Origin of the sequence: Plantactinospora sp. WMMB782, from assembly GCF_049179135.1 — a bacterium.
Taxonomy (GTDB): domain Bacteria; phylum Actinomycetota; class Actinomycetes; order Mycobacteriales; family Micromonosporaceae; genus Plantactinospora.
This window is the reverse complement of the sequence record NZ_JBMHMC010000007.1, coordinates 909,528-1,022,898: the sequence shown is the minus strand read 5'-3', so window position 1 is coordinate 1,022,898 and position 113,371 is coordinate 909,528. Positions and strand designations below refer to the sequence as shown.

Here is a 113,371-nt window from a genome sequence, read left to right as displayed (position 1 = left end):
GCCGCGGGCCGGTGCGAGGGTCGGCCGGCTATCCGGCGCCGGGGACCGCCGGGGCGGGGCCGGGCTCGTCGAGGATTGCCGCGAAGCGCTGCTCGGCGAGGTCGAGTTGGCCGAGGATGTGTGCCCGCGCGTCGTCGTCGAGCGGGGTGTCCGGCCGGGTCACCAGGTCCCGGAAGAGCGGCACCAGGGGACGGTACTTCCGGGCCGAGCGGTGCACCTTGTCGCCGGTGGTGTGGATGACCCCCACGCCGTTGTCGGTGAAGTCCGACATCTTGATCACCCGGGCCCAGGGTTCCCGGTCCAGGCTCTCCGCCAGGTGCGCGCGGTACTGCTCGTCCCGGTCCAGCGCCGGGTCGTACTCCGGATTGGTGACCGCCGCGATCAGCCGGGCCACCCGGGGGTTGAACCGCCGGGCCACCTCGGCCAGCGCCGCCTCGGTGGTCGCCGGCCCGGTCGTCCCGGCGGGTTGGCCGGCGAGTTCGGCCGGATGGTCCTCGACCGCGTCGTGCAGCAGTGCCGCGACGATCACGTCGACGTCGGTCACCGAGTAGTAGCAGATGATCCGGATCGCCACCCGGAGCAGGTGGTTGAGGTAGGGCTCGCGGACCCGGCGGTCGTCGCGGTGCAGCGTGCCGGCCAGCTCCAGCGCCGCCGCCAACCGGGCCCGCTCCGCCGGTCCGAAACGCTCCACCTCCAGCCGGAACCGGTCCCGCAGGCCGGCCTCGCCGTAGACCTCGGTCACGGCGTGCAGCGGCATGCTCCTCAGGTACGTCGGCGCGGCCATGTCGTTCAGGTATACCGGATCGGCGGCACCGGCGAGCCCTCTCCGCGCCCGGCGACACCCTTCCGCTTCTTGAAGTTTTCTGCCACAGTCAATCCATACATGGAAAACTTTCGCCATGGGAGGTACTCGTGCGTTCCCGCCTCGTCGCCACTCTCGGCGCCGGCCTGCTGCTGGCCGCCGCGGTGCTGGTCCCGGCCTCGCCGGCCGCCGCCGCACCCACCTTCAAGGTGCCGTTCCCGTGCGGCCAGTCCTGGTCGGGGCAGACCCGGTCCAACCACAGCCCGGCGTACGCCGTGGACTTCAACCGGACCGACGACCAGGGCGACCCGGTGGTGGCCAGCGCCCCCGGCACCGTCGACGTGGTCGCCGACCTCGGTGGCACCAGCTACGGCAAGTACGTCCGGATCAACCACGGCAGCGGTTACACGACCTACTACGCCCACCTGAGCGGCTTCAACACCGCCGTCGGCCGGAGCGTCGGCCACGGCACCGTGATCGGGTACGTCGGCACCACCGGCGGCTCCACCGGCCCGCACCTGCACTACGAGCAGCGGCGCAACGGCTCCGACATCCAGGTGCGGTTCAACGGCACACTCGCGCTCTACTGGGGAACCCGCAGCTACACCAGCGACAACGGCTGCTCGGGCGGCGGCACCGGGTCCGGCACGGTGAACACCGCGGGCAGCCCACTGACCGTCCGGTCCGGCCCCGGCACGGGCTACTCCTCGGTCGGCACCGTCGCCGACGGCGCCGGGGTCACGATCCACTGCCAGACCACCGGTACGACGGTCACCGGCACCTACGGCACCAGCAACATCTGGGACCGGATCGGCACCGGCCGGTTCATCTCCGACGCGTACGTGCTCACCGGTTACGACGGGTTCATCCCCGGCGTACCCCGGTGTTGAGGTCCGGCCACCGGTAGGCCGGGAAAGACGAATCGCCGGAGTCGCCGGCCCGGGTCCTCCAGGGGGAGAGGGAGACCCGGGCTCGGCGACCCCGGCTTGCCTGTTTCGTTTCTGAGCGTCGTAGGGGCTCGGGATGAGGAACAGGGCTCTTCAAGCGATGGGGGGCCGGCGGTGCGCCGTCGTCGGCCCCGCGTCAATTGAAGATGCTGACGCCGAACGGGCCGACGAGCAGGCCGACGATGATCAGCACGATGCCCCAGAGGAGCTGCCGCCGGAAGAGTGCAAGCACACCGGCGACCACCAGCACAACCGCGAGAATCCAGAGCAGTAGTTCCATGGCTCAGGAAATACCCCCGGCGCTGATCGCGGAAACCTTTCCCGCGGTGGCCCCCGCATACGGTGGATGCAGGTGGAAGACGCTGTACGCCTGCTTGATCACCGGGTGCGCGACGTTGCGGACCCGTACCCCGCCCGGGGTGGTGCCCCGCTCGGTGCCGGCGTGCGCGTGCCCGTGCACCGCCAGCTCGGTCGGGGCCGAGTCGATGGCCTGGCCGAGCTGGTACGAGCCGAGGAACGGATAGATCTCCAGCGGCTCCCCGGCCAGCGTGTCGGGTACCGGGGAATAGTGGGTCAGCGCGACCCGCACGTCGCAGTCCATCTCCCGCAGCGCCTCGCCGAGCTGGTCGGCGATCGCGCTCGTGGTCCGGACGAACGCCTTCATCTCCGGCTCGCCGAACTCGCTCGCGCACCGGCCGGCGAACCCGCCGCCGAAGCCCTTCGCCCCGGCGATGCCGAGCCGGGTCCCGGAGCAGTCCAGCACCACGTTCGTGCCCTCCAGTACCAGGATGCCGGCGTCCTCCAGCACCCGGATCACCCCCGGCACCTCGTCGCAGTGGTGGTCGTGGTTGCCGAGCACCGCGACCACCGGTACGCCGAGGTCGCCGAACTCGGTCGCCACACAGCGGGCCTCGGACTCGGTCCCGTGTCTGGTCAGGTCACCGGCGAGCAGCAGGACGTCGGCGCGCTCCGGCAACTGCTCCAGGGCCGGCCGGAACCGCCCGACCACGTCCTGGTCCATGTGCACGTCGCCGACGGCCGCGATCCGGATCACCATGTCGTCACCTCCCTCACCGCAGCTCCTCCACCTCGGTCGGCGCCTGGGCCCGGATCAGTCCGATGTCGACGGTCACCGGAACGTCCGGGAAGTGCTCCAGCACGATGCGGAGGATCTCCTCGCGACGCTGCGCGCTCTCCACCTCGCCGCAGAGCACCACCGAGTGGTCCCGGCGGGTCACCGTGATGCCCTGTTCGGCGATCTCGGTACGTTCGGTGAGCAGGCGCTGGATCGCCGCCTCCAGATAGTCGTCGGGTGGCTCGCCGCCACCCGTGCCGCGCTGGTTCATGTCGCCACCTCGCTGTGTTCCTCGATGCCCCGCATCCCCTGCTCCGTCGCGGTCGACGCGTAGCGCCGCTGCTCGCCGGTCGGGCGGTAGGGCAGTACGTCGAGCCGGTCCAGCAGCACCAGGAAGGCTTCGGCGTACGGGGAGTGCGCCGTCTCCTTGCGTACCCGGTCCCAGTCGATCTGCTCCCGCAGCGAACGGGCCAGCGGCAGCCCGCGGGCGAAGTCGCAGTAGTGCTGCGAGAAGCTGAGCAGCTTGTGCACCATCAGGTGGGTGGCCGACAGCACCGGCATGTGGATGGCGTCGACCGGGCGTACCACGGTGTCCCGGAAGGTCTCGTCGGTCACCGGAGTCTCGATCGGCCGGTGGATCAGGTCCACCATCCGGTCGTCGTCCCAGACCTTGACCAGCCAGTCCTCCGGCGGGCGCTCGGCGGTGAAGCCAGCCTCGACCAGCGCCGCCAGGGCACGCTCGGTGTCCTGCTCGCGGATGAGGAAATCGACGTCGTGGTCGCTGGAGTGGCCGCCGTGCGCGTACACCGCGAAGCTGCCGCCCAGCGCGAACGGGATCTCGGACTGCTTGAGAACGGCGGCGACCCGCTTGAGTGTGGCAAGGAGGGTCTCGTCGCCGCGGTGATCCATCAGGCTCTCCCTGTCGGTGTCGTGGACATCTGGTCAACGGGGTGGAGATTTACCGTTACCCGGCACTTCGTTCCTTCACACCTGACCGGGCTCGGGGGCTGCGGACGCCGGGTACCGTTGCTGGGCGTGGCCCCAACTCTGCTCCGGCGGCGGAACGGGGGACGGCTGCGGGCCGTGGCCCTGGTCGGAATCGACGGCTCCGGCAAGACCACCCAGGCACACCGACTGGCGGACGCACTGACCGCGGGCGGCGTTCCGGCGACGTACTGGCAGAACGCCGGCGGTCGGCGGTGGTTCGGCCGACTGGCCCGCAAACTGGGCCGGCGGGACGCCCAGCGCCTACTGGGCCGGGACGGGATGTTGCTGGCCGAGTCGGCACTGCGCTGGCTGGCCATCGCCCGGGCGCTGCTGCGCTCCCGGCTCCGTTCCCGGGTCGCCGTGATGGACCGCTACTCGGTCTGCCAGTACGCCAGCATCCGGGCGCACGGCGGCGGCGGGCGCTGGGAGGGACTCGCCCGGCTGCTGTACCGGATCTTCCCGCCGCCCGAGCTGACCTTCCTGCTGGCGGTGGACCCGGGCGAGGCGTACCGGCGGATCGAGGCCCGGGGCACCGACCACGAGAACATCGGCTATCTGACCGCCGGAGCCGCGGCGTACCGCTCGCTGCCGGAGTTCGGCACGTTCGTGGTGGTGGACGCGAACCGTTCCCCGGACGAGGTGACCCGGGCGATCCAGGCCGGGCTGCGGGAGTGGCTGCCCGCCGACCGCCTCCCACCCGGTCCCGGCACCGTTGCGCCGGAGGCACCGGACGGACCGGATGCACCGGAATCCGGGCCGCGGAGGGCGGAGACGCCGGAGCCCGGGCCGCAGGAGGCGGAGCCGGCCGCCCGATCCTCGGGACCGCACGGCCCGGAGGCGGCGCCGGCCGCGGTGGGCCGGCCGGTCAGGCCCGGCCGTACACCGGTACCGCCGCACCGCTCGTCGGCGCCGACTCGTCGCTGGCCAGGAAGCGGATCACCGCGGCGATCTCCGCCGGTGCCACCCAACGGGAGTGGTCCGCGCTGGGCTGCGCCGCCCGGTTGGCCGGCGTGTCGATGACGCTGGGCAGCACCGTGTTGCACCGCACCCCCGCCTGCCGGTACTCCACGGCGACCGCCGAGGCGAAGGCGAGTACCGCCGCCTTCGACGTGACGTAGCCGGCGGCGCCGGGAAAGGGAGCCAGCGCCGCCCGGGAGGCGACGCAGACCACCGAGCCGCCGCCGGCCGCCAGCAGGTGCGGCAGCGCGCTGCGGGTGACCAGGTGGGTGGGGCGGAGGTTGCGGAGCAGCATCTGGTCGAAGTCGTCGACCGGGGTCTCGTGCACCAGGCCGCCGGAGGCGTACCCGCCGGCCAGGTTCACCACGGCCCGCAGCGGCGTCCCGGCGTCGCCGGCGGCCACCCGCACCGCCCGGTCGACCTGTTCCGGGTCGGTGAGGTCCGCCGCCACCCGCAGCACACCCTCGCCGGCCGGTTCCTGGCCGGCGGCCTGCTCCGCAGCGGTGGCCTGCTCCTGGCCGGTGGCCGGTTCCGGGGCGGTGGCCGGCTCGGTCCCGCCGGCCGGCCGAACGGGTACGACCACCCGCCACCCGGCCGCCACGAACGCGGCACTTACCGCCCCGCCCAGCCCGCCCGCCCCGCCACTGATGAGCACACTGCGATCCGCCATACCCGCCACGCTATCGCCCGGCCCACCGCCCGATCCGACACCGAACCGCCGGAGGCCCGGCACCACCGCCGGAGGCCCGGCACCGCAGGGGGAGGGCTGTCCGGACCGGTGCCCTCGGACGCCCCGCGCGCCAGTCCGGTAGCCTATCGATGGATGACTATTCATCCGGATGCCGAGCGGTGTTGCGGGCTCGGTGACCCCGCCGAGACGAAGGTGTGGTGGGAATGGCACGCTCGGCTGGGCTTACCGGCCGCTTTTTCCCACCCGTTGGGCGTACTTTCGCAGGTGTAGCGCGTCACGGTTGACGCTCCCGCCTCCGTGAAAGTAAGTTTCATCCGTGGTGAAGACTGCGAAGGTTTCTGCGAGTCACGAGACAGGTGGGCTGATCGTCCATATCAGCGGCCTGCTCCCGTCGCTCTCGCCCGCCGAGCAACGGGTCGCCCGGCTCGTCGTGGCCGATCCCGCGGACGCCGCTCGCCGGACCATCACAGACCTGGCGACCGCCGCCGAAACCTCCGAGGCCACCGTCATCCGGTTCTGCCGCTCGGTCGGCATGGACGGTTACCCGCAACTGCGGATCCGGCTCGCGGCCGAGGCGGCCCGCCGGGTCGAGCCGCCGGACGCCCGGGTGGTGGGCGGCGACATCCCGCCCGGCGCCGACCTGGCCCAGATCATCGCGACGATCGCCTTCAGTGACGCGCGGGCGGTCGAGGAAACCGCCGAGCAACTCGACCCGGCGGTCTGCGAGCAGGTGGTCGAGGCGATCAACAGCGCCGGCCGGGTCGACATCTACGGCGCGGCGGCGAGTGGTTTCGTCGCCTCCGACTTCCAGCAGAAACTGCACCGGATCGGCCGCACCGCCTTCTACTTCCCCGACGTGCACACCGCGCTCACCTCGGCGGCCCTGCTCGGCAGGGGCGACGTCGCGATGGGCATCTCGCACACCGGCACCACGCTGGACACCATCGAGGTGCTGGAGCAGGCCCGCGCCCGAGGGGCGACAACTGTCGCGCTCACCAACTTCCCGCGCTCGCCGATCACCGACGTCGCCGACCACGTCCTCACCACGGCGGCCCGGGAGACGACGTACCGGTCCGGTGCGATGGCCAGCCGGCTCGCCCAGTTGACGGTCGTCGACTGCCTCTTCGTCGGGGTCGCCGCGCGCAACCGGGCCAGAGCGAAGAAGGCCCTGGAGGTCACCGCCGAAGCGGTGCAGCCGCACCGGGTCAAGGGGAGGCGGGCATGAGAAGCGGGCAGGTCGGGCCGTCCGGCGCGACGGCGTCGCGGTGCGGCGCGCGCGGCGAGGCGGCGGCCGGATGAGCGTTCGGCGCTGCGGCGGTCGAGGTGCTGGGGGGCGGACATGACGGCCGGACGGGTCGAGCCCGGTGCGCCACCCGCCACCCCGCGTCCGGATTCCGGCGCGGGGTCCGCTTACCCGACGCCGGCCGAGCCGGACCACCGACCGGACGGTGTGCCGGGACGAACCGGAGACCCCGGCCCGGCCGGTGGCGCGGCCGGTGAGCCGGACCGGCGGGCGGTGGCCGGGGAGCCGGACCGGCGGGCGGTGGCCGGTGAGCCGGACCGGCGGGCGGTGGTCCGGGTCAGTTCCCCCACCGAGCGGCGCAACCCGCGCAGCCTCGACCTGGACCTGCTGTCCGTCCGGGACGTACTGAAGGTGATCAACGAGGACGACCGGCGGGTGCCGGCCGCCGTGACGAAGGTGCTGGACGAGATCGCGGTGGCGGTCGAGCTTGCGGTGACGGCGCTGCGGGCCGGGCACCGGGTGCACTACTTCGGCGCGGGCACCTCCGGGCGGCTCGGCGTGCTGGACGCGGCCGAGCTGGCACCCACCTTCAACGCCCCGGACCGCTGGTTCTGCGCCCATCTGGCGGGCGGGCCGGACGCGATGTGGCGGGCCGTCGAGGACGCCGAGGACGACGAGGCCGGCGGTGCCGAGGAGGCGCGTGGCTGCGTACGCCCCGGCGACCTGGTGGTCGGGCTGGCCGCCAGCGGGCGTACCCCGTACGTCCTCGGTGCACTGCGGGCCGCGACGGACCTCGGTGCCGACACCGTGCTGATCTGTGCCGATCCGCGCGCCGCGGCGGCCCGGTCGGTGACGGTGTTCATCGGGGTCGAGACCGGCCCGGAGGTGGTTACCGGTTCGACCCGGATGAAGGCCGCGACCGCCCAGAAACTGGTGCTGAACGGGTTTTCCACCGCCGTGATGGTGCGTCTGGGGCGGGTCTACTCAAACCTGATGATCGACATGGTCGCCACCAACGCCAAACTCCGGGGACGCATGATCTCGATCCTCGTGGAGGCGACCGGGTGCGCCGAGGAGGTCGCCAGGCACGCGCTGACCGAGGCCGACGGTGACCTGAAGGCGGCCCTGGTGTCGCTGCTGTCCGGTGCGGCCGTCGCCGACGCCCGGGCCGCGCTGGACCGCTCCGCCAACCAGGTACGCGGCGCGATCGCCCTGCTCGCCGGCTGACCCGGACCACGCCCCGGCGTCGGCCGGCCCACGACCGACGCGTGCCGGGGACCGGCGCCTGGGCGGGGGACCGACGCCTGGGCGGGGACCGGCGCGTGGGCCGGGACTATCGTCGGGCTCCGGATTGTTGACCGGGCGGAGGGGTAACCCTCCGACGGGCGGGATGAACCGACCGGCCGCGCCGTGCGTAGAACGAGGCGTGACGAGAATCGCAGCAACCTGGTGACGTGCATCGCTGTGTGTCGTTGTGTGAGGGTGGTCCGATAACCCGGTGGCCTTCTGCCCTGGGCCCCCCAAGCTGCGGTGACCGCCGGTAACAGCACACCCGATCGGGACGACTGACAGCAAACGTCGATCGTGCTTTCAGCAACTACTCAGCCATTCGTGACACTTTCGACTCACCAGATGGAATCCCTAACGCGTCTCAACTGTTGTGTAGGTGTCAGCACCGCGGGGCACAGCGGAGGTTACGGGGAGGGCTGATGAACGTGGGGATGGCAGGAGCAGGAACCCGGGCCACCGGGAGGAACGACGAGGGGACCGTGGGGAACGTGGAGAAGAAGATCGTGATGCGGACCGACGAGGTCGCCGAGGAGCGCGACCTGGTCGGCGTGTACCTGCACGAGATCTCCCGCACACCGCTGCTCGATGCCGCCGCCGAGGTAGACCTCTCCAAGGCCATCGAGGCCGGCCTCTACGCCGAGCACCTCGTCGAGTCGGAGAAGCTTCCGGTCGGCGTCAGCCGCGCGGAGCTGGAGCGACTGGTGGTCGAGGGGGAGCGGGCGAAGGACCTCTTCATCCGGGCCAACCTCCGGCTGGTGGTCTCCATCGCCCGCCGGTACGTCCGCTCCGGGATGCCCATGCTGGACCTGATCCAGGAGGGCAACACCGGTCTGGTCCGGGCGGTCGAGAAGTTCGACTACGAGCGGGGCTACAAGTTCTCGACGTACGCCACCTGGTGGATCCGGCAGGCGATCAGCCGGGCGATCGCGCAGCAGGAGCGCACCGTACGGCTGCCCGTGCACCTGGTCGAGGACGTCAACCGGATGCGCAACGTGGCCCGGCAGCTCACCCGTGAGCTGGGCAGCGACCCGGAGCCGGAGCAGATCGCGGCGGCGCTGGGCGTGACGGTGGAGCGGGTGCACGAGCTGGTCCGCTGGTCGCAGGACACCGTCTCGCTGGACACCCCGGTCGGCGACGACGGGGACACCAACCTCGGTGACCTGGTCGCGGACAGCGACGCACCGTCGCCGGAGGAGATCGTGCTCACCGGCCTGGAGCGGCAGCGCATCGAGGGCCTGCTGAACCACCTCGACGACCGGTCGGCCGGGATCATGCGCGCCCGGTACGGCCTGGAGGACGGTCGCGAGCACTCGCTTACCGAGGTGGCCTCCCGGTTCTCGCTCTCCCGGGAGCGGATCCGGCAGCTGGAGATCCAGGCGCTGGGCCGGCTGCGCGAGCTGGCCCGGGCCGAGGGGCTCCAGGCGGCCTGAGCGATCCAGGAGCCGCTCCTCCGGGAGTACCCCGGCACCACCGACGAGCAACCACCGACGAGGCACCCGGCACCATCGACCGATCCGAGCGGCCGGCGTCCGACAGGGACGCCGGCCGCTCGTCGTCTCCGGGGTTCGGACGGTGGGTGCCTGCCGGGCGCGGCACCCGATGCGCCCACTAGGGTGACCGGCACCACGACAGTGAGTTCGGCTCGCGTCGCAGGGAACGCCGTGACCGGACGGGCGGCGTGCCAGGTACCGACGGAGGAATTCGGGGAGGACTCCGTGCCGATCAGTCCGACCGCCCGGCGTCGCCGGCTCGGCATCGAGCTGCGCCGCCTGCGCGAGCGGGAACAGCTCACCCTGCTACAGGTGGCCCAGCGGATGAAGTGTTCCGACGCCAAGATCTCCCGGATCGAGGCGGGCAAGCACTCCACCCGGACCCGGGACGTCCTCGCGCTGCTCGACATCTACCAGGTGGCCGACGAGCGCACCCGGGAGGTACTGGCCACCCTGGCGAAGCAGTCGACCCAGCGCGGCTGGTGGGTCACCTACGGGGGCGCCATCCCGGACTGGTTCGAGGTGTACGTCGGACTGGAGTCCGAGGCGACCGAGATCCGTACCGTGGAAACGCATCTGGTGCCCGGCCTGTTGCAGACCGAGGCGTACGCGGCGGCGCTCATCCGGGCCACCCAGCCGCTCGCACCGGCCGAGGAACTCACCCGGCAGGTCGAACTCCGGCTGGCCCGGCAACGGCGGCTGTACGAGCACGATCCGATGCGGCTGCGGGTGGTACTCGGCGAGGCGGTACTGCGCTGCCGGGTCGGTGACGCGACGATCATGCGGGACCAGCTCGGCCACCTGGCGCTGCTGGCCGAGCGCTCCAACGTCGAGCTGCGGGTGGTCCGGTTCAACAGTCCGGCGTACACCGCCTTCGGTCGGCCGTTCGCGATCCTCGGCTTTCCCGAGCCCACCGATCCGGGCCTCGTCTACACCGAACATCGGACCGGCGCGCTCTACATCGACGAGCCGGCCCAGATCGCCTCCTTCGTGCTTGCCTTCGACCACCTGGTTGCGGCAGCGTTGTCGCGGAAAGAATCGGCGCGGCTGCTCAGGGAGACGGCGGCCTTCTGGACGTGAGGGAGGGCCGGACGGGATGCGGCCGGACGAAGAGACGCTGACCTGGAAAAAGAGCCGCCGATCCGGCGGCGAGGGCGGCAACTGCGTGGAGGTGGCCCGGCTCGGTGCGGGCGTCGCCGTGCGTGACTCGAAGGACACGCTCGGGCCGGTACTCCGGTTCGGGGTGACCGCCTGGACCGCCTTCCTCACCGGCTTCGGGGCCGACGGACGGCCGCCCGGCTGACGGTAGGGCTCCGGCTCAGCCGTCGACGGCACCGCTCCGGCTCAACCGTCGAAGCGGGCGACCAGCTCGCCGATCCGCGCCGAGGGCTGGGTGTCGCAGAGCTGGTCCACCGCCGTCATCACCAGCGGGCTGTCGACGCCGGAGATTCCCTTGGCCAACCCGATCTGCCGGATCGCCGCGACCCGCTCCTCGGGCGGAGCCTGCTGGTACTCCGTACAGCTGGAGTCGGCGGTCAGCCCACCGGCGTCGCTGAGCCCGCCGAGCACCGCGCGGACGACCAGGCCGCCCACCACCAGCAGCAGGACGACCGCGCCGAGCGCGATCCACGGACCGTAGCGGCGCGGTCGTCGATCACCGCCCGATCCGGGTACGGCACCGGCCGCCGCCCCGACCGGCTCGCCGGGCTCCGGTGGCGCGGCCCCGACCGGCTCGCCGGGCTCCGGTGCCGCCGCCCGGCCCGGGGAGCCGGCCGTGACCGACCGCTCAATCGGCCTCTCCGCCGACCGTTGTGTCGACCGTTCCGCCGACCGCCCCGTCGATCGTTCCGCCGGCAGGGCCTCGACGGCGGCGGCCAGTTCGGCGGCCCAGCCGGGATCCTCGGTCGCGGCGGTGCCCAGCAATCGCTTGACGAGTGAGTTGTTCCGGGGCTCCCGGACCAGCTCGGTCAGTGCCTCGGACTCGTCGATGGCGTCCAGCCGCTCCGCCACCAGCCGGTAGAGGCGCCCGGCCGGTCCGGCCGGGGCCGCGCCACCGGTCGAGGCGACGCCACCGGTCGAGGCGACGCCACCGGTCGAGGCGACGCCACCGGTCGAGGCGACCTCGGGCAGGTGTGGGGCGAGGCGGTCGAGCGCCGCACCGGCGAGCTTCCTGGCCTCCGACGGGGTCATCCGGGCAGGTTAGCGCCTGACCGGCTCCGCTGCCGGCCAGGGCTGTCGGTGTGCTTGTCGAACCGATCCCGCATTCCGCCTTCACGAAAACCGCACAGCCCCCTCCTAGGCTCACCCAACGTGATCAGACTCGGCGGAGCAGGCAGTCTGACCCCCCTCGCGGAGGCGGTGGTCGACCTCGACGCGATCGCGCACAACGTGCGTACCCTGGCCGGCCGGACCGGTGCGGAGCTGCTCGCCGTGGTCAAGGCGGACGCGTTCGGGCACGGGGTGCTGCCGGTGGCCCGGACGGTGCTGGCGGCCGGCGCGCGGTGGCTCGGCGTGACCTCCCGGGCCGAGGCGCTGACCCTGCGGGCCGGCCGGATCGACGCGCCGCTGCTCTGCTGGCTGCACGGCGAGGACGAGGACTTCGCCCCGGTCGTCGCCGCCCGGATCGACCTGTCGGTGGCCTCCGCCGGGCACCTGCGGGGGATCGCCGCCGGTGCGGGCCGGGCCGGGGTACCCGCCGACGTGCACCTGAAGGTCGACACCGGGCTCTCCCGCAACGGGGCGCCGGACGGCGAGTGGCCCGAGCTGGTCCGCCTGGCGCGCGGCTTCGAGGCCGTCGGGCGGGTCCGGGTACGCGGCGTCTGGTCCCACCTGGCCGCCGCCGAGACGCCGGCCGACCCTCGGAACACCACCCAGATGCGGCGGTTCGGCCGGGCGCTGGCGTGGGCCCGGGCGCAGGGGCTCACGCCCGACCTGGTGCACCTGGCGAACTCGGCCGCCCTGGTCGGCCTGCCGCAGACGCACTTCGACCTGGTCCGGGCCGGCATCGCCGTCTACGGCGTGGAGCCGCTGCCGGAGCTGCCGGTGGGGCTGCGGCCGGCGATGACGCTGCGGTCCCGGGTGATCCTCACCAAGCGGGTCGCGGCGGGCACCGGCATCTCCTACGGGCACGACTACCTCACCGCCGCGCCGACCACGCTGGCGCTGGTCCCGGTCGGCTACGCGGACGGGGTGCCCCGGGCCGCCGGCGGAGCCGCCCAGGTCTGGATCCAGGGCCGCCGGTGCCGGGTCGCCGGTCGGGTGACCATGGACCAGATCGTCGTCGACGTCGGTGACCTGCCGGTGCGTACCGGCGACGAGGTGCTGGTCTTCGGGCCCGGCGACCGGGGCGAGCCGACGGTCGCCGACTGGGCCGGTTGGGCCGGTACCAACCCACACGAGATCTTCACCGGGATCGGTGCCCGGGTCGGCCGGCGGTACCTGCCGGTGCGGGCCGGGCGGCACAGCGGACGGGAGCGGGTAAATGTCTGAGTCACCGATCAGGATCGCGGTGCTCGCCGGCGGGCGCAGCGGGGAGCACCAGGTCTCCCGCCACTCGGCGGCGAGCGTGCTGGGGAACCTGGACCGGGCCCGCTACCGGCCGGAACCGGTGCTTGTCACGCGTACCGGGCAGTGGGTCTTCGGCACCGAGGCACCGGTCGGGGTCTTCGAGGCGGTCGGACGGCTGGCCACCTTCGACGTGGTCTTCCCGGCCCTGCACGGCCCGCTCGGCGAGGACGGCACCCTCCAGTCGGTGCTGGAGCTGGCCGGCGTGCCGTACGTCGGCAACGGCGTACTCGCCAGTGCCGCCGGGATGGACAAGGAGTTCACCAAGAAGCTGCTCGCCGCCGAGGGGATCCCGGTGGCCGACGCGGTGGTGTCCCGGCCGACCGACCCGGAGGGGATGCCGCCGGAGGCGCAACTGCGCCGGCTCGGCCTGCCGGTCTTCGTCAAGCCGGCGCGGGCCGGCTCCAGCCTCGGGGTGACCCGGGTGACGGAGTGGAGCGAACTGCCGGCGGCGCTCCAGTGGGCCCGGTCCAGCGACCCGAAGGTGCTCGTCGAGGCGGCGGTGCCCGGCCGGGAGATCGACCTGGCGGTGCTGGAACGGCCCGACGGCCGGCTCGACGTCGGTCCGCCGCTGGAGATCCGGGTCACCGGCGACCGGCCGTTCTTCGACTACGACGCCAAGTACGACGATCCGGAGACCGTCTTCGAGATCCCGGCCCGGCTCGACGAGGCGGTCGCGGCCGAGCTTGCCGACCTCGCGGTACGCGCGTTCCGGACGCTCGGCTGCGCCGGGCTGGCCCGGGTCGACTTCTTCCTCCACGACGGGGTGTCCCCGGTGCTCAACGAGGTCAACACCTTCCCCGGCTTCACTCCGGTCTCGCAGTACCCGCGCATCTGGCAGGCGGCCGGGCTGGACTATCCGGAGTTGCTGGACGTGCTGGTCCGTACCGCGCTCGCGCGCCGGACCGGCCGGTCCGGCGCGCGAGCGGTGTCGGGTTGAGCCGGCGGGACGCCGCCGGTTCCCGGGCTATCGGACGCGTCCGTAGCCGTACGGGGTCATCATGTCCACGCTGGCGAGCTTGACGCTCTCGCCGGCCCGGGGGGCGTGGATCACCTTCCCGCCGCCGACGAAGAGCGCGACGTGGCCGAGTCCACTGTAGAAGACGAGATCGCCGGGTTTCAGCTCGCCTCGGCCGATCCGGGCCACCTTGTTCCACTGCATCGCCGCGTTGTGCGGCAGTGACTTCCCGGCGGCCTTCCAGGCTGCCAGGGTCAGCCCGGAACAGTCGTACCCGTTCGGCCCCTCGGCCGCCCAGACGTACGGCTTGCCGATCGCGTTGTAGGCGTACCGGACGGCGACGCCGGCCTTGCCGGAGACCGCCGGGACGCTGCCGGTGTACCGGCTGCCGGCGGAGGTGGCCGACCCGTACGCTTCGCGGCGCATCTCGTAGAGCTTGGCCAGCTCGCCCTCGATCCGCTTCTTGCCGGCGGCGAGCTGCTTCGCCTGCGCGGTCTGCCGGGCCAGTGTGGTGTCGAGCCGGGCCTTCTCCTCGGTGTACCGGCGCTGCGTCGCGTCGAACCCGGCGATCTGCCGGTCCCGGTCCCGGGCCAGCTGTTCCAGCGCACCGAGCCGGTTCATCAGGCTGCTGCCCTCGCCCGGGCTCAACAGGGCGCTCGCCGTGCTCAACCCACCGAGCTTGTACGCCCGGGTGGCGAGCTCGGCCACCTCGGCCCGGCTCTGGTCCGCCTGCTGCCGCAGCGGCTCGATCCGGGCGCCGAGGGTGGCCGCGGCGGCCCTGCTCTCCTTGATCTCCTCGTTCAGCTTGTTGTACGACTCGACGACCTTCTCCAGTTCGGCGGAGGCCTTGTTGATCCGCTGCGTGAGCTCGCCGACCGACGGTTCGGCCCGGGCCGCCGTCGTCGGGGCGAGCAGTGCCGCCGAGAGGCCGGCCACGACGAGGCTACGCAGCAGGATCCGCACCGGTAACAACGTGTGCAGAACCCTTCTTCCGTGCGCCGCCGCGACTGGTCGCGGCGGCCCTGCGCCACCGCGACCGCTCTCCGTGCGTGGCGCCGGGCGGCGCCGTGTCGCAGGCGGTGGCACCGGAACGGCGCCTGTCGGGCGGTGGCACCGGGACGGCGTCACCGCAGAGGGATGACTGACGACCGGGCCCGGCAGTCTCAACGTAGTCCGGGACCGGAACTGCCGACAGTGGTCGGTGGGCGGGATGTGACGGTGGTGCCGGATAGCCCGAATGTCGTGATCACTCACCGTGCGGCGGACCCGATCCGCCAGTGATGATCGCGGGTGCTGGCGCGACTGCTCGGCTGCTCGCCGGCCCTTCGCCCGATACGTCGGTGTTGGCGGATGGTGGCCGGCACTGAGTATGAACAAACCATCACGCAATTGGGCAGAGTGTCGCCAGTGGTCGGATTGCCGCCTGGAAAACTGCCAGGTGGCTGTCTGCATCCTTCGACTCCGCTGGTGCGCCCTTCGCACAATGAACGTGGGAGCCGATCGGCATCCGGCTGCCACCAGATGCCGATCTTCGAACCATCCAGAGCAGCCCGCCTCAGGAGCCGTTGGAGGCAAGAATGGAGCCTACTCGCCCTCCCGCCCACCTGCTAGACGAGTCATTCGAGGTATCTGGAGCGTCCCGCCCCCGCCCGGTCGACATCTACCGGGCGCCCGGCGTACGCATCACGAACGAGGCGTTCGTCGTCGCCGGCCGCAAGTTCTCACTTTCCGAACTCACCCACCTGCAGACCGCGCGCGGGCCACACGACCGACTGACGCTGCGCGCCGTACTTGTCACCGCCGCCGTGCTGGTCGGCATCGGAGTGGCGCTGGGCTACACCGGCGACCTCCACCGGCTTCCCGCCAGCACGTACGCCGGGCTCGGGCTCGCGGCCTTCGTGCCGGTCGGACTCGCCCTGGCCGGCCACCGGTGGCGGCCACCGGCGTACGAGCTGTGGGGGCGGTACCGGGGGGAGATGGTGCTGCTGTTCAGCTCCGACCACGAGCGGCAGTTCGGTCAGGTGACCCGGTCGCTGATCCGGGCCCGCGAAGCCGCCCGGCTGGGCGGGCTGGCCTATCCACCCGCCTCGGACACCCCCTACGAGCCGATGTCGTAACCGGGGGCGGTGCGCGGCGGTCGACGCCTCAGTCGGCGAGGGCGGCGGCTATCTCGGCGATCCGGCGCAGGGAGTCGGCCGGAGTCAGCGCCGCCTCGCGGAGCCCGGTGAAGGTACGCAGGTGTGCGGTCACCGCGTCGGGATCGTCGATCACGTCCTCCAGGCCGGTGCTCTCCAGGTAGACGACGTCCGCGTCCTCCTCGGCGGGAAAGCGGACGATCACGAACTGGCCGAGCGGGGTGTAGATCGTGGAGGTGAACGGCAGTACCTGGACGGTGATCCGACCGGACTCGGCGAGTTCGACCAGATGCCGGAGTTGTTCCCGGATCACTGCCGGGCCACCGGTCTGCCGGTGCAGTGCCGCCTCGTCGAAGACCACGACGATTTTCGGCGGATCGGTCCGGCCGAGCAATTCCTGCTGACGGCGCAGGCGCAGGGTGACGGAGGCCCGTGCCTCGTCGGGATCGTCCAGCTTGGGAATTGTCGTCCTGAGCACCGCCTGCGCGTACGCCGCTGTCTGGAGTAGCCCGGGCATACCGACGGACTGGTAGAAATAGAGTTCCGAAGACTCCGCCTCCAACCCGATGTACGAATAATAGGCGGGCCGGACCGCGTCACGGTATTGCGACCACCAGGTGCGTTGTCGGGACACCCGGGCCAACTGCACGAGTTCGGCGACCTGATCCGGGTCGCGCACCTGATAGTGGTCGAGCAGCGCCTTGACGTCATTTGTGGAGATCGAGACGTATCCCGCCTCTATCCGGATCAGCTTGGACAGTGACCAGTCCATCGCGAGGGCCACCTGTTCCTGGGTGAACCCGGCGGCTTCCCGGGCCCGTCGGATCGCCGAGCGAAGCTTGCGGCGACCCACCGTCGGGCCGTATGCCGTAGTCATCGCCGAATGCTCCCTTCGAACGGCGCCCCGGCGGCCGAGCGAGGAGTCGATTCGGCTGATTCCGATCCCGGCAACCTGCCACCTGGCTACCGGCCAGCTGCCAGATTGCCAGACTTTTGTGCAGGCTACACGGGAGGGCTGAGTTCCACCAGCGTCCGTGCTTGCCGCGACGACGTCATCACCGGTCGTGTCCATTGTCTACATCGCATCATAATCGCGGGTATTCCGGGCTGTGCGGAATGGCGGGCGACGGGTAGCCTCTGTCCGTTGTCGCGGCATCTGCCGCAACAGTATTAGTGCCGGGGAGGGTGCATGTCACAGACTGGTTCCGCCGAGCTCGACTGGCGGAAGAGCAGTCGATGCGAATCGCAGCATTGTGTCGAGGTGGCTCGGGTCGGGCGCGGCGCAGCCGTCCGTGACTCGGTCGATCCCGCGCGGTCGCTGCTGTTCGGCACGGTTGCCTGGCGGGCATTCGTGACCGGGCTCCGCCAAGCGTGAAGCCGGACCCTACGACGTGATTCATTCACGTTCCGGCCCGGTCGGCGACCCCGACCGGACCGCGTGACCGCACATATCGCACAGATATTTGGTCGAACAATCGAATCCGGGGCGGCTTCCCACCGGCAGCCGCCCCGGCGAGCGGCTCAGCCGGCCACCGGCTCCGGCTCGCGTACCTGCCGGGTGACCGCACGCTCGGCGAAGAACGAGACGAACGGGATCGTCCCGGCGAGCATCACCAGCACCATCCGGCCCAGCGGCCAGCGCGCCCGGCGCCCCAGGTCGAAGGTGACCAGCAGGTAGACCATGTAGAGGAAGCCGTGCGCCGGGCCGATCGTCTCGACCACCACCGGGTCGTCCCAGAGGTACTTGAGCGGCATGCCCACCACGACGAGCGCGATCAGCACGACGCCGACGACGTAAGCGACCACACGGAAGCGGGTCAGGGCTGCGCCCACGGTTCATCCTTCCTGCTGCCGGCCCAGGCCGGGATAGTCGGCGGGTCGAGCGCCCGGATTGGCGTTCAACCACGCGAGGTAGTGGTTGTACTCGGCCAGCGCCGGGTCCTCCGGGCCACCGGCGGCCAGCCGTGGCCGGGCCGCGCGCACCGGTCGGCGTACCCCCGGGGTCGTCGGGCGCGGCGGCGGGGCGGCCGGCTCGGCCCTCGGCGGCCGGCCACCGCGCAGCGTGTACCGCGCCTCCCGCACCCAGAGGAAGACGACGAACCCGGCGAAGATCGGCCACTCGACGGCGTACGCCCAGCTCAGGGCGTTGCCGTTCAGGGCCCGGCTGATCTGCCACCAGCCGAGGGCCAGGAAGCCGACGACGAGTGCGACGGTGAGCACGTGGCGCACGATCCACGCCGGTGTGCACAGCCGTCTCATGCCCACGAGGGTACCGGGAGCCGGGCGCCGTCTCCGACGCGGCGTCGTAGTGTCGGCCGCCCCGGGGTGGGCGCGGCGCCGGGTTTGGCGGTGCCCGGTTTGGGCAACCGTCTAGTCGTCAACCCAAACGAGCTATCGGGGGCGACGATGTCCGAATCAGTCCGTCACGACGAGTTTTCTCCGGTCGGCGCCGGTTTGCCGACCGACACCAGCCCCGAGCAGCGGGTCGGCCAGTGGGACGGCGACCCGGTCCGGCACGGCGGCACGGCCAGCGACTTCGTGGCCGCCGAGGAAGAGGTGCTCGGCGTCGACCCGGCCGAGTTGAGCGACGAGGACCTGCTGCGGGAGATGCACAGCCTGCACCGGACCCGGCTGGACACCCTCCGGCACGCCGCCGACACCGCGCTCGGCCACCACCTGCGGCGTACCGCCGAACTGGAGACCGAATACCTGACCCGACACCCCGGCCGCGAGGTGGATCCCAGCCGCCTGCGGGACGGCGCATGGTGAGCGCCAGCGCCGAACGCGGCTTCTCCGCCCCGCCGGAGGTGGTCTTCAGCACCGCCACCGACCCGGACCGGGTCTCGGCCTGGCTGCCCGAGCCGCTGCGCGCCGAGGGCCGGCCGGGGCCGGAACTGTTCGCCGACGGCCTGCGGGCGAGCTGGGGCGACACCGGGTCGTCGGACTGGTCGGCCCAACTGGAGGTGTCCCCGGTCGACGCCGGGGGAGCCGTCGCCCGGCTCGAACTGGCGGCCGATCCGGCGCAGCGGCGACTGGACGAGATCGCCGACGAGTCGCTGGCCAACCTCGCCCGGGAGGTCGACGACAACCTGACCGCGGGCTGAACGGACAACCACTGGCGAAGGTGCGGAGCAGTCGCGACGCGGAACGAGGCGGGATGAACGTACGGAACAGGGTGGCGCGGCTGCGCAAGGCGTACGCGCCCGACGAGCACCGGCCGCTCGGCGGCTACCTGGCGGCGATGGGCACCTACGCCGGAGTGGCACTGGCACTGGCCACCGCGGCGAAGACGACCGGGCGACGGGCTCCGGACCGGCCGAGCGCCGCCGATGTCGTACTGCTGTCGGTGGCGACCCACAAGCTCAGCCGGCTGCTCTCCAAGGATGCCGTGACCAGCCCGCTGCGGGCGCCGTTCACCCGGTACGACCGGCCGATCGGCAGCGGCGAGGTGATGGAGCAGGTACGCGACCAGGGCAGCTCGACCAAGCACGCCGTCGGCGAGCTGCTCAGTTGCCCGTTCTGCCTGGCGGTCTGGGTCGCCACCGGACTGACCGGTGGCCTGGTGCTCGCACCCCGACTGACCCGGCTGGTGGCGACCGCCTTCACCGCGGTGGCCGCCTCCGACTTCCTCCAGATGGGCTACGCCGTCGCGCAACGCGCCGCCTCCCGCCCCCACTAGGGTCGGCAGGCGGCGCGGCGGTGCGCCGCTGCCCGGCCGGGTTGGTTCAGCGCTGCATGCCCGACCAGCCCCGGGGGGACTCCGGCTCCCGCTCGGTGTCGCTGTCGGTGATGATCTCCTCGTCCACCGCCGTCTTGTCGTGCTCGTTCGTGAAGTCCGGGTCGCCCTGCGGATCCGTCTCGCCGGGTGCCTGGCCGAGCGGAGCGAGGCGGCCCCGCGCCTGCCGGTCGTCTTCGGTCATCAGTGCTCTCCTCGCTGATCCTGGTCTGATCCTGGCGGGACGACAGGCCCGCGCCGGCGTTCCGGTCGCCGTCGGCCGGCGTGACCCACCCCGTCAGCCGCTGCTGCCGCCGAGCAGGTCCGCGACCTCGTCGGCGGCGTACTCCCCCTCGGGAAGGGCGGTGATCCTGGTCAGCAGCTCGGCGGAGACGTCGGCGGCGACCGCCCGGCGCTGGATCTCCGACTGCGTGACCCGCTCCTGGCCGGAGTACATGTCGTCGAGCAGCGCGTCGAGTTCCGGACTGGTCGAGCCGTCCGGCCCGGCCGGCTCGGCGGCATCCGGTGCGTCGGCGGCATCCGGTGCGTCGGCCGCATCCGCTGGGTCGGCCGGGTTCGCTGGGTCGGTCACGCCTGATCAGCTACCCGGTGCCGAATCGCCCAAACGACCTGTCCCGTACTCGGGCCAGTGGGCGTGACGTGCGTCACGACCGAGTACGGAACACCGGACCCGGATCCGAGGTTGACTAGGACTGTCGGTGTGTCCAGTGTCCCCGGGCCTCACCCTATTGCCCTCGCGGAATACCGTCCGGCTGGAGCCGCGTCGTGCCACTCGCCGAGAGGCGACCTGCACACCGACACCGCGCCGCCCATGGCCTCGCCATGGGCGGCGTAACCATCTCCGGCCCCCGCCGGCGCCGGCCTGCCGCCCGGAACCCGGTGTCAGCCGCGCCGGCCCGGCCGGTCGGCCGGTGTCTCCCCGGCCGCGCCGCCGCCCGGGGACCGGCCGCTGCCGGGACCGTCCGCCGCGGCCTGGCCGTTGCTGACCCGGAGCATCACCACACCGCCGGCCACGGTCCGGCCGGACGGGTCGGTGCCGGCCACCGCACCGGCGGGGCAGTTCGAGGCCACCCGGTTCGGGTCCACCTCGACCTTGAAGCCGGCGTTCCGCAGCGTCGTGCTGGCCTCGTCGACCGGGCGGCAGGTGACCGAGGGCACCGACCGCTGGTCCCCGTAGACAAGCTTCTCGGTCGGCTTCGGGAAGTTCTTCTTCGGCTTGCCCTTCATGGCGTCGGCGAGCGTCTCGTACACCGCCGGGTTGACCTTGTCGTGGTCCATGTCCGTGGTGGTCTCCGGCCAGTCCGGGTTGGCCATGATGCCGGCGACCGAGAGCGTGGTGGTCATGGCCACCAGGGACGCGGTCCGGTCGCTGTCCGTGGTACCCGTCTTGCCGGCGACCGGGTGCCCCACCACCCGGCGGGCGTCCGCCTCGGTCGCGCCACGGCACCTGCCGTACGCCGACTGGTCGCCGACCGGGCACCGGGCCGCGTCGACCGCCGCCCGAGCCACCTCCGGGTCGACCGCCTTGTCGCAGCGCGGCTTGGCGATGTCCAGCTCCGTGCCGGCCCGGTCCTTGACCTCCTGCACCGGGATCGGCTCACAGTGCCGGCCGTCGGCGGCCAGTGTGGCGTACGAGTTGGCCAGGTCCAGCGGGGTGGCGGCCGAGACGCCGAGGGTGAACGAGCCCCAGCCGTCCGCCTGGGCCGGGTCGGCGGCGACGGCCGCCTCGCCCGGTTCCCGGAACCGGATGCCGAGCCGCTGCGCCGCGTCGACCACCTTCGCCGCCCCGACCCGCTCTTCCAGGGGTACGAAGTAGGTGTTGACGGAGCGGCCGAACGCACTCCACATGTCGTGCATCCCGGCCATGCCCTCGTTGTCGTTGCTCGGGCACCACCGCTCGGTGCCGGGGCAGGCCGACTCGGTGCCGGCCGCCGCCGTGTACTTCGACGGGTAGCGGTTCGGCGCGTTGTAGCTGAGGCTCAGCGGGTAGCCCTGCTCCAGCGCGGCCACCATGGTGAACATCTTGAACGTCGATCCGGCCTGGTAGCCGTGCACCCCGCCGCCGCCGGTCAGCAGCGGATTCGTGGTACGCGGATAGCTGGCCCGCAGCCCGGCGTCCGCCTGCTTCGGGTTGCTGGAGATCGGGTTCTTCGGCTTCGTCGGGTCGTCCAGCCCGAAGGTCCGGTTGGTGGCCAGCGCACGGATCCGCCCGGTGCCCGGCTCGACGGCGGCCACCATCAGGGCGTCCTTCCGTCCCGTCGGCAGGTACTGCTGCACGTTCTTGTAGGCAGCCTGCTGCACCACCGGGTCGAGGGTGCTGACGATCCGGTACCCGCCGCCCTTGAGGCGCCGCTCCCGGTCGTAGGAGGTGGCGCCGAACGCCTCCTGATCCATCCACCAGCGGTAGAAGGCGTCGCAGAAGAAGCCCCAGTCGTTGTGCAGCGAGCTGGTGCAGCCGTTCGTCGGCCGCTGTCCCTTGACCTTGAGCGGGGTGGCCAGCGCCGCCGCCTGCTCCGCCTCGGTGATCGCCCCGATCTCCTTCATCTGCTCGATCACCCAGTTGCGGCGCTGCACGGTCCGGTCGTAGCCGGGGCCCTCGGTGTCGAGCGCGTCGTAGTAGCTCGGCGACTTGACCAGCCCGGCGATCATCGCCGCCTCCGGCACGGTCAGGTCCTTCGGCTCCTTGCCGAAGTAGAACCGGCTGGCCGCCGCCACCCCGTACGTGCCGTGGCCGAAGGGGGCCATGTTCAGGTAGCGCTCCAGGATCTCGTCCTTGCCGAGCTTGTTCTCCAGCGCCGCCGCCTGCCGCATCTCGCGCAGCTTCCGGGCGTTCGTGTCCTCGCTGGCCGCGACCACGTCGTTCGGGTCGGTCGCGCCGTAGGTGATCGACATCCGGACGAGCTGCATGGTCAGGGTCGAGGCGCCCTGCCGGGAGTTGCCGGTGAAGTTGGAGACGATCGCCCGGACGAAGCCCTTGACGTCGACCCCGTTGTGCCGGTAGAAGGCGTGGTCCTCGGCGCCGATCATGGCGTTCCGCATCGCCGGGGCGATGTCGGCGAGCCCGACGTCCTGGCGGTTCTCGTCGTAGAACCTTGCCAACAGGGTCTTGTTGTCGGCGGCGAAGACCTGGGTCACCTCCGGCACCTGCGGCACGGTCAGCTCGGTCGGCAGGTCCTGGAACGAGTCGGCTCCGGCCTTCGCCGCGAGCCCGGACATCGCCACCGCCGGAAAGGCCGCCCCGGCGACCACCACTCCGGCGAGCAGGGCGCAGGTGAGCAGGGTGCCGGCCTTGGTCAGGCCGCGTCGACGGGATTTCGGCATGATCGCGTGAACCTCTGGGTGATCGGAGCAGGTCGCGGGCGGGGCGGCCGGCGCGAGCACAACCGTACGCGCGCCTTTCGCCCTATTGATCCAGACGCCGCACCGAACAGCACGGTTGCGTCGCGGTGGATCCCGCAACTGACTGCTACGTCACACCCGCAGGTGTCGACGGCGGCCCGGACCACCCGCCGCCGACCCCGCCGCCGGCTCGCCGAACCCGCAGGTCAGTGGGAGCTACCGGCCGGCGCCGCCACCCGCCGGGCCCGGACCGCCGCCGACAGCTCCGCCAGCACCTGCTCGGTCTCCGGCCAGCCGAGGCACGCGTCGGTGATCGACTGCCCGTACTCCAGCGGCCGGGTCGGGTCGAGGTCCTGCCGGCCGGGCACCAGGAACGACTCCAGCATCACCCCGACGATGCCGCGCTGGCCGTCGGCCATCTGCCGGGCGACGTCGGCGGCGACCACCGGCTGCCGGCGGTGGTCCTTGCCGCTGTTGTCGTGGCTCGCGTCGATCACCAGCCGCTCGGGCAGCCCGGCCGCCCGGAGCAGGGCCAGCGACTGCGTCACCGACTCGGCGTCGTAGTTGGGTTCGCCCCGGCCGCCGCGCAGCACCAGGTGGCAGTCGGCGTTGCCCCGGGTGTGCATGATCGCCGGAGCGCCGGAGACGTCGATGCCGGGGAAGACGTGCGGCACCCCGGCCGCCCGGATCGCGTCGACCGCCGTGCCGACGCTGCCGTCCGGCCGGTTCTTCATCCCGATCGGCATGGAGAGCCCGGAGGAGAGCTGCCGGTGCACCTGGCTCTCCACCGTACGGGCGCCGATGGCACCCCAGGCCACCGTGTCGGCGATGTACTGCGGGGTGATCGGGTCCAGGAACTCGCAGCCGACCGGCAGCCCCAGCCGGAGTACGTCCAGCAGCAGCGCGCGGGCGGCCCGCAGCCCGGCGTTCACGTCGCCGGAGCCGTCCAGCCCCGGGTCGTTGATCAGGCCCTTCCAGCCGACGGTCGAGCGCGGCTTCTCGAAGTAGACCCGCATCACCACCAGCAGGTCCTCGGCGTGCTCGGCCGCCGCCTCCCGCAGCCGTCGGGCGTAGTCCAGGGCCGCCGCCGGGTCGTGCACCGAGCACGGCCCGACCACGACCAGCAGCCGGTCGTCGGCCCGGTCGAGCACCCGGGCGACGGATCGTCGACCGTCCAGCACGGCGCTGGCCAACGCCTCGCCCAGCGGCAGTTCGTGGTGCAGCAGCGCCGGGGTGGTCAGCGGCACGACCCGGTCGATGCGTTGGTCGCTGACCCGGCCCATTCCGGTGGTGGTCATCGTCGAGGCTCCCTGTCTGCCGACCGCCGCCCCGGGGCCGGCACCCGGGAGCCGAGCCGGCTGGTCACATGGAAAAAGCAGGGACGATGTCCCTGCTTCAGCCGGCTCTGCTGGATTCTGGTGACGTCAGGTCATGGCCGAGTCACCGGCTCCTGAGCCGGCTGACTAAACCATCGATACGACCGCGTCACGCAGCGAACCATACCCGATGCCGGGCCGTGCCGGCCCCCGCTGCCCAATTCCTGGTACGCCGGGCAGCCGTCGATCGGTTCCGACCAGTTCAGCGCTCGGTTCGGCGGCCCGGGTCAGCGGCCCGGGTCAGCGGCCCGGGTTGCGGAGCGCGATCGCGGTGTTCAGGGCGGTGGCGAAGCCGGTCCAGGCCAGGTAGGGCAGCAGCGTGGCCCCGGCCACCCGGTCCGCCCGCCAGGCCCGGCGCAGCAGTGCGGCGTTGGCGGCGTTCAGCAGGACCAGCTCGGCCAGGGCGAGCCGGGGCCGGCGGGCCCGGAAGAAGAGCGCGGTCCAACCGGCGTTCAGGACCAGATCGATCGCGTACGCCCGGCGAAGCCCGCGACGCTGCGCGGCACTGCTTGTCGCGTCCAGGGCGCGGGCGGCGGCGAACGCGATCGAGGCGTAGAGCGGGGTCCAGACGGCGGGGAACGCCACCGGCGGCGGCTGCCATGCCGGCTTGTCCAGCGACCGGTACCAGGCGGAGTTCGGGTCGGTGGCGATCGAGCCGGCGGCGGCGGTGGCCGCGGTCGCCAGCCCGGTCCCGACGAGGGTGGACGTCTTCATCCCGATCGGGTACCCACCCCGGCCCCCGTCATCCCTCGACCGGAGCCCGCTTCGTGAAGTCGACGAAGGCTCGCCAGGTCGCCGGGGCGAACGTCAGGGTGCCACCCTCGCGGTCCTTGGTGTCCCGGACGAGCACGACGCCGGGCAGGTTGTCGGCGACCTCGACGCACTCGCCGCCCGACCCGTTGCTGCGGCGGGACTTGCGCCACTCGGCACCGGACTGGTCAGTCATCGCTCATCTCCTTGGCGATCGCGGCAATCAGGTCGGCCGACCGAGACAGATCGAGCGCCACCTCTTCGAGCGACCTCCATGCCTTAGCGTACGTCGCGACCTCGGCCGGCTTGTCGAGGTAGAGGGCGCCGGTCAGCAGTTCGCTGTAGACGGTGGTGGGCTCGGGAGTCCGGAGCCCGATCGACGGGAACTCCAGGATGATGAACTGCCCGCCGGTCAGGGCGAAGCTCGGCGGCGCGGATCGCGGGACGACCCGGACGCTCGCCACCCCTTCGGCGGCCTGGGTGTGCAGGTGGGTGAGCTGCCGGCCCATGCCCGGGACCTGCCGGCGCAGCACCCCCTCGTCCACGATCACGTCCAGGCGCGGTGGCTCGGGCTTCTTCCGGGTCAGGATCCGCTGGCGCTCCATCCGCACCTCGACCAGCCGGCCGACCTCGCGGGGCGGGATGTCGGGGTGTGACCGCAGCAGGTGTTCGGCGTACTCCCTGGTCTGGAGCAGGCCGGGGATGCTGGCGGGTTGCCAGTGCCGGAGCCGGGAGGCGGCTGCTTCCAGGCCGACGTACAGCTCGAACCAGGCCGGCAGGGTGTCGCCGTAGGCGTGCCACCACCCCTTCGCCTTGGTCTCGGCGGCGAGCTTCTTCAGCGCCTCGGTCATCTCGTCCGAGGTGCCGTAGAGCCGGCACATCGCCTCGACGTCCCGCGCCTTGACGGCGGCCTGGCCACCCTCGATCCGGTACATGGTGGAGCGTGACCACTCGAGGTCGGTGCCGGCGGCTTCCAGCGAGAGGCCGGCCTGCTCGCGAGCCTGCCTCAGGATCCGGCCCAGTTGCCTGCGCGGGATGGACGACCCCACATCCGTCATCGCCGGACCTCCTGTCTCAAGTTGGAGCAATCAGTCGATCGATCCTGGGACCGTTTCCGATGGATTGTGAAAAAGGGACGACTAGCGCGGGATGCATCAGCTTAGACCGTTGCATGGCGCTTGTGGGGGCACCGAGAGTGGCAGCAGCAGGACCGCTCGGTGACCGCCTCGCGCCCGGGTGGAACTCGCGCCGGGAGCCGGTCTCAGCTCCCCCCACTGAGATCGGCTCCCCTCCAACCACCCGAGGAGGTACGTGATGAGGAGCCTCTACCGGCGTCTGGCCGGCGCTCTGGCCTGTCCACGGCTGCGGCACCGACGGGACTGGCGGCGTCTCTGGCGCTACTGTCGGTGCGGATTCCGCTGGCGCTGCCCGGACTCGGTCGAGCTGGTCCCGATGCCGTATGCGCCGGTGGTTCCGCCATTGCCGCCCGTGTCACCGTTGCCGTCGGTGTCTTCGGTGCTGCCGGCTCGGGCCAGGGCACGGAACACGCGTGATCCGATGTGGAGTGGCCGGGCGGCGCGGCGGACGGAACGCGCGCGGCGGACCGAGAGTGCCGGCCGGGTGTAGCGGTGATCGGCCCGGAGGAGCGCTGGCGGCGGCACGTGCCGAGACATCCGTCGTACCGGTGCCGAGCCTGCGGCGACGACTGGCCGTGCCGGGACGCGCGGCTGGCGCTGCTGATCGGGTTCCGGGGTGACCGGGTGGGGTTGATGGTCTACCTCGGCGGCCACCTGACCCGCGCCCTGCAACAGTTGCCGGACGTCCACCCCGCCCTGCTCGCCACCCGCTTCCTGCACTGGGTACCCCGCTCCTCGGTGCCCCACCGCCGCTGACCCGATGGCCGGCCACGGCAGCCGTCGCCACCGCGACATTCGCCGGGTGCTCTTGACCGAGACGCCTTGGTAGACGTGCGGGCCGACTGGGGAGCATCCGATGTGAAGACTGTCGAGCTGCCCCGCTTGTGCTCCCGGGGGGTGGGCGCACAGACGGGGCAGCTCGACAGTCTCCGTGACGGATGTATGCCGGCCGGCCCGCACCCGTCTTGCCGGCGAGTGGACCAGAGGCCCTTCCAGTCCCGAGCAGCTCGCGCTGGAAGGGTTGGGAAGGGCCCCTGGAATTCGCCAGCGGCTCAGAGGATCAGGAGGGTTCCGCTGGTCAGAGTGGTCTCCTGGGTGGTCAGGCCGGTCCAGTTGGTGGACAGCAGCAGCCGGTCGCCGTCGATCAGGGTGACCGCGACGCCGTCCCGGCCGCCGAGCAGGCCCCGGTCGGTGCCGGTGATCCGCAGGCTGAGCCCGCTGGCCACGGTGACCGGGCGGCGGGGATCGGTGACGTCGTACAGGCCGGCCCGGGTGCGCAGGTCGAGGCGGTCGGTGCCGCCGCCGGACCGTACGCCGAACGAGTCGAGCCCGACGCCCCGGATCTCGTACCTCCGGCCGTCCGAGCGGAACGCGACGGTGCTGGTGCCGGTGCCGCCGAGCCGGGTCTGCGCGACGAGCACGCTGAAGTCGAGGGGGGACTTCGGCTCCACCGGGTACGCCCCGGCCGACCGGTTCGGGGTCAGCGTGCCACCGCCGAGCACCACTGTGGTGCCCGGCCGGGCCACCTCGACCCGGGCCGTCGTGCTGCCGGCGTAGTTGCCGCCGAGCGTGACGGTCAGCTCCGAGTTGCCGGCCGGCAGCGTCGCCCGGCAACCCGCCACCGCCGCGAAGTCGTCGGTGCCCAGCGGCGCCGGTACGTCGGTGCAGAGGGCCCGGCCACCGGCGGCGAAGGTCACCGTGCCGGTCGAGACGTCACCCGGCCACGGCTCGGCACCGGAAGACGACGACGTCTCCCGGAGAGTGGCCTGGAGCAGCACCTCCGCGTTCCCGCCCGAGCCGGTCGAGACCAGGGTGTCGCCGGTGTACGCCAGCTCGGCAGCCTCCGGCAGCACCCGGACGGTGAAGGTGACGGTGCCGGCCAGCCCGTGCCGGTCGGTGACCGTCACCGTCACCGGGTAGTCGCCCGGGGTGGCCCGGTTGTTGCCGACGACTCCCCAGACCGCTGCCGCACCTGTCGCGTCCGGGTCCTCCGGCACCCTGCCGCCCAGCGACAGGCCGGCGGGCAGCCCGGTGGCGGTCGCGGTGAGCTGCCCCGGCCCGCCGTCCGGGTCGGTGGCGGTGATCCGCACCTCGGGCAGCAGCGGGTCGCTGTACTGCACCGTCAGCACCTCGCCCGGCCCGTCGAGGGTCACCTTCGGGGTGGCCCGGAGCGCGAGGTCGGCGTCGTTGAGGTCGAAGAAGACGTTGCCGACCGCCTCGATTTTGATCCGGGCCGCCTTGGCGCCGACGTTCGGCAGGGTCACCGTCTCGGCGCCGTCGTTGGCGGTGCGCTCCGCGAGGACGTACCCGAAGGTCTTTCCGCCGTCGACGGAGAGCGAGATCCGCACCTCAGCCACCCCGACCGGTGCGGCGTCGGTGCCGGCCACGTCCCAGCTCACCGGCAGCTCCGTGCCGCCGGTAAGCGTCTCGGCGGTGGCCTGCGAGGTGACCAGGAACGGCCCGGCGGCCGGGGCCAGGGTCAGCGCGGTGTCGGCGCTGCCGATCCCGCCCGCGCCCGGATGCCCGTCCCGGGCGGTGAGCCGGAAGTGCATGGTCCGGTCAACGGTGAAGCCGACCCAGTCGGCGGTGGGCAGGAACTCCGAGTAGCAGTCGACGACCTCCGGCGGCACGTTGCTGGCCCCGCCGCTCGGCGGTGCCGGCGGCGCAGCCGGGCAGCCGCCGGTCTTCGCGTTCGTGTTGCCGGCGGCTATCTGCGCCAGGTCCGGGAAGACCCGGGTCGGGTCGGTGCTGACCGCGTTCAGCCCGGGGGAGTGGTATTCCAGGGTGTCGGTCGGGCTGACGACCGCCGCCGTACCGAACTGCCGGAACAGCGGGCCGTTGGTCTTGGTGTTGCTGACCAGCGCCGTCCCGGCGGTGCTGCCGCCGTTGACGCCGCCCCGGTCGTTCTGCTCCCAGAGGTACGTCACCGTGTCGCCGTCAGCGTCGGTGGCGCTGCCGGTCAGCGCGAACGGGGTACGGACCGGAATGGTGTACGACGCCGGGGCGGTGACCACCGGAGCGTTGTTGCCGGTCTGCTCGACCCGCCAGCCGCCGTTGTCGATCGGGCCGCCCTTGACCGTCTCGCCGACGAAGCCGTCCATCCCGCTGGCGTCGCTGACGGCGAGCGGGCCGACGTTCACCGCCGCCACCGGGCCACCGGAGAAGGTGACCTGGAAACCGGTGTCGTCGAGCGTGCTGGCGCCGCCGAACGGCCCGACTGTGACCGTGGCGCCGGCCGGCCAGCCCGGAATTCCCTCGATCGCCGCCCTGATCCCGGCCGCGGTGTAGTTGCCGCCCCGGACGATCGGCGCCGACTCGGCACCGCCGAAGCTGAGCGTGAACGAGTCGCCGTCGGTGTCGAAGCCGCGCAGCGAGACGTTCTGCACCTCGTTCACCGCCGGCCGGTTCGCGGTTACGTAGCTGGTGATCTCGGTGTAGCTGCGCTGCGACCAGTACGGGTCGCTGTGCGGTTGCAGGTTGTCCTGCTGGCAGATGCCGGCGTACGCCATGATCGACGAACCGCTGCCCGGCTCGTACGAGTTGGTGGCGCTGCGGTTGCCGCCCGAGCAGTTCCACTGGGTGCCGTTGAAGGTGTGGTTGCCGGCGAACTGGTGGCCGATCTCGTGCGAGACGTAGTCGACGGCGAAGAAGTCGCCGACCGGGGTCGGCAGGCCGGTGCAGCCACGCGCCTTGTTCGCCCCGCCGACCACGCCCAGCCCGGCGATGCCGCCGCCGTTGACGCCCAGCCCGATGTGCCCGACGTCGTAGTTCGACGCGCCGACGAGCTGGCCGAGCACGATGTTGTTGCGGTTCAGCGTGCCGCTGGCGCAGGAGGAGAGCTGCGCCGCCGTGTAGCAGGGCGCCGCACCGCACGGCCCGTCCGCCCCGATCGCCTCCGCCGGTGTGTTCAGGTTGGTCTTCTCGGTCTGGTCGACCAGCACCAGCCGGATCGCCGTCTCGTCGGAGTAGATCTGGGTCACCCGGTTCACCAGGGTCACCTTGGCCGCCGTCACGTTCGCCGCACCGAAGTAGGCCGCGTAGGACGGGTCGGTCACCAGGGCCAGTCGGTACGTCCGCAGCGTCACGTCCCCGCCCGCCGGCTCCGGGGCGGCGTCGACGTCGTCGGCGAGTTCCCCGGCGGCGTGCGCCACGTCCTCCCGCTCGACGAACGGCTCGTCCGGGTTCGTGGTGTCCCGCACGAAGTAGCTGGCGTACCGGCCCTGGTCGGACCGGCTGTACGGGTCGACGTACCAGACGCCGTGCTCGGAGCGGACCGAGGCGTGGAAGCCCAGCGGGGTGAGGTCGGCCCGGACGGTCGCGCTCGGGTCGTCCAGCCCCCGGCCGGCGTACGTGCGGATCTCCGGGTGCCGGGCGGCCAGGCCGGGCGCCAGCACCGGCGAGTCGACGAGCGCGAACCGCTGGAACGTGCCGTCCGGGGTGGGCAGCAGCACCACCAGCGAGCGGTCCTGGGCGGTTCCGGCCCGCTCCTCGGGTGCCCGGTCCAGGGTGGCGGCGAGGCTCGCCCGGTCCAGGGCGTACCCGGTGAACCGCTCGGCCTGGATGTCGACGGGCCCGGCGGACCGGGCGGCGGTCGAGCCGTCGGCGAGCCGGGTCCACGGGTTGCCCGACCGGTCCGGCGCGGAGCTGGCCGGGGTCGGGCTGGCCAGCACCGGCAGCACGCCGGCGGTGAGGGCGGCCACCGCCAGGATGGCCAGGCGCCGGCGGGGCGCCGCCCGACCGCGGGTGGCGGTCGGTAACGAGAGGGTCGTCAACGCTGTCTCCTTGGGACTACTCCGGGCGCCGGTCGGTCGCGCGGGCGTTCCTGCCACCGGGTCGAATCCATCGACCAACTTCGGGGGTGTTCGCACGATAGGCGCCCGGGGCCGGTCGTGAACATCCCTCCAGCCGGTAGCAAGGCCAACCGGCCACTGTGTCCGGGCCGATCCGACCCGGCGGGGCTGGCGGCATCGGGGCACGGCGATCGGATAGCGTCGGGGCCATGCCCGAGACCGGTTATCCCTGGCCGATCGAGACCACCCGGCTGGACAACGGCCTGCGCGTGGTGGTCAGCGAGGACCGCAGCGCGCCCGTCGTCGCGGTCAACCTCTGGTACGACGTCGGCTCACGACACGAGCCCGCCGGCCAGACCGGCTTCGCCCACCTGTTCGAACACCTGATGTTCGAGGGCTCGGTGAACGTGGCCAAGACCGAGCACATGCAGTTGGTGCAGGGCTCCGGCGGTTCGCTGAACGCGACCACCAACCCGGATCGGACCAACTACTTCCAGACGCTGCCGTCCGAGCACCTCGCGCTCGCCCTCTGGCTGGAGGCGGACCGGATGGGCGGCCTGGTGCCGGCGCTGACCCAGGAGACCCTGGACAACCAGCGCGAGGTGGTGAAGAACGAGCGGCGGCAGCGCTACGAGAACGTCCCGTACGGGGACGCCTGGCTGCGCCTGCTGCCGCTGCTCTATCCGCCCGGCCACCCCTACCACCACGCCACGATCGGCTCGATGGCCGACCTGAACGCCGCCGACCTGGCCACCTTCCAGGCGTTCCACACCACCTACTACGCACCGAACAACGCGGTGCTCACGGTGGCCGGGGACGCCTCGCCGGACGAGGTCCACGCACTCGTCGAGCGCTACTTCGGCCGGCTCGTGCCGCAGGCCGACATCCCGCCCGCCCCGGACGGGACGGTGGTGCCGGCCACCGGGGTGCCGGTCCGGGAGGTCGTCGACGCGGACGTGCCGGCGCCGAGGGTCTATCTGGCGCACCGGACCCACCCGTTCGGCGGCCCCGGCTACGACGCGGTGACCGTGCTGGCCACGCTGCTCGGCAGCGGCCGGGGCAGCCGGCTCTACCAGCGGCTCGCCGACGGGGCCCGGCTCGCCCAGCCGGACAGCGTGGGCGCGTTCGGCGTCGACCTGGCGTACGCGCCGGCGCCGCTGATCGTCACCGCCACCGCCCGGGACGGGGTGACCGGCGAGGAGCTGGAGGCGGGACTCGCCGAGGTGCTGGACGGGCTCGCCGACGGGGTGACCGCCGCCGAACTCGACCGGGCCAAGGCGCTGCTCACCACCGGCTGGTGGCGGCAGCTCGCCAGCGTGGACGGCCGGGCCGACATCCTCGGCCGGCACGCCACCCAGCTCGGTGACCCGGCCCGGGCCGCCGACCGGCTGCCCGGCTGGCTGTCGGTCACCGCCGAGCAGGTGAGCACGCTCGCCGCCGAGCTGCTCGGCCCCACCGACCGGGCCACCCTGATCTACCGGCCCGAGACCCAGGAAGAGGCGTCATGACCGAGCCCGGTCCCATCCTGACCGCGCAGCGGCCGTCGGCCGGGGCGGCCCGGCCGTACCGCTTCCCCCGGGTGGTCCGCACGACGGTGGCCGGCGGCCGGGTCGTCGCCGCCCACCTGCCGGGGCATCATCTCGCCGTCGCGGGGTTGCTGCTCGACGGCGGCGCCGGGCGCGAGCCGGTCGGCCGGGAGGGGCTCTCCGGGGTACTGGCGAAGGCGCTGGAGGAGGGGACGACCCGGCGCGACTCCACGGCGTACGCGCTGGCGCTGGAAGGGCTCGGCACCGAGCTGACCATCGCCAACGACTGGGACGCGTTCCAGGTCAGCGTGCAGGTGCCGGTGCAGCGGCTGCCGGCCGCGGTGGAGCTGCTGGCCGAGGCCGTCCGGACCCCGCGCCTCGACCCGGCGGACATCCTCCGGGTACGCGACGACGAGGTCACCGCGCTGCGGATGTACTGGGCGAACCCGGGTCCCCGGGCCGATGCCGCGCTCCGGGCGGACCTGTTCGGGGCCGACCAGCGGCCGGGCCGCCCGATGGACGGCGATCCGGACTCGGTCGCGGCGGTCACCGTCGACGACGTGACCTCGTTCCACGCGAACTGGCTGACCCGGCTCGGCACCCTGCTCGTGGTCGGCGACCTCGACCGGATCGACCTCGACCAGCTCGCCAGCACCGCGTTCGCGGGCGCGGACGGGCACGCCGAGCCCGCCGGCCCCCCGCTCGACGTGCGGGTACGCGACAAGCGGCGGATCATCCTGGTCGACCGTCCCGGGTCGGTCCAGTCCACGCTGCGGCTCGGGCACCCGGCACCGCACCGGGCCCACCCCGACTACGTGCCGATGACGCTCGCCGCCACGGTGCTCGGCGGGGCCTTCACCTCCCGGCTGAACCACCTGATCCGGGAGGTACGCGGCTACACGTACGGGATCAGGTCCGAGTTCGGGCACTCCCGGCGGTTCGGGCGGTTCGTGGTCAGTTCCGGGGTGCAGACGGCGGTGACCGCGCCGGCCCTGGTGGACGCGGTCGGCGAGATCACCCGTACCCGGGACGCCGGGGTCACCGAGCCCGAGCTGGCGGTCGCCCGCGCCTGGCGGGCCGGTCAGCTCTCGGTGGAGTTGCAGACTCCCCGGGCCATCGCCAGCGCGCTCGCCACGCTCGTCGTGCACGACCTGCCGGACGACTACCACGCGACGCTGCGCGAGCAGCTGCTGTCGGCGGCCGAGCCGGCGGTGTCGGCGGCGGCCGGGACGCACCTGCACCCGCAGGGGCTGACCCTGGTGATCGAGGGCGACGCGGCGCTGATCCGGGACGAGCTGGTCGCCAGCGGACTCGGCGAGGTGGTGGACGCCGCCGACTGAGGCGGCCTGCCGGGCGGCCGGGCCGAGGCGCCCGCCGGGCGGGCCGGCCGCTGCTCTGCTGGGCGGGCCGGCTGCCCGCTGCTCTGCTGGGCGGGTCGGCTGCCCGGATGCTGGGCGGGCCGGTAATCGGCTTGCCGGGGTCGCCGGGCCGCTGGGTAGCCTCGCGGTATGAGGATCGGCATTGTGGGGGCCACCGGGCAGGTCGGTGGCGTGATGCGGCGGATACTCGCCGAGCGCCAGTTCCCGGTGGACGAGCTGCGGCTCTTCGCCTCGGCGCGGTCGGCGGGGCGGACGCTGCCCTGGCAGGACGGCGAGGTCATCGTCGAGGACGCGGAGACGGCCGACTACACCGGCCTGGACATCGCGCTCTTCTCGGCCGGAAAGGGCACGAGCAAGGCGCTGGCCCCCCGGGTCGCCGAGTCCGGCGCAGTGGTGATCGACAACTCGTCGGCGTGGCGGATGGACCCCGAGGTGCCGCTGGTGGTCGCCGAGGTCAACCCGCACGCCGCCGGGGTACGCCCCCGGGGCATCATCGCCAACCCGAACTGCACCACGATGGCGGCGATGCCGGTGTTGCGCCCGCTGCACGCCGAGGCCGGCCTGGTCAGCCTGGTGGTCGCCACCTACCAGGCGGTCTCCGGTTCCGGGCTGGCCGGGGTCGCCGAGCTGGACGAGCAGGTCCGCAAGGTCGCCGACGGCGCCGCCGCGCTCACCCACGACGGCCGGGCCGTGGAGTTCCCGACCCCCCGGCAGTACGCCCAGCCGATCGCCTTCAACGTGCTGCCGCTGGCCGGCTCGGTGGTCGACGACGGGTCGGCGGAGACCGACGAGGAGCAGAAGCTCCGCAACGAGAGCCGCAAGATCCTGGAGATTCCGGAGCTGAAGGTCTCCGGCACCTGCGTCCGGGTGCCGGTCTTCACCGGGCACTCGTTGCAGGTGAACGCCGGCTTCGCCCGGCCGCTGAGCCCGCAGCGGGCCCGCGAGCTGCTGGCCGGGGCGCCCGGGGTGGCGCTGGCGGACGTACCGACGCCGCTGCTGGCGGCCGGGCAGGACCCGACCTACGTCGGGCGGTTCCGGGTCGACGAGACCGTCCCGCACGGGCTGGCCTTCTTCTGCTCCAACGACAACCTGCGCAAGGGCGCGGCGCTGAACGCCGTGCAGATCGCCGAACTGGTCGCCGCCGAGTCCCGCTGAGGGTCCGCCTACGGACCGGGCAGCGGTAGGCTGCAAGCGATCTTCATTCCGGAGGTGGGCGGCATGGTGGGCGGCACGGACGGCCGGACCGAAGAGGCGCTGCTCGGCATCGTCCGGGACGGGTCGCTCGGCGTGCTGGCGACCCTCAAGCGGGACGGCCGGCCACAACTGTCGAACGTCAACTACACCTACGATCCGGACCGCAGGCTGATCCGGGTCTCCGTCACCGACGGCCGGGCCAAGACCGCCAACCTGCGCCGCGACCCGAGGGCGAGCTTCCAGGTAAGTACGGCCGACGGCTGGGCGTACGCGGTCGCCGAGGGCATCGCCGAGCTGACCCCGGTGGCGGCCGGGCCGACCGACCCGACCGTCGAGGAACTGATCGACGTCTACCGGGCGGTCCAGGGCGAGCACCCGGACTGGGACGACTACCGCCGGGCGATGGTGGCGGACCGCCGGCTGGTGCTGCGCCTCCCGGTCGACCGCGTGTACGGCGTACCCCCGCGCACATAACGCGCACCTTCCCCTTCTCCGGCCTGCCCGCTTCGGTGCCCACTTTCCGGTTCCGTTGCCGAACCGTGCGCCTGTACCCGTCAGGGCGGAGTGTCGCCCGGTGGCGACCTGTCCGGGCGGGCGCCGCGGCGTTACGTCGTGGCCTGCCCGGGTAGACCGCCTCGGCCGACATTGAGAGGGGAGCAGGATGACGACCGTCGGAGAGTTCATGACGACCCGCCTGGTGACCATGGACGGCGGCGACACGCTCACCGCTGCCGCCCAGGAGATGCGGGACAGCGCCATAGGCGACGTGATCGTGACCAACGGGGACGACGTGATCGGAATCGTCACCGACCGCGACATCACGGTGCGCGGGGTGGCGGAACAGTTGAACCCGGCCAGCGCCACGTTGAGCGAGATCCTCAGCCAGGACGTCATCACCGTGTCGCAGTACGACGACGCGGTCGCCGCCGCCGACCTGATGCGTACCTACGGCGTACGGCGGTTGCCGGTGGTGGAGGAGGGCCGGTTGATCGGCCTGGTCTCCCTCGGCGACCTCGCGGTCGAGCGGGAACCGCAGTCCGTGCTCGCCGACATCAGTGCCGATGAGCCGAACAACTGAGACCAGCCCGACGGGTCCGGATGACAACGGCGTCCCCGGACTCGTCGGGCTGCGGCGGGCCGGGCGAGCAGGGCGTGGGAGGGCAGGGCGATGGACCAGAGCACGCAGTTCTTCGAAGGGCTCAACCACCGGCCCCCGGAACCGCTGCTGAGCAAGATCCGGGGAACCGTCCGCTTCGAACTCGAATCGGACACCGGTGTCGACGTCTGGCTGCTGGTCTTCAGCGCCGGCAGTGTCAGCGCAGCCCAGACGGCCCGGCCGGCGGACTGCACCATCCGGACCGACCGGACCTTCTTCAACCTGGTCGCGGCCGGCGAGGCGGACACGTTCGCGGCGCTGCTGCGCAACCGCCTCACCATCGAGGGGGACCTCCGGCTGTTCCCCTACCTGAACCACCTGGTGCCCGGCCCACCGGGCGCGCACGATCCCCGGCAGTGGGCGCGGCAGCGGGGGCAACGGCCATGAGACCACTGGTCAGCATCCTCGACGGCAACACCTTCGTGGTCAGCGACGACCGGGGCGACATCGACCCGTCGCCGGTGTTCCCGACCGGACTGTTCTCGTTCGACACCCGGTTCCTCTCCAAGTGGGAACTGACCCTCGACGGGCACCGGCTCAGCGTCCTGTCCGTGGACGACCTCCAGTACTTCGAGTCGCAGTTCTTCCTGGTCCCGGGCGAGCCGACGCACTACGTGGACGCCAAGTTGTCGGTGATCCGGCACCGTACGGTCGGCGGCAGCTTCGTTGAGGACCTGACCGTGCTCAACCACGAGGACCGGGCGGTCGAGCTGGCCGTCCGGATCAACGTGGAGAGCGACTTCGCCGACCTCTTCGAGATCAAGGACGTCCGGGAGAAGACCGGCGGCACCAACGTGTTCGTGGAGAAGGACCGGCTGCGGCTCTGCTACCAGCGGGAGACGTTCCGGCGGGAGGCGATCATCACCTCGACCGCGCCCGCCGACTTCGACCAGGGCGGGTTGAGCTTCACCCTGCGGATCGGGGCGCACCAGCAGTGGCAGACCCGGTTGCGGGTGGAGACCCTGGTGGAAGGGGCCGGTGGCCGGGACATCCGGCTCAGCATCCAGCGGCACCGCAGCCGGTCCCCGGAGACGCTGCGCCGGGACCTGGACGAGTGGCTGGAGCGGGCGCCGAAGCTGACGAGTGACAGCGAGCCGCTTACCGAGACGTACCGGCGCAGCCTGATCGACCTGGCCGCGCTGCGGTACACGCCGCTGCTCTCCGGGCCGCCGTTGCCGGCCGCCGGCCTGCCCTGGTTCATGACGATGTTCGGCCGGGACAGCCTGATCACCTGCTTGCAGACCCTGCCGTTCACCCCGGAACTCGCCGGCCCGACGCTGCGCTACCTGGCGATGACCCAGGGGGTCAGCCTGGACGACTTCCGGGAACGCGAACCGGGCAAGATCCTGCACGAGATCCGGTACGGCGAGTCGACCGCGTTCGAGGAGCAGCCGCACTCGCCGTACTTCGGCTCCGCCGACTCCACCCCGCTGTTCGTGATCCTGCTCGACGAGTACGAGCGGTGGAGCGGGGACGTCGAGCTGGTGACGACGCTGGAGCAGGAGGCGCGGGCCGCGCTGAACTGGATCGACCACTACGCGGACATGATGGGCAACGGCTACGTCTGGTTCGAGCGGCGGAACCTGCGCAACGGGCTGGAGAACCAGTGCTGGAAGGACTCCTGGGACGCCATCTCGTACTCCGACGGGCGGCTGCCGGCGTTTCCCCGGGCCACCTGCGAGCTACAGGGCTACGCGTACGACGCGAAGATGCGCGGCGCCCGGCTGGCCCGGACCTACTGGCAGGACCCGGTCTACGCCGACCGCCTGGAGCGGGAGGCGGCGGAGCTGAAGCAGCGGTTCAACCGGGACTTCTGGGTCGCCGACGGCGAGTACTACGCGCTGGCCCTGGACACCGAGGGTGGCCAGGTCGACGCGCTCACCTCGAACATGGGGCACCTGCTCTGGAGCGGGATCGTCGACGAGGACCGGGCCGCGAAGGTGGCCGAGCACCTGCTCGGTGCACGGCTCTTCTCCGGCTGGGGGGTGCGGACGATGGCCGAGGGGGAGGGCCGGTACAACCCGATCGGATACCACGTCGGCACGGTCTGGCCGTTCGACAACTCGCTCATCGCCTGGGGGCTGCGCCGCTACGGCTTCCGGCACGAGGCGGGCCGGATCGCCGAGGCCATGATCGACGCGGCGCGCTTCTTCGGTGGCCGGCTCCCGGAGGCGTTCGCCGGCTACGACCGGGCGCTCACCAAGTACCCGGTGCAGTACCCGACGGCCTGTAGTCCGCAGGCGTGGTCCACCGGTACCCCGATGTTGTTGATCCGGACCCTGCTGGGCCTCGACCCGCACGGCGAGCACCTGGTCGTCGATCCGGCCCTGCCCGAGCACATGGGCCGGATGGAGCTGCTGGACATCCCGGGCCGGTGGGGTCTGATCGATGCCTTCGGGCGCGGCCGGGCGGAGCACGGCCAGGCGCCCTCGAACCGGGTCGACTAGCCAGGTGTCGCCCCAGCACCAGCGGATGCGTGTGCCGGACGAGCCGGAAGGGAGGCACCGATGGCGGATCCGACCGCCGAGTTCTTCGCCCGGGTCGAACAGCACGGGCCGGAGCTGCTGCCGACCGCGTCCAGGGGGACGATCCGTTTCGACCTGCGCCGTGACGGCGGGGCCGAGCACTGGTTCGTGGCGATCAACCGGGGCAACGTGCTGGTGTCGCACGAGGAGCGGAAGGCCGACTGCGTGGTCGCCACCGACAGGGCACTCTTCGACCGCCTGGCGACCGGCGAGACGCAGGTGCTCGCCGCGTACAACCGCAACGAGCTGACCGTGCAGGGCAACCTGGTACTGCTGCTGATGTTCCGGCGGGCCTTCCCGTCGCCGCCGGGCACCCGGGACCCCCGGGAGCGGATCCGGGAGCGGTTCGCCGCCCACCGGGTGGCCCGGGAGCGGGGGCGACGACCGTGAAGCACCTGGTCAGCATCCTGGACGGCAACACCTTCATGCTCAGCGACACCCGGGGTGACATCGACCCGTCGCCCGACTACCCGACCGGGCTCTTCGCCTGGGACACCCGCTTCCTCTCCAAGTGGGTGCTCACCATCGACGGCGAGCGGCTGCACGCACTCTCCACCGACGACCTGCAGTACTTCGAGTGCCGCTTCTTCCTGGTGCCCGGCGAGCCGACCCACTACGTCGACGCGAAGACGTCGGTGATCCGGCACCGGTCGCTCAGCGGCGCCTTCGAGGAGCAGTTGACGGTGCTGAACCACCGGGACGAGCCGGTGACGCTGACGCTGCGGATGGAGATCGACTGCGACTTCGCGGACATCTTCGACGCCCGGGAGGCCCGCCCGCTGTCGCGGCGGACCGCGAAGTTCGTCACCTCGGGCGGGCTGCGGCTGTGTCACCAGCGGGACAAGCACGTCTCCGAGACGATCGTCACCAGCAGCGAGCCGGCCGAGATCGACGCCGAGGGACTCACCTTCCGGGTCGAACTCGGCCCACACGGTACGTGGTCCACCTCCATCCAGGCGCTCGGCACGATCAGGGGTGCCGGCGGCCGGGACGTCCGGGAGAATCTGCGCGGCTACCGGCGGGACCGGCCGGAGAAGCACCGCGACCTCCAGGAGTGGCTGGCCCGTACCCCGAAGCTGACCTGTGACTCGGACGCGCTGAAGGAGACCTACCGGCGCAGCCTGGTCGACCTCGCCGCGTTGCAGTACACCGGGTTGACCAGCCAGGGAAAGCTGACGTCGACCGGGCTGCCCTGGTACATGACTGTCTTCGGCCGGCACAGCATCGTCACCGGCCTCCAGACGCTGCCGTTCACCCCGCAGATCGCCCTCAGCGCGCTGCGCGTGCTCGCCCTGTTGCAGGGCGGCCGGATCGACGACCTGCGGGACGAGGAGCCGGGCAAGATCCTGCACGAACTCCGGTACGGCGAGCCGGGCGGCTTCGAGGACAGCGCGTACACGACGTACTACGGCGCGGCGGACTGCACGCCGCTGTTCGTGGTGCTGCTCGACGAGTACGAGCGGTGGACCGGGGACGTCGCCACGGTGCGGATGCTGGAGTACGAGGCCCGCTCGGCGCTCGCCTGGATCGACACGTACGGCAACCTGATGGACGACGGCTACGTCTGGTACGAGTGCCGAAGCCCCAGGGGGCTGGTCAACCAGGGCTGGAAGGACTCCCCGGACGCCATCATGTACTCCGACGGCCGGCTGCCGGGCAAGCCCCGGGCCACCTGCGAACTACAGGGGTACGCGTACGACGCGAAGATCCGGGGTGCCCGGCTGGCCCGGCGGTTCTGGAACGACCCGGCGTACGCGGAGCGGCTGGAAGGGGAGGCGGCCGACCTGCGCGCCCGGTTCAACCGGGACTTCTGGATCGCCGACCGGGGCTACTTCGCGCTCGCCCTGGACGCCGAGGGCGGTCAGGTCGACGCGCTCTCCTCGAACATCGGGCACCTGCTCTGGAGCGGCATCGTGGAGGAGTCCCGGGCCGAACAGGTCGTCGAGCACCTGCTCAGCCGGCCGCTCTTCTCCGGCTGGGGTGTCCGGAGCCTGGCCCGGCACAACCCCGCCTTCAACCCCATCGGCTACCACACGGGTGCGATCTGGCCGTGGGACAACTCGATCATCGCGTGGGGGCTGCGCAGGTACGGCTTCACGCAGCAGGCGGCCCGGCTGGCGGTGACGATGATCGAGGCGTCCCGTTATTTCGGCGGCCGGCTGCCGGAGGCGTTCGCCGGCTACGACCGGCAGCTCACCAAGTATCCGGTGCAGTACCCCCGGGCGTGTGGCCCGTTCTCCTCGTCGGCCGGGGCACCGCTGATGCTGCTGCGCACCCTGCTCGGTCTGCAACCGCACGAGGACCACCTGACGATCGACCCGGCGATCCCGGACCGGCTCGGCCGGATCGAGCTGATCGACATCCCGGGCCGCTGGGGCAAGACCGACGCGTTCGGCCGGGGCCGGGTGCGGCTGGAACCGGAGTGACGCGGCCGGTCGGCGCTGGAACCGGGTGCGGCTGGAAACCGACTGACCGGGCCGTCGGCGGCGGAACCGGGATTCCGGGTGGTGAACCGGGATCCGTCGTGATAGCGATATGCGATGGCGGATCCTGACACGGTGGAGGGGGCCGCGCTGGCCCGGGTGCTGCGGCAGGCCGGCGGCGCCGAGATCCTGAGCACCCTGGGCGTACGACTGTCCGGTTCGGACCTGGTGACGCTGCTGCTGGCCGCGTTCCGGACCCGGGCGGGCTTCCTGACCCCGGCCGACGTGCTGCGCCGCTACACGGAGGACCGGTTCGTCGCACCGGCGCAGGCCGGGTTCCGCCGGCTGCGCCGGGCCGAGGACGTACTGCTCTCCGCCATCCCGGACGGGTACGACCTGCTCACCCTCGCCCCGGTCACACCGCTGGGCACCCATTCGGCGGTCGCCGGGGTGAACCAGAACAACGTGCTCGCCACGATCCGGGGCAGCGAGGTGGCGGCCGATCCGACCAACGGGCTGGCGCTGGAGGCGGCGGTCCGGCGCCGGGAACTGCTGGCCCGGGACGGCCGTTCGGCGCCGCCGGTGCGGTTGGCCACCCTGCAACGGGTGATCCGGGCCCAGCGGTTCGCCGGGGCCGGCAGGTTCGCGCACTTCAGCCTCCTCGCCCTGGTCACCGCCGGCCGGGACACCGGAAGTCTGGCCTTCGAGCGGCGCAGCTGCGGCGAGCAGTTGCGGATCCTCTGCGCGGCGCTGGAGGCGGCCGGGGTGCAGGAGGTCGACATCGCCCTCACCGTGCTGGACCCGGCGGCGGTGCCGATCGCGGAGGCGGCTCGGGCCGCCCTGGCGGACTCCCCGAGGGTCGTCGTGCGCGACGACCCCGACCGCTCCGGTGGCCGGGGCTACTACACCGGATGGTGCTTCAAGATCGGCGCCGTACTCGACGGCGAGCGGGTGGAACTCGGCGACGGTGGCTTCGTCGACTGGACGGCCCGGCTGCTCGGCAACCGCAAGGAGCGGCTGCTGGTGAGCGCGCTCAGCGTCGACCGGCTGGCGCTCTTCCTCGACCCACCCGCCAGGGAGCCGGCGGACTGAATTCGACCCGGTGCCCGCCCACCCGTACCGCCGGTGCCCGCACACCCTTCCCATCGGAGGCGGCCCACCCCGGACCGTGGGGGAGGGCCGGGCGGGCCGTGGGGTGATGAGTGAAAGTTCAGGGTCGGCGCCGGGGCACCCAGTAGATGATCTGGCTGACGACGAGTGCTCTCTGCCGCACGTCAGCATCTTCGTGGTGCCGTCCTCCGTCGGTGCGTACGCCGGCCTGGACGGGCCGATCTCGCTCGCCACCGTGCAGGGCCGCACGGTCGGCGTGAAGGACGCGCCGGGCGAGAGCACCGTTGTGGAGGACCAAGCCGGAATAGCCGTCCTGGAGCGACAGTGGGAGGCCATCCGCGAGTACGCTCTACCGCAGGGCGCCAGCCTCGAACTGCTCAAGAAGGCGATGCAAACATGGACGTAGACGCCCCACGCTGGCGGAAGTCGACCCGCAGCACCGGCAGCAGCAACTGCATCGAGGTGGCCGACAACCTGTCCGGTCGGGTGCTGGTCCGGGACACCAAGGACCGCGACGGCGGCACCCTGGCCTTCGGGCCGGTGGCGTGGCAGGCGTTCGTCGGCCTGGCGAAGCGGCACGGCTGACCCGGCCGTCACTCGAATCTCAGGTGGCGGCGCTGCCGCAGCCGGATGCCGGAGGCCGCCGCCACCAGGGCGGTGAGCGTGATGGTCAGGGTCACGCCGTGCACCAGGCCACGAGCCAGGTAACCGCTGTCGGTGTGGTCGATCGCGTACGTGCCGATCTCCCGGCTGAACCAGAACGGCAGCACCCGGGCGGCGGTGTCGGACGGGTCCATCACCATCTGCAACCCGACCACGATCAGCAGCACCAGCGTCCCCTCCAACTCCCGGGGCAGGATCGCGCTCAGCGCCAACCCGAACGGGACGGCGGTGGCCACCGTCAGCGCCATGATCAGCGCGATGGCGCCGTACCGGACGTCGTGCTGGTCGAAGCGGATCAGCAGGAAGTACGGCACCGACAGCACGACGCCGACCGTCCAGAGCGCCAGCAGCCGGCCCAGGTGCAGGTGGTGCGCCCGGTAGCCGGAGAGCCGCAGCCGGGGCTCGATGCCCCGGGCGGCGCTGCCGGTGAAGAGCGCGGCGGCGCTCAGCGCCCAACTCAGCCCGAGGCAGACGAACCGGATCGACTGCCCGGTGTGCATGTCCCGGCGGCCGAAGTAGAAGGCGAGCGGGAAGAGCAGCAGGATCACGAGTACGCCCCGGCGGCGGAGCACCTCGCGCAGGGCCAGTTCCGCCACCGTCCAGATCCTGGTCATGCCGACACCTCCCGCGCCGGGCTGAGGTCGAGCACCGTGTCGACCCGGTCGAGTTGGTTGAGCAGGTGGGTCACCACGACGATCGCCCGGCCGTCGGCCCGCCACCGCCAGAGCTGCTGCCAGAAGTCCAGATAGGTGCCCCGGTCGAAGCCCTGGTAGGGCTCGTCCAGCAGCAGCACGTCCGGCTCGCCGAGCGCGGCCATCACCAGGTTGAGCTTCTGCCGGGTGCCGCCGGAGAGGTGTCGGGCCTGGGTCCGGGCAGCGGGTTCCCAGTCCAGTGCGGCGGCGTGCGCCCGGCCGGCCGCCCGCGACTGCGCACGGTCCAGCCCGCGCCCGGCACCGACCAGCACGAAGTGCTCCTCGGGATAGAGGAAGTCGCTGGTGCCGCCGGACTGCGGGCAGTAGCCGAGGGTGCCGTACACCCGGACGTGTCCGGCGTCCGGGCTGAGCAGGCCGGCGCAGATCCGCAGGAAGGTGCTCTTGCCGGCGCCGTTCGCCCCCACCACGGCGGCGATCTCACCGGCCCGGACGGTCAGGTCCACCCCGGCCAGCACCGGCCGCCGTCGGTAGCGCTTGCTGATGCCGCGCACCTCCAGCCGGACCGGGCCGGCGGTCGACGCCGGTCCCGGGCTCGGCACCCGGGCCACCCCGAAGCCGCTACCGGGCTGTGCGGTGCCGAAGCCGCCGCCGGGCTGTGCCGCTCCGACGCTCTCCGCGACGGCCGCCGCGTACGCCGACGGCGGGCCGAACACCTGCAACGGCGGCTCGCCACTGTCCCGCAGATGGGTGGCGGCCTCGGCGACGACGTGCCGGGACAGGTCCGGGTCGAGGCCGCGCCGGTGCAGTTCACCGGTGAGCGCGTGAAGCCATCGGTCGGAGTTCACCGTGTTCCCACCTCCCGCAGGACCGTCCCCACCCCGCTGGCGAAGGCGGCCCAGTCGACGGCCGTCCGGCGCAGCGTCTCGGCGCCGGCCGGAGTGATCCGGTAGTACTTGCGGGCCGGGCCGGCGGCCCCCTCCCGCCACTGCGCGCTCACCAGGCCGGTCCGTTGCAACCGGAGCAGCACCGGATAGAGGGTGCCGCCCTGGATCGGGCCGATCCCGCTCGCGTCGAGCGACTGGGCCAACTCGTATCCGTAGGACTCCCGGCGGTGCAGCAGGGCGAGGACGCACAGGTCGAGCACCCCGCGCAGCCACTGGCCACGGCGCTCCTGATCCACGGCGAAGAAGGTAGCACAGCCAGCTAGCTTGCACGGCAATCTAGTGGTGGGCCCGTCATGCTGCCGCGGTCGGTGCCGGCCGGTGGCCCGGCGCTCACTAGGCTGATCACATGCGAGTGCTGTTCGCCTCCGCGCCGATGCTCGGGCACGTCTTCCCGATGGTGCCGCTCGCCGAGGCGATCCGGGACGCCGGGCACGAGGTGCTGATCGCCACCGGCGGCGACGGACTCGCCGTACGCCGGACAGGATTGCCGGTCGAGGACATCGCCCCCGGATTCCGGTTCGACCGGATCGCCCGGCGGACCATGCTGCGCCACCCGTTGATCGCCCGGGCCGAGCTGGCCGGCCGGGGCGGCACCCGGGGCGTCGCGCTGCTCTTCGGCGCGGCAAACGAGCAGATGGTCGACGGCCTGGTCACCCTGGCCGACCGCTGGCAACCCGATCTCGTCGTGTACGAACCGCTGGCCGTGGCCGGCGCGCTCGCCGCCGCCCGTCGGGCGGTGCCGGCGGTACTGCACGAGAACTCCCTCTTCGACGGCGCCGAACTGGTCCGGGTGACCGCCGCCCGGCTGGTCCGGGCCCAGCAGCGCAGCGGGATCGGCAGCCTGCGTCCGAGCGCCGCCACCCTGACCGTCGCCCCGCCCAGCGTGGTCGGCCAGCGGGCCGGTTGGCAGCTGCGCGGCGTGCCGCCGACCGGCGTCGGTGAGCTGCCGGACTGGCTCCGGTCCCCGGGCGAACGGCCGCGAATCCTGGTCAGCCGCAGCACGGTGGCCGGGCCGGGCGGTGGAGCGCTGATGACCGCCGTGGTCCGGGCCGCCGCCGGCACCGACGCCGAGGTCGTGCTGGTCCGCCCCGACCGGCGGGTGTCACGGCTGGGATCGTTGCCGGGCAACGTCCGTACCGTCGAGTGGATTCCGATCAACGCCGCGCTGCCGTACTGCGCCGGGGTGGTGCACCACGGCGGGGCGGGTTCGGTGCTCGGTGCGCTGGCCGCGGGCGTACCGCAGCTCGTGGTGCCCGGCCCCGGGGACCGCCGGCACAACGCCGAGCTGGTCGCGGCCCGGGGTGCCGGACTGGCCGTGCCCGAACGGGAGATCACCGGCGCGGCGCTGGACCGGCTGGTCACCGACGCGGCACTCGGCTCCGCCGCCGACGAGGTACGCCAGGAGATGGCCGCGATGCCGGCGCCGGCGGAACTGGTATCCCGGCTCGAAGCCCTGCACGGCTGACCGCCCGGTCAACCAGTCTGTCTGCTGTGGAGGGTCAGCCGGGCAGGTTGGCGTCGAGGAAGGCCGCCGTGACGGCGTGGATGTCGGGCCGGTCGAGCGGCAGTGCGTGCCCGCCGTGCGTGACCAGCGAGTGCACCGGGTGACCGGCCCGGAGCAGTGTCGAGGTAAGCGCGACCGCCTGGCCCACCGGTACGGCCGCGTCCGCCACGCCGTGCACCAGCAACACCGGGACCCGGCTGTAGCCGACGTGACTCGACGGGATCACGTCCACGGTCCCCGGATCGCCGGCCGCCGGCTGGTGGCCGAGCAGCGCAACCCACGGGTTGTCGTGGCCGCGAGCCCGGAGCCACTCCTCGTCGAGCGGATCGACCGGCGACCAGAAGGCGAGTACGCCGTCCACGTCGCCCGGCTCGGTCACGCCGCGCAGGCCGAGGTGCAGGGCCAGGTGGCCGCCGGCCGAGTCACCGGCAACCAGGAACGGCAGCCCGGCCGACCTGGCCCGGGCCAGCGGCTCCCGCGCCGCCGCCCGTACGTCGTCGAGCTGGGCCGGCCAGCTCGCCTCGCTGCTCAGCCGGTAGCGGCCCTGCACCACCGTCAGCCCGTGCCCGGCCAGCGCCGCGCCGTCCTCGTCCGACCAGCCACGCCAGCCCCCACCCGGCAGCCACAGCACGATGCCCCGTTCCGTCATCGGACAAGCATGGGCGCCGAGTTCTGCGCGGGCCAGCCGCAACCGGCCGGATCCGCTCACGGCGTAACCGTCCGTCCGGGGTGACCGGGGCCGCTCCGGTTCGACGAGCGGTTGCCGGCGACCCGGGGTAGGTTGGGGTGCGTGTCTTCCGTCGCGCTGGTCCGCCCCGTGTGGTGGATAGCGTGCCGGTCGGTGCGGTTCGTGACCGCCCTGGTGTTGATGGGCCTGCTGCTGGGCGCCGGTGGCGCCCGGGCCGGGCTCTCCGGCCCCGCCCTCGCGGCGGCCGAGTCGCGGCCCGCCGCCACCCAGTCGACTACCGCAGCGAAGTCGACTGTGGACGGCCTCCGCGCGCCGTTGGCGCTCGGCGGCTCGTCCCGGACAACCCGCCACGAATCGTCAGGCGTTGCCGGCGAATCGTCAGGTCTTGCCGGCGAATCGTCAGGTGTTGCCGGCGAGGGGCCGGTGGCAGTGGCCGAGCAGCCCTCGGCGACGCTCGTGAGCGCGCTGCCGAGCGAGGAGAAGCCCGTCGCGGCCGGCTCGGTGGGGTCCACGGTGCTGGTCCCGGTGGCCCTCTTCGGCGGGCAGCCGGATCGGCCGGTGGTCGGGGCGGCGGTCGGGGGATGGCCGGCCGGCAACGCGTACGCCCGGGTGGCCGGGCCGCGCGCACCCCCGCTCGGCTGAGGACCGCCCCGCGCCCGAGGCGCGCCCGGTCCGACCCCGTCGACTCTCGTCCGCATCGTCCACCCCGTGAGGTGCCGAAATGGAAAACCTGCTGTCCGACTTCCTGATCGAGGTGATCCGGTCCACCACCCTCTGGCTCGTACTTCTCGGGCTCGCGCTGGTCGCGGGCATCTGGCTGGTCGTCCGCCCGAGTGGCCCGGTCACCGCTCAGCCAGCCGACGAATCCGGTTACGACGTGGCGGTCCGGGACGCCGAGGGGCGCCGGCAACGGCTGGTGACCCGGGCGGCGGAACTGCACCGGTACGCCGAGGAGGTGGCGGTCGCCGCCGAGCGGTCGGCGGTCACCGCCCAGCGCCGCCGGGACGAGTGGCTGGCGGCGCAGGAGAGGGTCGAGACGACCTGGCAGGCGTACGAGGCCGCGGATGCGGCGGCCCGCCGGCTCGGAGCCACCGCCGTACTGCCCGAGCCGCAGACCCCCCGCACCCCGGCCGAGTACGCCGCCCGCGAGCGCTTCCTGCACCGCGCCGCGATGGCGGCCTGCACCCGGCAGGAGCTGACGGTGCTGCAACTGAGCGACGCGCTGGCCAACCGGAACGGCTGGGATCCGCGCCGGCACCCGGCCGAGCAGGAGATCCTGCTCCGGCGGGCGGGCCGGGACAGCCTGCTCGCCGCCCACCGGGTGGCCGAGGAGCGGGAACGGACCGCATGGCGGGACGCCGAGGTGGCCGCTGCGGCAGCGCGCAGCCTGCGCGAAGAGGCGTTCGCCGCCGCCAGCCGGGCAGCCCAGCTCCGGCGCTGGCTGCCGAACCCGGCCGGCAGGGCGGCCGGATCGGCGAACGAGGAAGCCAGGCAGCAGCACCGTACCGCCCGTCGCTGGCGCACGGCCCGGGCCGGCTGAGCAGCTCGGACAGGGTGAGGTCGGCTGGACCGGGCCGACTGAGCAGCTCCGCCCGGGCCGGCTGAGCAGCTCGGGCCGGGCTGGCTGACCGGGGCGGGTGGGTCAGGGTGCCTCGGGATCCAGGCCGAGCGCGGAGCGTCCACCGTCGACCGGCAGCACGACTCCGGTGAGCAGGCTCGCCTCGGTCGAGAGCAGGTGCGCGACGGTGGCGGCGACCTCCTCGGGGCGACCGACCCGGCCGATCGGGTGCAGCCGGCGCATCTCCCGCTCGATCCGCTCGACGCCGGCCGGGTCCTGGGCGGCCAGCAGGGCGGCATAGCGCTCGGTCGTGATCGAACCGAGGGCGACCGCGTTGACCCGGATGCCGTACCGGCCGTACTCCACGGCGAGGGCGCGGGTCAGGCCCTCCACGGCCGCCTTCGCCGTCGCGTACGGCAGGGAGCCCGGCACCGGCCGCTGGGCCTGGTGCGACGAGACGTTGACGATCGCGCCCGGAACGCCGGTGCCGAGGAAGCGGCGGATGGCGGTGCCGCAGCCCACCACCGTGGCGTCGAGGTTCGTCCCGATGAGATCGAGTACCTCTCGGGCGGAAGTGTCGTGCAGCGAGGCGTCCCGGAACACGGCTGCGTTGTTGACCCAGCCGCGCAGCGGTCCGGCGGCGCTCGCCTCGTCGGCGGCGCGTTCCGTCACCGTCTCGTCGGCGGCGTCACCGGGAACCACCACCAACCGTGGCCCGGCCGGATGGTCGGCGAGCCGGGCCGGTGCGTCACGGTCCTGGTCGAGCACCACCACCCGGGCGGCGGTGCGGAGCAGCCGCTCCACGATCGCCCGGCCGACGCCACGGGCGCCGCCGGTGACCACGAACGATCCCGCACCCTCCGAAGGGGACGGACGCCCGAGGGTTTCCGGGGCGTCCTGCTCGATCTCCCGCCAGCTCGCCACGTCGCCCTCCGAGGTCCGGCCCGACCGCTCGGCGTGCCGGGCCGGAGACTCGACCGAGTACGCCTCGGCCACGGTTTCCAACCTACCGCCGGCCGGCTGGCCTGCCGCTGGCCGTCCGGCGGGCCTGGCCGGAGGAGCGCCCTGCGGATCTTCGGCCGGACGGGGGTGCCGGATAATCAAGATCGGCTGGATGATCGTCAGGTCTCCTGGAAGATCGTGAAGGCAGGCCATGACCACCGAGAAACAGCACTGGCTCAGCCGGCGGACGGGCGTACTGCCGACCGCCCCGCCGACCGAGCGGCTCAGCCCGAAGAGCGTGCTGGACGAGGCGACCCGACCGGACGCGGCCGAGCCGCCGCCGGAGGTCACCTTCACGCACCAGGGCCGGTACGCCGGCCGGCACCTGGTCGACGTGCACGACCACTACCGGGCCGAGCTGCGGCAGGTACGCGACCTCCTCCGGCAGGTCAAGGAGGGCACGGCCGCGATCGGCGACGCCCGCGACGAGATCAACATGATGACCGTCCGGGCCAACGACTGGACCCTCGGCGGGGTCTGCCAGGCACAGTGCCGCGCGGTGGCGACCCATCACACGATGGAGAGCCAGGGCATCTTCCCGCACCTGCGGCGCAGCCAACCGGACCTGGCGGCCGTGTTGGACCGGTTGCACTCCGAGCACCTGGCGATCCACGAGGTGCTGGAGGGGGTCGACACGGCGCTCGTGCACCTGGCCCGCAACCCGACCGACTACGGCCCGATCAGCGAGGCGATCGACCTGCTCACCGACACCCTGCTGTCGCACTTCGCCTACGAGGAGGCGCAGCTGATCGGCCCGCTCGCCCGGCACGGCTTCTACCCGGGCCAGGTGTGAATACGACCGTCCACCGTCCGGCGGGTCAGCTCCGGTCGGTGAGATAGGCCAGCACCGCGAGTACCCGTCGGTTGGTGTCCTCGGTCGGCGGCAGGTCGAGTTTGGCCAGGATGTTGCCGACGTGCTTGCCGACGGCCGCCTCGGAGACCACGAGCACCCGGGCGATCGCCGCGTTGGAGCGCCCCTCGGCGACCAGCGCCAGCACCTCCCGCTCCCGGCCGGAGAGCCGGGCCAGCGGGTCGCGCCGCCGCCGCAGCAGTTGGCGGACCACCTCGGGGTCGACGACGGTGCCGCCGGCGACCACCTGGCGGAGCGCGCCGACGAACTCCGCCACGTCGACCACCCGGTCCTTGAGCAGGTAGCCGACCCCGCGACCACCGCCGGAGTCGAGCAGCTCGGCGGCGTAGCTCTGCTCGACGTACTGGCTCAGCGCCACCACGGCCAGCCCGGGGTGGGCCCGGCGCAGCCGTACCGCCGCCCGCAACCCCTCGTCGGTGAAGTCCGGCGGCATCCGGATGTCGGTCAACACCAGATCCGGGGCGTGCTCCTCGACGGCGGCGCCGAGCGCCCCCGCGTCCGCGACGGCGGCGACCACCTCGAAGCCGAACCGGCCGAGCAGCCCGGCCAGCCCCTCCCGGAGCAGTACGCCGTCCTCGGCGAGGACCACCCGGATCAGCACGGCAGTTCCACGCGTAGCAGCGTCGGCCCGCCCGGCGGGCTGGACAGCAGCATTCTTCCGTCGACTCCGGCCACCCGGTCGGCCAGTCCGGTCAACCCGCTGCCGTGGCCGGGCTCGGCACCGCCCCGACCGTCGTCGGCGACCTCGACCGTCAACCGGTCGCCCCGCAGCCGCAGGGTGACCGTGGCCGCCGTCGCCCCGCTGTGCTTGGCGACGTTCGTCAGCGCCTCGGCGACGACGAAGTACGCCGTCCCCTCGACCGGGTTCGGCAGCCGCCCCGGCAACGCCGCCTCGACGGTCACCGGCACCGCCGAGGAGTCGGCGAGGTCGCGTACCGCCGCCGGCAGGCCGCGATCGGTGAGCACCTTGGGATGGATGTTCCGGATCAGCTCCCGCAGCTCGGTCATGAAGAGTTTCGCCTGCTCGTGCGCGTCCGCCACCGCCGCCGCCCCCGGGCTGCCGGCCGGGATCTCCAGCCGGGCCAACCCGAGTTGCAGGGTGAGGCTGACCAGCCGTTGCTGCGCCCCGTCGTGCAGGTCACGCTCGATCCGGCGCCGTTCGGCCTCGAACGCGTCCACCAGTCGTGCCCGGGACCGGGCCACCTCGACCAGCTCGGTGCGCAGCCGGTCCTGGCCACCGGCGCCGCCGAGCAGTGCCCGGGTCAGCGCTCCCTGCCCGGCGGCCAGCATCGCCAGCGGGTACGGCGAGCCGGCCAGCAGCACCAGCCCGAGCAGCGAGTACGGCACCGCCTCCGCGACGGTGTCGATCCGCGCGAACCCGATCGAGATCGGGCCGTCGCCGGTGTGCAGCAGCACCGGGCCGGCGACCAGCACCGCGACCAGGAGCAGCAGCACACCGGCGGTGGCCGAGAGGAGCAGCCCGACCGTGCCGAGCAGGCCGGCGTGCAGCAGCGCCAGCCAGGTGGCCGGCTCGGCGTACCGGGTCCGCAGCCAGGACCACGGGTCGGCGGCGGGGAGGGGTCGGTGCCCGGAGCTGACCGGGCGGCTGTCCACCAGGCGCAGCCGGAGCCGCTCCACCCCGGCCAGCGGCAGCGCGACAAGCGGGCCGAGCCCGCCGAGCAGTACCGCGCCGAGCGCCAGCAACAGTGCCAGCGTGCCGAGCGGCAGCTCGGTGATCCCGGTGCCCCGGCCGAGCAGATAGAGCCAGGGCAGGCCGAGCAGCGCGAGCGGGACACCGGCGGCGAACGCCACCGGCGGGGTGCCGAGCAGGTAGGCAAGCGCCCGCCACGGCCAGCCGGTCAGCGGAAACCGGCGCCGGGCGACGGCTTCCAGCAGGGTACGGGGGCGGGGCCGGGTCACGTCACCACGCTAGTGCGCGCGCGCCTCGCCCCGAAGGGCGCTGGCGATAGTCCTCGGGTATGCCCAGCCCTACCCCGGATCCGGTGGCTGCCGCCAGTGCCCGCGACCCGCCCCGGATGGTCTGCTCGGCGGGGAGGCGCCAGCCGCCACGACCGGTCCGCACCAGCGCCGTGCCGGGCCCCGTCCGACCACGGTCGGGACCGCCGGACCCGCCGGAGGTGCCCGATTCCGGCCGGGCCACGGCTGGGTAGCCGGGCGCCGGGGCGTTGCGAAGAAGGAGAGGGCACGTGCTCGAACTACACGACATCGTGAAGGTCTACCGGGGTGGACACCGGGCGGTCGACGGCGTGACGCTCCGGCTCGGACCCGGGCTGCTCGGCCTGCTCGGGCCGAACGGGGCCGGCAAGTCGTCGCTGATCCGGATCGCCGCCACGGTCACCCGGCCGACCAGCGGTCGGGTGAGTTTCGACGGTGCCGACGTACTCGCCCGGCCGGACCGGCTGCGTCGGGTGCTCGGCTATCTGCCGCAGGACTTCGGGGTCTATCCGCAGCTGACCGCCCGGGAGTTCCTGGGCTTTCTCGCCGCCGCCAAGGGGCTGCCGGCGCGGACCGCCCGGACCCGGGTCGACGAACTGCTGGAGCTGGTGAACCTGAGCGGCGCCGCCCGCCGCCCGCTGGGCGGCTACTCCGGCGGGATGCTGCGCCGGGTCGGCATCGCGCAGACCCTGCTGGCCGACCCCCGGGTGATCGTGGTCGACGAGCCGACCGCCGGGTTGGACCCCGAGGAGCGGGTGCGCCTGCGCAACCTGCTCGGCGAACTGGCGGTCGACCGGGTGGTGGTGCTCTCCACACACATCGTTCCGGACGTCGAGTCGGTGGCGCACCAGATCGTCGTCGTCGCGCAGGGGCGGATACGCCGCCAGGGCAGCCCGGACGAACTGCTCCGGGCGACCGACGGGCGGGTCTGGGAGTTGTTGGTCGACCCGGCCGAGGTGCCGCGCATCCAGGCCCGTCACCTGGTCAGCCGGCTCGTCCGGACCAGCTCCGGGGTGCGCGTCCGGCTGCTCTCGGCACAGTCGCCCGGCCCGGCCGCCAGCCCGGTCCCGCCGGACCTGGAGGACGCCTACCTGGACGCCGTCCACCAGCCCGCCCCACCCACCGCCGACGACCGATCCACCGGGCACCACCGGCAGGGCGGGCTCCAGACGTGGCCGGTGGCCCGGTGACCGCCTCCGCCGCGACGGCGGTACGGGTGCCCGTACGCGTCCGGGTCCCCGGCGCGATCGCCGTCGCCGACTTCCGCGAGCGGGTACGCCGCCCGGCGTACGCGATGGTGTTGGCCACCGCGGTCGGCCTGGGCTATCTGGCGGTGCCCGCGGTCGACGGGCACTGGGTGGTGTTCAACATGGGCGACGAGTACCGGGGCGTCTACAACAGCGCCTACGTCGGCACGGTCACCGCGCTCGCCGGAGCACTCTGGCTGGCCTTCGCCGGCTTCTACGTGGTGCGCGGTGCCGTCGTCCGGGACGAGCGCACCCGGGTCGGTGAACTACTCGCCGCCACCCCGCTGTCCCGGCCGGGCTACCTGCTCGGAAAGTTCCTGAGCAACCTGCTGGTGCTGGGCTCGATGCTCGGTGTCCTCGCCGGCACCGCCGTGCTGATGCAGCTCGCCCGGGGCGAGGACCGGGCGGTGGACCCGGTCGCGCTGCTGCTGCCGTTCGGCCTGCTGGCCCTGCCGGTACTGGGGGTCACCGCCGCGGCGGCGGTGCTCTTCGAGACGGTACGGCCGCTGCGGACCGGATTCGGCAACATCGTCTGGTTCTTCCTGGCGATGTTCGGGATGATCGTGGCGCAGCTTCCGGACGCGCCGCTCGGCGGGCTCGGTGTGCAGCAGGTGGCCGCCTCGATCCGGGCCCGGCTGGTCGAGGCGGGACTGGGGCCGGGCGGCGAGTTCAGCCTCGGCATGATGTACCTCGACGCTCCACTGCGGACGATCGAGTGGTCCGGACTCGAGCCGGACGCCGCCTTCGTCGGGCAGCGGCTGCTGCTCGGTCTGATCGCGGTCGGGATGGCGGTGCTGCCCGCGCTCTGGTTCGGCCGGTTCGACCCGGCCCGCACCGGCCGGCGCCGGCCATCCGTCCCGCCCGGCGCGGGGCCGTCGCTACCGGTCCCGGCCGGGCCGGGGCCGGCGGACGTGGGGTGGGAGGCGCCGGTCCCGGCACGGTTCGCCGAGGCGGCGCCCTCCTGGATCCGCGGCGCGCGGCGTCAGCCCGGCCTGTCGCAGCCGGGCCGTCAGCACGGTCTGTCGGGGGTGGAGCGTGCCGCCGACGGCACTGCCCCGGTACGGCCCGGCCGGCTGCCCGCGGTCGACGGCCTCGGCCGGCTGCTCGGCGCCGAGCTGCGGGTACTGCGTCGTGCCGGGTCCCGCTGGTGGTGGCTCGGGGTACTGCTGCTCGCCCTGGCCGGCGCGCTGGCACCCCTGCCGACGGTGTCGACGGCGGTACTGCCGCTGGCCTGGATCTGGCCGGTACTGCTCTGGTCCCGGCTCGGCACCCGCAGCCACGAGTACGGCCTGGCCGGGCTGCTCGGCGCGTACCCGGCACTGCGCCGCCGGATGCTGGCGGAGTGGCTCGCCGGGGTGACCCTGGCCGGGCTGACCGGACTGGTGCCGATGCTCCGGATGCTGCTGGCCCTGGACGCTCCCGGGCTGGCCGCCTGGGGCGCCGGTGCGCTCTTCGTCCCGTCGCTCGCCTACGCCGCCGCGACAATCACCCGGACCGAGCGGATCTTCCAGGTCGGCTACCTGGCGATCTGGTACCTGACGCTGAACGGGATCGCCACGTTCGACGTCATGGGCGCGGTACGCGTCGACGGCCGCCCGGCCGGACCGGCCCCGCTGCTGGTCGCCGGCTGCGCACTCGCGCTGCTCGGCCTCGCGTTGCTGGTCGGTACCCTGCGACACTCCCGCCGCTGACGACGCCCCGCCCGCCGGGCGGACCCAGCAGATCTTGACGACTTCTTGCTGTTCCGACTACAAGAAGTCGTCAAGATCTGGCTGGTGTCGGCGGGCGGGGTGGGCGGTCAGTCGGGGTGGGCGGTCAGTCGGGGTGGCGGGTGAGCAGGGCGACGGCTGCCGCCTCGGCACGGGAGACCGCCTCGTCGACCCGGTCCGCCCGTCGGCCGCCCGCGTTGGCGAGCGGACCCGTGCCACCGGCACCGCCGCCGATCAGCCGTCCCGGCTCGGCGAGCAGGTCACGGGGCCGGCCGCCCCGGTCCAGCAGCGTCCGGTCCAGCCCGGCCACCAACTGCGCCCGATCGCCGTCCGCCGTGGCGAGTACCACAACCGTCGGTGTGCCGGCCGGACTCCGGGCCAGTACGCGGCTGGCCACGGTCCGGAGTTCTGCCGGAGTCAGGTCGTCGCGGCGTGCGCTGACCAGCCAGCCGGAGCCGACCGTCCGGTGCTGCCCGAGCAGGGTCCCGGCAATCGCGTCGAGTTCGGCACGCCGGTACCGGCGCAGCGCCGCCTCCGCCTCGGCGAGCGCCTCCAGCCGCTTGCCGAGCGTGTCGAGCAGGTCGTCGGGGCGGGCGCCGACCAGCCGGCCCAGCTCGGCGAGCAGGCGCCGTTCCGTGTCGGCGTACCGGAGGGCGTCCCGGCCGGTGAGCGCCTCGATCCGGCGTACCCCGGCGCCGACGGAGGACTCGCCGAGGATGCGTACCGGGCCGGCCTGGGTGCCGTGCCCGACGTGGGTCCCCCCGCACAGCTCCCGGGAGGCGTCGCCGATGTCGACGATGCGGACCTGCTCGCCGTAGCGGTCGCCGAAGAACGCGGTCGCGCCGGCCGCCTCCGCCTCGGCCCGGCTCGCCTGCCAGACCCGCACCTCCGGGTCGTCCAGCAGGTAGTCGTCGACCAGTTGGCCGACGGTGTCGAGCGCGGTCCCGTCCACCGGGGCGAAGTGCGCGAAGTCGAAACGGAGCCGGCCGGGCGCGACGAGTGAACCCTGTTGCCGGACGTGCGGTCCGAGTACCCGGCGCAGCATCGCGTGCAGTACGTGCGTCGCCGAGTGGGAGCGTTCGGTCGCCGCCCGTCGTGCACCGTCGACCTCCGCCGTCACCGGCTCGCCGGGGCGTACCTCGCCGGAGTCGACCCGGCCGTGCTGCACGTGCAGGCCGTCCAGCCCGTACCGGGTGTCGGTGATCTCGACCAGCGCGCCCCCGGCGGTGCGGATCCGGCCGGTGTCGCCGACCTGCCCGCCCGACTCGGCGTAGAACGGGCTGCGCCGCAGCACCAGCTCGACCCGGTCGCCCTCGCCGGCCGACTCGACCGGACGGCCGTCCCGCAGCACGGCGAGCAGCTCGGTCCCGGTGTGCAGGTCGGTGTAGCCGACGAAGTCGGTCCGGCCGTGCCGGTCGAGCAGTTCCCGGTAGCTCTCCGTCCGGCGCCGGGCCACCGCGCCGCGACTCCGGCCGCCGTCGCGGGCCCGCCGGCGCTGCTCGTCGAGCAGGGTCGCGTAGCGGTCCCGGTCGACGTCGAGACCCGCCGCCCGGGCCGCCTCGACGGTGAGGTCGACCGGGAAGCCGTACGTGTCGTGCAGCTCGAACGCGGTCTCGCCGGAGAGCCGGCCGGAGTCGGTCTCCCGGGCCCGGCCGATCGCCGCGTCGAGCAGCCGGCCGCCCTGCCGGAGGGTACCGGCGAACGCCTCCTCCTCGTGCGCGGTGACCGACTCGATCAGCTCGCGCCGGTCGACGAGTTCCGGCCACGCCGCACCGAGGTTCGCGACGACGCTGCCGGTGACCGCACCGAGCACCGGCTCGGTGATGCCGAGCGTGCGGGCGTGCCGGACCGCCCGGCGCATGATCCGGCGCAGCACGTAGCCGCGCCCCTCGTTGCCGGGGACCACACCGTCGGCGACCAGGAACGCGATGCTCCGGGCGTGCTCGGTGACCACCTGGAAGGAGGTCGACTCCGGGCTGCCGTCCCGGCCGGGGTACGGGCGGCCGGCGAGTTCCGCCACCAGGTGCAGCGTCGGGGCGAGCAGGTCGGTCTGGCAGACCGTCTCGACGTCCTGGAGGATCGCGGCGAGCCGGTCCAGGCCCAGCCCGGTGTCGATGTTGCGCCTCGGCAGGTCACCGAGGATCGGGAAGTCCTCCTTCACCCCGCCCTCGCCGCGCCGGTGCTGCATGAAGACCAGGTTCCAGAGTTCGACGTACCGCTCGCCGTCGACCGCCGGGCCGCCCTCGGCACCGAACGCCGGACCCCGGTCGTAGCAGAGTTCGGAGGAGGGGCCGGCCGGGCCGGGTATCCCCATCGACCAGTAGTTGTCGGTCATGCCGAGGCGTTGGATCCGGCGTTCCGGCACCCCGATCCGGCGCCACAGGTCGACCGTCTCCTCGTCGCCGGTGTAGACGGTGGCCCACAGTCGCTCCGGGTCGAGCCGGTAGTGCCGGGTGAACAGCTCCCAGGCGTACGCGACGGCGTCCGCCTTGAAGTAGTCGCCGAAGGAGAAGTTGCCGAGCATCTCGAAGAAGGTCGCGTGCCGGGTGGTCCGGCCGACGTTGTCGATGTCGCTGGTGCGTACGCACTTCTGCACGCTGGTCAACCGTGCCGCGGGCGGGGTCGACTCGCCGAGGAAGTACGGGGTGAACTGGTTCATCCCGGCGATGGTGAGCAGCAGGGTCGGGTTGTCCGGGATCAGTGGACTGGACGGGACGGGGAGGTGGCCGCGCTCGGTGAAGTAGTCGAGGAAGGTGCGGCGGAGGTCGGACGATCGCATCGCGGAGCCCTTGTCGGGTAGGTGGCGAACGCGCACCGGAGCCCGGCACGGCGCAAAGCCGTACGGGTCCTCGCGGTGTCCGTCCGGAGGCGCTCGCACGGAACGTGGCTGTTCGGGGCCGAGAACGTGGCTGTTCGGGGCCGAAAGGCGTACGCCGAGCCGGGCCGAGGGGGTCAGGCGAGGACGCTGTCCTCGTTCCCCAGCTCGGCGTGGCTAGCTCGCCGCCCTGCCGTCGCCATCCGCCGCACTCCGGATCTTCTCGCTCGCGCTCGACCCGAACCCGGGTCGTCCTGACTCGCGGCCCGAATCGTCTATCGGCGGTCGGGCCGCATCGACCGAGCTTAACTCAGCTCCCGTCGAACGGCTCGCCGATAATCTGTCAGGTTCAACTTGACGGATGTTGTCTGTCAAGGATATCTTGACGGAATGGATGGATTCGTAGAAACCGCACTCGCCGCCGACGTCACCGCCGCCGCCGTGGCCAGCTCCGACGCCGCCGTCAACGAGGCGAGCCGGCAGGCCGATCTGCTGATGGGCGGCCGGCCGGTGCCCGGGAGCCCGGAGTGGGCGGCCGAGCAGGAAGGGTCGGCCGGGCAGCAGCGCGAGGTGGCGACGCAGTTGCTGCACTTCCGGATCGTGCTGGCCACCGGGCTCGATCCGCTGCCCAGTGTCGTCGGCCTGCGGCGCTGGGGCGTCACCTGGGAGTTGATCGCCCGGGCGGCGGGGGTCACCCGGCAGGCCGCGCACGAGCGCTGGGGCCGGCGGGTGCTGGAGATCCTCGACCGGTACGGGACCGGCGAGCTCGGCGGACCGGTCGCCGACGACGAGGCGGACCTGCGGAAACCCAAGGGGGGTAGCCAATAACCCCATAGGGGTTATAGTGAAGGCGTCGCGGAAGACGCGCGAGAGGAGTCCGGTGATGCCCAAGATCAATGTCTATCTGCCCGACGAGCTGGCCGAGGCGGTCCGGGTGGCCGGGATCCCGGTCTCGGCCGTCTGCCAGCGCGCCCTGGAACAGGCCGTACGCCGGGTGACCGCGATCCGCCAGGCAGCCCTCGGCGATCTGGACGACGCCGACCTGGCCGCCCGGTTGCCGCACTTCACCCCACGGGCCCGCGCAGCGGTGCTGCTCGCCGTCGACCGGTCCCGCGAGGACGGCTCGGCGGTGGTCGGCAGCGCCCACCTGCTCGCCGGGATGCTCGCCGAGGGGACAAACCTGGCCCTGCACGTGCTGCGGGTGGAGGAGATCGAGCCGGAGCGGGTGCTCCAGGACCTCGCCGGCCGGCCCACCGCCGAGCCGGGCGGCGACCCGGCGGACAGCCTGCACTTCAGCGGGCCGGCGGCGAACGCCCTGGAGCTGGCCGTGACCGAGGCGACCGCGTTCGGCCACAACTACGTCGGCTGCGAGCACCTGCTGTTGGGCCTGGTCGCCGAGCCCGACGGCGTCGGCGGGCAGTTGCTCAGGTCGCTCGGCGCCGAGCTGCGGCTGACCCGCCGGGCGGTGGCGGCGGCCCTGGCCGGCTACGTCCACCTGCGGGCACAGACCGCGGCGCCGTCGGGCGCGCCGCACCCCGCCGGCCCGTCACCCGATCCGGCCGGCCCGTCATCCGGAACCGCCGGAGCCTCACCCGGGGCCGCCGGAGCGTCGGCCGGGGCCGCCGCGCTGCTGGCCGAGGCGGTACGCCGGGAACTGCGGCCGATCGTCGCCCGGCTCGAACGGTTGGAGCAGCGGGCCGGCGGGACCGGCACGGACTGACCGCCCCCATGCGCAAGCTTCTGCCGGCGGCCGTCGCGATACTGACCTTCCTGCTGGTACTCGCGCTGCCACTGCTCGCCGACAGCCCCTGACCCCGATCGGAGGGAACAACCGTGGCCAGCCGGGTACTGCTGCTCGCGACGAAGGACACCATCGCCTACTCCACCAGCCCAGGGCGCGAGCACGCCGCCACCGGGTCGGAACTGCTCGGTCTGATCCCAGCGGAGCGGCTCACCGCCGAGGTGGTGGTCGAGGACGTCCTCGCCGAGCCGAGCTGGGACACCGGTCCGGGCACCATGCTCGGGCTGGCCCGCCGGGCCCGGACGGCCATCGTGGCCGAGGGCTTCGACGGCGTCGTGGTCAGCCACGGCACCGACACCCTGGAGGAGACCGCCTATCTCGCCGACCTGCTGGCCGGCGCGGCCGCCGGGCACGGCCCGATCGTGTTCACCGGCGCGCAGCGGCAACTCGACGAACTCTCCGCGGACGGCCCGCGCAACCTGGCGTCCTCGATCACCGCAGCCGCCGATCCGGTGCTGCGCGGAGCCGGTGCGGTGGTCTGCGTGGACGACGAGGTACACGCGGCGCGCTGGGTGAGCCTGGTCGACGCCACCACCGTCCGGGGGTTCTCCTCGGCCCCGTTCGCCCCGCTCGGCAGGGTGGTGGGGGAGCGCCTCGAACTGTTCGGCCCGGCACCGTCCCGCCCACCGGAGGCGAACGGCGAGCCGGAGTCGGAGGTGGCGCTGCTGAAGACGTACCCGGGAATGGACGCCGGGCTGCTGCGGGCGGTGACCGACGCGGGGGCCAGGGGCGTCGTGCTGGAGGGGACCGGGCCGGGCAACGTCCCGGCCGGCCTCTTCGCCGCGATCGCCGAGCTGGTCGACTGGGACATCCCGGTGGTGGTCGCCTCGCGCTGCCGGACCGGGGCGGTCGGCCTGGCCGAGCTGCCGCCACCCGCCGGGCTGGCCGCCCGGGTCGGCGCGATCGGCGCGCGGGGTCTACCCGCCGCCAAGGCACGCGTCGCCCTGATGGTGGCAATCGGCAACGTCAACGGTGGCGCCGACGCCGCCGGGCCCGCCGCCAACGCCAACGGCAACGGCAACGGCAACGGCATCGGCAACGGCGGCGGCGGCAGGGGCGGTGTCGGTGGTGCGGTGGCGGCGGCTCGGGACTGGTTCGATCGGCTGGTCCCACCGCCAGCCCGGTGAGCATGCCGCCCCAGCGATCCGGTCGGCGAGTGCGGGAGCGTGTCGGCTGTCGATGTTCGCGTAGGCTGCGGCGATGACCGGCACCAATCCGCAGACGGCCCGGGGCGGGCGTGGCGGCGTGCTCACCGTTGCCAAGATCGCTCGGTTGGCGGGCGTCTCCGCGCCGACCGTGTCCCGGGTCATCAACGGTCAGACCGGGGTGGCGCTGGAGACCCGTAAACGGGTCGAGGCGGTCCTGCGGGAGCACGGCTACCGCCGGCCGGGCGGCTCGGCGTCGGTGGCCATCGTGGAGCTGGTCTTCCACGCCCTGGAGAGCCTCTGGGCCCTGGAGATCATCCGGGGCGTGGAGAAGGTGGCCCGCGAGCACGATCTCGCGGTCGTACTCACCGAGATGCAGGGCCGGTTGACGCCGGGGCGGGCCTGGACGGAACAGGTGCTTACCCGGCGCCCGATCGGGGTGATCGCGGTCTTCTCCGAGCTGACCGTGGCGCAGCAGTCGCAGCTCGCCACCCGGTCGATCCCACTCGTCGTACTGGACCCGACGGGGGAGCCGCTGCACCAGACCCCGTCCGTCGGCGCGACGAACTGGAACGGCGGGCTGGCCGCCACCCGACACCTGCTCGACCTGGGGCATCGGCGGATCGCGATGCTGAGCGGCCCGATCGAGTGGCCGTGCTGCCGGGCCCGGCTCGACGGGTACCGGGCGGCGATGGACGCCGCAGGGGTAGCCGTGGATCCCGAACTGGTGCGGATCAGCACCCTCTACGTCGAGGGCGGGCTGGCCGACGGCGCGGCGCTGCTGGCACTTCCCGATCCGCCCACCGCGATCTTCACCGCCAACGACCTCCAGGCGCTCGGGGTCTACGAGGCGGCCCGCCGGGCCGGGGTACGCGTCCCGGACGAGCTGAGCGTGGTCGGCTTCGACGACCTCTCCTTCACCCGCTGGTCCGGCCCGCCGATGACGACTGTCCGGCAGCCGCTGGAGCAGATGGGGGTGACCGCCGCCCGGATGGTGATCCACTTGGCGGCCGGCAACGCCCTCGACCAGCACCGGGTCGAACTCGCCACCGAACTCGTCGTACGCGGGAGCACCGCCCCACCCCGGCGCGGTTGAACCGTCCGGACCAGGCACGGGGAACCAGTCCGGCTCCCTCGTGCGGGCCGGGTCGGTACCACTGTGCGAACTCATCTCGGTCAATGTCTTGTGTGCTGAAACATTCCCATCGATACTTTGGGATGTTTCAGCTGGCGGGATATCCGGATCGCTCGTCCGTGACCGCCCCGCCAGGCCGAGAGAGGATCAGGATGCGACGACTCGTACGCGCGCTCGCCGTCGCGACCGGCGCGATGGTGCTGGCCGCAGGTCTGGTGAGCCTCACGGTGGCCACGCCGGCCTCCGCCGCGGCGCTGACCGAGGTGACCAACTTCGGCACCAACCCCAGCAACCTGCGGATGCACCTCTACGTGCCGGACCGGCTGGCGACGCGTCCCGCGATCCTGGTCGCCGTGCACTACTGCACCGGTACCGGCCCGGCGTTCTACTCCGGCACCCAGTTCGCCTCGCTGGCGGACCGGTACGGCTACATCGTCATCTACCCCTCGGCGACCCGCAGCGGCCAGTGCTTCGACGTCTACTCCCCGCAGGCACTGCGGCGCGACGGCGGGAGCGACCCGGTTTCGATCATGTCGATGGTCCGGTACGTGCAGCAGCGCTACAGCACCGGACAGGTCTTCGCCACCGGCACCTCCTCCGGGGCGATGATGACGAACGTGCTGCTCGGCAACTACCCGGACGTCTTCGCCGCCGGAGCCGCGTTCGCCGGTGTGCCGCACAGTTGTTTCGCCACCACCGGCGGTTCGACCTGGAACAGCGAGTGCGCCAACGGCCGGCTCATCCGTACCGCCCAGCAGTGGGGTGACCTGGTCCGGGCCGCGTACCCCGGCTACACCGGCGCCCGGCCCAGGATGCAACTGTGGCACGGCACCAACGACGAGACGCTGCGTTATCCGAACTTCGGCGAAGAGGTGAAGCAGTGGACGAACGTGCACGGGCTGAGCCAGACGCCGTCCTTCACCGACACCCCGCAGTCCGGCTACACCCGTACCCGGTACGGCGGCAGCGGCCCGATGGCGCCGGTCGAGGCGATCAGCATGCAGGGGGTGTCGCACAACCTGCCGGTGAACGCGGCCGAGGCGATCCGGTTCTTCGGGCTCGACGGCAGCACGCCACCGACCGGGACCCCGACCACCGCACCGCCGACCCAGCCGCCGACCCAGCAGCCCACGCAGCCACCGACCCAGCCGCCCACGCAGCCACCGGCGGGCGGGTGTGCGGTCAGCTACACCGTGAACGCCTGGAACTCCGGGCTGACCGCCGCGATCACCATCAGCAATCGAGGTAGCAGCGCGATCAACGGCTGGACGCTCTCCTTCACCCTGCCGGCCGGCCAGACCATCGTCTCGGGGTGGAACGCCTCCTACAGCCCCAACAGCGGTGCGGTGACCGCCCGGAACGCCAGCTACAACGGCACCATCGCACCGAACGCATCGGTCGGGATCGGCTTCCAGGCCAGCCACACGGGCAATACCGGCAGACCGGCCTCGGTCAGCCTCAACGGCGCGGCCTGCACGTTGAGCTGAGCTGGACGACGTACCCGATCTGCCCTGTTCGTTACTGAAGCGCGACGGGCCGCGCGAGGGAGAGGCGGGTTGCCGGCGGGTGATCCTCCGCCGGCAACCCGCCGGCCCGTTTCCCGGGTCGGGCGGGCGGCCCGGCGCGGTTCGGCGGCGCGGTTCGGCGGCCCGGTTCGGCGGACCGGCGAGATGCTCGGCCGGGCTCGGTGGCGCGGCGAGGTGTCGAATCCGGTTCCGTGGCGCGGCGAGGTGTTCAGTCCGGCTCGGCGGCCCTGCGGGCGCGGGCCCGGCGCTTCCCCTCGTGCATCGCCTGCACCCGGGCGACCGGGATGGTGTGTCCCTCCGCGACCAGGTCGGCCGGGAGCCGCTGCGGACCGGGCATCCGCCCGGCCCACGGATCGTCCCCGCCCAGCAGGCGCGGCACGGTCCGCAACGTGAAATCGAGCGGAGTGACCCGGTCCAGCTCGTCCTACGAAACCGGGAACGACACCGGCACGCCCGGCCGGAGCCGGGGACTGTACGCCGACACCACCGTCGCACCGCCGGACCGGGTCGAGTCGACGAAGACCCGGCCGCCCCGGTCCTCCCGGATGAAGGCCGTCGTCGCCAGCGCGGGGTCCAGCCGTTCCGCCCGGACCGCCAGGGCCCGGGTCGCGGCGGCCACGTCCTCGATCGGCGCCGTCTCCTCGACCGGTACGAAGATGTGCACGCCCTTCGCCCCGCTGGTCTTCACCACCCCGGTCAATCCCGCCTCGGCGAGCACCTCCCGGACCAGGTGGGCGGTGCTCACGACCAGCCCGAACGTGTCGGGGGCCGGCGGATCGAGGTCCAGCACCAGGTGGGTGGGATGGTCCCGCCGACCCGCCGTGACCAGGGTCGGGTGGTATTCGACAGCCCGCTGGTTGCCGAACCAGAGCAGCGTGCGCCGGTCGTTGCAGAGGGCGTACGACACCTCGCGGCGGGACGCCTCCGCCCACATCGTCACCGTCGAGATCCACGAGGGTGTGTAGCGCGGGACGTTCTTCTGCATGAACGGCGGCTGCCCCCGGAGCACCCGGATCACCGATAGCGGCCGGTCCCGCAACTGGTTGACCAGAGGGTCGCGCATCTCGTCCAGATAGTCGACCAGGTCCCGCTTGGTCGCGTCCGCCCCGTCGAACAGGGGCTGGTCGAGGTTGGTCAGCGAGACGCCGTCCCGTACCTCGTCGGCCTTGCCCGTCATCGAACCACCTTCCCGGCCCGCCGCCGCACGGTCAACTCGCCCGGCCTGGCCCAGAGGCCGCTCGTCGGGTTGCCGGATCAGTCGAGCACCAGCCGGACGCTGTGCCCGGAATCGTCGCGCCGGTAGGTGACCGTTCCGAGCAGCCCGGCCAACTCGCCGGTCCCGGTGCCCGGAACGACGTGCCCGAACGTACGCGGAGTCTCGGCGTCCAAGCCGCCGTGCTGGAAGACCACCGTCCCGTGCCGCCCGTCGATGCTGCCGGTGAACCGCTCCGAGGCGACGTATCCCCGGTCTGCCGCAGTCAGCAACTCGGCGACGCTGGTCCCCTCGATCACGCCCCGGAAGGTCTTCCGCACGGTCACCCGGGCCAGGGTGCCGCCCTCGGCCGGCTCGTCGTAGGGGCGCTCGTCCCATCCGGTCACCTCGAACTCGGCGGTGAACTCGGTGCCGGAGGCGAGGGCGGTCTCGGTCTGTCGCGTCATGCCGGAATCGTAGGGCGGCCCCCCGACAACGGAGCCGGGAACAGCGTCAGGATCTCGTCGCTGCCGGCCTCTGTCAGAACTCGCGGTACATCAGGTGCAGGCCGACCCGGCCCAGGGTCGGATGGGCGAAGGCGCCCGGCACCGTGCCCAGCACGGCGAACCCGAGTCGCTGGTAGAGCCCGACCGCCGCCTGGTTGGACTCGGCGACGGCGTTGAACTGCATGCCGGCGTACCCGCGCCGCTCCGCCCAGTCCACGGCGTACCGGCACAGCGCCGTTCCCACGCCCCGGCCACGGGCATCGGCGGCGACCATGAAGCTGGCGGTCGAGACGTGAGCACCGGGGCCCGGGCGGTTCGGGCCCATCTTCGCCGTGCCGAGCAGCCGGTCGTGCTCCACCGCCACCACCGTCAGCCCCGGCGCCGACTCCACCCAGACGTCGTACGCCTGCCCGGCGGTCATCCGGGGGTCGTAGGTGAACGTCTCTCCGGCCCGTACGACGTCCCGGACGATCGGCCACACCTGGGACCAGTCGGCCTCGGTGAACTCGCGGATCCGCACGCCGCGACGCTAACCGCGCCGTCCCGGACCCGACAACCGGGATACGCAGCGGTGGACACCGAGCGGGGATGCCCAGCCGGGTGCGGGAGCCTTCGGTGGTGGTGGTGCGGGTCGGCCGGGTCGGCTCGCGCGGGGCGGTGGTGGTGCCGTCAGTCGGGGGTGCCGGCCGTGGCGGCGAGCCGGCCGGTGCTGCTGACCACCTGGTCGATGAAGCCGTAGTCCCGGGCCTCGGTCGCGGTGAACCAGCGGTCGCGGTCCGCGTCCCGCACGATCTGCTCGTACGTCTGCCCGGTGTGTCGGGCGATCATCTCCAGCAGCATCCTCTTGGTGTGCAGCATCTGCTCGGCCTGGATCGCGATGTCCGCCGCCGTGCCGCCCATCCCGCCGGACGGCTGGTGCATGATGATGCTGGCGTGCGGCAGCGCGTACCGCTTGCCCGGTGTGCCGGCGCAGAGCAGGAACTGCCCCATCGAGCCCGCCATGCCCATCGCCACGGTCGACACGTCGTTGTCGATGAACTGCATCGTGTCGTAGATCGCCATGCCGGCGTAGACCGAACCGCCCGGCGAGTTGATCCAGAGGTTGATGTCCCGCTGCGCGTCCTCGGCCGCGAGCAGCAGCAGTTGGGCGCAGATCCGGTTGGCCACCTCGTCGTTGACCTCGGTGCCGAGGAAGATGATGCGCTCCCGCAGGAGACGGCTGTACACCGAGTCGTCGAGGGTGCCGTGCGGCGGTTCTCCGCTGCGGGCCTGTGGTGTGTACGGGTCAGTCATGTCAGCAACGTAATGACGGCCACCAGGGAGAAGCGACGCCTTACGCTCTGAGCGCACGGGTTCAGCCGTGGGCGGAAACCTAACCGGTCGCGACGGGGACACCCGGCCGGAACCCCGACGGGAACCCGACGGTCCCGGCTCGGTGGCGGGTCCGGTGCATGTGCTCCGGGTAGCGGTCGCCCTGCACGTCGACCTGGCCTGAGGCACGGTGAGGTCCTTGAGGTCCTTGCGGTCCTTGAGGTCCTTGCGGTCCTTGAGGTCCTTGCGGTCCTTGAGGTCCTCGGGCGTGAGCTGCCCGGCGTCGTCGACCGGCGGTCCGAGCGGGGCCCGGCCGCGGCGGCGACGCCCACGCCGACGGTCGTAGGCCCGGCTACTGTCTGGCGATGGAGCTGATCGGCCGGGCCGCCGAGACCGGGCGCATTGCCGCCCTGATCGACGCCGCGCGCGAGGGCCGCGGCGGCGCGCTGGTGCTGCGCGGTGAGGCGGGCATCGGCAAGAGTGCGTTGCTCGACCACGCCTGCGCGACGGCCGACGGGTTCCAGGTCGTCGAGGCGTCCGGGTCGCAGTTCGAAACGCAGCTTCCCTTCGCCGCCCTGCACCAGGTGTGCGCCCCGATGCTCGGCCGCCTCCCCGACATCCCGGCCGGGTACGCCGCGGCCCTGCGGGTCGCGTTCGGGCAGGTCGACGGCGTCCCCGACGTGTTCCGGGCCGGCCTCGCGGCCCTGGAACTGTTCGCGCTCGCCGGCCGTCCGCTGCTGTGCACGGTCGACGACGCGCAGTGGATGGACGCGGCGTCGGTCACCGCGATGGCGTTGCTCGCGCGGCGGATCACCGTCGAGCCGGTCGCGCTGCTGATAGCCGTACGGGAGCCGGGTCTGCCGGGCGAGTTCGCCGAACTGCCCGGCCTGGCCGTCGCCGGGCTCGCCGACGAACACGCCCGGACACTGCTCAGCACGCACGGCCGCACACTCGACGAACAGGTCCGCGACCGGCTCGTCGCCGAGGCCCGTGGCAATCCGCTCGCGCTGCGGGAGCTACCCGCGGCCGGCGGGTTCGCTCCACCGGAGAGTGTGCCGTCGCGGATCGAACGCGGGTTCCGGGCTCGGCTGATCGGCCTGCCCGCCGCCGCCCGGCTGCTGCTGACCGTCGCCAGCGCCGACCCGACCGGCTCTCCTGATCTATTGTGGACGGCCGCCGCGTCGTTGGGTGTTCCCCCGGACGCGGGTGCCGCCGCCGCCGGGACCGGCCTGGTCACGTTCGCCACGCGGATCCGCTTCTGCCACCCGTTGGCCCGCTCCGCGGTCTACCGCGCGGCCCCACCCGGGCAGCGGCGGTCGGCCCACCGCGCGTTGGCCGAGGCCACCGATCCCGTCGCCGACCCCGACCGACGGGCCTGGCACCGGGCGCAGGCCGCCGCCGGCCCCGACGACGCTGTCGCCGACGAGTTGGAGCGCTCGGCCTCGCGGGCGAGGGCTCGGGGCGGTGTGGTCGCGGCGGCGGCGTTCATCGAGCGCGCCGCGGCGCTGTCGTCGGGCGTGCGTCAGCGCACCGACCGGACCCTGGCGGCGGTCGACGCGCACATCGACGCCGGCCACACCGACGACGCGGCGGCCCTGCTCAGCACAGTGGACGCTGCTGGCCTCGACGTGCGGGCGGCGGCTCGCGCCGACCTGCTCCGCGGCCGGATCGCCTTCTTGCGCCACCACGACGGCGACGGGCCGGCGCACATGCTGCGCGCCGCGTCGCGGCTTTCCGCCGTCGACCCCCTGGCCGCACGCGAATGCCTGCTCGACGCGCTGGAGATGAGTCTCGTCGTCGGCCGGGCCACCGGCATGATGGACAAGGTGCTGGCGGCGTCCGCACGCGCGTCCACGACCGGTTGCACTCCCGACGTGCTCGACGCGCTGGCGACGCTCGCCACCGACGGACATCGCGCCGCCGTGCCGCTCCTGCGGGAATTTCTCGACGGCGACGGCGATCCGCTGTGGACGGCGCGGCCGGCGCTGGCCGTGATGATCGCGTCGGAGCTGCTCGACGAGCGGGCGTACACCGCGATCATCGAGTGGCTCGTGAAGACCGGGCGCGAGGTCGGCTCGCCGCTGATGCTGCGCCTCGCCCTGGCCCAGACCGCCTCGGCGGCCGCGCTGCGCGGCGACCTCGCCCAGGCGACGGCCGCGATCGCCGAGGAGGAGGCGATCGCCGACGCCATCGGTGGCCCGCCGATGCTGTACCCGCGGTTGCACGTGGCCGCACTGCGCGGCCGACGCGACGAGACGCTGTTCACCGGTGCCGCGGCGACGGCCGAGGCGATCGGCGCCGGACAACTGGTCGCCAACGTGCACTGGGCGGCGGCGGTGCTCCACAACGGACTGACCGAGTACGCCACCGCCTACGGGGCGGCGCGGCGAGCGGTCGACCTCGGCGACCTTTTCCTCGCCGGCGTCTCGATGCCGGAACTGGTCGAGGCGGCCACGCGCCTCGGCCGTCACGACGAGGCCGCGGCGGTGCTGGCGTCGTTCGAGGAACGCACGCGGGCGAGCGGAACCGCGTTGGGGCTGGGGATGGCCGCATACGCGCGCGGCCTGGTGACAGGAATGGAAGACGACTACCGGTCGGCGGTCGAGCTGCTCTCCGACAGCCAGCTGCTGCCGTACCGGGCGCGGTCGCACCTGCTGTACGGAGAGTGGCTGCGGCGGGCCGGCCGCCGCCAGGACTCCCGGCACCACCTGAGAACCGCCCACGACCTGTTCTCGGCGCACGGCTTGGCCGCCTTCGCCGACCGTGCGGCGGCGGAACTGCGGGCCACCGGGGAAGTTGCGCGCCGTCACAGCGCGTCGCCGCTCGACGGGTTGACGATGCAGGAGACGTCGGTCGCCCGGCTCGTGGCCACGGGTGCGACGTCGGCCGAGGTCGCCACGCGGCTGTTCATCAGCCCCCGCACCGTCGACGCTCATCTCCGCAGCATCTTCCGCAAACTGGGCATCAGCTCCCGGCGTCAGCTCCGCGGCCTGGTTACGTAGTTTTCGCCGACGCGAGCGCCGCCGCCCGGGTCGGACAGTACGGGTATGACAGCTTCGATCGCTCCGTGGGCCGACCGCACCGGCCGCATTCTGCTGGCCATCTGCTCGATTGCCACCTTCGGTGCCCTGGCCCAGGGGATCCAGCAGATGATCGACTCGTCCGACGAGCAGCTGATGACGGAAGCCTGGCGCACGCTGGCGTACGTCGTCTTCGCGGGCCTGTGGGCGATGCTGGCCGTCTGGCCGCGCGGGCAGCGGGGTGTGTGGGAACTGGTGCTCTTCCACAAGATCGCGATCACCGTGTTCGCCCTGGCCGTGATCGACGTGCCCACGGCCAAGCAGCACGTGGTCATCGACGGTTCCCTGGTGGTGGCGACGGCCGCCGCGTACTTCCTGTGCCGGGGCTGGTACTCCTGGCGGCGCCAGGTCTGAGCGACCCGGGGCGACGTCGGCTCGACCAGGCGTACCTCCGCATGCGTCACCGCACGTACAGGACCCTCGACCGCTGGTCGAGGGTTCGTGTGCTGACAGGATCGGTGCGCCCGGCAGGATTCGAACCTGCGACCAACTGCTTAGAAGGCAGCTGCTCTATCCGCTGAGCTACGGGCGCGGGAGGTGGTCGTGCCCCAGCAGGCTACCGCTGCCGGGAGAACGCGTCGGCGAGGACGTGACGATCTGGCCTGCACATACTAGGTTTCGAAGCGTGCAGTTGACGAGCACAATGTTTCTGCCGCTGCTGGTGTCGACGGAAGACGCCAGGTACGGCCAGAACCACCTGCTTGAAGACTTCACCCAGGACCTCGATGTCGGTTACTCGTTCGGACCGCCGTACGGTAACCGCCTCGTCACCTGGGATGACCTGGACGAGCTGGAGATCAGTCAGGCCGAGTTGCGGCAGGTGGCGGTCGACAACCTCTACCGGTTGCTGCCCAGGCTGCGGATCGACGGGCAGCCGCCCGCGCCGATGCTCTCGTTCGGCGGGCTGGAGTCCACCGTGCTGCTCGCCGCAGAGGTGTGGGAGGACCTGGAGCGGTCCGTGCCGGGCGAGCTGGTGGTCGGCGTGCCGGCCCGGGACGTGGTGATCGTCACTGGTACGGCGTCCCGACCGGGAATGGCGAAGGTACGGCGGGCGGTGGACCGCGTCTTCTTCGCGGGCGACCAGAACCTGCTCAGTCGTGAGCTGCTCGTGTGGCGGCAGGGCGGCTGGTCGCCGTACCGGACGACGCCGGACGCCGAACCGCCGGAGGACCGGTGGGAGGAGCCGGTGCCGGAGCCGGATCGTCGGGAGGGCGCGGAGCGGGACCGTGACCTCCGGGCGGCATCCGAGCGGCTTCGGGATCCCCGGCGCGAGGAACCGACCCGCTCCCGGGATCGCGAGCTGCCCCGGGAGCGGGAGTTGTCCCGGGACCCGGCGTGGTCACGGGATCCGGAGTTGCCCCGGGAGCGGGAGCGGTTCAGGGATTCGGAGCGTCGTCGGAGCGGGGGCCCGGAACCGGAGCCTGAGCCGGACCGGTGGCGCAGCGCTCCCCGCCCGGACCAGGCGCCGGGTCCGGGCCGGTGGCGGGGTGGCCCTCGGTCGGAGCCGGAGGACGAGCCGGAGCCGCAGCGGTGGCGGGGTGGCCCTCGGTCGGAGCCGGAGGACGAGCCGGAACCGCAGTGGCGGCGGGGGGTCCCTCGGCCGGAGTCGGGGGCCGGGCGGGCGCGGTGGCATGGCGGTCCCCGTCCGGAGCCTGACCCGGAGCTGGAACCCGAGCCCGAGCCGGACCGGTGGCGGGGCGCGGGACCTGAGCCGGGTCCGTACCGGATGCCCCGGCAGCGGCCGGGTGCCGGCGGCACGACGGACTGGCCGGAGCGGCCACCGGCGCGGCGGCCGAAACGACGTAAGCCGAGGCCCAACGGTTCAGCTCGGTGAACACCTGCTCACGTACGGCCGGGCCGGACAGGACGAGGTCGTGCAGGGCGCCGTCGAAGCGGACCAGCGTCACGTGCCGCCCCAGCTTCGACGCCCAGCGGGCGATGTGTTCGACGTCGAGTACGGCATCCGAGCCGGTGGCGGAGTCGTCCCAGGTCCGCCCCCGGAAACTGCGGGTCGAACTGCTGACCAGGACCGGCGCCGGGATCTCCAGTCCGCCCCGCAGTTGCCGTTGCGCCCGCCCGATCGCGGCGAGCCAGCCGAGCCGGATCGGGAAGCCGGTCAGTGGCTTCCAGCCGAGGTCGTAGTTCCACTCGCCCCGGTGCTCGGCGTGCAGGCTGTGGCCGTACACCGTGGAGAGCCTGCGGGGGACGGTCCGGTAGGGGATCCGGCGGCTGACCCGCGCGAGCGTCGCCAGGACCGGCCGGCGGACCGGCCAGGGCAGGTCGAGGTCGAAGAACGGGCTGTTCAGGAAGAGACCGTCGACGGCTCCGGTGGATCGGCGGGCGTGCGCCCAGAGCGCGGTGACCAGGCCGCCGGTCGAGTGGCCGTTGACAAGTAGTGTCCGGTTGCCGTCCGTCTCGCGGACGATCCGGGTCGCCGCGTCGAGTTCGGGGAAGTATTCGGTCAGGTCGGAGCAGAAGTTCGGCGTCTGGTGCGGCAGCAGGCTGCGTCCGTGCTTGCGCAGGTCGAGCGCGTAGAAGTGCCAGCCGTGCGTGACGAAGAAGTCCGCCAGGTGGGTCTGGAAGAAGTAGTCGGCGAAGCCGTGCACGTAGAGCACCGCCCGGTCGCTCGGCCGTTCGGCGCGGCGCCGGACCAGGGTGGCCAGTACCGGCCCCTCCGCGTCGCGGCCGAGGTCGATCGTCTGCCGCTCGTACGGGGGGCCGAGCAGGTCCGGTTCCATCCTTTCGACGCTACTTGGCGATACCAGATCAATCCTTGATCAGGTCTTTTTCCACAGGGTGCCCGGTTTTCCACAGGTCGGCTGCTGGCGGTGGCGGGCCATCGGGTACGGCGGCGAGGCTTTCCGTCGAGTCGGCTCGGACGGGAACAACCGGATCCCTGTGGAGGGACGATGTTCGATACATATGTAACCATCGTCGGCAATGTGCTGACTGCTCCGGAATGGCGGCGTACCACCCAGAGCGGCACGCTTGTGGCGAACTTCAAGGTGGCCTCGACCGCACGGCGCCTCGACCGGGAGAGCGGACGCTGGGTCGACGGCAACAGCCTGCGGGTCCGGAACCGTAGCATCTCCCACATGACCACCGCCATCATCTACGTACGACTTTCCTCCCATCGTGGCGACGTCGACCCGTCTACCTCCCCGGCGCGACAGGAAGAGGCGTGCCGGGCGTACTGCACAGCGAAGGGCTGGCAGGTACATCCGCACGTCGTGCGTGACCTCGACGTCAGCGGGTCAGAGAAGGGATTGCGTCTCAACCGTCCCGGCCTGCGCGAAATTCGCGAGCGTTGGGCAGAGGTTGACGTCGTGATCTTCGCCAAGCTCGATCGCCTCGCGCGGAACGTCATCGACTTCCGGACGTTCGCCAACGAGGCGGCCGAGCAAGGCGCGGCGCTGGTCAGTGTGGCCGAATCGCTCGACCTGACGACGGTGTCCGGCAAATTCGTGGCAACGATCCTTGCGGCGTTCGCCGAGATGGAAGCGGCGACGATAGCGGAGAGGACCCTGGCCGGAGTCGAGGCGACGCGCAAGCTCGGCCGCTGGGCCGGGGGAGCAGCGCCGTACGGGTATCAGGTGGTAGCAGCTCCCGACGGGCGGGGGTACATCCTCGCTCCCGAGCCTGGCGCGGCGGCTGCCGTTCGCGAGGCAGCCGATCGGGTGCTGTCTGGTGAGTCGCTATACAGCATCGCGCACGACTTCAACCGCCGGGGGGTGCCGACCCGTTCGGCGATGCTTATCGCTCAGGGCCGTACCCGGCGCACGAAGCCCGCACCTTGGGCTACACAGACAATCTCGCAGATGCTGATCAACCCTGCGACGGTGGGCCGTAGCAGACATCGGGGGGAGGTACTACGCGGCGACGACGGGATGCCACGCCAGTTGTGGACGCCGATTCTGCCGCTGGACGACTGGCACCGGCTGCGCGTCGTCCTGAACGCGAATGGGGAAGGCGTAGAGGGGCGCGGCCGTCGACGGCGTGCGGCGCGGCTACTGTCGGGACTGGCGCGGTGCGCCGGCTGCGGCCGGGCGCTCTACGCATCGTCGCGGACCCATCGCAGCGGGCGCACGGTACCGACCTACACGTGTGCAGCCTTGCGCAACGGGCAGGGGTGCGCGGGAGTCGCCATTACTGCAGAACTGACAGAACAGTATGTGCAACGCGAATTTTTGCGGATGACCGGGCGCCTACCCGTGGTCGAGGTCGTCACTGTTGCCGTTGACGACGGGCGGCGCGCGGACATCGAGGCGGGAATCTCGGACCTTGCAAGCCAGATGACCGAGCGTGGGGCGGATGTTACCGCACTCGCCGCGCGTCTGGCGGCACTGCACGCCGAGCGCGAGGCACTACCGGCGGCGGCGGTGACCGAAGTACGCCGAATCGAAACCGGGCGGACGTTCGCGGAAGAATGGGCCACCCGAGACACCGACGGGCGGCGGGCGCTTCTCGCGTCGGCGGGCGCGGTGGTGACCATCCATCGGGCGAAGGTGCGCGGTAGCAAGATATTCGATGAGAGCCGGATCGACTTTCAGCTTGGAGAAGCGGGCGACATCGACGGTATCCACGACCCCGACGACTAGCCAACGCTGAAAGCGCCCCGCCCCCGGGCAGTCCCGGGGGCGGGCGCTTGCACGTCGGCAGGGGCGCTGAGAGCGCCCAGGAATTGACAGACGGCCCCGGAGGTGCCTGAGGTACCCCCAGTCGCGGTCTAAATTGAGAGAGCGGCTGACGGGCGACGGGTGGGCGGTCCGCAATGACCTCACGTGCTGCGGTCGGTCACAAAGCGAATCGCCGTGAGACTCAGCGCGAGGGCACCAGCGAAGGCCGCGCCGCCGACGAGGATCGCTTCCCCGAGGTTCCTGCTACTCGCCCAAGAGATCAACCCGGCGGCGGTGCCGATGATCGCGGCGGCCAGCACGGTAACGGCCAGCCACAGCGCGCGGGTTGAGGTGTCGTGCATCGCGAAGCCTCCTGTAGACACAGTCCTCCATTTAGGAGGAGGGGTCTCGCTTCGCCTTGCTTCGCAAGATGCCGGGCATGCGCCACCTGTGTCAAGGGTTTGGCACTATCACTGGTTCGATCTGAGTTACGTATCAGGCCAATTCGTACCTAAACAGGACTAAAGGCGGCAGCCGTCAGGCTCCTGACCAGCCATGCGCATGCGCAACTCGGCGCGGGTAAGTGAACCGGCGGCCGTGGACCGGCTAAACGCCAGCCACGCGGCGCGGGCGGCGCTCGGCGGTAGATCGTGCGCGTCGGCGTACGCGTGGCAGGCACGCCAGACGGTGAGTGGGTCCCACCCGGCCGCCGGGCGTCGGAGGTAGTCGCCGGGCGCAAAGGGCGGTAGGTCGTCCCCGCGCAGACGCGGGGTAACAGTGCTGCTGGCCAAGGCGCGGCCGGTCGGTCGGCGTGCCACTAGCCGGCCCGGCGCCAGCGGGCGCCCGCCAGCGCGGCACCGGCCCGAGACGCGACGCCACCCCGGGCCGAGTAGCCTGCGGCCTTCAAGGCGACCACGGCGGCGGCACGCGCCATGCGTGCGTCAGCTATCAGGGGGTTGGCAATTGGTCGACCTCGGTAGCCCGGGATGATCCACGCGTCACCAATCGCGGCCTCGGCCCGGTCCGCGAGCGTGATTAGCCGAACGCATTGGACGAGCGCGCCGAATTGCTCGGGCGTCATGGTCTCGCCGCGTTCCTCGACGACGTCTGAATAAAGGTCGCGGGCGTCGTCAGATAGCCCTTCCGGCGTCTCAATCTGGACCGTTTCTGTCATCTATATTCCTCGAATGTGAGTATCCAGCCGTGCGCAAAGGGGAAAAGCGTGCAGAGGGTGTAAGCGCATCGACGGGGCGACGTTATGCCGTCCGATGCAGCCGTGGGGCGGGTAAGGGTCCCCTCCCCAGGGGGTCACGGGTCGGCCGCTCCGGTCGTGCCGTCACGTAGACGCGCTGCTCAGCTCTCACAACGACCACACGGCCGGCGGACGTGGCGCGGACAGGTGCGAGTGCGTGCGCGCGCGTGTCCAGTTGGGGAGACAGCACAGCACCCGCGCGGCGTGTGATGCCTGACGTGGCGAGGGGAGTAGGGCTGCGGGTACGCGGCTACCGGGGGCGCCGGGCAGTGTGCATGCCCAGCCGTCCCTCAGTGTGTACCCCGGCCCCGGCGGACGGTGGCGCCCCGGGGCGCAACCCCATACCCCCTGGGGAGTCGACGCCCCGGGGCGCTGTGAAAGCACCCCCGGGGTTAACCGCCCGGGGGAGGCGCCAACGTCGGGCTAGGCGGCAGCGTGGCTTTCACTCTTGATAGCAGCCAGTACCGCCATTTCTTCTCTGTGGTGCGAACTCGCATGGATCGTGTCCGGGTGAGGTACGGCCGCTAGGTTGCTGGCTTCCAGATCAGCCAACGCGCGCAATGCCTGATCGAGCAGGTGCCAGGGCGCGCGGTGGTACCCCTCATTCTGTCGATGTTTGTGAGTCGTGGTCGCGTCGGTGTACGCACCGACGAGCCGGCCCGTCCGAACCTTGTTGACCGAAACCCCGGCTGCTTCTAGGCGTGCGGCGTGGTCAAACGCCCTCATCCACGCCGAAGCCGTTTGCGCGCTTGCAGCAGCGTCCACGGCCGCCCGCGCTCTTTCGATCGCCGCCCGCGCCTCGGCAATGGCTTCCGGAAAGCGGGCCGAGACAGGAGCGACCCAACGACCGGCGTGCCGAATGACCATGTCGGTCATCGCGTCCGATGCTCGGTTCGCTTCACGTAGTCGCGTCGCCACGACGGCCGACTTAATCTGTGCCTCGACGGCCTCGGCCTCTTCGCTCACAGCACTAGGAATCGTTGGCCGCTCGCGTCCGGCCGCCTCGGCAATTCCGGCGGCCCGGATCGCGTCGGCGCGGCGAGCACGGGACATCTGAGCGTCTGAAATGTAGTCGTCAAGTGCCTCGGTCGCGTCACGCCACGCGTCGTACGCGCTGATGTAGGCTGCGTGAGCTGCGGTAATGTCGGCAGGCACACCGACGCCCGGCGGCGGCAGTAGCGGGGCGTTTGGCTCTCTCGGTTCGCCCTCGATATGCCAAGGGGCAGACGATTCGGGCTGGGAAAGCATCTTATCTATCCTCCGAAAAGGCGTGCGGCGTCGCGCTGCACGCGAGAGATCTCGTCGGCGTTGCCGGCGATTATGGCGGCGGTCTGTCGCATGAGCAGGTCATGCGCGGCGGCGCGGAACTCGGCGTCAGCCGCCGCGCGTAGCCGCCGCTCCCGACGCTTGCGACATCTGGCACTACATGTGAGGCGCGGCCGTCCACGGCTGGACGCTATTAGGACCGTCGGGCAATCGGAACATTCCACAGCAATACCGTTTGTGTGTGTCACGCAAAAAGGCCGAATAAAGACGCCCCGCGCTGGCCCGAAATTCAGCGCGGGGCGTTTCAGGAGGCGGCCGGGTCGGGCGGCCTCGGCTGCGGGTGCCTCTCGGCACCTCTCGCCACCTATAAGGCGTATGTGCCAGCGTGCCCACAGGTGCGGCTAGGCCACCCGGCGGCGGGCGCGGCGATCGGCGAGGCTGACCACCTGGGCGCCTCGCGCGGCCGGTGCGGGCGCGGTGCTCGGTTGCCGGAGCTGCGCGGCCAGTGTCGGGCGCAACTCGGCCCATGCCAGCTCGGCAACGCGCTGAAGAACCGCTTCACTGAAGGCGTCGCGCTCGCGGGTGTCCATGTCAGGCTGCCTGCCTTTCCTCGGCGGTTTCGGCTCGTCGGGCCAGGAAGTCCTGTAGATAGGCGCGCTGTTCCTCCCACGCGAGGCGCGCAACGCGCTCGACAATCTCGGTTGCGACGGCGGGCGCCGGGACCACATAGACACGTGCGCTTGCGGTTCTCTGGCGCGGGCCAATAACGCGGTCGGCAACCCCATAAAATGTCTTTGTGCCGGGAACCGCAGGAACGTCGGGCCAGATTCCGTCTTCGTTCTCTTCGGCGTAGCCTTCTCGATCCTCGCGGTACAGGCTGACCCATTCGCCGATGTCTTCGGCCGCCTCTGCATGCAGCTCCGGCGCCGCAACCCGAACACCGGACGGCGGACAGTCCGCGAGCCATAGGCCGCACCAGGACTCAGCCGACTTCACCTCGGCTTCTCGACGGCGCTCGCGGTGGACGCGCACACGCTCGCCGGGGCTCAGCGGGGGGCGGTTCGGCCTCGGTATCGATCTCGGCGGTACCCACCGGGGCGCACCAGTGCGGACAGCCCTGACAACCTCGCCGAGGTAGGCGCCGACGGCGTCCGCGTCGCCGTGCGCAGTCCAGCGCCGCAGGTCGACGTACGGGCGTCCGGCGTCGTCCCGATCGGGCAAGGCCAGGATGTCTGCCCGGAGCACGGCGACCAGGCCAGCGAGGTCAAGGGGCGTGGGCTCCTGGTCGGTGCCGCGCGGTCGCGCTCTCAGGCTCGCCCCCGCGCGGAGCAGCTCGACGTCGCGGGAGAGCACAGCAGCGGCCCACTTTCGGGCCAGCACGCGCGGCGCGGGAACCTCGACGGTTAGACCGTCGTCCAGCCGGGTCCGGTGTGGGCGGTCGGCGCGCGACTCGGGGGCGCGCTCTCCGTCTCGGAGCGCGGCAAGCGCGTCGGCGAGCGTTGGTGGTGGCTCAGGATCGCCGGACACGGCGAGTCTCCTACGGTTGGCGCCCCGGGGCGCGTGGTCGGGTCGTCGGGCGTCGCGCGCGGGTGGTGGGTCACGCGATGGCGCTGGGTTCATGTGGTAAACACCTCGGCTTGTACTTGGCGTCGTACTGCGTATGGGCCAGCAGCGGCCCGGCTGCTCACCTCCGGGCATCTTGGTGCAGATCTGCAATACCGCGTGACTGCGCGGCCATTGGCGCAATGACAGAACCTGTAACGGTGGTGGTTCATCCGTCACCTCTATTACTTCTTATATGGATGGACGACGACGACATATAAGAAGTAATAGAGAGAGGGGTTGGTGTGTCACCGTTACACGTTCTGTCATCCGGCCGCCCCGCACCCGGCGCCGCGCCCCACCCCGCGCAGCGACACGCCCCGAACCGGGAGAGGTCCGGTCCGGGGCGTGTCCGTCGGGTGATGAGGCAAAGTCAGGGGTCAGGGTGCATGATCTCGTCGGGCACCCATCCGAACATTTGACGTGTCAGGTCGGCCGGGGGTGTGCGCGGCTGGTCGACCAGTGCGGCATAGAAGTAGGCGCCCAGGTGCAGCAGCAGCCCCGCCGGGTCGTCGCGGTACCGCGTCAGCAGCCGCAGCCGTGCGGGCGCGCACGGCCACCGGGCGCCGCACCGGCTGCACAGGTACCGGGGACGCGTTGGCATGTGCGCCCGGAACCGGGCGAACGGCCGCAGCATCACGCGACACGACGCGCTCGTTTGGTGACCCGGACGTGCGCCGGGTCGACGGCCGCGAACCGCTGGTCACCGTCGGCGCCGGTCCAGTGGATCTCGACGCCGTGAACCTCAATCCAGCCGTTGCCGAACCGGCGCAAGATCTCTTCGACCCGCAGCCGCAGCCGTTCGGTTCCGTAGTTGTAGTGCTCGGCGTCGACCTCGATCACGTCGCCGGCCGCGAACGGGACCGGGGCGTGCGCGGGCGCGGCGCTCATGCTCGCTCGCTCACCCGTGCACGGGCTGCCTGCGCGGGGGTCAGGTTCCCCGCGCGGCCGTTCGCCAGCCGGGGCACACGCCCGGCCGCGCGGTTCCGCGCGGGGCGCAGCTCGGCACGGCCCGAGTCCGGTCGCGGGGGCGGCGGGGGTGGCGGGTCCGGAAGCGGCGGCGGGTCCGGGATGGGCACCACGGGCGCCGGGGGGCGTAACCGCGCCTCCGCCGCGCGCTCGATCGCCGCCCCCGTCGCGGCCCTGCGGACCGACGCGCGGAATCCCGCCTCTGTCAGGGGCGCCGGTTCGTACGGCATCGGCTCGCGCTCGACGCTGTCCGGGCACACCCACCGGAACCCGCACCGGCAGTACCGCCAGAGCCGGCGCCAGTCCCGACGGTGCGCCGGGCGCACTCTGCGAAACAGTCTCATTTGTTTCTGCCTCCCGTCGGCGGAATGGGACGGGGACGGCGCATAGGCGTACACCCGCGCCGTCCCCGTGAGCGCCCGTCCGGCGTGTAAGAGGTCACGGGGGCGCCGGACGGGTGCCTAGTTCCACCATGGACTTTGGTCGTTGTCGCGTGGAAGATAATCCACACGGACGCCCGATAAATCAGGCTCAGGTGGTCACCGAGAAGGGACGGGAATAAGTGAGTAATAATGGCATCCCGCGAATCCTAAAATTTCTGCGTGCCTTGCACGGCGGCATCACACAGGAACGGCTGGCCGAGCAACTTAAGGTGTCAACGTCGCTGATCGCAAAGTTTGAGACTGGCCGGCTGGTGCCGATGCCCGACACGGCCCGTCGGCTTGACGAGTTTTTCAGCAGTGGAGACTTGGTGCAGGGCCTCGCGGCTGACGCCCGGACGGCGACTGCGGCGCCGGAGTGGTTCCGGCCGTGGCCCGAGGTTGAGCGGGAGGCAACCGCGCTCCGATGGTACGAATCAACCGTGATCCCCGGTCTGCTCCAGACGGAGGCGTACGCGCGCATGATCCTTCGTAGCGGGTTGCTGACCGAGCCGCAGGCTGAACAGTACGTGTCGGTTCGGCTCGACCGGCAAGCGGCCGTCTTTGACGACCGTGACGACCCGCCGGTTTGCCAGTTCGCGATCGACGAGGGCGCGTTGCGCCGGGGTGATCCGGCGACGCTGCGGGATCAGCTCAACCGCATGGTAGAAATCGGACAGCGACCCCGGACTTTCATACACGTCATCCCGGTCAGCGCCGGGCTCTACGTCGGACTGTCCGGGCCGTTCATGCTCGCCACGCTCGGTGACGGGCGCGTCGTCGGCTATGTCGATGACCAGCTACAGGGCCGGCTAGTCACGGAGACGGATAAGGTTGTCGCGCTCGATCGCACCTGGCAGGCTGTAAGTGCGGTCGCTCTGCCCTGCGACCTGTCTCGGGATTTGATCATGAAGATTGCGAGTGAGCTATGAGCGCCACCGATCCACGCTGGCGCAAGGCCAGCCGGAGCAACGCGAACGGCTCGGCGTGCGTCGAGGTAGCCGACAACCTGCCCGGACGCGTCATGGTCCGCGACAGCAAGGACCGTACCGGCGGAACTCTCACGTTCGGTCCCGCCGCGTGGCGGGCGTTCGTCGGCGAGGTAGCCCGGCGCCCGTAGCGCCGCACAGACGCGAACAGCGCCCCGCGCCCCGGGCAGTCCGGGGGCGGGGCGCTGTCGTCACTCGCTGCATGTGGGCTACCTCGCCGGGGGAGTGTCAAGCCTGGAGGCTCCGTCACAGCACCTATAAGGTGACTCCCGGCGCACCAAAGTGGATGTACTTCGCGGCGAGGGTGACGGTCACATGTCCGCCCCCCAACGGCCGAGGGTGGCAACCGGCCTCCCCTTAGCCGAGAGGGCATGCAAATGGCGGTACGCCGCAGACGGCCGACGGGTCGTCGCCGCACAACCCCGCAACCCAACGCCGACCGGTGGAGGCAAGCGGGTGAGATCGCAGCGCTCGCGCTGAAGATCGCAACCTATGCCGTCGCGCTAGCAACATCGCTAGCGGCCGGACATGGGTGCGGCCCCGCCTGACCGGAGGGTCAAGCGAGGCCGCGCGGCAGGAAGGGCTCCCGCTCAGGGCCGGAAGAACCAGGGGCGGGGGTCTTCCCTGTACTGCTGTCCATGTTTAGTCAACATGATGCGGACCAAGCATCGCACACCAACTTGCATAACTTGAGTTATGGGAGTTGGTTACTTCCGCCTTAATCCGTCGCATGGACAGTATGGGCGAGCCCCAGCACACTCGTCAGCCGGCCGCGACCGCCGGTACGGCGCCGCGTGTCCGGCGCCGTGTCGGCGCCCTGTCGGCACGCTGGCCGGCCCGGGGCGCCGGAAGGTACCTCCGTACCGTTCGCTCGCTCACCAACAGCCGCGCGGCTATCTGCGCGGGCGTCGCGTCGGGCTGCTCGGCCACGGCCGCCGCGACCCTGGCGGCGGTCGGCACGGGTGCCGCCATCGTGTCCGGCGCCGGTGGCGTGGTGCCGCCATCCCCGGCGCCCGGTGTCGCCACGGGCGCGATCGGCAGCAGCGCGGCGCCGGGCGGGACTGGCGCGGGGTACGGGCGGGCCGGCGCCACGGTCGCCACGGCGGACACCTGCACCGGGGCGGCTGGCGAGGCGTGCGGCCGGGCGGTTGCGGGCGTGGCGACGGGCGGCACGCTGGCGGGTGCCGGGCGTGCCGGGGCGGGCTTTCCGGACAGGACCAACTTTGTAAGCGCCGTGAACGCCAGCATGGGCACCGCCGACAGCAGCCACCCGGCGGGCGTCTGGACGGCAACCGCCAGTTGCGCGGCGAGCGAGAGCCCGGCGGCGCCGAACAGCAGCGCGAGCGGATACCCGACGCCCTTGCCGGCCCGGCGGCGCCGACGGACCTCCAACAGCGCTGCGAGCGGAACCAGTTCGGTAATTGTCGCGTTGACGTAGCCGTACACGTCCGGCGTGCCGGCGGGAAGGTTCGCCATCGTCCACGCGGCAACGTGGCTGTACGACACGGCGAAACTGGCCACGCCGACAACTAGCAGGATCACGACGAGTAGCGCGGTTTCAACGCGCTCGGCCCGGCTCACGCGGCACCCCCAAGCGCCTCGGCGCGGCACGGCCCACAGTTGTGCGCGGGTGCGCCTCGGTGCCTCGGGCACTGGTCGGCCCTACGCGCGACCGGAAGCGCGGCGCCGCCCCGCGTCGCGGGGTGCGGCGGGGCGCCCGAAGGTGCGCCCGACGCGCGGGAGCGCGCTTCCAGGATCTTCCTAAGGGACTTCACATCGGGTGTCACCTTGGGTGGCACGGTTGGGCGTTCGATTGACACGGTTGCCGGCTGCGGTGACACGGTTGCCGGCCCATCCTGACGCGGTTGCGCGAGCGCGTAAACGTTGGTCCGCCGACCGCGCGACCGGTCGATGATCAGGTGTCCCAACTCGACCAACCGGGCGAGCACCCGCTGAACGGTCCGCCGGGCGACCCCGGCAAGCTCGGCGATGGTGTCGACGGACGGAAACGCGTTGCGCCCGTCCGCGTCGGCATGGGCTGCAACCGCGACCAGGACAAGGCGCTCATTTGCACGCAGCCCGGCGGCGCCCAGCAAGGCGCGCTTCACAACGGCGCTCACGCGGCACCCCCGCGCACCCGTCGCGCGACCGGCCAGCCGGCGGCGGTCAGTCGCGCGGCCGTCGTCCGCCCCCGGTAGGTGCCGATGGCTTCCAGCAGTCCGCGCTTGACAAGCGCGTCCAGCGTCCGCGAGTGAATCGATCCGGCGAACACCCGGCCGGACCGGTCGTAGGTCGCGACGACCAACGCCGCACGCTGCGCGGCACTCACGCGGCACCGACCACGGCAAGCGCGTCGCCCAGGGCGACGACCGGCAAGCCAAGGTGCCCGGCGGTTACAGCCTCCCAGAACGTCTCGGCGCCGGGCAGCGTGACGACCATGTCAGCCGACAGCAGCGCGGCAACGGAGGCGCGGGAGTCGTCGAGCAGGTCGGCGAGCGTGTCGGGCTCCCGGTACGCGGGGGCGGTCACGACGTGGCACCCGGCGGCGGTCAGCGCGTCGAGCGCGGCGCCGTCGGTGGGCGGTCCGGCGAGGTAGATCGATGGCTGACTGATAGACTGGCGAGCGATCACGGGAGCCTCTTTCCCTGGTCACAAGCCCCGGGGCGGTGTTGCGAGCACTGGCCCGGGGCGCTTTGTATTCATGTCGCGCGGTCGTATGGGACTACTTCACAACCCGCGTCAGGGTGAACTGTTGGCGGAAACTGGCCGAGGGCGTGGCCTCCTCGGTGATGGTCGGCGACCCGGTCGTCGTGGTCGGCCGGCTGTACACCCGGGACTGGACCGACGACGCCGGCAACCACCGGACGATGTACGAGTTGGAGGCGGTGGCGGTCGGCCACGACCTGTCGCGGGGGAGGGGGCGCTTCGCCCGTAACCGACCGTCGACGGCGACCTCCTCGATGGAGGAGGCGGAGGCCGAGGCCCGGGTGCACGGCGAGGTCACCGAGTCGGTGGCGCCCGAGGAAGCGCCGGCAGTGCCCGACGAGCGCGCGTTCGACGACGACGGCGAGTTTCCTGGCCTGCCGGTTCCGCCGGACCAGGGCTTCTATCCGGTACGCCTGCCGGACGATCCCTTCGACGGCCGGATCGACATCGACGGACCGCCCGACGGTCGGTTGACCGATCCGGGCGAGACGGTCACCTCCGGGGCCGCCGGCAACCCGTACGGCCGGCCAGCCAGCGCCGACGAGCAGGACGGTGCCGACGAGCAGGAGGGCGCCGAGGGACGGGACGGTGCTGACGAGCAGGTCGGCGCCGAGGGACGGGACGGTGCCGACGGGCGGGACGGTGCCGACGAGGCCGTGACCGAAGAACTCGGCAGGTCCAGCGGTGCCGGTCGTGGTCGCCGTGGCCGGATGCCGGTCTCCGTCTGAGTGCCGCACACCTCCGGCCCAGGCGCTTCCGGTCCGCAGGGGATCGGCCCGGACGTTGCCTGGTCCGGCGGTCCGGCCGGTCAGCCGGCCGGATGACGGGTCGCCCGGACAACGCGGTGGTCGCCTCCGCACCGCCGTCCGGGCCGGCCAAGGGTGGGGAGGTCGGTCGTGGCACCGGCCGACCTCCCCACCCGAGCCGTCGAGCACTTGTTGTCAGTGGCGAGCAGTCGCGGACTATGCCCTCGCCCGTTGCCGATCGGCGGACGCAGCTGGGGACTCCTGCTCGCGGCGGGGCGCCGGCACCGCCCGGGAGGGCCGGTCGCCCGGACCGACCTGCCCGGACCGGCCCGGCTTCGGCCCGGCCACGCTTTCGGTGGCGTCCCCGGCCACGCTTTCGGTGGCGTCCCCGGTCGGCGGCGATGTGGGTCGGGGACGTCGTCGAGGACCGAGCAGACGCATCATCGGCGTCTCGACGAACCGGAAGAGCAGCCAGGCGGCAGCCAGGCTCACCAGCAGCATGGCGACCGCGACGACCGGACCCTGCCAACCCGGAAAGCCGCCGGAGTGCCCGGCGAAGCGGAAGATGGCCTTGATCAGGAAGACATGGACCAGATAGAACGCGAACGACACCTCGCCGAGCCAGACCATCGTGCGGGACCGCCACGGCGACCAGGCACCGGTGGTGTCCGCCCGGGCCGCACTCGCGATCACAAGTACGTAGCCGAAGGCCAGCACGGTGGTCCAGAGTTCGGCGCGGATCCATTCCATCGACGCCACCCAGATCGCGACGAAGAGGGCGGTGGAGAAGAGCAGTCCCGGCCCGCGCCACTTTCCGCGCAGCATCAGCTCGGCGGCGGCGACGCCCATCCAGAACTCGAAGGAACGCACGACCGGGAAGATCTGGGTGAACCACCAGCGGGTGTCCTCCGGCAGCAACTGCTGGCCCGGCCACATCGCCAGGATGAGCAACGGCATGGCGACGACGACGGCGTAGAGCTGCCACGCCCGCATCCGGCGGATCAGTGGAAGGGCGAACGGCAGCGAGAGATAGAAGAACATCTCGCAGGCGAGCGACCAACTGACGTTGTTGATGCTGTAGAAGTAGCCGTCGACCGGAATCCAGGCCTGGATCAGGAACAGGTTGGCCAGGGCTGCCTTCAGGTTGACCGGGTCGGCCCAGTAGACCGCGAGCGCCATGACGACGGCCCAGGTGACGACGTGGTTCGGATAGATCTTCGCCGCCCGACGCCGCCAGAACGCGCGCTTCGTGTCGCCCGGCCGGGCGGACCAGACCAGCACGAACCCGCTCAGGATGAAGAAGAACTGCACCCCGGAGAGGCCGAGGGTGAACACCCAGTCGACCACCCGGCGGTAGTCGGGCTCGGCGACGATCCCCATCGTCCCGACGTGGAAGCCGAAGACCAGCATCGCGGCGACCCAGCGCAGCCCGGTGAGCGACGGCAACCGGTGCAGGGCGGTGCCCACACCGGCCCTTGCCGACCTGTCACCGCCGGCCGGTCGACCGGTCACGTCGTCGGGCGGGGACAGGTCTCTGTCGTACGCCTCCGCGGAGACGGGCGTCACACTGGTCATCGGACCTCCTCGATGGGCGCATCGATGGCCAGCACTTACGCCTCCGGTCGGCTGGATTGTTCCGAGATGTCCTGTCCTGCGGCGATCTTCAGCCGCCTACACCCGCTGTGGCGAGTCCGCCCGCGACCCTATCCGGTGCCGGAGCGGACCGGCGCGGGCGTGCACCCCGGTCGTCCTGTCGTACCGGGTACGGCGCTGGTCAGCATGGGGCTGATCGGGCCGGATACGGCCGGACTAGGCTCCCGGACGGGGAGGTGGTCCGTGGTGCGAGCAGACGGCAGCTTGTCCGGAAACAGGCGGTACCGGCGGCATCGGCAGCAGAGCCGGCACCGACCGCGCCAGCCGCGGGGGCAGGGCAGCGGTGCGGTGGCCAACGCCGCCGGGATGGTTGCCGGCTATGCCCTGGACGCGCTCTTCGGCGACCCGCGACGGTGGCATCCGGTCGCCGGATTCGGGCAGTTCGCGGCCGCGCTCGAACGGCGGATGTACCAGCCCCGGCGTACCTCCGGTGCCGGGTTCGCGGCCCTGGCGGTCGGCGTACCCGTGGTGCTCGGCGGGGTGGCGGCGGTCGCGACCCGGCACCGACCGCTGGCCCGTACGGCGTTGGTCGCCGGCGCCACCTGGACGGTGCTCGGCGGGCGGACGCTGCGCCGGGAGGCCACGGTGATGAGCCGGGCCCTGCGCCGGGCGGACCTGCCGGCGGCACGGCTACGGCTGGGTCACCTGTGCGGGCGGGATCCGGCCACGCTCGACGAGCCCGAACTCGCCCGCGCCACCGTCGAGTCGGTGGCGGAGAACACCTCCGACGCCGTGGTCGCGCCGCTGGTCTGGGGCGCGGTGGCCGGACTGCCCGGACTGCTGGGCTACCGTGCGGCGAACACCCTGGACGCGATGGTCGGGCACCGGTCCGCGCGGTACGCCCGGTTCGGCACCGCCGCCGCCCGCCTCGACGACCTGCTCAACCTGGTCCCCTCCCGGCTGACGGGGCTGCTCACGATCGTCGCCGCGCCGCTGGTCAGGGGTGACCGGACGCGTGCCTGGCAGGTCTGGCGGCGCGACCGGGCGGACCATCCGAGTCCGAACGCTGGGCAGTGCGAGGCGGCGATGGCGGGCGCCCTCGGGGTACGCCTGGGCGGCCGCAACGTCTACTTCGGACGATCCGAGGTCCGGCCGTTCCTCGGCGACGGTCCCCGGCCGGAGGCCCGGCACATCGACCGGGCCGCCCGGCTCTCCGGCGCGGTCGGAGTCGCCGCCCTGGCCGTGACGGTGGCGTACGCGGCCACCAGCCGGGCGCGTCGGGTGACGACGGGCTGGCTCGTCCGCGGTCGGTCCCCGTTCCCGTTCCCGGTGCGGGAGCCGACGAACCCGGTGGGGAGACCGACGAGCCCGGTGGAAGCGAAGCGCCGGTGAGCGGCGGGCTGCTGGTCGCCGGCACCACCTCGGACGCCGGTAAGAGCGTGCTCACCGCCGGCATCTGCCGCTGGCTGCGCCGCCAGGGGGTCCGGGTGGCCCCGTTCAAGGCACAGAACATGTCCAACAACTCGGCGGTGGTGGTCGGGCCGGACGGCCGGGGCGGCGAGATCGGCCGGGCACAGGCGATGCAGGCCGCCGCCTGTGGGCTTCCGCCGGACCTGCGGTTCAACCCGGTACTGCTGAAGCCCGGCAGTGACCGGTCGAGTCAGGTGGTACTGCTCGGCCGGGCGGTCGACACGATCACCGCCGGCAACTTCCGTACCCTCCGCCCCCGGCTCGCCACGGCCGCCTTCGAGGCGCTCGCCGAGCTGCGCGGCGAGTACGACGTGGTGGTCTGCGAGGGGGCCGGCAGCCCGACCGAGATCAACCTGCGGGACACCGACTACACCAACATGGGGCTGGCCCGGCACGCCCGGCTGCCGACGATCGTGGTCGGCGACATCGACCGGGGTGGCGTCTTCGCCTCGATGTTCGGCACCCTCGCCCTGCTGGACGCCGCCGACCAGGAACTCGTGGCCGGCTTCGTGGTCAACAAGTTCCGGGGAGATCTCGACCTGCTCCGACCCGGGCTCGACATGCTGACCCGGCTCACCGGGCGCCCGACGTACGGGGTGCTGCCCTGGCACGTCGACCTCTGGCTGGACGCCGAGGACTCCCTCGCCTACGGGCGGGTGCTCGGCCGGCCGGCGCCACCGGAGGGCGACGAATGGCTGGACGTGGCGGTGGTCCGGCTGCCCCGGATCTCCAACGCCACCGACGTGGAGGCGCTGGCCACCGAGCCGGGGGTACGGGTGCGGCTGACCGTCGAGCCGGCCGAGCTGGCCGCCGCCGACCTCGTCGTACTGCCCGGGACCAAGTCGACGGTGGCCGACCTGGACTGGCTGCGGCGTACCGGGCTGGCCGAGATCGTGCACGCGCACGTCGCCGCCGGTCGGCCGCTGCTCGGCATCTGCGGCGGCTACCAGATGCTGGCCCGCGGCATCGACGACGAGGTGGAGAGCGGGCGCGGCCACGTCGCCGGCCTCGGCCTGCTACCCGTCGAGATCACCTTCGGCGCGGCCAAGACGGTGACCCGTTCGGTGGGCACGGCGTTCGGGTCCGTCCCGGTCGAAGGCTACGAGATCCACCACGGGTACGTCTCCGCCGCCGATCCCGCACCGGAACCCCTGATCAGGTACCCGGACGGCCGCTTGGAGGGCGCTGCCGTCGGTAACCTCTTCGGCACCCACTGGCACGGTGCGTTCACCTCGGACCGGTTCCGCCGCCGCTTCCTCACCGAGGTTGCCCGGCTTGCCGGTCGGCACGGCTTCCAGGTTGCCCCGGACACCTCGTTCGCCGCAGCCCGGGAACGCACCCTCGACATCCTCGGCGACCTGGTGGAGGAACACCTCGACACCGCCGCCCTACGGCGGCTCGTCGAGCAGGGCCCACCCGCCGGTCTGCCGTTCGTGCCACCAGGCGCTCCGCCGCCCCCCCGCTCACCGGTTCCGGCCGGGACGGGTGATCCGGCGTCGGAGTCACCTCCGCACGTCGGCCGGGCCGGCGGTACACGGCAGCCCGGCCCGCCGCCAGGCCTCGAAACCGCCGATCAGGTCCGTCGCCCGCCACAGGCCGATCGCACGGAGGCTCGCCGCGGCGAGGCTGGAGCTGTATCCCTGCCGGCAGATCACCACGACCTCGATGTCGTAGCCGACCGCCTCCGGGATCCGTGACCCGCTCGCCGGATCGAGCCGCCACTCCAGCACGGTCCGGTCGATCACCAGTGCACCCGGCAACTCGCCCTGCTCCGCCCGTTGCGGATCGGTACGGGTGTCCACCAGCAGCGCCCCGCGTCGGCTCGCGGCGAGCGTCTCCGGCGGGTTCAGGCGGCGTACCCCGGCACGGGACCGTGCCAGCAGCGCGGCCACCCCCCGATCGTGGTCGAACACCTGATCATTGTGTCCCGGCCCGGTTCGGCGCGGAGTAGGGTCGGCGGCAGTGTCACCGATGGTGGAGTCGTACGCCGGCTTGGCCGCCCGGATCCTGAAACGGCCGGCCCGGCTGGGACGGACCCGGCTGGTCGCGGTCGACGGGCCGAGCGGCGCCGGCAAGACCGTCTTCGCCAGCCGGTTGGCGGCCGCGTTCGAGGTGACCGTGCCGGTGGTGCACACCGACGACCTGCTCGACGGCTGGGCGGACCAGTTCGCCTTCTGGCCCCGGCTGGAGGAGTGGATTCTCGCCCCGCTGCGCGCCGGCCAGCCCGCCCGGTACCGCCGGTACGACTGGACCCGGGGCCGGTTCGGGCAGGACTGGACCGTACTGCCGCCCGCCCCGGTGGTGATCGTGGAAGGGGTCTCCAGCGCCCGTGCGGCGATCGCCGCCGAGGTGACGCTGGCCGTCTTCGTCTCCGCACCGGCGCGGCTGTGCCGGGACCGTACCCTGGCCCGGGACGGGGCCGCGCTGGTACCCGCGCTGACGGCCTGGCGACGAGGCGAACGGGCGCACTTCGCCGCGGACCGTACCCGCGAACGGGCCGACCTGGTGGTGGACGGCGCCGCCGGTCCGGGGCGGGAGAGTGCCGCCGGTCCGGGGCGGGAGAGTGCCGCCGGTCCGGGGCGGGAGAGTGCCGCCGGTCCGGGGCGGGAGAGTGCCGCCTTCCGCCGGATCCGGTGACCGACCGACCCTCGTCCGCTTATGGACGTATCCGGGTCACTGCGGCACGATCGGCAGGAGAAGCCGAGCAGCGGCCGGGCGGGGGGACCCCATGACGACAGGCGGCACGAGTGGCACTCCCGCCCGACGGCGGGTGGTGCTCAGCGGCATCAGCTCCCGTGCCTGGGAACATCCGGCCGACCGTGGCGCGCTCACGGCGTTGCGCGAGCTGCGCGGCTTCGACGACGTGGTCAAGGCGTTCTTCGGGATGTGGAACGAGCGCGGATTCCGGCTCTCCTACCTGGCCGCCGCGATCCGGGTCGACCACCGGCAGTATTCGCGGGTCTACCGGCTCTACGCGGAGGCCGGCGCCGCGCTCGACGTGCCGGAGCTGCCGGAACTCTTCGTGACCCAGTCGCCCTGGCTGACCGGCGAGGCGATCGGTCTCGACCGGCCGTTCATCGTGCTCAGCTCGGCCTGCGTCAACCAGCTCGACGACGACGAACTCCGCTTCCTGCTCGGCCACGAACTCGGGCACGTGGGCAGCGGGCACGCCGTCTACAAGACGATCCTGACCATCCTGACCCGGTGGGCGGCCAACCTGAGCTGGCTGCCGGTCGGCGCGCTCGCCCTCCGGGCGATCATCGCCGCGATGCTGGAGTGGTGGCGCAAGGCGGAACTCTCCGGCGACCGGGCCGGGCTGCTCGCCGGCCAGGATCCCGCGGCGGCGCTCCGGGTGCTGATGAAGATGGCCGGCGGGGGCGACCTGAGCCAGATCGACACGGCCGCCTTCCTGGAGCAGGCTTCCGAGTACGACGGCGGCGGCGACCTCCGGGACAGCCTGCACAAGATCCGGATGACCGCCTGGAGCACCCATCCGGTGCCGGTGGCCCGCGCGGCGGACCTGCGCAGGTGGGTCGACTCCGGCGAGTACGCCAGGCTGCTCGGCGGTGACTATCCGCGCCGGGAGGACGACGACCTGACCTCGGTCTCCGCCGAGATCAAGGCGGCGGCGGAGTCGTACCGGGAGGCGTTCGGGCGCTCCCAGGACCCGCTTGTCGGCCTGCTGCGCCGGCTCGGCGACGGGGCCAGTGACCTCGGCGAGTGGGCGGGCGGCACCGCCGGCCGGGCCCGGTCCTGGATGAACGCGGCGGGCGAGGCCGCCGCCCGAGCCGCCGGGCGTACCCGGCGGGGCGCCGACCCGGGCCCGACCGGCCCGTCCCGGGCGGGCGCCGGGCCGGACGGCGGCGGCGGCGAACCGTCCCCGCCGGGCGACGACATTCAGCCGTAGCGGCCGGTCCGAAAACTCCCCGGTCCGTTCTCGGCCGCGCCTCGGCGGTGCTCCGAGCTGGGCCGGCGCCGGCGGGGTTCGGGGACTCGGACGATCACGTCGGGCCCGCGCCGCCTACGATCTTCGGCATGACCACGACTATCCGCACCGAGTCCGAACTGCGTGCCGCGGTCGAGCGCGAGATGCCCGGCGTACGGGCCGACCTGGAGCGGCTGGTCCGGATCCCCGGCATCGCCTTCGAGGGTTTCGACCACTCCCACGTCGAGCGTTCCGCCGAGGCGGTCGCCGAGCTGCTGCGCGGCTGTTCCCTCGACGTCCAGGTGGTCCGCTCCGGCGGCCAACCGGCGGTGATCGGCCGGCGTACCGCCCCGCCCGGCGCGCCGACCGTACTGCTCTACGCGCACCACGACGTGCAGCCGGTGGGCGACCTGAGCCTCTGGCAGAGCGACCCGTTCGAGCCGGTGGAGCGGGACGGCCGGCTCTACGGGCGGGGTGCCGCCGACGACAAGGCGGGCGTACTCGCCCACGTCGCCGCGCTGCGGGCCTTCGGCGACGCGCTGCCGGTCGGCGTGGTGCTCTTCGTCGAGGGCGAGGAGGAGTACGGCTCCGATTCGCTGGAGCGGCTGCTCGTCGAGCACCGGGACGAGATCGCCGCCGACGTGATCGTGATCGCCGACTCGGGCAACTGGGACATCGGCGTACCGGCGCTCACCACCTCGCTGCGCGGCATCGTCAACTGTTTCGTCGAGGTTCGCACGCTCTCCCAGGCCGTGCACAGCGGCATGTTCGGCGGAGCGGTACCGGACGCGCTGACCACGCTCTGCCAGCTGCTCGCCACCCTGCACGACCGGTCCGGTGACGTGGCGGTGGACGGGCTGGTCAGCACGGCGGGTGCCACTGTCGACTATCCGGAGGAGCGGCTGCGTACCGAGGCCGGGATGCTCGACGGTGTCTCGTTCATCGGCACCGGCCGGCTGACCGACCGGTTCTGGAACAAGCCGGCGATCTCGGTGATCGGGCTGGACGCACCGTCGACCGCCGAGGCGCCGAACGCGCTGGTCCCGTCGGCCAGGGCGAAGCTGAGCCTCCGGCTGGCCCCGGGCGACCAGGCGGCGAAGGCGTACGCGGCGCTGACCGAGCACCTGAACCGGCACGTACCGCACGGGGCGAGCGTCACGGTGACCCTGGAACACGACGGCGAGCCGTGCGTGATCGACGCCTCCGGCCCGATGTACGAGGCGGCCCGTGCCGCCTTCCGGACCGCCTGGGACGGCGTCGAGCCGGTGGACATGGGGGTGGGCGGTTCGATTCCGTTCATCGAGACGTTCCGCCGGATGTTCCCGGAGGCGGCGATCCTGGTGACCGGCGTCGAGGACCCGTACGCGCGGGCACACGGGCCGAACGAGAGCCTGCACCTGGGCGAGTTCGCCCGGGTCTGCCTCGCCGAGGCGCTGCTGCTGGCAAAGGTCGCCGAGACAGCCACCGCCGACTGAACCGACCACCACCGGCTGACCCGACCACCACCACCGGCTGACCCGACCACCACCACCGGCTGACCCGACCACCACCGCCGGCTGACCCGACCACCCCCGCCGACCGGCTCCCGGGAGCGGCGACCGACTGGACGACCCGCCGACCGGCTCCCAGCGGCGGTGACTGACCGGACGACCCGGCGACGGCTCCCGGGGTCGGCGAGCGGCTCCCGGGAGCGGTGCGGTCGGTGGTTACCCGGCGGGCGGGGGCGCGGCCGGCCGGCGGCGCCGGCCGAACAGCAGCAGTACCACGCCGAGCAGCAGGGCGCCGGCACCGACCGCGGCGATCGGGCCGGTCCGTGCCCCGGTGATCGGCAGCCCGTCGTCCGCGCCGCCACCGCCCGGCTCGTTGACCAGGATCTGGGTCGTGTTGCTCCTCGGACCGCTCTCCGTCGACGGGCCGAGGCCGCGGACCGTGATGGTGCCGCTGGTGACGGTCGCAGACTTGATCTTCACCCGGACGACTGTCGAGACCACACCGGCCCCGGAGGTGGTCGCCGGCCACCTGTCATCGGTACGGCAGTCGACCTCGGTCAGTTCGGCGACCGCCGCACCCTGCTCGTCCTGGAACGCGCACCACTGGCTGGGCAGCAGCACGGTGCCGCTCGGCGCGACGATCCGCCAGCCGGCGGCGCCGTCCGACGGTCCGTGGTTGGTGACGGTGTACGGCACCTCAACGGTGTCACCGACGGAGCCGGTCACCGCCGTTGCGCGTACCTCCAGATCGTGGCTGTTGGATTTGGTCCAGACGGCGAACTCGGCGACGTGGGACTCGGCGGCGGCGGCCGGCCGGGCGGGCCCGTCGGTGTCGTCCCGCCGGTCCGGCGTGCTGGTCGGCTCGTCCTGGCCCGGCCGTCGCGGTGCGGTCGTCGGCTCGTCCTCGCCCGGCCGTTCCGGTGCGCGGGGCTTGCTCCGGGCCGGCTGCCCGGCCCCGGCCCGCGACTCCGCCGCGGCCCGGGACTCCGCCGCCGCCCGGAGTTGCCCGACCTTCCTGGCCAGCGACGGGCCGTCCGGCGCCCCGGCGCCGCGCCGGGCCTCGGCGAGCGGCTGGTCCAGCACGTCGACCTCGAACCGGCCGATCTCCTCGGCGGGACCCGCCAGGTTCTTGCCGAATACGACGGTGAACGCCGCGTCGCCGGAGACCGGGTCGGAGAAGCCGACGCCGTTGCCCGGTTCCAGGATCACCTGCATCGGGCAGGTCACCCGCTGCGGACCGTAGACGTAACCGTCCGCCGGCTCGCCGGGGAGGTCGTCGCCGTAGGTGCAGTCGGTGTACCGCTCGGCGAAGGTGGCGCCCTGCGGAAGGGTGATCGTCAACCGGAAACCGGGCACGGTGCTGTCCCCGGCGTTGAACACGCTGGCGTGCAGCGGACGGCGGTCGCCGCCGCCCACCCGCTGCTGCGCGGAACCCAGGTCGTCGACCTCGGCCGTCAGGCCCGGACCGGTGGCCTGGATGCGCACCGGCAGCTCGTACGTCGCGGAGACCGGGCTGTCGTCGGGGCCCCGGGCCGAGACACTGACCCGGACGCTTCCCGCCGGGCCCGGCGGGGCGCCGGGGGCACTGCGCAGCATGATCGGCTGGACCATCGTCTCCTGCCCCGGCGCCAGGTCGCCGTGCGCGCACCGGACCGTCTTCCCGGTCAGCTGGCAGTCCTGGCCGCTGCCGGCCGGAACGGTGAGGACGACGTCGCCGGTGGTGGAGCTGGCGTCGTAGACCGCGTCGAGCCCGCTCGCCGGTGCGTCCCCGGTGTTGCCGAGGTGGAAGCCGATGGCGGTGCCGGTGGCGTCGATCGTCGCCTCGGCAGCACCTGTGACCTGCAACCGCGGCTGGGCGGCGGCCTGCGCGGGGCTGGGCGCGGCGGTCAGCGCGAGCGCTGCGATCAGCACGGCGGCGGCAGCCGCACCGGGCCGCCCGCCGGGGCGGAGGTTGGCGTTAGTCATGACTCTCCGGAGGGTCGGCGCCGGAGCCCGGGTCCGGGGACGGACCGCGCCTGGCTGAGGGGGAAGTGTGTACACAGGACCGATGACCGTAGTTCGAAAGATAGCCCACCGGTGACACGATCGGAGGTTCGCGGGGAGAAAGCGGAGAAAGCGCCCGCCGGGATCGTCGAGACGGTAGGATTTAGAACATGAGTACGAACGAGGCCATCGCGCGGCTCGACGCCGCGGTCAGTGCGCTGCGGGACGTCGACGTCTCCGCGTGGTCCGAGGATGCGCTCCGGGACCAGCTCGGCGAGCTTTCCACAGTTCTCTGTGCGCTCGACGCCGCTCTCGCCCGGGTGGCCGACGGAGTGCGTGCCCGCGGCCTGCGGATCGAGGAACCTGCCCCGGTCTGAGCGTTCCCGCCCAGCTCAGCCGGGGGACGGAGGCCGGCCCGGCCGGAAAGATGTCGGTGGCGGCTGCCAGGATGGACTCGTGCGCTTCGTTGACCTGGCAGCCACCTCCACCGCCGTCGCCGCCACCTCCGGGCGGCGGGCCAAGGTCGAGCTGCTCGCCGAGGCGCTGCGCAACCTCGCACCGGAGGAGCTGGTCGCCGGCTCCGGCTATCTCGCCGGTGAGCTGCGCCAGCGGCAGACCGGGGTCGGTTATGCCAGCCTCCGCGAGCTGCCCCCGGCGGCCGAAGAGCCGACCCTGACGGTGGCCGGGGTCGACGCGGCGATAGCGGAGCTGGCCGAGGTGCGCGGGCCGGGCTCGCAGCAGCGCCGCCGGGAGCTGTTGGCGGCCCTCTTCGGCGCCGCCACGACGGCGGAGCGGCGGCTGCTGCTCGGCCTGTTCAGCGGCGAGCTGCGGCAGGGTGCCCAGGCCGGCCTGCTGGCCGAGGCGGTCGCCCGGGCGGCCGAGGTGCCGCTGCCGACGGTCCGCCGGGCCGTGTTGCTCGCCGGCGACCTGAAGACGGTCGCGGCGGCGGCGCTCACCGGCGGCACGGCCGCGCTGACCGGGTTCGCGTTGCAGGTCGGCCGCCCGCTCGCGCCGATGCTGGCGCAGAGCGCGGCCTCGGTCGAGGAGGCGCTGGACGCCGTCGGGCTGCCGGCGGTGGTCGACGTGAAACTGGACGGCATCCGGATCCAGGTGCACCGCTCCGGTGACGACATCGCCGTCTTCACCCGCAGCCTGGACGAGATCACCTCGCGGGTTCCCGAGGTGGTGGCGGCGGTCCGTTCGCTGCCCGCCCGCGAGCTGGTGCTGGACGGCGAGGCGATCGCCCTGGACGCCGCCGGCCGGCCACGACCGTTCCAGGAGACCGCCAGCCGGGCGGCCACCAGGGGAGCCCGGCGGGCCGTCCGCGACGGGACCGGCCAGGGCCGGGACCCCGACGGCGCCGCCGAGGGCGGCTCCCGGAGCTTCGGCGCGGCGCCGGTCGACGCGTCGACCGCCGGTTCGGTGCGGTCGGTGGGACCGGTCGACATCTCGGAGGTGCCCCGGATCGGCAGTTCAGGTGTGGCGCCGGCCGAGATCCCCGGGCCGGAGCGCCCGACGGCCGTCTCACCATCGGTGGTCGCGGCGGCGAGCACCAGCGGCGGAGTGGTGCTGACGCCATACTTCTTCGACATCCTGCACCTGGACGGTGTCGACCTGCTCGACGCGCCCGGACACGAGCGCTGGGCCGCGCTGGCCCGCACGGTGGCACCGGCCCAACTCGTCGAGCGGATCACCGTCGACACGGTCGAGCAGGCGTCGGCGGCGTTCGCCGCGGCGGTCGACGCGGGACACGAGGGGATCGTGGTCAAGGCGCCGGAGGCGGCGTACGACGCGGGTCGGCGGGGTGCCGCCTGGGTCAAGGTCAAGCCGAGGCACACCCTCGACCTCGTCGTGCTCGCCGTCGAGTGGGGCAGCGGCCGGCGCAAGGGCTGGCTGTCGAACCTGCACCTCGGTGCCCGCGATCCGGATACCGGTGGCTTCGTGATGCTCGGCAAGACCTTCAAGGGGCTGACCGACGAGTTGCTGCGCTGGCAGACCGAGCGGTTCCAGGAGTTGGCGGTGGAGCGCGGCGACTGGGTGGTCAGGGTACGCCCCGAGCAGGTCGTGGAGATCGCCTTCGACGGCGTGCAGAGCAGTCCGCGCTATCCGGGCGGCGTGGCGCTGCGCTTCGCCCGGGTGCTGCGCTACCGCGACGACAAGAGCGCGGCGGAGGCGGACACCATCGACACGGTACGAGCCATCCACGCCGGCCGGCGCCCCGACTGAGCGGCCGCTCGACCGCCTCCGCCTCAGCATGGAGCGCGCGAGTCCCGACCGGCACCTCCGCCGAGTCGGGCCGGCACCGACGGGTCAGGAGTTCGGCGCTGCCCCGGCCGGCAGATCGGCCCGGCCCTCCTGTCCGGCCCGGCCCTCCTGTCCGGCCCGGCCCTCCTGTCCGGCCCGGCCCTCCTGTCCGGCCCGGCCCTCCTGTCCGGCCCGGCCCTCCTGTCCGGCCCGGCCCTCCTGTCCGGCCCGGCCCTCCTGTCCGGCCTGGCCCTGTCCGGCCCGGTCCCGGCTCGCGTGGGTGTCCTTCAGGTCGCCGCGCGCCTCCCGGCGGGCCGCCCAGCCGAACCCGACCAGCGCCAGCAGCGCGAACAACCACCACTGGACGACGTAGCCGCCGTTCTGCCAGTCGTTCTCGTGCCGGATCGGTATCGCGGAGAAGGCCGGGTCGGCTGCCGGGGTCTGCTCGTCCAGCAGCAGGTAGGCGGAGTAGACCGGGTACGGCAGTTCGCCGGCCAGCGCCGGTACGGCGATTCGCCGGGTCTCGATCCGGCCGTCCCGCCGGAGCACCGCGTCCGGCTTGCTCTCCGACAGGTGCACCCGGCCCACCACCGTCACCTCCCCGGAGGGAACGGCGGGGATCTCGGGCCGGGTGATCGCCGCACCGCCCGGGGCCGGCGGAATCCAACCCCGGTCCACGAGTACGGCGCTGCCGTCGGCCAGCCGCAACGGGGTGAGCACCTCGAAACCGACCCTGCTCTGCACGGTACGGCTGCGGACCAGGATCACGTTCGCGCTGTCGTACCGCCCGGTCACGCTGACCCGGGTCCAGGCCGCGCCGGCCGGCGGCGGCTGCCCGGCGGTGCCGGCCGGGCCGTCCGGCCGGGGCAGCACCTCCTCGACCGGCACCGGCGCCAGCTTCGCGGTCTCGTCGATCCGCTGGTTGATCGCGGCCCGCTCCTGGTAGCGACTCAACTGCCAGTTGCCCAGCAGCACCATCACGGTGGCCGCGGCCAGGGTCAGCGCGAGGATGCCCAGCCAGCGGGGCGTGAGCAGGAACCGGTACACAACACGAGGTTACCGGGCGGTTCCGGCGGTTTCCCGGGCGGCCGGCTCGGCGGGCCGGCTCGGCGGCCGGTGCCGGGTATCCTCACGCGCGTCGGTTCGATCGACGGGTCGGGCCGGTCCGTCCCTCGCACCACCCCCGTCCGTACCAGAACCGCCGCACCGCCCGGCCGGGCCGGTGACCGCCCCGAGGAGCCGACATGATCGCCGCGCCGCGCGTAGTGGTGAGCGCACCGTCGTCCGGACACGGCAAGACCGCCATCGCGGTCGGCCTGCTCGCCGCGCTCGCCGCCCGTGGGCTGGACGCCGCCGGGTTCAAGGTCGGCCCCGACCACACCGACGCCGCATACCTCGGACTCGCCGCCGGCCGCCCCGGCCGCAACCTCGACCCCCGGCTGGTCGGCTCGCAGCGGATCGCCCCGCTCTTCGCACACGGCTCCGGCGACGCCGAGATCGCGGTGGTGGAGGGCACCATGGGACTCTTCGACAGCCTGGCCGGCCGGCCGGAGGTCGACTCCACCGCCGCCATCGCCACCACCCTGCGGGCCCCGGTGGTGCTGGTCGTCGACGTGGGCTCGATGGGCCAGTCGGTCGCCGCGCTGGCGCACGGCTTCCGGGCGTACGACGAGATGCTCTGGCTCGGCGGCGTGATCCTGAACCGGGTCGCCTCGGACCGGCACGAGCAACTGCTCCGGGACGCGCTCGACGACATCGGCGTACCCGTCTTCGGCGCGCTGCGTCGACGGGACCTGCCCGCCGCCCTGCCGTCCCGGCAGCACGGCGTCGTGCCGGTGATGCAGCGCGGCGCCGAGGCGTACCGTGGGGTGCGCCGGCTCGGCGAGGCGATCGCCGGAGCCGTCGACCTCGACCGGCTGATGGCGCTGGCCCGCTCGGCACCCCGGGTGCCGGTGACCGCCTGGTCGGCCGCGGAGGCGCTCGCCGAACTCGGACCGGTCGACGAGACACCGGCCAAGAGCACGGTGGTGGCACTGGCCGGCGGCCCGGCCCTGTCGTACTCGTACGCCGAGACCGCCGAGCTGCTCGCCGCGGCCGGTGCCGAGGTGGTCACCTTCGACCCGCTCCGCGACGAGACCCTGCCGGCCGAGGCCGGTGCGCTGGTGATCGGCGGTGCGCTGCCGGAGACGTACGCCGAGGAGTTGTCGGCGAACCGGCGGCTCTGCATAGCGGTCGCCGAACTGGCCCGTACCGGCCGACCCGTGATCGCCGAGGGCGCCGGCCTGCTCTGGCTGGCCCGGGAGTTCGACGGGCACCCGATGTGCGGCGTACTGGACGCCGCCGGGACGAGCCTGGACCGGATCGTGGTCGGTTACCGCGAGGCGACGGCGCAGGCGGACACTCCGGTGGCCCGGCTCGGTGCCCGGCTGGTCGGCTACAAGCAGCACCGTGGCGTGCTGACGCCCCGGGCCGGACAGACCCCGGCATGGAGCTGGGGCGGTGGCCCGTCGGAGGGGTTCGTCTGGCGCCGGGTGCACGCATCCCAGTTGACGCTGCACTGGGCGAGCAGCCCGGTGATCGCCAGCCGTCTCGTCGCCGCCGCGGCGGCTGCCAGCACGCCCGCACTCGCCACACCGACGTCCGGAGCACCCGCCGGCCCGACGTCCGGACCACCCGCCACCCCGACGTCCGGACCACCCGCCACCCCGACGTCCGGGGCGCCTGCTGTCCCGACGTCCGGGGCGCCTGCTGGCCCGGCGTCCGGACCACCCGGCGGCTCGGCGGCGCCAGTCTCCGGGGCACCGGTCGCTCCGGTCCCGCCGGCCTCGGTGTCACCGGCCGGTCCGGCGTCCGTACCGCCGGCTGCTCCGGCCGTGGCTGCCGGCCCGCCCGCTGGCCACCGGCCGGCTGTCCAAGCCGGTGCACCCTCGGTGCCGAACGGTGCGGCACCGCCCGGTGCAGCCAGCCGCCCGCCCGCCGGTGCGCCGAGGCCAGCGGCCGGCATGCCCGGCACAGGGCCGGCGTCGCAGCCCGGACCGAAGCCGGCCGGACTGCCCGGCACAGGGCCGGCGTCGCAGCCCGGACCGAGGCCGGCCGGGACTTCCGGAGCGGGTTCCGCGCCACGTCCCAGGCTGGTACCCGCCGACGAGCAGGTGGCGCCCGGGGGCGCCGCCGAAAGGCCGGTCCGGGCAGTGGACGGACCGGGTGGGGCAGGCGCGACCTCCCCGGCGGTCCGGGCGGAGACCGAACCCGCCGCGCAGGTCGCCGCAGCCGCTGGCCCGGTCGGAGCCGCTGGTTCGGCCGCAGCCGCTGGTCCGGTCGGAGCCGACCGGGTGGCGAGGGTCGAGCGGGTGGCGGATGCCGCGCCGACCAGCCCGGCCGGTGGGCCGGTGGAGTGATCCGGTCGACCAGCGGAGCCGGGGGTGAGTCGGCGGCATGAGCGGAGAGGTGGCGGTACGCCGCTTTCCGACCCTGACCGTGTCGACCCCGCGGGTGCACGTACGTCCGTTGCGCGGGTCGGACGCGGCGGCGGTGTCGACGATCTTCGCCGACAAGCAGACCCAGCGCTGGCTGCCGTTCCAGCGCGAACTCGGGCAGATCGACGCGGAGTCCTGGTGCACCGAGATGGCCCAGGAACGGCGGGACAGCGGGAACGGCGACCACTACGGCGTGATCCGGCGTGAGGACGAGCGGCTGGTGGGCTGCCTCTGGACCAAACGTACCGACTGGGGAGGTCGGGTCACCGAGGTGTCGTACGCGATCGCGCCGGAGGCGCGCGGGTTCGGCATGGCGGCCGAGGCGGTCGACGCGATAGCCGTCGCGTTGATCCTGGAGCACGGCTTCCAGCGTCTGGAACTGCGGGTGGCGCCCGGCAACACGGCGTCCAGACGGGTCGCCGAGAAGGCCGGCTTCACCTACGAGGGGCTGCTGCGCAACGCCGGGTACGTGCACAGCGGCCGGGTCGACCTTGAGGTCTGGTCCCTGGTCGCCGCCGACCTGCACGCACCCGGTCACTGACCCGCCCGGCCTGACCCGCCCGGCCTGACCCGCCCGGGGCTCCCCGGCTCAGCCCACGATCTCGTCCGAGGGTGGGTTGAACTGGCGTACCGGCTGGTCCTTCAGGGCCTCTTTGAGGAATCCGGCGACCGTGTCGATCGGCTTGTTCGCCGGGCCGGAACCGACCGGGTTCATCGGGCTGTCCGGATCGGAGAGGAAGCTCGCGGCGGCCAGCTCCGGGGTGAACCCGGCGAACCAGGCGGCCCGGTCGCTGTCGGTGGTACCCGTCTTGCCGGCCACCGGTCGACCGACGATTCCCCGGACCCGGTCGGCGGTGGACCAGCCGCCGCAGGAGCCCCGGGCCGGGGTGTCCCCGGTCGGGCAACGGGCGGCGTCGGTGGCGGCCCGCGCCGCGTCGGCGCTCACCTGCTGGCTGCACCGGGGCAGCGCGATCTCGATGTCCATCCCGGTACCGGTCCGGTACGTCGCCGGCCTGCCGTCCGCCGCCACGATCGAGCTGACCGGCAGGGCCTCGCAGAACCGTCCCTCGGCGGCGACCGTGGCGTACGCGTTGGCCATCTCCAGCGGGGTCACGTCGGAGACCCCGAGGGTGAACGAACCCCACTTGTTCGCCTGGCTCGGTGACGCCTGCCGCTTGTCGATGTCGGTACGCCACTGCAACCCCAGCCGTTCCGCCAGCCGGACCACGTTCTCGGCGCCGACCTTCTGCTCCAGCCACACGAAGTACGTGTTCACCGACTTGCCGAAGCCGGACCACATGGTCTGGGTGCCGCTCATCGCGCCGCTGGCGTTCGACGGGCACCAGTATCCGCCGCAGTCGGTCGGGCCGCCGCTGCCGTCCGGATAGATCGAGACGAACCGGTGCGGCGAGTTGAACGACGTACTCAGCGGGAGCCCGGCGTCGAGTGCGGCGAGCATGGTGAACATCTTGAACGTCGATCCCGCCTGGTAGCCGGGGAGGTCCCCGCCGCCGAGCAGTGGTACCACGGTGTTCGGATAGTTGCCCTTGGTCCGGCTGCGCCTGCTCGGGTCGGAGTGCGGACCGTTCTCGCTCTGGTCCAGCGAGTATGTCCGGTTCACCGCCATCGACCTGACGTAGCCGGTGCCGGGTTCGACGGCGACCAGGCCGTGCCCGTAGGGGCTGCCGATCGCCTCCGCGCCCTGCACCTGCGCGTCGGCGATCTCCTGCATTCTCGGGTCCAGGCTGGTCACGATGGTGTAGCCGCCCCGGCGCAGCTTGTCGAGGCGCTCCAGCGAGTTGCTGCCGAAGGCGGGCTGGCTGGCCCACCACGCCTTCAGGTAGTCGCAGAAGAAGCCCCAGCTGTTGCGCTCGCCCGGAACCGACATGCAGTCGTTCGGCGGGTTGCTCAGGCGCAACTGGATCGGCTCGGCCTTCGCTGCCGCCGTGGCCTGTGCGGAGAGGTACCCCATCGCCTGCATCCGGTCGAGTACGTAGTTGCGCCGGTCGGTGGCGGCCTTCCGGTCCGAGCTGGCCGGGTCGTACGCGGTCGGCGCCTTGACCAGCCCGGCGAGGGTGGCCGCCTCGACCGGGGTGAGGTCCTTCGGCAGCTTCGAGAAGAAGATCTCCGATGCCGAGTAGATGCCGTACGCCCGGTGCCCGAAGTAGGCCGAGTTGAGGTAGCGCTCCAGGATCTGCGCCTTCGTCGTCTCCTTCTCCAGATCCAGGGCCAGGCGCATCTCACGGAGCTTGCGGATCGGCGTCTGCTCGGTGGCCTCGCGTGCCTCCATCGGGGTCTTCGCGCTGTCCCGCAGGGCCATCCGGACGTACTGCATGGTCAGCGTGGAAGCGCCCTGGGACACCCCGCCGGCCTGCTGGTTGGCGACGAAGGCCCGGAGTACGCCCTTGGGGTCGACCCCGTTGTGTTCGTAGAACCGGGAGTCCTCGGAGGCGACGATCGCCTGCTGGACGTACGGCGACATCTGCGAGAGCGGCACGTACCGGCGGTGCTCCTCGTAGAAGGTGGTAATCAGGGTCGTCCCGTCCGCGGCGTAGACGTAGCTGGTCTGCGCGGGAGCCGAGTTGAGCAGGTCGGCCGGGGTCTTCTCCACCAGGTCGGCACCGGCCTTGGCGGCGAGCCCGCCGACCGCGACGAACGGGAAGAGCGCCGCCGCGACGACCACGCCGGAGATGACGCCAGCCCGGAACAGGGGTACGAGACGACCGGAGGCAGCGCGGGTGGTGGGGTTGGTCACCTCTCCAAGCTAGGATAAATCCAAGTAAAACCTGATAAAGATTCGCGATTTTGTGGCTCCACGGGAGCGGCCGGTTCGACCACCTCCGATCCGTCCGTGCCACCCGCTGGCCGGCACGGCCGCCCGCCCGGCAGGATCATCCCCATGCCCCGGCCCGCGCCCGCACCCCCACCCCTCGGGCCCGCTCCCGACCACCGGGGGCCAGATCTCGGTCACCATGGCGACGTCGAGCTGGCCCCCGGCCTGGTGGATCTCGCGGTCAACGTCCAGCGGCAACCGATGCCGCCCTGGCTGCGGGAGTCGATCCTCACCTCGATGGAGACGCTTACCGCCTACCCCGACCCCGGCCCGGCCCGGGCCGCCGTCGCCGCCCGGCACCGCCGCCCGGCCGACGAGGTACTGCTGACCGCCGGAGCGGCGGAGGGTTTCGTACTGCTCGCCCAGGCGTTCCGGGAAGCGCGCCGGCCGGTGGTCGTACACCCCCAGTTCACCGAACCGGAGGCGGCGCTGCGGGCGGCCGGACACCGGGTCGAGCGGGTGCTGCTGCCGGCCGGGACCGGCTTCCGGCTGGACCCCGAGCTGGTACCGGCCGACGCCGACCTGGTCTTCGTCGGCAACCCGACCAACCCCACCTCGGTACTGCATCCGGCGGACGTACTCGCCAGCCTGGCCCGCCCCGGCCGGGTACTGGTGGTCGACGAGGCATTCGCGGACTCCACCCTCGGCCCCGAAACCGGTACCGCCGCGGCAGGCGCGGTCGGCGACGATGCCGCACCAGACTCCCCGGCGAGCCGGGGCACCAGCGAACCCGAGTCCCTGGCGAGCCGGCGCGACCTCCCGGGGTTGGTCGTGGTGCGCAGCCTCACCAAGACCTGGGGACTGGCCGGACTCCGGATCGGCTACCTGCTCGCCCCGGCCGGGCTGGTCCGGCGACTGGCGGCGGTGCAACCGCTCTGGGCGGTCTCGACCCCCGCGCTCGCCGCCGCGGCGGCCTGCGCCACGCCCGCCGCCATGCGGGAGGAACGCCGGATCGCCGCCCGGCTCGCCGTCGAGCGGGCGTACCTGGTACGCCGGCTGGGCGAACTGTCCCGGGTACGCGTCGCCGGCACCCCGGCCAGCGCGTTCGTCCTGGTGCACCTGCCCGGCGCGGCGCGGGTACGGCTGGCCCTGCGCGACCGGGGTTTCGCGGTACGCCGGGGTGACACCTTCCCCGGTCTGGGCCCCGACTGGCTGCGCCTCGCGGTACGGGACACTGCCACCACCGACCTGTTCGTGGCCGCGCTGGCCGGGATCCTGGAGGAATGATGTTGGATGCCACCCTCGCCGATATCGGTCCCCTCGACGAGGGTGCCATGGCCGCGGCGCACGACCTGCACACCAGGTTGACCAAGCCGGCCGGTTCACTCGGCGCCCTTGAGGAACTCTCGGTACGCCTCGCCGGGCTGGCCGGCGTCTGTCCGCCGCCGCTGCCGGAGCCTGCCGCCGTGGCGATCTTCGCCGCCGACCACGGGGTGCACGCCCAGGGGGTGACCCCGTGGCCGCAGGAGGTCACCGCGCAGATGGTGGGCAACTTCCTGTCCGGCGGTGCGGTGGTGAACGCGTTCGCCCGGCAGACCGGTGCCACGGTGACCGTGGTGGACGTCGGGGTGGCCACCCCGCTGACCCAGGCCAGGGTGCCGGCGCAGCGTTCGGCGCGCGCGGCTCCCCGGCTCGTCGACGCGAAGGTCCGGGCCGGCACCCGGGACATGACGGCCCGGCCCGCCCTGACCCGGGAGGAGGCGCGCGAGGCGGTCGAGACCGGCATCCGGACGGCAGACGAACTGCTCGACTCCGGCGCCGGCATCCTGGTCACCGGTGACATGGGGATCGCCAACACCACGGCCGCGGCCGCGCTGATCGCCGTCTTCACCGGGATCGACCCGGCCGAGGCCACCGGACGGGGTACCGGGATCGACGACGTCACGTACGCCCGCAAGGTCGCCGTGGTCCGGGCGGCGCTGGCCCGGCACGTACCCGATCCGGCCGACCCGCTCGGCGTGCTTGCCGCGTTCGGCGGGCTGGAACACGCCGCGCTGGCCGGCTTCGTCCTCGGCGGCGCCGCGCGGCGGGTTCCGGTGCTGCTGGACGGGGTGAACGCGGTCGCCGCCGCGCTCGCGGCGGCCGCCTTCGCCCCGGACGCGGTCGGCGCGATGGTCGCCGGGCACCGTTCGGCCGAACCGGGTGCGACCGCCGGTTTGGACCGGCTGGGTCTGCTGCCGATAATCGACCTGGGCCTACGGCTCGGCGAGGGCACCGGCGCCCTGCTCGGCTATCCGGTGGTCGCCGGTGCGGTGCGGGTACTGCACGAGGTGGCCACCTTCGACGCGGCGGGAGTGTCGGAGAAATGATCATGTATCCGCTGGCGCTGCGGCTCGCCGGCCGGCGTGTGCTGGTGGTCGGTGGTGGGGCGGTGGCGACCCGGCGGGTGCCGGCGTTGCTGGACGCGGAGGCCCGGGTGGTGGTGGTCGCCCCCGAGCTGACCCCGGCGCTGCGGGCGCACGTCGACGCGGGCCGGGTGGAGTGGGTCGCCCGGCAGTTCGCGCCAGCCGATCTGGAGGGTGCCTGGCTGGTCCAGGTGGCGGTGGACGACCCGGCCGCCGCCGAGGCGGTCAGCACCGCCGCGTCGGCGCGGCAGATCTTCTGCGTACGCGCCGACGACCGGGACGCCGCGTCCGCCTGGACCCCGGCGGTGACCCGGTACGGCCCGCTCACCGTCGCCGTGCTCGGTGGCGGTGACCCGCGCCTGGCGATGGCGGTCCGGGACGCCATCCGGGAGCAGTTGATCACCGGCACCCTCGCCACCGTGCCGAGCGCCGGCAGCACCTCTGGTCGACCCCTGCCCGCTGACACCACCGACTCCCCGCACGGCGAAACTCCGGTCCCGGCGCAAGAGGTCCCGGCCGGCAAAATCCCGGCCGGCAAGGCTGCGGCAGACGGACAGCCGGCGCGTCCGGTCGGCCGGGTCGCGCTGGTCGGCGCGGGTCCCGGCGACCCCGAGCTGATCACGGTACGCGGTCGGCGGCTGCTCGCCGAGGCCGACGTGGTGGTCGCCGACCGGCTGGTTCCCGGCCTGCTCCTCGACGAGCTGCGTCCCGAGGTCGAGCTGGTGGACGCCACGAAGATCCCGCACGGTCCGGCCGCCGCCCAGGAGGAGATCAACCGGGTACTCGTGGACCGGGCCCTGGCCGGCGCCCGGGTGGTACGCCTCAAGGGCGGCGACCCGTACGTCTTCGGTCGGGGTGGCGAGGAGGCGCTTGCCTGTGCGGCGGCCGGTGTCCCGGTGACCGTGGTCTCCGGGGTGACCAGTTCGGTCGCGGCCGCCGCGGCGGCGGGTATCCCGGTGACGCACCGGGGGGTGGCGCACGAGTTCACGGTGGTCTCCGGGCACCTGCCGCCGGAGCATCCCGACTCGCTCGTCGACTGGTCGGCGCTGGCCCGGCTGCGCGGCACCCTGGTGGTCCTGATGGGGCTGAACAACCTGCCGGCGATCACCGCCGCGCTCCGGGCGCACGGCCGGGCACCGCAGACCCCGGTGGCGGTGGTCCAGGAGGGTACGACCGACGGCCAGCGGCTGCTCCGGTCGACCCTGGAGGCCGTCGCGGCGGAGACCAGGGCGGCCAACTTCCGCCCTCCGGCAGTGGTGGTCTTCGGCGACGTGGTGACCACCCTCGCCGAGCTTCCGACCCATCCCGCCGGCCAGGGGTGAAGTGCGCGCTGGATACCGGAAAGAGTGGCCTCAGCGATGGGCTGGGGCCACTCTTTCCGGGTAGTAGGGCGACCTTCCCCGGCGGGGCGGGGCGGGAGGGTCAGGCCTTGAGCATGTTGTCCAGGAGGAGGGCGCAGCGGATCAGGCCGAGGTGGCTGTACGCCTGCGGGTGGTTGCCCAGCCCGCGCTCGGAGATCGGGTCGTACTGCTCGGGCAGCAGTCCGGTCGGGCCGGCGGTGTCCACCATCTGCGTGAACAGCTCCTCGGCGTCGGAGCGCCGGCCGGTGCGCAGGTACGCCTCGATCAGCCAGGCGGTGCAGATGTGGAAGCCGCCCTCCCGGCCCGGCAGCCCGTCGTCCCAGCGGTAGCGGTAGACGACCGGACCGCTGCGCAGGTCGGCCTCGACCTTCAGCACGGTGGCCAGGAACCGGGGATCGTCGTTGGGCAGCAGTCCAGACAGGCCGATCCAGAGCGAGGAGGCGTCCATCTCCTCGTCGCCGTACGCCACGGTGTAGGCGCCGGCGCCGGCGTGCCAGCCGAACTCCAGCACGTTGTGCCCGATCCGGTCGCGCAGCTCGATCCACTCCGGCCGGTCGCCGTCGCCGTGCTGCCGGACGACGTGCAGCGCCCGGTCCACGGTCATCCAGCACATCACCTTGGAGTAGACGTGGTGCCGGGGCGGCAGCCGGGCCTCCCAGAGCCCGTGGTCGGGCTCGTGCCAGCGCCGGGCGACCGCCTCGACCATGTTCTCCAGCACCCGCCACTCGGTGTCCCGGACCCCGCCGCGCAGGTCGGCGACGGCCGCCAACAGGTCGGCGACCGGCCCGAAGACGTCGAGCTGGAGCTGGTGGTTGGCGAGGTTGCCGACCCGGACCGGCCGGGAGCCGGCGTACCCGGGCAGGGTGTCGATGACCGCCTCGGCGCCGAGTTCGTAGCCGTCGACGGTGTAGAGCGGGTGCAGCCGTTCGGGGTGCCCGCCGGTGCGCTCGACGCAGCCGTCCACCCACTGCAGGAAGCCCTCCGCCTCGGTGAGCGAGCCGAGGTCGACGAGGGCGCGGGCGGTCAGCGCGGCGTCGCGCAGCCAGCAGTACCGGTAGTCCCAGTTGCGGACCCCGCCCAGCTCCTCGGGCAGCGAGGTGGTGGCGGCGGCCAGGATCGAGCCGCTGGCCTCGTGCACCAGGCCGCGCAGGGTGAGCGCGCTCCGCCCGACCAGGTCGCGGGCGGAGTTGGGCAGCCGCAGCCCGTTGACCCAGTCCCGCCACGGCTGTTCGGCCACGGCCTGCCGCTCGTGCACCGGCACCCGGTGGTGTTCCAGGCTGTGCGAGCCGAACCGCAGCTCGCAGGTGAGCTGGCCACCGGCGGCGGCCAGGTCGACCACGGCCCGGGCGGTCTCGTACCCGCCGTCGTTGTCGATCTGCCACTCGACGCCGGGGGAGTAGAGCGCGATCGGCTCGTTGGAGCCGAGCACCAGCAGCCCGTCGCCGAGCGGCTGGAGCTGCACCGCGACCTGGCCGAACTCGGGTCGGGGGGCGAAGTCCAGCCGGACCCGGCCGGCGCCGCTGAGCACCCGGACCAGTGTCGAGTCGCCGCTGATCACCGCCGAGCCGGTGGGCACGTCGTCGGCGGAGGGCCGGTCCAGCCAGTCGGTGACGGTCAGCCCGGACCAGCGGGTCTCGACGGTCATCGTGCCGGTCCGGTAGCGCTGGCCGAGCGGCAGGCCGCCGCGTTCCGGGGCGATGCTGAAGTAGCCGGCCGGGTTGCCGCCGACCAGGTCGGCGAAGATCGCCGGGGAGTCGGGCTTGGGGTGGCAGAGCCAGCTCAGGCTCGCCTCCGGGGTGACGAGTGCGACGGTACGTCCGTTGGCCAGCATCGAGTGCCGCTCGATCGGTACGGCCCGCTCGCCGAAGAGCCAGTTGCGACGTACCTCGAGCACCAGCGCCAGCACCCGGGCGGCGTCGACGGGCTGGTCGATCCGGAAGGCGGCCCGGGTCTCGCCCGGCCCGATCTTGATCCCGACGTCCGGCCCGTGCAGCTTGGCGAAGGCGTTCTCGTCGGTGACGTCGTCGCCGAGGAAGAGTGCGGCGCTGGCCGAGAGCTGGGTGCGGAGCTGTTCGAGCGCGGTCCCCTTGTCGGTGGGGATCACCGACAGCTCGATCACCTCCTTGCCCCGGGTGACCGTGACGTCCGGCCAGCCGGCGGGACCGGCGTCCACCGCCGCGACCACCCCGGCGGCCACCTCGGGGTCGGCGCCCCGGGTGTGCACGGCGACGCTCGCCGGCTTGGTCTCCAGGCGTACCCGGGCCCGGCCGGCGACGATCTGGCGCAGCTCGTTGCGCAGCCGGGTGCGTACCTCGATCAGCTCGGGGGAGAGCCGTTCGACGAAACCGATGTCGAACTCGGAGCCGTGGCTGCCCACCAGGTGCACCTCGCTGGGCAGCCGGGAGAGGGTGGCCAGGTCGCGCAGGGCCCGGCCGGAGACCACGGCGACGGTGGTCTGCGGCAGGGCGGCCAGCGCGCGTACGGCGGCGACCGACTCGGGCAACGGCACGGCCTTGGTCGGGTCCTCCACGATCGGCGCGAGCGTGCCGTCGTAGTCGCAGGCGACCAGGAGCTGTGGCACCCGGGCTATCCGGCCGATCGCGGACCGCAGCTCGGGGTCGATCGAGTCGAGGGTGCGGGGACCCTCGTCGAGTAGGGAGCCGGACTTCACTCGTCCTCCGTCTCGGGTACGCCCAACTCGTTGAGGAAGGACCGGGCCCAGTGTCCGACGTCGTGGGTACGCAGGTGGCGCTGCATGATGCGCATGCGGCGCCGGGCCTCCACCTTGTCGACGTGCACCGCGCGCAGTAGTGCGTCCTTGACGCCGTCCGGGTCGTGCGGGTTACAGAGGAATGCCTGGCGCAGCTCGGTGGCGGCGCCGGCAAACTCACTGAGCACGAGTGCGCCGCCCGAGTCGGCGCGCGTTGCTACGTACTCCTTGGCCACCAGATTCATTCCGTCTCGCAGCGGGGTCACCATCATCACGTCGGCCGCGCAGTAGAGCGCGGCCAGTTCACTGCGACTGTACGACTGATGGAGGTAGTGGACTGCCGGTACACCGACCCGGCCGAATTCACCATTAATTCGACCAACTTCGCGTTCCACCTTGACCCGGAGTGCCTGGTAGTGCTCCACCCGTTCCCGACTTGGCGTAGCAACCTGCACCATAACCGCGTCGGGAACTGTCAACTTTCCGTCAGAGAGCAACTCCCGGAACGCCTTGAGCCGAAGCTCGATTCCCTTGGTGTAGTCGAGCCGGTCCACCCCGAGGATCACCGTCTTCGGGTCGCCCAGCTCGGTGCGGATCTGCTTGGCCCGGGCCTGCACGGCCGGGTCGACGGCCATCCGCTCCATCTCGGCGACGTCGATCGAGATGGGGAACGCGCCCGCCTTGACGTTGCGCCCGTCCACCTTGATCATCTGGCCCTCGTAGCGGAGCCCGAGCAGGTGCCGGGCCAGCCGCACGAAGTTCTGCGCCGCCAGCCGCTGCTGGAAGCCGACCAGGTCGGCGCCGAGCAGCCCGCGCAGCACCTCGGCGCGCAGCGGCATCTGCATGAAGAGTTCGATCGGCGGAAACGGGATGTGCAGGAAGAAACCGATCCGCAGGTCGGGGCGGAGTTCGCGGAGCATCGCCGGCACCAGCTGGAGCTGGTAGTCCTGCACCCAGACCGTCGCGCCCTCGGCCGCCACCTCGGCCGACGCCTCGGCGAACCTGGCGTTGACCAGCCGGTACGCCTCCCGCCAGCGGCGCTTGTAGGCCGGGGTCTCCACCGCGTCGTGGTAGAGCGGCCAGATCGTGGCGTTGGACTGCCCCTCGTAGTAGCGTTCGAGTTCCTCGGCGCTCAGCGGCACCGGGTGCAGCCGGATCCCCTCCAGGTCGAACGGCTCCGGTGCGGCGCCCACCCCGCCGGCCCAGCCGACCCAGGTGCCCTGGTGCTGGGCGAGTACCGGATGCAGGGCGGTGACCAGTCCCCCCGGGCTGCGGCGCCACTGCCGCCCTTCGGGGGTGGTCACCTCGTCGACCGGCAGGCGATTCGCAACGACCACGAACGAGCTACGTACGGTCACAATCAGTGCACCTCCGGTGATGACGGGTGTCCACCGCTGAGCGTACTGAGCGTAGCTGCGGTGCCTAACCCCCAGTGGCACAAGTACTGCCCTGCGGGACGCCGGAAGGAACGTAAAGGTGATCATGGCCACCCGCCCGGCCCCGCCCGGGCGGTCGGCCGGGTGCCCCGGATACGGCGGCGGGGGCGCCCGGGAGGCAGTGCCAGGTGGCCGGGCGGAGGGCGATGTGGGCGGTACCGGCCGGACCTGTCAGGATTGACGGTGGCGCTCTTCGCCGCACCGCGTGGCCCGGCGCGACGCCGACAGCGCGGTCCAGAGCAAGCCCGACGTCGTGCTGGGTCGACAACACGGCATTCGGGGACATCACATCCGTGGGAGGTAGGCCGCACCGTGGCCCAGTACATCTACGTCCTGGAGAAGGCGCGCAAGGCGCACGGCGACAAGGTCGTGCTGGACAACGTGACGCTGAGCTTCCTGCCGGGAGCCAAGATCGGTGTGGTCGGTCCGAACGGCGCCGGCAAGTCGAGCCTGCTCAAGATCATGGCGGGTCTGGACCGGCCGAGCAACGGCGAGGCCCGGCTGATGCCCGGCTACAGCGTCGGGCTGCTCGCCCAGGAGCCCCCGCTCAACGACGCCAAGACCGTGCTCGGCAACATCGAGGAGGCGGTGGCCGAGACCAAGGCCAAGCTGGAGCGGTTCAACAAGATCGCCGAGCAGATGGCCACCGACTACTCCGACGAGCTGATGACCGAGATGGGGCAGCTCCAGGAGGAGCTGGACCACGCCGACGCCTGGGACATCGACTCCAAGCTCGAACTGGCGATGGACGCACTGCGCTGCCCGCCGCCGGACGCCGACGTCACCCAGCTCTCCGGCGGCGAGCGGCGCCGGGTCGCGCTCTGCAAGCTGTTGCTGGAGGCGCCCGACCTGCTGCTGCTGGACGAGCCGACCAACCACCTGGACGCGGAGAGCGTGCAGTGGCTGGAGCAGCACCTGGCCAAGTACGCCGGCACGGTGATGGCGATCACCCACGACCGGTACTTCCTCGACAACGTGGCGGGCTGGATCCTCGAACTGGACCGGGGCCGGGCCGTCGGCTACGAGGGCAACTACTCCACCTACCTGGAGAAGAAGGCCGCCCGGCTGGCCGTCGAGGGGCGCCGCGACGCGAAGATGAAGAAGCGGCTCAGCGAGGAACTGGAGTGGGTCCGGTCCAACGCCAAGGCCCGGCAGACCAAGTCCAAGGCCCGGCTGGACCGCTACGAGGAGATGGCCAACGAGGCCGAGAAGACCCGGAAGCTGGACTTCGAGGAGATCCAGATCCCGCCGGGCCCCCGGCTGGGCAACACGGTGATCGAGGCGCACGGCCTGCGCAAGGCGTTCGGCGACCGGGTGCTCATCGACGACCTGAGCTTCTCGCTGCCCCGAAACGGCATCGTCGGCATCATCGGCCCGAACGGCGTCGGCAAGACCACCCTGTTCAAGACCATCGTCGGGCTGGAGCAGCCGACCGCCGGCTCGGTCCGGGTCGGCGAGACGGTGAGCCTGTCGTACGTCGACCAGAACCGGCAGGGGCTGGCCGGCGACAAGACCGTCTGGGAGGTGGTCTCGGACGGGCTGGACCACCTGATGGTGGGCAAGGTCGAGATGCCCTCCCGGGCGTACGTGGCGGCCTTCGGGTTCAAGGGGCCGGACCAGCAGAAGCCGACGAAGGTGCTCTCCGGCGGTGAGCGCAACCGGCTCAACCTGGCGCTGACCCTCAAGATCGGCGGCAACGTCATCCTGCTCGACGAGCCGACGAACGACCTGGACGTGGAGACCCTCTCCTCGCTGGAGAACGCACTGCTGGAGTTCCCCGGCTGCGCCGTGGTCATCTCGCACGACCGGATGTTCCTGGACCGGGTGGCGACGCACATCCTGGCCTGGGAGGGCACCGACGAGGACCCGTCGCGGTGGTTCTGGTTCGAGGGCAACTTCGAGGCGTACGAGAAGAACAAGATCGACCGGCTCGGCGCGGAGGCGGCCCGGCCGCACCGGGTCACCTACCGCAAGCTCACCCGTGACTAGTCAGGTCGGCCTCGGACCGGCCCAGCCGACGGCGGCCGGGACCGGTCCGACGGGGCGGCGGTTCGG

At 72.5% G+C, this 113,371-nt stretch carries 101 protein-coding genes, 1 tRNA gene and 8 pseudogenes; 58 read left to right on the top strand and 52 right to left on the bottom strand.

The genetic code is table 11. The features are described 5' to 3' along the window. Positions 1-28: 28 nt before the first annotated feature. Entirely contained in the window at positions 29-784 is a 756-nt protein-coding gene (locus tag ACN28A_RS06600) for an HD domain-containing protein (protein ID WP_421393344.1), read from the bottom strand. A gap of 128 nt (positions 785-912) precedes the next feature. Between ACN28A_RS06600 and ACN28A_RS06595 the strand changes: the two genes are divergently transcribed. Continuing rightward, the gene (locus ACN28A_RS06595) at positions 913-1,692 is read left to right on the top strand and encodes a peptidoglycan DD-metalloendopeptidase family protein (protein WP_421393343.1); all 780 of its coding nucleotides are present in this window, start codon (positions 913-915) and stop codon (positions 1,690-1,692) included. A gap of 193 nt (positions 1,693-1,885) precedes the next feature. Here ACN28A_RS06595 and ACN28A_RS06590 read toward each other — a convergent pair whose 3' ends face one another. The 4 genes and pseudogenes from ACN28A_RS06590 to ACN28A_RS06575 all read right to left on the bottom strand — a co-directional run. Further along, entirely contained in the window at positions 1,886-2,029 is a 144-nt protein-coding gene (locus ACN28A_RS06590) for a GPGG-motif small membrane protein (protein ID WP_421393342.1), read from the bottom strand. 3 nt (positions 2,030-2,032) lie between these two features. Beyond that, on the bottom strand, positions 2,033-2,806 hold the full coding sequence (locus ACN28A_RS06585) for a metallophosphoesterase family protein (protein WP_421393341.1): 774 nt from the start codon (positions 2,804-2,806) through the stop codon (positions 2,033-2,035). 13 nt (positions 2,807-2,819) lie between these two features. Then, positions 2,820-3,095 carry a hypothetical protein gene (locus tag ACN28A_RS06580; protein ID WP_421393339.1) on the bottom strand — a complete coding sequence of 92 codons (276 nt, stop codon included), beginning with the start codon at positions 3,093-3,095 and terminating at the stop codon, positions 2,820-2,822. A gap of 68 nt (positions 3,096-3,163) precedes the next feature. After that, a pseudogene (locus ACN28A_RS06575) lies at positions 3,164-3,733 on the bottom strand (nucleotidyltransferase family protein); the annotation flags it as partial. A gap of 126 nt (positions 3,734-3,859) precedes the next feature. Between ACN28A_RS06575 and ACN28A_RS06570 the strand changes: the two are divergent. Beyond that, positions 3,860-4,561, top strand: a pseudogene (locus tag ACN28A_RS06570) (dTMP kinase); the annotation flags it as partial. A 115-nt stretch (positions 4,562-4,676) separates the two neighbouring features. Here ACN28A_RS06570 and ACN28A_RS06565 read toward each other — a convergent pair. Beyond that, positions 4,677-5,438, bottom strand: coding sequence for an SDR family NAD(P)-dependent oxidoreductase (locus tag ACN28A_RS06565; protein WP_421393337.1), 762 nt, complete (start codon positions 5,436-5,438; stop codon positions 4,677-4,679). 337 nt (positions 5,439-5,775) lie between these two features. Between ACN28A_RS06565 and ACN28A_RS06560 the strand changes: the two genes are divergently transcribed. The 5 genes from ACN28A_RS06560 (at position 5,776) to ACN28A_RS06540 (ending at position 10,785) form a co-directional block, all read left to right on the top strand. Next, positions 5,776-6,684: a MurR/RpiR family transcriptional regulator gene (locus ACN28A_RS06560; protein WP_421393336.1), complete on the top strand. Its 909-nt coding sequence runs from the start codon at positions 5,776-5,778 to the stop codon at positions 6,682-6,684. A gap of 345 nt (positions 6,685-7,029) precedes the next feature. Further along, positions 7,030-7,929, top strand: a complete 900-nt coding sequence (gene murQ / locus ACN28A_RS06555; protein WP_421404196.1) for an N-acetylmuramic acid 6-phosphate etherase — start codon at positions 7,030-7,032, stop codon at positions 7,927-7,929. Between the two features lie 494 nt (positions 7,930-8,423). Beyond that, positions 8,424-9,422, top strand: coding sequence for a sigma-70 family RNA polymerase sigma factor (locus tag ACN28A_RS06550; protein WP_421404194.1), 999 nt, complete (start codon positions 8,424-8,426; stop codon positions 9,420-9,422). Positions 9,423-9,707: 285 nt separating this feature from the next. Further along, a complete protein-coding gene (locus ACN28A_RS06545; protein WP_421393335.1) occupies positions 9,708-10,562 on the top strand; it encodes a helix-turn-helix domain-containing protein in 855 nt (284 codons plus the stop codon). Positions 10,563-10,578: 16 nt separating this feature from the next. Continuing rightward, positions 10,579-10,785 carry a DUF397 domain-containing protein gene (locus ACN28A_RS06540; RefSeq protein WP_421393333.1) on the top strand — a complete coding sequence of 69 codons (207 nt, stop codon included), beginning with the start codon at positions 10,579-10,581 and terminating at the stop codon, positions 10,783-10,785. Positions 10,786-10,826: 41 nt separating this feature from the next. Here ACN28A_RS06540 and ACN28A_RS06535 read toward each other — a convergent pair whose 3' ends face one another. Continuing rightward, the gene (locus ACN28A_RS06535) at positions 10,827-11,672 is read right to left on the bottom strand and encodes a hypothetical protein (protein ID WP_421393331.1); all 846 of its coding nucleotides are present in this window, start codon (positions 11,670-11,672) and stop codon (positions 10,827-10,829) included. Positions 11,673-11,792: 120 nt separating this feature from the next. On the opposite strand from ACN28A_RS06535, the gene alr reads away from it, so the two are divergent. Both alr and ACN28A_RS06525 read left to right on the top strand, forming a co-directional pair. Beyond that, a complete protein-coding gene (alr, locus tag ACN28A_RS06530) occupies positions 11,793-12,971 on the top strand; it encodes an alanine racemase (protein ID WP_421393330.1) in 1,179 nt (392 codons plus the stop codon). Continuing rightward, positions 12,964-13,986 (top strand): D-alanine--D-alanine ligase family protein, encoded by a 1,023-nt coding sequence (locus tag ACN28A_RS06525; RefSeq protein ID WP_421393328.1) that lies wholly within the window; start codon positions 12,964-12,966, stop codon positions 13,984-13,986. The genes alr and ACN28A_RS06525 overlap by 8 nt, the downstream gene beginning before the upstream one ends. Positions 13,987-14,013: 27 nt before the next feature. Here ACN28A_RS06525 and ACN28A_RS06520 read toward each other — a convergent pair whose 3' ends face one another. Further along, positions 14,014-14,976, bottom strand: a complete 963-nt coding sequence (locus ACN28A_RS06520) for an NlpC/P60 family protein (protein WP_421393327.1) — start codon at positions 14,974-14,976, stop codon at positions 14,014-14,016. Positions 14,977-15,581: 605 nt separating this feature from the next. Here ACN28A_RS06520 and ACN28A_RS06515 point away from each other — a divergent pair. Continuing rightward, positions 15,582-16,121, top strand: coding sequence for a DUF6232 family protein (locus ACN28A_RS06515; protein WP_421393325.1), 540 nt, complete (start codon positions 15,582-15,584; stop codon positions 16,119-16,121). Positions 16,122-16,149: 28 nt separating this feature from the next. On the opposite strand, the gene ACN28A_RS06510 is transcribed toward ACN28A_RS06515, so the two are convergent. Then, a complete protein-coding gene (locus ACN28A_RS06510; RefSeq protein WP_421393324.1) occupies positions 16,150-17,016 on the bottom strand; it encodes a helix-turn-helix domain-containing protein in 867 nt (288 codons plus the stop codon). A gap of 312 nt (positions 17,017-17,328) precedes the next feature. On the opposite strand from ACN28A_RS06510, the gene ACN28A_RS06505 reads away from it, so the two are divergent. Continuing rightward, positions 17,329-17,514 carry a DUF397 domain-containing protein gene (locus ACN28A_RS06505; RefSeq protein ID WP_421393322.1) on the top strand — a complete coding sequence of 62 codons (186 nt, stop codon included), beginning with the start codon at positions 17,329-17,331 and terminating at the stop codon, positions 17,512-17,514. Positions 17,515-17,660: 146 nt separating this feature from the next. Here the strand turns inward: ACN28A_RS06505 and ACN28A_RS06500 are convergent, their stop codons facing one another. Beyond that, positions 17,661-17,972: a DUF3817 domain-containing protein gene (locus ACN28A_RS06500; protein WP_421393320.1), complete on the bottom strand. Its 312-nt coding sequence runs from the start codon at positions 17,970-17,972 to the stop codon at positions 17,661-17,663. Positions 17,973-17,975: 3 nt separating this feature from the next. Then, the gene (locus ACN28A_RS06495) at positions 17,976-18,398 is read right to left on the bottom strand and encodes a hypothetical protein (RefSeq protein WP_421393318.1); all 423 of its coding nucleotides are present in this window, start codon (positions 18,396-18,398) and stop codon (positions 17,976-17,978) included. Between the two features lie 147 nt (positions 18,399-18,545). Between ACN28A_RS06495 and ACN28A_RS06490 the strand changes: the two genes are divergently transcribed. Genes ACN28A_RS06490 through ACN28A_RS06480 form a run of 3 tightly spaced genes read left to right on the top strand, consistent with a single transcriptional unit; the run spans position 18,546 to position 19,818 of the window. Further along, the gene (locus ACN28A_RS06490) at positions 18,546-18,908 is read left to right on the top strand and encodes a DUF6158 family protein (protein WP_421393316.1); all 363 of its coding nucleotides are present in this window, start codon (positions 18,546-18,548) and stop codon (positions 18,906-18,908) included. Continuing rightward, positions 18,902-19,243, top strand: a complete 342-nt coding sequence (locus ACN28A_RS06485) for a hypothetical protein (protein ID WP_421393315.1) — start codon at positions 18,902-18,904, stop codon at positions 19,241-19,243. The genes ACN28A_RS06490 and ACN28A_RS06485 overlap by 7 nt, the downstream gene beginning before the upstream one ends. A gap of 53 nt (positions 19,244-19,296) precedes the next feature. After that, positions 19,297-19,818, top strand: coding sequence for a DUF1360 domain-containing protein (locus ACN28A_RS06480; protein ID WP_421393314.1), 522 nt, complete (start codon positions 19,297-19,299; stop codon positions 19,816-19,818). Between the two features lie 46 nt (positions 19,819-19,864). On the opposite strand, the gene ACN28A_RS06475 is transcribed toward ACN28A_RS06480, so the two are convergent. The 7 genes from ACN28A_RS06475 to ACN28A_RS06445 form a co-directional block, all read right to left on the bottom strand. Then, positions 19,865-20,059, bottom strand: coding sequence for a hypothetical protein (locus ACN28A_RS06475; protein WP_421393312.1), 195 nt, complete (start codon positions 20,057-20,059; stop codon positions 19,865-19,867). Positions 20,060-20,152: 93 nt separating this feature from the next. Continuing rightward, entirely contained in the window at positions 20,153-20,446 is a 294-nt protein-coding gene (locus ACN28A_RS06470) for a hypothetical protein (RefSeq protein WP_421393311.1), read from the bottom strand. Between the two features lie 311 nt (positions 20,447-20,757). Further along, entirely contained in the window at positions 20,758-23,196 is a 2,439-nt protein-coding gene (locus tag ACN28A_RS06465) for a penicillin-binding protein (protein WP_421393309.1), read from the bottom strand. 224 nt (positions 23,197-23,420) lie between these two features. Next, entirely contained in the window at positions 23,421-24,512 is a 1,092-nt protein-coding gene (locus tag ACN28A_RS06460) for a 3-deoxy-7-phosphoheptulonate synthase (RefSeq protein ID WP_421393308.1), read from the bottom strand. Between the two features lie 318 nt (positions 24,513-24,830). Beyond that, a complete protein-coding gene (locus tag ACN28A_RS06455) occupies positions 24,831-25,304 on the bottom strand; it encodes a TspO/MBR family protein (protein ID WP_421393307.1) in 474 nt (157 codons plus the stop codon). Positions 25,305-25,332: 28 nt separating this feature from the next. Next, complete coding sequence (locus ACN28A_RS06450; RefSeq protein WP_421393306.1) at positions 25,333-25,536, bottom strand: DUF397 domain-containing protein; 204 nt, start codon at positions 25,534-25,536, stop codon at positions 25,333-25,335. Further along, positions 25,529-26,398, bottom strand: a complete 870-nt coding sequence (locus ACN28A_RS06445; protein WP_421393305.1) for a helix-turn-helix domain-containing protein — start codon at positions 26,396-26,398, stop codon at positions 25,529-25,531. Before ACN28A_RS06445 ends, ACN28A_RS06450 begins: the two co-directional genes overlap by 8 nt. Before the next feature lie 570 nt (positions 26,399-26,968). On the opposite strand from ACN28A_RS06445, the gene ACN28A_RS06440 reads away from it, so the two are divergent. Then, on the top strand, positions 26,969-27,232 hold the full coding sequence (locus ACN28A_RS06440) for a flavin reductase (RefSeq protein WP_421393303.1): 264 nt from the start codon (positions 26,969-26,971) through the stop codon (positions 27,230-27,232). A gap of 296 nt (positions 27,233-27,528) precedes the next feature. Here ACN28A_RS06440 and ACN28A_RS06435 read toward each other — a convergent pair whose 3' ends face one another. Next, a complete protein-coding gene (locus tag ACN28A_RS06435) occupies positions 27,529-31,248 on the bottom strand; it encodes a M12 family metallo-peptidase (protein WP_421393302.1) in 3,720 nt (1,239 codons plus the stop codon). Positions 31,249-31,475: 227 nt separating this feature from the next. On the opposite strand from ACN28A_RS06435, the gene ACN28A_RS06430 reads away from it, so the two are divergent. From ACN28A_RS06430 to ACN28A_RS06375, 12 genes are all read left to right on the top strand, one after another. After that, on the top strand, positions 31,476-32,774 hold the full coding sequence (locus ACN28A_RS06430; RefSeq protein WP_421393301.1) for a M16 family metallopeptidase: 1,299 nt from the start codon (positions 31,476-31,478) through the stop codon (positions 32,772-32,774). Then, positions 32,771-34,132, top strand: coding sequence for a M16 family metallopeptidase (locus ACN28A_RS06425; RefSeq protein WP_421393299.1), 1,362 nt, complete (start codon positions 32,771-32,773; stop codon positions 34,130-34,132). The genes ACN28A_RS06430 and ACN28A_RS06425 overlap by 4 nt, the downstream gene beginning before the upstream one ends. Positions 34,133-34,300: 168 nt before the next feature. Next, positions 34,301-35,326: an aspartate-semialdehyde dehydrogenase gene (locus ACN28A_RS06420; RefSeq protein WP_421393298.1), complete on the top strand. Its 1,026-nt coding sequence runs from the start codon at positions 34,301-34,303 to the stop codon at positions 35,324-35,326. A gap of 63 nt (positions 35,327-35,389) precedes the next feature. Continuing rightward, a complete protein-coding gene (locus ACN28A_RS06415) occupies positions 35,390-35,839 on the top strand; it encodes a PPOX class F420-dependent oxidoreductase (protein WP_421393296.1) in 450 nt (149 codons plus the stop codon). 187 nt (positions 35,840-36,026) lie between these two features. After that, the gene (locus ACN28A_RS06410) at positions 36,027-36,443 is read left to right on the top strand and encodes a CBS domain-containing protein (RefSeq protein ID WP_421393294.1); all 417 of its coding nucleotides are present in this window, start codon (positions 36,027-36,029) and stop codon (positions 36,441-36,443) included. Between the two features lie 90 nt (positions 36,444-36,533). Then, entirely contained in the window at positions 36,534-36,908 is a 375-nt protein-coding gene (locus tag ACN28A_RS06405; protein WP_421393293.1) for an SCP2 sterol-binding domain-containing protein, read from the top strand. Next, positions 36,905-38,968 (top strand): glycogen debranching N-terminal domain-containing protein, encoded by a 2,064-nt coding sequence (locus ACN28A_RS06400; protein WP_421393291.1) that lies wholly within the window; start codon positions 36,905-36,907, stop codon positions 38,966-38,968. The genes ACN28A_RS06405 and ACN28A_RS06400 overlap by 4 nt, the downstream gene beginning before the upstream one ends. A 60-nt stretch (positions 38,969-39,028) precedes the next feature. Next, a complete protein-coding gene (locus ACN28A_RS06395) occupies positions 39,029-39,436 on the top strand; it encodes an SCP2 sterol-binding domain-containing protein (RefSeq protein ID WP_421393289.1) in 408 nt (135 codons plus the stop codon). Beyond that, positions 39,433-41,472: a glycogen debranching N-terminal domain-containing protein gene (locus ACN28A_RS06390; protein WP_421393287.1), complete on the top strand. Its 2,040-nt coding sequence runs from the start codon at positions 39,433-39,435 to the stop codon at positions 41,470-41,472. Before ACN28A_RS06395 ends, ACN28A_RS06390 begins: the two co-directional genes overlap by 4 nt. Before the next feature lie 114 nt (positions 41,473-41,586). Continuing rightward, complete coding sequence (locus ACN28A_RS06385; protein ID WP_421393285.1) at positions 41,587-42,561, top strand: hypothetical protein; 975 nt, start codon at positions 41,587-41,589, stop codon at positions 42,559-42,561. A 106-nt stretch (positions 42,562-42,667) separates the two neighbouring features. After that, complete coding sequence (locus ACN28A_RS06380) at positions 42,668-42,985, top strand: Scr1 family TA system antitoxin-like transcriptional regulator (RefSeq protein WP_421393284.1); 318 nt, start codon at positions 42,668-42,670, stop codon at positions 42,983-42,985. Beyond that, entirely contained in the window at positions 42,976-43,164 is a 189-nt protein-coding gene (locus ACN28A_RS06375) for a DUF397 domain-containing protein (RefSeq protein ID WP_421393282.1), read from the top strand. The genes ACN28A_RS06380 and ACN28A_RS06375 overlap by 10 nt, the downstream gene beginning before the upstream one ends. Before the next feature lie 8 nt (positions 43,165-43,172). On the opposite strand, the gene ACN28A_RS06370 is transcribed toward ACN28A_RS06375, so the two are convergent. From ACN28A_RS06370 to ACN28A_RS06360, 3 genes are read right to left on the bottom strand one after another with little or no spacing between them, the layout of a single operon-like run. Then, positions 43,173-43,856 (bottom strand): hypothetical protein, encoded by a 684-nt coding sequence (locus tag ACN28A_RS06370; RefSeq protein ID WP_421393280.1) that lies wholly within the window; start codon positions 43,854-43,856, stop codon positions 43,173-43,175. Beyond that, positions 43,853-44,740: an ATP-binding cassette domain-containing protein gene (locus ACN28A_RS06365; RefSeq protein ID WP_421393279.1), complete on the bottom strand. Its 888-nt coding sequence runs from the start codon at positions 44,738-44,740 to the stop codon at positions 43,853-43,855. The genes ACN28A_RS06370 and ACN28A_RS06365 overlap by 4 nt, the downstream gene beginning before the upstream one ends. Then, positions 44,737-45,075 carry a PadR family transcriptional regulator gene (locus ACN28A_RS06360; RefSeq protein ID WP_421393277.1) on the bottom strand — a complete coding sequence of 113 codons (339 nt, stop codon included), beginning with the start codon at positions 45,073-45,075 and terminating at the stop codon, positions 44,737-44,739. Before ACN28A_RS06360 ends, ACN28A_RS06365 begins: the two co-directional genes overlap by 4 nt. Before the next feature lie 110 nt (positions 45,076-45,185). Here ACN28A_RS06360 and ACN28A_RS06355 point away from each other — a divergent pair, with 110 nt between their 5' ends. Next, positions 45,186-46,304: a nucleotide disphospho-sugar-binding domain-containing protein gene (locus ACN28A_RS06355; RefSeq protein WP_421393275.1), complete on the top strand. Its 1,119-nt coding sequence runs from the start codon at positions 45,186-45,188 to the stop codon at positions 46,302-46,304. 34 nt (positions 46,305-46,338) lie between these two features. Here the strand turns inward: ACN28A_RS06355 and ACN28A_RS06350 are convergent, their stop codons facing one another. Further along, positions 46,339-46,992: an alpha/beta hydrolase gene (locus tag ACN28A_RS06350; RefSeq protein ID WP_421393273.1), complete on the bottom strand. Its 654-nt coding sequence runs from the start codon at positions 46,990-46,992 to the stop codon at positions 46,339-46,341. Positions 46,993-47,184: 192 nt separating this feature from the next. Between ACN28A_RS06350 and ACN28A_RS06345 the strand changes: the two genes are divergently transcribed. Both ACN28A_RS06345 and ACN28A_RS06340 read left to right on the top strand, forming a co-directional pair. Then, positions 47,185-47,673, top strand: coding sequence for a hypothetical protein (locus tag ACN28A_RS06345; RefSeq protein ID WP_421393272.1), 489 nt, complete (start codon positions 47,185-47,187; stop codon positions 47,671-47,673). Between the two features lie 79 nt (positions 47,674-47,752). Continuing rightward, a complete protein-coding gene (locus tag ACN28A_RS06340; RefSeq protein ID WP_421393270.1) occupies positions 47,753-48,571 on the top strand; it encodes a hypothetical protein in 819 nt (272 codons plus the stop codon). A gap of 102 nt (positions 48,572-48,673) precedes the next feature. Here the strand turns inward: ACN28A_RS06340 and ACN28A_RS06335 are convergent, their stop codons facing one another. Beyond that, entirely contained in the window at positions 48,674-49,585 is a 912-nt protein-coding gene (locus ACN28A_RS06335) for an SDR family NAD(P)-dependent oxidoreductase (protein WP_421393268.1), read from the bottom strand. 157 nt (positions 49,586-49,742) lie between these two features. On the opposite strand from ACN28A_RS06335, the gene ACN28A_RS06330 reads away from it, so the two are divergent. Continuing rightward, positions 49,743-50,384 (top strand): hemerythrin domain-containing protein, encoded by a 642-nt coding sequence (locus ACN28A_RS06330; RefSeq protein ID WP_421393267.1) that lies wholly within the window; start codon positions 49,743-49,745, stop codon positions 50,382-50,384. Between the two features lie 25 nt (positions 50,385-50,409). Here the strand turns inward: ACN28A_RS06330 and ACN28A_RS06325 are convergent, their stop codons facing one another. Both ACN28A_RS06325 and ACN28A_RS06320 read right to left on the bottom strand, forming a co-directional pair. Beyond that, complete coding sequence (locus ACN28A_RS06325; protein ID WP_421404192.1) at positions 50,410-51,057, bottom strand: response regulator transcription factor; 648 nt, start codon at positions 51,055-51,057, stop codon at positions 50,410-50,412. After that, positions 51,057-52,382 carry a sensor domain-containing protein gene (locus tag ACN28A_RS06320; protein WP_421393266.1) on the bottom strand — a complete coding sequence of 442 codons (1,326 nt, stop codon included), beginning with the start codon at positions 52,380-52,382 and terminating at the stop codon, positions 51,057-51,059. Before ACN28A_RS06320 ends, ACN28A_RS06325 begins: the two co-directional genes overlap by 1 nt. A 287-nt stretch (positions 52,383-52,669) precedes the next feature. On the opposite strand from ACN28A_RS06320, the gene ACN28A_RS06315 reads away from it, so the two are divergent. After that, on the top strand, positions 52,670-53,608 hold the full coding sequence (locus ACN28A_RS06315; RefSeq protein ID WP_421393264.1) for an ATP-binding cassette domain-containing protein: 939 nt from the start codon (positions 52,670-52,672) through the stop codon (positions 53,606-53,608). Next, the gene (locus ACN28A_RS06310; protein WP_421393262.1) at positions 53,605-55,356 is read left to right on the top strand and encodes a hypothetical protein; all 1,752 of its coding nucleotides are present in this window, start codon (positions 53,605-53,607) and stop codon (positions 55,354-55,356) included. The genes ACN28A_RS06315 and ACN28A_RS06310 overlap by 4 nt, the downstream gene beginning before the upstream one ends. Positions 55,357-55,480: 124 nt before the next feature. On the opposite strand, the gene alaS is transcribed toward ACN28A_RS06310, so the two are convergent. Next, complete coding sequence (gene alaS / locus ACN28A_RS06305; RefSeq protein ID WP_421393261.1) at positions 55,481-58,153, bottom strand: alanine--tRNA ligase; 2,673 nt, start codon at positions 58,151-58,153, stop codon at positions 55,481-55,483. Positions 58,154-58,579: 426 nt separating this feature from the next. Between alaS and ACN28A_RS06300 the strand changes: the two genes are divergently transcribed. The 5 genes from ACN28A_RS06300 (at position 58,580) to ACN28A_RS06280 (ending at position 63,757) form a co-directional block, all read left to right on the top strand. After that, entirely contained in the window at positions 58,580-59,017 is a 438-nt protein-coding gene (locus ACN28A_RS06300; protein ID WP_421393259.1) for a hypothetical protein, read from the top strand. Positions 59,018-59,072: 55 nt separating this feature from the next. Next, positions 59,073-59,909: a Clp protease N-terminal domain-containing protein gene (locus tag ACN28A_RS06295; RefSeq protein ID WP_421393257.1), complete on the top strand. Its 837-nt coding sequence runs from the start codon at positions 59,073-59,075 to the stop codon at positions 59,907-59,909. 113 nt (positions 59,910-60,022) lie between these two features. Next, on the top strand, positions 60,023-61,117 hold the full coding sequence (locus ACN28A_RS06290) for an asparaginase (protein ID WP_421393256.1): 1,095 nt from the start codon (positions 60,023-60,025) through the stop codon (positions 61,115-61,117). Between the two features lie 73 nt (positions 61,118-61,190). After that, positions 61,191-62,231: a LacI family DNA-binding transcriptional regulator gene (locus ACN28A_RS06285; RefSeq protein ID WP_421393254.1), complete on the top strand. Its 1,041-nt coding sequence runs from the start codon at positions 61,191-61,193 to the stop codon at positions 62,229-62,231. Between the two features lie 191 nt (positions 62,232-62,422). After that, positions 62,423-63,757 (top strand): PHB depolymerase family esterase, encoded by a 1,335-nt coding sequence (locus ACN28A_RS06280; RefSeq protein ID WP_421393253.1) that lies wholly within the window; start codon positions 62,423-62,425, stop codon positions 63,755-63,757. A 247-nt stretch (positions 63,758-64,004) separates the two neighbouring features. On the opposite strand, the pseudogene ACN28A_RS06275 reads toward ACN28A_RS06280, so the two are convergent. From ACN28A_RS06275 to ACN28A_RS06260, 4 genes and pseudogenes are all read right to left on the bottom strand, one after another. Continuing rightward, positions 64,005-64,973, bottom strand: a pseudogene (locus tag ACN28A_RS06275) (DNA polymerase domain-containing protein). Positions 64,974-65,050: 77 nt separating this feature from the next. Then, positions 65,051-65,455, bottom strand: coding sequence for a DUF3224 domain-containing protein (locus tag ACN28A_RS06270; protein WP_421393252.1), 405 nt, complete (start codon positions 65,453-65,455; stop codon positions 65,051-65,053). Between the two features lie 73 nt (positions 65,456-65,528). Then, a complete protein-coding gene (locus ACN28A_RS06265) occupies positions 65,529-66,014 on the bottom strand; it encodes a GNAT family N-acetyltransferase (RefSeq protein WP_421393250.1) in 486 nt (161 codons plus the stop codon). A 149-nt stretch (positions 66,015-66,163) separates the two neighbouring features. Continuing rightward, positions 66,164-66,787 (bottom strand): ClpP family protease, encoded by a 624-nt coding sequence (locus ACN28A_RS06260; RefSeq protein ID WP_421393249.1) that lies wholly within the window; start codon positions 66,785-66,787, stop codon positions 66,164-66,166. Between the two features lie 383 nt (positions 66,788-67,170). Between ACN28A_RS06260 and ACN28A_RS06255 the strand changes: the two genes are divergently transcribed. Together ACN28A_RS06255 and ACN28A_RS06250 are read left to right on the top strand one after the other, a co-directional pair. Then, positions 67,171-69,807 (top strand): AAA family ATPase, encoded by a 2,637-nt coding sequence (locus ACN28A_RS06255; protein WP_421393247.1) that lies wholly within the window; start codon positions 67,171-67,173, stop codon positions 69,805-69,807. Positions 69,808-69,852: 45 nt separating this feature from the next. After that, positions 69,853-70,239 carry a hypothetical protein gene (locus tag ACN28A_RS06250; RefSeq protein WP_421393246.1) on the top strand — a complete coding sequence of 129 codons (387 nt, stop codon included), beginning with the start codon at positions 69,853-69,855 and terminating at the stop codon, positions 70,237-70,239. 105 nt (positions 70,240-70,344) lie between these two features. On the opposite strand, the gene ACN28A_RS06245 is transcribed toward ACN28A_RS06250, so the two are convergent. The 3 genes and pseudogenes from ACN28A_RS06245 to ACN28A_RS06235 all read right to left on the bottom strand — a co-directional run. Continuing rightward, positions 70,345-70,417 (bottom strand) — tRNA-Arg (locus ACN28A_RS06245). Between the two features lie 305 nt (positions 70,418-70,722). Next, entirely contained in the window at positions 70,723-70,896 is a 174-nt protein-coding gene (locus ACN28A_RS06240; protein WP_421393244.1) for a hypothetical protein, read from the bottom strand. Between the two features lie 713 nt (positions 70,897-71,609). Further along, positions 71,610-72,623: pseudogene (locus ACN28A_RS06235) on the bottom strand (alpha/beta hydrolase); the annotation flags it as partial. 171 nt (positions 72,624-72,794) lie between these two features. Here ACN28A_RS06235 and ACN28A_RS06230 point away from each other — a divergent pair. After that, a pseudogene (locus ACN28A_RS06230) lies at positions 72,795-72,962 on the top strand (single-stranded DNA-binding protein); the annotation flags it as partial. A gap of 18 nt (positions 72,963-72,980) precedes the next feature. Then, complete coding sequence (locus ACN28A_RS06225; protein ID WP_421404190.1) at positions 72,981-74,483, top strand: recombinase family protein; 1,503 nt, start codon at positions 72,981-72,983, stop codon at positions 74,481-74,483. A gap of 179 nt (positions 74,484-74,662) precedes the next feature. Here the strand turns inward: ACN28A_RS06225 and ACN28A_RS06220 are convergent, their stop codons facing one another. The 7 genes from ACN28A_RS06220 to ACN28A_RS06190 all read right to left on the bottom strand — a co-directional run bounded on the left by ACN28A_RS06220 (position 74,663) and on the right by ACN28A_RS06190 (position 79,512). Next, positions 74,663-74,863: a hypothetical protein gene (locus tag ACN28A_RS06220; RefSeq protein WP_421393243.1), complete on the bottom strand. Its 201-nt coding sequence runs from the start codon at positions 74,861-74,863 to the stop codon at positions 74,663-74,665. A 455-nt stretch (positions 74,864-75,318) separates the two neighbouring features. Further along, positions 75,319-75,675: a hypothetical protein gene (locus ACN28A_RS06215; RefSeq protein WP_421393241.1), complete on the bottom strand. Its 357-nt coding sequence runs from the start codon at positions 75,673-75,675 to the stop codon at positions 75,319-75,321. Positions 75,676-76,176: 501 nt separating this feature from the next. Next, positions 76,177-77,001, bottom strand: a complete 825-nt coding sequence (locus ACN28A_RS06210) for a hypothetical protein (RefSeq protein ID WP_421393240.1) — start codon at positions 76,999-77,001, stop codon at positions 76,177-76,179. 419 nt (positions 77,002-77,420) lie between these two features. Further along, positions 77,421-77,609, bottom strand: a complete 189-nt coding sequence (locus ACN28A_RS06205; RefSeq protein WP_421393238.1) for a hypothetical protein — start codon at positions 77,607-77,609, stop codon at positions 77,421-77,423. Position 77,610: 1 nt separating this feature from the next. Next, on the bottom strand, positions 77,611-78,546 hold the full coding sequence (locus ACN28A_RS06200; RefSeq protein ID WP_421393237.1) for a hypothetical protein: 936 nt from the start codon (positions 78,544-78,546) through the stop codon (positions 77,611-77,613). A gap of 448 nt (positions 78,547-78,994) precedes the next feature. Next, positions 78,995-79,258 carry a hypothetical protein gene (locus tag ACN28A_RS06195; protein ID WP_421393235.1) on the bottom strand — a complete coding sequence of 88 codons (264 nt, stop codon included), beginning with the start codon at positions 79,256-79,258 and terminating at the stop codon, positions 78,995-78,997. After that, a complete protein-coding gene (locus ACN28A_RS06190; protein ID WP_421393234.1) occupies positions 79,258-79,512 on the bottom strand; it encodes a hypothetical protein in 255 nt (84 codons plus the stop codon). Before ACN28A_RS06190 ends, ACN28A_RS06195 begins: the two co-directional genes overlap by 1 nt. A 640-nt stretch (positions 79,513-80,152) precedes the next feature. Between ACN28A_RS06190 and ACN28A_RS06185 the strand changes: the two genes are divergently transcribed. Beyond that, complete coding sequence (locus tag ACN28A_RS06185; protein ID WP_421393233.1) at positions 80,153-80,941, top strand: helix-turn-helix domain-containing protein; 789 nt, start codon at positions 80,153-80,155, stop codon at positions 80,939-80,941. Next, the gene (locus tag ACN28A_RS06180; protein WP_421393231.1) at positions 80,938-81,129 is read left to right on the top strand and encodes a DUF397 domain-containing protein; all 192 of its coding nucleotides are present in this window, start codon (positions 80,938-80,940) and stop codon (positions 81,127-81,129) included. Before ACN28A_RS06185 ends, ACN28A_RS06180 begins: the two co-directional genes overlap by 4 nt. A 631-nt stretch (positions 81,130-81,760) precedes the next feature. Here ACN28A_RS06180 and ACN28A_RS06175 read toward each other — a convergent pair. The 4 genes from ACN28A_RS06175 to ACN28A_RS06160 are packed head-to-tail and all read right to left on the bottom strand — an operon-like array spanning position 81,761 to position 83,629. Further along, positions 81,761-82,579 carry a hypothetical protein gene (locus ACN28A_RS06175; protein WP_421393230.1) on the bottom strand — a complete coding sequence of 273 codons (819 nt, stop codon included), beginning with the start codon at positions 82,577-82,579 and terminating at the stop codon, positions 81,761-81,763. Further along, positions 82,576-83,118 carry a helix-turn-helix domain-containing protein gene (locus ACN28A_RS06170; protein ID WP_421393229.1) on the bottom strand — a complete coding sequence of 181 codons (543 nt, stop codon included), beginning with the start codon at positions 83,116-83,118 and terminating at the stop codon, positions 82,576-82,578. The genes ACN28A_RS06175 and ACN28A_RS06170 overlap by 4 nt, the downstream gene beginning before the upstream one ends. Then, on the bottom strand, positions 83,115-83,303 hold the full coding sequence (locus ACN28A_RS06165; protein ID WP_421393228.1) for a hypothetical protein: 189 nt from the start codon (positions 83,301-83,303) through the stop codon (positions 83,115-83,117). Before ACN28A_RS06165 ends, ACN28A_RS06170 begins: the two co-directional genes overlap by 4 nt. Positions 83,304-83,323: 20 nt before the next feature. Continuing rightward, entirely contained in the window at positions 83,324-83,629 is a 306-nt protein-coding gene (locus tag ACN28A_RS06160) for a hypothetical protein (RefSeq protein ID WP_421393227.1), read from the bottom strand. 104 nt (positions 83,630-83,733) lie between these two features. Here ACN28A_RS06160 and ACN28A_RS06155 point away from each other — a divergent pair. Next, positions 83,734-84,432, top strand: a pseudogene (locus tag ACN28A_RS06155) (single-stranded DNA-binding protein); the annotation flags it as partial. A 234-nt stretch (positions 84,433-84,666) separates the two neighbouring features. On the opposite strand, the gene ACN28A_RS06150 reads toward ACN28A_RS06155, so the two are convergent. Continuing rightward, positions 84,667-86,025, bottom strand: coding sequence for an acyltransferase family protein (locus ACN28A_RS06150; protein ID WP_421393225.1), 1,359 nt, complete (start codon positions 86,023-86,025; stop codon positions 84,667-84,669). Between the two features lie 384 nt (positions 86,026-86,409). Between ACN28A_RS06150 and ACN28A_RS06145 the strand changes: the two genes are divergently transcribed. Together ACN28A_RS06145 and ACN28A_RS06140 are read left to right on the top strand one after the other, a co-directional pair. After that, on the top strand, positions 86,410-87,435 hold the full coding sequence (locus ACN28A_RS06145) for a cobalamin biosynthesis protein (RefSeq protein WP_421404188.1): 1,026 nt from the start codon (positions 86,410-86,412) through the stop codon (positions 87,433-87,435). Continuing rightward, positions 87,432-89,210 carry a cobyric acid synthase gene (locus ACN28A_RS06140; protein WP_421393223.1) on the top strand — a complete coding sequence of 593 codons (1,779 nt, stop codon included), beginning with the start codon at positions 87,432-87,434 and terminating at the stop codon, positions 89,208-89,210. The genes ACN28A_RS06145 and ACN28A_RS06140 overlap by 4 nt, the downstream gene beginning before the upstream one ends. On the opposite strand, the pseudogene ACN28A_RS06135 reads toward ACN28A_RS06140, so the two are convergent. Next, positions 89,121-89,315 (bottom strand): annotated as a pseudogene (locus ACN28A_RS06135) (rhodanese-like domain-containing protein); the annotation flags it as partial. The gene ACN28A_RS06140 and the pseudogene ACN28A_RS06135 sit on opposite strands and share 90 nt — an antisense overlap. Positions 89,316-89,484: 169 nt before the next feature. Between ACN28A_RS06135 and ACN28A_RS06130 the strand changes: the two are divergent. The 3 genes from ACN28A_RS06130 (at position 89,485) to ACN28A_RS06120 (ending at position 92,913) form a co-directional block, all read left to right on the top strand. After that, positions 89,485-90,150 carry a uridine kinase family protein gene (locus ACN28A_RS06130; protein ID WP_421404186.1) on the top strand — a complete coding sequence of 222 codons (666 nt, stop codon included), beginning with the start codon at positions 89,485-89,487 and terminating at the stop codon, positions 90,148-90,150. A 91-nt stretch (positions 90,151-90,241) separates the two neighbouring features. Next, the gene (locus tag ACN28A_RS06125; RefSeq protein WP_421393222.1) at positions 90,242-91,420 is read left to right on the top strand and encodes a M48 family metallopeptidase; all 1,179 of its coding nucleotides are present in this window, start codon (positions 90,242-90,244) and stop codon (positions 91,418-91,420) included. Positions 91,421-91,548: 128 nt separating this feature from the next. Further along, positions 91,549-92,913 carry a dipeptidase gene (locus ACN28A_RS06120; RefSeq protein ID WP_421393220.1) on the top strand — a complete coding sequence of 455 codons (1,365 nt, stop codon included), beginning with the start codon at positions 91,549-91,551 and terminating at the stop codon, positions 92,911-92,913. Between the two features lie 231 nt (positions 92,914-93,144). On the opposite strand, the gene ACN28A_RS06115 is transcribed toward ACN28A_RS06120, so the two are convergent. Further along, positions 93,145-94,893, bottom strand: coding sequence for a hypothetical protein (locus tag ACN28A_RS06115; RefSeq protein ID WP_421393218.1), 1,749 nt, complete (start codon positions 94,891-94,893; stop codon positions 93,145-93,147). A gap of 188 nt (positions 94,894-95,081) precedes the next feature. Here ACN28A_RS06115 and ACN28A_RS06110 point away from each other — a divergent pair, with 188 nt between their 5' ends. Together ACN28A_RS06110 and ACN28A_RS06105 are read left to right on the top strand one after the other, a co-directional pair. Beyond that, positions 95,082-95,288 carry a hypothetical protein gene (locus ACN28A_RS06110; protein ID WP_278063781.1) on the top strand — a complete coding sequence of 69 codons (207 nt, stop codon included), beginning with the start codon at positions 95,082-95,084 and terminating at the stop codon, positions 95,286-95,288. A gap of 79 nt (positions 95,289-95,367) precedes the next feature. After that, positions 95,368-97,137: an ATP-dependent DNA ligase gene (locus ACN28A_RS06105; RefSeq protein ID WP_421393216.1), complete on the top strand. Its 1,770-nt coding sequence runs from the start codon at positions 95,368-95,370 to the stop codon at positions 97,135-97,137. A gap of 315 nt (positions 97,138-97,452) precedes the next feature. Here ACN28A_RS06105 and ACN28A_RS06100 read toward each other — a convergent pair. Then, positions 97,453-98,202 (bottom strand): annotated as a pseudogene (locus ACN28A_RS06100) (SURF1 family protein); the annotation flags it as partial. A 197-nt stretch (positions 98,203-98,399) separates the two neighbouring features. On the opposite strand from ACN28A_RS06100, the gene ACN28A_RS06095 reads away from it, so the two are divergent. Continuing rightward, positions 98,400-100,553, top strand: coding sequence for a cobyrinate a,c-diamide synthase (locus tag ACN28A_RS06095; RefSeq protein WP_421393215.1), 2,154 nt, complete (start codon positions 98,400-98,402; stop codon positions 100,551-100,553). Positions 100,554-100,590: 37 nt separating this feature from the next. Beyond that, the gene (locus tag ACN28A_RS06090; RefSeq protein WP_421393214.1) at positions 100,591-101,172 is read left to right on the top strand and encodes a GNAT family N-acetyltransferase; all 582 of its coding nucleotides are present in this window, start codon (positions 100,591-100,593) and stop codon (positions 101,170-101,172) included. Positions 101,173-101,220: 48 nt separating this feature from the next. On the opposite strand, the gene ACN28A_RS06085 is transcribed toward ACN28A_RS06090, so the two are convergent. Continuing rightward, positions 101,221-103,386, bottom strand: coding sequence for a transglycosylase domain-containing protein (locus ACN28A_RS06085; RefSeq protein ID WP_421393213.1), 2,166 nt, complete (start codon positions 103,384-103,386; stop codon positions 101,221-101,223). 144 nt (positions 103,387-103,530) lie between these two features. On the opposite strand from ACN28A_RS06085, the gene cobC reads away from it, so the two are divergent. The 3 genes from cobC to cobA are packed head-to-tail and all read left to right on the top strand — an operon-like array spanning position 103,531 to position 107,131. After that, a complete protein-coding gene (cobC, locus tag ACN28A_RS06080) occupies positions 103,531-104,691 on the top strand; it encodes an Rv2231c family pyridoxal phosphate-dependent protein CobC (RefSeq protein ID WP_421393211.1) in 1,161 nt (386 codons plus the stop codon). Further along, positions 104,691-105,773, top strand: a complete 1,083-nt coding sequence (cobT, locus tag ACN28A_RS06075) for a nicotinate-nucleotide--dimethylbenzimidazole phosphoribosyltransferase (RefSeq protein ID WP_421404184.1) — start codon at positions 104,691-104,693, stop codon at positions 105,771-105,773. The genes cobC and cobT overlap by 1 nt, the downstream gene beginning before the upstream one ends. Next, positions 105,770-107,131, top strand: a complete 1,362-nt coding sequence (gene cobA, locus ACN28A_RS06070) for a uroporphyrinogen-III C-methyltransferase (protein ID WP_421393209.1) — start codon at positions 105,770-105,772, stop codon at positions 107,129-107,131. The genes cobT and cobA overlap by 4 nt, the downstream gene beginning before the upstream one ends. A gap of 100 nt (positions 107,132-107,231) precedes the next feature. Here the strand turns inward: cobA and otsB are convergent, their stop codons facing one another. Next, the gene (gene otsB, locus ACN28A_RS06065) at positions 107,232-109,841 is read right to left on the bottom strand and encodes a trehalose-phosphatase (protein ID WP_421393207.1); all 2,610 of its coding nucleotides are present in this window, start codon (positions 109,839-109,841) and stop codon (positions 107,232-107,234) included. Continuing rightward, positions 109,838-111,238: an alpha,alpha-trehalose-phosphate synthase (UDP-forming) gene (locus ACN28A_RS06060; RefSeq protein WP_421393206.1), complete on the bottom strand. Its 1,401-nt coding sequence runs from the start codon at positions 111,236-111,238 to the stop codon at positions 109,838-109,840. Before ACN28A_RS06060 ends, otsB begins: the two co-directional genes overlap by 4 nt. A 390-nt stretch (positions 111,239-111,628) precedes the next feature. Between ACN28A_RS06060 and ettA the strand changes: the two genes are divergently transcribed. Continuing rightward, positions 111,629-113,305, top strand: a complete 1,677-nt coding sequence (ettA, locus tag ACN28A_RS06055) for an energy-dependent translational throttle protein EttA (RefSeq protein ID WP_421393204.1) — start codon at positions 111,629-111,631, stop codon at positions 113,303-113,305. Positions 113,306-113,371 lie beyond the last annotated feature (66 nt).

Coding starts and splice junctions, on each gene's coding strand:
- ACN28A_RS06600 (WP_421393344.1), bottom strand. CDS start 784: ATGGCCGCGCCGACGTACCTGAGGAGCATGCCGCTGCACGCCGTGACC.
- ACN28A_RS06590 (WP_421393342.1), bottom strand. CDS start 2,029: ATGGAACTACTGCTCTGGATTCTCGCGGTTGTGCTGGTGGTCGCCGGT.
- ACN28A_RS06585 (WP_421393341.1), bottom strand. CDS start 2,806: ATGGTGATCCGGATCGCGGCCGTCGGCGACGTGCACATGGACCAGGAC.
- ACN28A_RS06580 (WP_421393339.1), bottom strand. CDS start 3,095: ATGAACCAGCGCGGCACGGGTGGCGGCGAGCCACCCGACGACTATCTG.
- ACN28A_RS06565 (WP_421393337.1), bottom strand. CDS start 5,438: ATGGCGGATCGCAGTGTGCTCATCAGTGGCGGGGCGGGCGGGCTGGGC.
- ACN28A_RS06550 (WP_421404194.1), top strand. CDS start 8,424: ATGGCAGGAGCAGGAACCCGGGCCACCGGGAGGAACGACGAGGGGACC.
- ACN28A_RS06540 (WP_421393333.1), top strand. CDS start 10,579: ATGCGGCCGGACGAAGAGACGCTGACCTGGAAAAAGAGCCGCCGATCC.
- ACN28A_RS06535 (WP_421393331.1), bottom strand. CDS start 11,672: ATGACCCCGTCGGAGGCCAGGAAGCTCGCCGGTGCGGCGCTCGACCGC.
- ACN28A_RS06525 (WP_421393328.1), top strand. CDS start 12,964: ATGTCTGAGTCACCGATCAGGATCGCGGTGCTCGCCGGCGGGCGCAGC.
- ACN28A_RS06515 (WP_421393325.1), top strand. CDS start 15,582: ATGGAGCCTACTCGCCCTCCCGCCCACCTGCTAGACGAGTCATTCGAG.
- ACN28A_RS06510 (WP_421393324.1), bottom strand. CDS start 17,016: ATGACTACGGCATACGGCCCGACGGTGGGTCGCCGCAAGCTTCGCTCG.
- ACN28A_RS06505 (WP_421393322.1), top strand. CDS start 17,329: ATGTCACAGACTGGTTCCGCCGAGCTCGACTGGCGGAAGAGCAGTCGA.
- ACN28A_RS06495 (WP_421393318.1), bottom strand. CDS start 18,398: ATGAGACGGCTGTGCACACCGGCGTGGATCGTGCGCCACGTGCTCACC.
- ACN28A_RS06490 (WP_421393316.1), top strand. CDS start 18,546: ATGTCCGAATCAGTCCGTCACGACGAGTTTTCTCCGGTCGGCGCCGGT.
- ACN28A_RS06485 (WP_421393315.1), top strand. CDS start 18,902: ATGGTGAGCGCCAGCGCCGAACGCGGCTTCTCCGCCCCGCCGGAGGTG.
- ACN28A_RS06480 (WP_421393314.1), top strand. CDS start 19,297: ATGAACGTACGGAACAGGGTGGCGCGGCTGCGCAAGGCGTACGCGCCC.
- ACN28A_RS06475 (WP_421393312.1), bottom strand. CDS start 20,059: ATGACCGAAGACGACCGGCAGGCGCGGGGCCGCCTCGCTCCGCTCGGC.
- ACN28A_RS06465 (WP_421393309.1), bottom strand. CDS start 23,196: ATGCCGAAATCCCGTCGACGCGGCCTGACCAAGGCCGGCACCCTGCTC.
- ACN28A_RS06460 (WP_421393308.1), bottom strand. CDS start 24,512: ATGACCACCACCGGAATGGGCCGGGTCAGCGACCAACGCATCGACCGG.
- ACN28A_RS06455 (WP_421393307.1), bottom strand. CDS start 25,304: ATGAAGACGTCCACCCTCGTCGGGACCGGGCTGGCGACCGCGGCCACC.
- ACN28A_RS06450 (WP_421393306.1), bottom strand. CDS start 25,536: ATGACTGACCAGTCCGGTGCCGAGTGGCGCAAGTCCCGCCGCAGCAAC.
- ACN28A_RS06445 (WP_421393305.1), bottom strand. CDS start 26,398: ATGACGGATGTGGGGTCGTCCATCCCGCGCAGGCAACTGGGCCGGATC.
- ACN28A_RS06430 (WP_421393301.1), top strand. CDS start 31,476: ATGCCCGAGACCGGTTATCCCTGGCCGATCGAGACCACCCGGCTGGAC.
- ACN28A_RS06425 (WP_421393299.1), top strand. CDS start 32,771: ATGACCGAGCCCGGTCCCATCCTGACCGCGCAGCGGCCGTCGGCCGGG.
- ACN28A_RS06420 (WP_421393298.1), top strand. CDS start 34,301: ATGAGGATCGGCATTGTGGGGGCCACCGGGCAGGTCGGTGGCGTGATG.
- ACN28A_RS06415 (WP_421393296.1), top strand. CDS start 35,390: ATGGTGGGCGGCACGGACGGCCGGACCGAAGAGGCGCTGCTCGGCATC.
- ACN28A_RS06410 (WP_421393294.1), top strand. CDS start 36,027: ATGACGACCGTCGGAGAGTTCATGACGACCCGCCTGGTGACCATGGAC.
- ACN28A_RS06405 (WP_421393293.1), top strand. CDS start 36,534: ATGGACCAGAGCACGCAGTTCTTCGAAGGGCTCAACCACCGGCCCCCG.
- ACN28A_RS06400 (WP_421393291.1), top strand. CDS start 36,905: ATGAGACCACTGGTCAGCATCCTCGACGGCAACACCTTCGTGGTCAGC.
- ACN28A_RS06395 (WP_421393289.1), top strand. CDS start 39,029: ATGGCGGATCCGACCGCCGAGTTCTTCGCCCGGGTCGAACAGCACGGG.
- ACN28A_RS06385 (WP_421393285.1), top strand. CDS start 41,587: ATGGCGGATCCTGACACGGTGGAGGGGGCCGCGCTGGCCCGGGTGCTG.
- ACN28A_RS06380 (WP_421393284.1), top strand. CDS start 42,668: ATGAGTGAAAGTTCAGGGTCGGCGCCGGGGCACCCAGTAGATGATCTG.
- ACN28A_RS06375 (WP_421393282.1), top strand. CDS start 42,976: ATGGACGTAGACGCCCCACGCTGGCGGAAGTCGACCCGCAGCACCGGC.
- ACN28A_RS06370 (WP_421393280.1), bottom strand. CDS start 43,856: ATGACCAGGATCTGGACGGTGGCGGAACTGGCCCTGCGCGAGGTGCTC.
- ACN28A_RS06355 (WP_421393275.1), top strand. CDS start 45,186: ATGCGAGTGCTGTTCGCCTCCGCGCCGATGCTCGGGCACGTCTTCCCG.
- ACN28A_RS06350 (WP_421393273.1), bottom strand. CDS start 46,992: ATGACGGAACGGGGCATCGTGCTGTGGCTGCCGGGTGGGGGCTGGCGT.
- ACN28A_RS06340 (WP_421393270.1), top strand. CDS start 47,753: ATGGAAAACCTGCTGTCCGACTTCCTGATCGAGGTGATCCGGTCCACC.
- ACN28A_RS06330 (WP_421393267.1), top strand. CDS start 49,743: ATGACCACCGAGAAACAGCACTGGCTCAGCCGGCGGACGGGCGTACTG.
- alaS (WP_421393261.1), bottom strand. CDS start 58,153: ATGCGATCGTCCGACCTCCGCCGCACCTTCCTCGACTACTTCACCGAG.
- ACN28A_RS06300 (WP_421393259.1), top strand. CDS start 58,580: ATGGATGGATTCGTAGAAACCGCACTCGCCGCCGACGTCACCGCCGCC.
- ACN28A_RS06295 (WP_421393257.1), top strand. CDS start 59,073: ATGCCCAAGATCAATGTCTATCTGCCCGACGAGCTGGCCGAGGCGGTC.
- ACN28A_RS06285 (WP_421393254.1), top strand. CDS start 61,191: ATGACCGGCACCAATCCGCAGACGGCCCGGGGCGGGCGTGGCGGCGTG.
- ACN28A_RS06280 (WP_421393253.1), top strand. CDS start 62,423: ATGCGACGACTCGTACGCGCGCTCGCCGTCGCGACCGGCGCGATGGTG.
- ACN28A_RS06270 (WP_421393252.1), bottom strand. CDS start 65,455: ATGACGCGACAGACCGAGACCGCCCTCGCCTCCGGCACCGAGTTCACC.
- ACN28A_RS06260 (WP_421393249.1), bottom strand. CDS start 66,787: ATGACTGACCCGTACACACCACAGGCCCGCAGCGGAGAACCGCCGCAC.
- ACN28A_RS06255 (WP_421393247.1), top strand. CDS start 67,171: ATGGAGCTGATCGGCCGGGCCGCCGAGACCGGGCGCATTGCCGCCCTG.
- ACN28A_RS06250 (WP_421393246.1), top strand. CDS start 69,853: ATGACAGCTTCGATCGCTCCGTGGGCCGACCGCACCGGCCGCATTCTG.
- ACN28A_RS06225 (WP_421404190.1), top strand. CDS start 72,981: ATGACCACCGCCATCATCTACGTACGACTTTCCTCCCATCGTGGCGAC.
- ACN28A_RS06220 (WP_421393243.1), bottom strand. CDS start 74,863: ATGCACGACACCTCAACCCGCGCGCTGTGGCTGGCCGTTACCGTGCTG.
- ACN28A_RS06215 (WP_421393241.1), bottom strand. CDS start 75,675: ATGACAGAAACGGTCCAGATTGAGACGCCGGAAGGGCTATCTGACGAC.
- ACN28A_RS06210 (WP_421393240.1), bottom strand. CDS start 77,001: ATGCTTTCCCAGCCCGAATCGTCTGCCCCTTGGCATATCGAGGGCGAA.
- ACN28A_RS06205 (WP_421393238.1), bottom strand. CDS start 77,609: ATGGACACCCGCGAGCGCGACGCCTTCAGTGAAGCGGTTCTTCAGCGC.
- ACN28A_RS06195 (WP_421393235.1), bottom strand. CDS start 79,258: ATGCTGCGGCCGTTCGCCCGGTTCCGGGCGCACATGCCAACGCGTCCC.
- ACN28A_RS06190 (WP_421393234.1), bottom strand. CDS start 79,512: ATGAGCGCCGCGCCCGCGCACGCCCCGGTCCCGTTCGCGGCCGGCGAC.
- ACN28A_RS06180 (WP_421393231.1), top strand. CDS start 80,938: ATGAGCGCCACCGATCCACGCTGGCGCAAGGCCAGCCGGAGCAACGCG.
- ACN28A_RS06150 (WP_421393225.1), bottom strand. CDS start 86,025: ATGACCAGTGTGACGCCCGTCTCCGCGGAGGCGTACGACAGAGACCTG.
- ACN28A_RS06145 (WP_421404188.1), top strand. CDS start 86,410: ATGGTTGCCGGCTATGCCCTGGACGCGCTCTTCGGCGACCCGCGACGG.
- ACN28A_RS06130 (WP_421404186.1), top strand. CDS start 89,485: ATGGTGGAGTCGTACGCCGGCTTGGCCGCCCGGATCCTGAAACGGCCG.
- ACN28A_RS06125 (WP_421393222.1), top strand. CDS start 90,242: ATGACGACAGGCGGCACGAGTGGCACTCCCGCCCGACGGCGGGTGGTG.
- ACN28A_RS06120 (WP_421393220.1), top strand. CDS start 91,549: ATGACCACGACTATCCGCACCGAGTCCGAACTGCGTGCCGCGGTCGAG.
- ACN28A_RS06115 (WP_421393218.1), bottom strand. CDS start 94,893: ATGACTAACGCCAACCTCCGCCCCGGCGGGCGGCCCGGTGCGGCTGCC.
- ACN28A_RS06110 (WP_278063781.1), top strand. CDS start 95,082: ATGAGTACGAACGAGGCCATCGCGCGGCTCGACGCCGCGGTCAGTGCG.
- ACN28A_RS06095 (WP_421393215.1), top strand. CDS start 98,400: ATGATCGCCGCGCCGCGCGTAGTGGTGAGCGCACCGTCGTCCGGACAC.
- ACN28A_RS06090 (WP_421393214.1), top strand. CDS start 100,591: ATGAGCGGAGAGGTGGCGGTACGCCGCTTTCCGACCCTGACCGTGTCG.
- cobC (WP_421393211.1), top strand. CDS start 103,531: ATGCCCCGGCCCGCGCCCGCACCCCCACCCCTCGGGCCCGCTCCCGAC.
- cobT (WP_421404184.1), top strand. CDS start 104,691: ATGTTGGATGCCACCCTCGCCGATATCGGTCCCCTCGACGAGGGTGCC.
- cobA (WP_421393209.1), top strand. CDS start 105,770: ATGATCATGTATCCGCTGGCGCTGCGGCTCGCCGGCCGGCGTGTGCTG.